This is a genomic window from Streptomyces sp. NPDC058045 (assembly GCF_042885635.1).
Taxonomy (GTDB): domain Bacteria; phylum Actinomycetota; class Actinomycetes; order Streptomycetales; family Streptomycetaceae; genus Streptomyces.
Genome location: NZ_JBHVRR010000028.1, coordinates 1 through 86,570, shown reverse-complemented (window position 1 = coordinate 86,570; position 86,570 = coordinate 1). Strand labels below are relative to the sequence as shown.

Sequence of the window (86,570 nt, the reverse complement as noted above, 5' to 3'; positions counted from 1 at the left end):
AGGTGCCCGGCCGGGCCCCTCCCCCTCAGCTCTGCTCCCGCCGCCGCGGCTTCAGGCCTGTGCGGCGTCGTGCTCCGCGATCAGTTCGCGGCAGCGCTTCACATCGCCCGCCATGGCTTCCAGCAGTTGTTCCAGCGACTCGAACTTGGCCTGGCCGCGGACGAACGCCAGGAAGTCCACCGCCACCTGCTGCCCGTACAGCTCCAGCCCCACCCGGTCGATCGCATAGGCCTCGACCGTCCGGTCCACGCCGTCGAACTGCGGGTTGGTGCCGACGGAGATCGCCGCGGGCATCACCTCGCCGTCCGCGTGCAGCCAGCCCGCGTAGACCCCGTCGGCGGGGATCGCGCTGTGCGGCAGGGTCTCCATGTTGGCCGTGGGATAGCCGAGTTCGCGGCCGCGCTGGGCGCCGCGCACCACGATGCCCTCGACCTGGTGCGGCCGGCCCAGGATCTCCGCGGCGCCCGCCACCTCGCCCTCCGCGATCAGCCGCCGCGCCAGGGTGGACGAGAAGGCCTCACCGCCGCCCGCCTCACCGCTGACGTAGAGGTCGACCACCTCGACGCGGTAGTCGTAGGTGCGGCCCAGCTCGGTCAGGAAGTCGACATCGCCGGCGGCCTTGTGGCCGAAGCGGAAGTTGGGGCCCTCCACCACGGTCCGCGCATGGAGCTTGTCCACGAGGACCTTCACCACGAAGTCGGCGGGCGACAGCTTGGAGAACTCGCTGGTGAACGGGAGGATCAGCAGCGCGTCCACGCCCAGCTCCGCCATCAGGGCGGCCCGCCGGTGGTGCGGGGCGAGCAGCGGCGGATGGCTGCCGGGGCGCACCACCTCGCTGGGGTGCGGGTCGAAGGTGACGACGACGGACGGCACCCCCAGCTCCCGTGCCCGCTCCACGGCGAGGCCGATGATGAGCTGGTGTCCGCGGTGGACTCCGTCGTAGGAGCCGATGGTGACGACGCTGCGCCCCCAGTCCTCGGGGATGTCCTCCAAGCCACGCCAGCACTGCACTGTGAACCGCTCCTTGTCGAACCGTGCCGTTGATGGCAGCTCTCGGCCGGATCGCCTGACCCGTCCCTGCCGGATCCCGGTGCCCGCCTCCGGACACGCACGATCCGCAGGTCTAAGGGTGCCATGCCGTCAACGGCTGCCCCGCATCGGTGCCCCGCTGTGACCCGCTCCACTCCGTCCTCCGGCAGCGGCCGCGGACGGGGTGCCGGCCCCGGTCCCGGGACCCGTCCGGGCCTCGGGACCAGGGGCCGGCTCCCGCGCCAGGTCGCCGATCAGACGGCGGGCGCTCGGCCCCACCAGCGTGTCCCACTCCTGCGGCCGCTCCGCCAGCCACCGCCCCAGCAGTACGGCGAAGCCGGGCACGGCACGGGCCCGCTCCACCAGGCACCGGTCGAAACAGGCCGCCCCCTGCGCCCCCGCCACCAGCAGCAGCCCCGTCCGGCGCACCAGCCCGCGCATACGGTCGGCGGGGTGCGCGGTCTGCACGGGGTCGCGGAGTCCGGCGGTGTCCATGGGTTCGGCCGCCGTGACCGCTGCCGTCACCGCTGCCGGGTCCACCGCCGAGCGCAGGACCGCGGCCAGCACCTCCGGATCCCTCGGGTCGCGTTCCGCGTCGCCGCTGTCCCGGGTCCTGGCCTCCTCCTGTGCCAGCAGTTGCTCCAGCAGTTCCGCCCGTACCGGCTGCCGTGTCCCGTCCGGGCCGGGTCCGGCGAGTACCACGGCGAGTGCGGCGCGCAGCGGGACGGGGCCCTCCGCCAGCAGCCGGGTCACCAGGGGCGGCAGGTCCCGGCGGGCCGCCGGGCCGTGGGTGAGGCGCCGGTCCACATAGAGCGCGGCGTGCCGGGCGCCGTCCTCGGGCCGCAGCCGCTGGAGGTCCAGCAGCAGCCGCCCCATCGGCCGGGCGGGCGGCGCGGGATCGGCGTCGGCCAGCGCCCGCAGCAGGGTACGGACTCCGCCGCGCCGGGACAGCCGGATGCGCAGCGCGGCGAGGGTCTGCCCGGGGTGCCCGGTGAGCGCCGCGCTCACCGCGTCCGCGGGCAAGTAGCCGTCCGGAGAGGTGAGTTGGCGCAGAGCTTGGGGCAGATAGCGGGCCCGGGTGTCCGGGTCCCGCACCAGCAGTCCGAGGACCGCCCCGCGCAGCGCGTCGTCCTGGCTGCGGCCCAGCAGGGTCAGCGCGGTGTGCCGTAGCAGCAGCCGGTCGGCTCGGGCCGTGGCGTGCGGGGCGACGGCGAGGGCGTGGACCGCGGCGGCGATATGCCGGTCCGGGCGCTCGTCCCGCGCCCAGCGGTCCACCGCCCGGCACATCGCGGACGGCTCCTCCTCGGCGAGCACCGCGAGCAGTTCCTCCGCCCGCGGATGGGGGCAGCCGAGCAGGGTCTCGGTGAGGGCGTCGGGGGCGCGCCGCCGATGGGTGTGCAGCAGGGCCTGGGCGGCGGCGGCCACCGTCGCGCCCGGTGTCGCGGGCAGCGGCCGGGAGTCGGTGAACCAGCCGGTGAGCCGCGCCTGCACCCGTACCGGGTCAGCGGTGAGCAGCCCGGCCACCGCGTCCAGATGGCGGGGCCCGTCCACCCGTGGGCCGTCCGTGACGACGAGCGTCCGCATCAGTTCGAGCCGGTCCTGCTCGTCCACCGCGAGCGCGGCCCAGAAGCCCGGCCCCAGCACCGCGGGCACCGGCCGCCCCGCCGCACACCGGGCCACCACCCGCCCGGCCAGCGACCGCAGCACCTCCAGATACGGGCCCGCGTCCGGCACCTTCACCAGCACTCCGGCCACCAGCCGCACCGCCCACCAGGCCCCTTCCCCGGCGTCCGCGTCCCCGTCACCGCGGCCCTCCGCGTCGGCCAGGGTCTCCGCGGCCCGCGTCAACTCCTCCAGCTTGCGGGCGAGTTGCCCACTGCCCTGCTGCCGGGCGAGGAGCAGCAGGGACTGGACGACGGGGCCGATACGGTGGCGCGGCACCGGGGGCTGGGCGGGGTCCGCGGCCCGCTGGTGGACCAGGGCGTCCAGGGCGGGTTCGAGGTCGAGGTGGGCGCCCTGGAGCCAGTCCGCGGGCTCCTCGTGTGCGAAGCGGTAGCCGTTGCCCGCCGGTACCAGCACCCCTTCGGCCAGGACCGCGGAGGCCCAGCCGGTGCGCCAGGGGAAGACCTCCTCGAAGTCGGCCCGGCCCAACTCGCCCTGCCCCGGGCCGAGACAGCGCCGCGCCGCCTGGTGCACCCGCCCCGCCGCGCGTACCGCGAGCCGCCGCACCGCCGGGGGGCCGAGGCGTTCCGCGGTGGGGAGGCGGGCGGCGATCCGCAGGCACTGGAGGGCCAGATGGGCTTCGAAGAGCTGCTCCCTGGTGGGGCGCCCGGTGTGCACGGCCTCGGGGCAGGCGGCTCGTACCTCGGCGAGGAGCCGCAGGGCCAGGGGGTGGCGGGCATCGGCCGGGGCGAGGACTCCGGCCGGGATGCCATGGGCCGCGCGGGCCCGCTCTGCCTGCTCGGCGGAGAGATCCCCCAGCGGCACACACGGCGGCCCGTCCCCCACCGCCCACGGCACCTCACTCCGGTGCTCCCGGTGGGCACAATCCCCTTGCCCGCACCGGCAGTTGGCCCCAGCCGCACACCCCTCTCCCTCACCCCCGCAACCTCCGTACGACGAACCGCCGTTGGCACCGTCCCCGTCCCCGCATCTGCAACTCCCGTTCTGGTCAAGGCCGTTGGCCCCGAGTGAGCCGTGGAGGAGGTCGGGCGGGAGGTGGGGGCCGGTCTGGTGCCAGTGTTCGCTGCGGCAGGTGAGGACGAGGCGGACGCCATGGGTGCGCAGCCAGCGGGCCGTGGCGCTGGTCCAGTCGGGCAGCCGGTGGGCGAGACCGGGCGGCATCTCCTCCGGGGCGTCGAGCAGGATCAGCAACGGCCGCCCACCGTCCCGCGCCGCCCGGGCGACCTCCTCCGCCGTCGGCCCCTCTTCCCCCAACTCCCCCTCGTCCCCAGGAGGTTCAGCATCGCTCACCCCCTCCCCGGAGGCGCTGACGATTCGGGCGGCGCGGGCCAGGGCGCGGGTGGCGGCGGTACCGAGGGAGGGGTCCTCGGCGTGCAGATCGGCGCCGCGCAGCCAGAGGGTGGGGGCGGGCGCGGCACCATGGGCACGCCGTGCGGCCAGCGCGGCCAGCTCCGTGGTACGGCCGGTACCGGGCTCCCCGACCAGGGCGAGCACCGCCGCCCCCGACTCGGTGAAAGTGGTGAACTCGGCGGCCACCTCAGGGCGTTCGACATACTCCGGCCCTGGCCGCGGCGCACCGGAACCGACCGAGACGGCGGTGAGCTGGAGCACGGCGGCGAGGTTGAGGTCGGCTCCGGTGCCGGGCACAGTGGCGGCGTTCCGGGCGAGGAGCGCGGCGAGCGGACCGTCCGGGTCGGCGGCGGCCGCGGAGCGCAGCGGATGGGCGTGCCCACCGGCGGTGTGCGCGGGATGGGCGGCGGCGCCCCCGGCGAGGACGGCGAGGACGGCGCCGGTGGCCGCGTCGCAGACCGGCCCACCGGTGTGGCCGCCGCGGCGCAGGGCGTCACTGCCGTCGGTACCGATCGCCACCCGCACCCCGCCCGGAACCGCCTCGGTGCCGCCCTCCGCCGGTGGCTCACCGGTACCGAGGACGCGGGCCTCCCGCCAACCGCCCGCCGCGAGACGGACATAGCCGCCGACGGCCGGCCGAGCGCGGACGGTGACGGGAAGCGGCCGCAGCCCGAGGCCCTCAGTGCGCAGCAGGGCCAGCCCCTGGGCGGGCAGCGGGGTGATGTCCGCGCCGGTGAGGACGCGGGTGAGGTCGCCGGGGGCGTGCAGTACCAGGCGGTCCCGGCCGTCGACGACCGTATGGGCGGTGATCACCGTGCCGTGGTGGTCGGCCGCGAAGCCGGTGCCGAGGGGGCGGCCGGCCGGGTCGCTGATCCGTACCAGGGTGGGGTCCTCGGCCTCATCCGCCACCGCTGCCCCGCCCCGTGGCGCCATGGCCAGACCTCCCCGCCGTGCGTGTTCCCCGGGCAACCGTACGGCGGCGGATGATCAGCGGGACACCACGACGGGCCAACACGCCCCCGCGCCCCGTGAGTTCACTCCGAGCGCCCGCTCGATGGAGTGAATCCGCCTCAACCACCGCCCGCCCGGGGCGCGTTCACCCCGCGAAGACGGTGAGGCTCTTCGCCCTGCCCTTCTGCTCCTCGACCAGCGCGAGGAAGGCGCCCTCCGGACCGAAGACGGCGACCGGACCGCTGCCCGCGTACTCCTCGGGCATCTCCAACCGCACCCCGTTGGTGAGGAGTTTGGCGCGGCGCCCGTCGACGTCCCAGCGGGGGAATGCGGCCGCGGCGGCCTCCGCGAGGGGCAGCACCGACAGCTCCTGCTGGAGCTGGTCCAGGGTGCGGGCGGAGTCCAGCTTGTAGGGGCCGACACGGGTGCGGCGCAGCGCGGTGAGATGGCCGCCGACCCCGAGCGAGGCCCCCAGGTCCCGGGCGAGCGCCCGGATGTAGGTACCGGAGGAGCAGACCACGGAGACGACCAGGTCGAATACCGGGGTGCCGTCCTCGGCGGCTGCTTCCCGCACGTCGTACACGGTGAACGAGGAGACCGTGACCGGGCGGGCCGGAATCTCGAACTCCTCGCCCTCCCGGGCCCGTTGGTAGGACCGCTTGCCGTCGATCTTGACGGCGCTGACCTTCGACGGCACCTGCATGATGTCGCCGGAGAGGGCGGCTATCCCCTCGTCCACGGCCTGCCGGGTCACCCCGGAGGCGTCGGCGCTGGCGGTGATGTCGCCCTCGGCGTCATCGGTGACGGTGCTCTGGCCGAGGCGGATCGTGCCCAGGTACTCCTTCTCGGTCAGGGCGAGATGGCCGAGGAGTTTGGTGGCGCGCTGCACGCCGAGGACCAGGACGCCGGTGGCCATCGGGTCCAGGGTGCCGGCGTGGCCGACGCGGCGGGTGCGGGCGATGCCGCGCATCTTGGCCACCACGTCGTGCGAGGTGAAGCCCGACGGCTTGTCCACGATGACCAGGCCGTCGGGCGTGGGGGTGTGCTGCTCGGTCATGTGCCGGCGTCGCCGTCCTTCTCGCCGTCGGCGGCCTCGTCCGCCGCCTCGTCCTCTTCGCCCGGCTTGCGGTACGGGTCGGACTCCCCCGCGTAGGGGGCGCCGGCGGAGGCCTCGCGGACCTTCGCGTCCGAGGCACGCGCCTTGTCGAGCAGATCCTCGATGGTGCGCGCGGTGTCCGGCAGGGCGTCCGGTACGAAGGCGAGGGTGGGGGTGAACTTGACGCCCGCGGCCCGGCCCACCTCGGAGCGGAGGACGCCCTTGGCGCTCTCCAGTCCGGCGGCCGCGGCCTTCCGCTCCTCCTCGTCGCCGTAGACGGTGTAGAAGACGGTCGCCTCCCGGAGGTCTCCGGTGACCCGGGTGTCGGTGATGGTCACGTGCGAGCCGAGCCGCGGGTCCTTGATCCCGCGCTGCAGCTTCTGGGCCACCACTTCCCGGATGAGGTCCGCCAGCCTCTTCGCCCGCGCGTTGTCGGCCACTGGTCAGGTCTCCTTCTGGGTCTTGCCGGCCGAACGCCACCTACCGTGCCGTCGACCGCCGTCAGTCGTCGTCGCCGTGGAACTTCCGCCGTACGGACAGCAGTTCCACCTCTGGGCGGCCGGCGACGAGCCGCTCGCACCGGTCCAGTACATCTGTGACGTGCCCGGCGTCGCCGGCCACCACCGCGAGCCCGATGCCGGCTCTGCGGTGCAGATCCATGTGATCGACCTCGGCCGCGCTCACCGCGAACCGCCGCTGCAACTCGGCGACGATCGGGCGGACCACGGAGCGTTTCTCCTTCAGTGACCGTACGTCACCCAGGAGCAGGTCGAAGGAGAGAGTCCCCACGTACATGTGTGTCCGGATGTCCCGCCGGTACGGGGTAGAGGGTCCCGCCCTCAGCGGGCGGAACATCCACACCGTACACGCGACGGCCGGGGCCGATCGACGGGAATTCCCTCTCCCGCCGACCGGCCCCGGACCGGTTGCCTCCGGGCGCCCGGGGCACCCGGCGCCGCACGTCAGACGCGCGGCTTCTCGCGCATCTCGTACGTCGCGATGACGTCGTCGACCTTGATGTCGTTGAAGTTGCCGAGGTTGATACCGCCCTCGAACCCTTCGCGGATCTCGGTCACATCGTCCTTGAAGCGGCGCAGGCCCTCGATGTTGAGGTTCTCCGCGATGACCTTGCCGTCGCGGAGCAGACGGGCCTTGGTGTTCCGCTTGACCTCGCCGGAGCGGATGAGCACACCCGCGATGTTGCCCAGCTTGGACGAGCGGAAGACCTCGCGGATCTCCGCCGTGCCCAGCTCGACCTCTTCGTACTCCGGCTTGAGCATCCCCTTGAGGGCCGCCTCGATCTCCTCGATCGCCTGGTAGATGACCGAGTAGTACCGGACGTCCACACCCTCGCGCTCGGCCATCTGCGTGGCACGCCCGGCGGCGCGCACATTGAAGCCGATGACGATGGCGTCGGAGCCCATGGCCAGGTCGATGTCCGACTCGGTGACCGCACCCACACCGCGGTGCAGGACGCGGATGTCGACCTCTTCGCCGACGTCGAGCTGGAGCAGCGAGGACTCCAGGGCCTCGACCGAACCGGACGCGTCGCCCTTGATGATGAGGTTGAGCTGCTGCACCTCGCCGGCCTTGAGCACCTTGTCGAGGTCCTCCAGGGACACCCGGCGGGTGCGCTTGGCGAACGCGGCGTTCCGCTCGCGGGCGGCACGCTTCTCGGCGATCTGACGGGCCGTACGGTCCTCGTCCACGACGATGAAGTTGTCACCGGCGCCCGGGACGTTGGTCAGGCCCAGGACCTGGACCGGCATCGAAGGACCGGCTTCGTCGACCGTGTTGCCCAGGTCGTCCAGCATGGCGCGGACCCGGCCGTAGGCGTCGCCGACGACCATGGTCTCGCCGACCTTCAGGGTGCCGCGCTGGACCAGGACGGTCGCGGTGGCACCGCGGCCCTTGTCCAGGTGGGCCTCGATCGCGATGCCCTGCGCGTCCTGCTCCGGGTTGGCCCGCAGGTCGAGCGAGGCGTCGGCGGTGAGGACCACGGCCTCCAGCAGGCTGTCGATGTGCAGCCCCTGCCGGGCGGAGATGTCCACGAACATCGTGTCGCCGCCGTACTCCTCGGCCACCAGCCCGTACTCGGTGAGCTGGCCGCGCACCTTGGTCGGGTCGGCGCCCTCGACGTCGATCTTGTTGACCGCGACGACGATCGGCACCTCGGCCGCCTTGGCGTGGTTCAGCGCCTCGATGGTCTGCGGCATCACACCGTCGTTGGCCGCCACCACGAGGATCGCGATGTCGGTCGACTTGGCACCGCGGGCACGCATGGCGGTGAACGCCTCGTGACCCGGGGTGTCGATGAAGGTGATGCGGCGCTCTTCGTCGTTGACCTCGGTCGTGACCTGGTAGGCACCGATGTGCTGGGTGATACCGCCGGCCTCGCCCGCGACGACGTTGGTCTTGCGGATCGCGTCCAGCAGCCGGGTCTTGCCGTGGTCGACGTGACCCATGACCGTCACTACCGGCGGGCGTGCGACCAGGTGCTCCTCGCCGCCCTCGTCCTCGCCGAACTCCAGGTCGAAGGACTCCAGCAGCTCGCGGTCCTCCTCCTCGGGGGAGACGACCTGGACCGTGTAGTTCATCTCCTCGGCGAGGACGTGAAGGGTCTCGTCGGAGACGGACTGGGTCGCGGTGACCATCTCGCCGAGGTTCATCATGACCGCGACGAGCGACGCCGGGTTGGCGTTGATCTTCTCCGCGAAGTCGGTGAGCGAGGCACCGCGCGACAGGCGAATGGTCTCGCCGTTGCCGCGAGGCAGCATCACACCGCCGACCGACGGGGCCTGCATGGCCTCGTACTCCTGGCGCCGCTGCCGCTTCGACTTGCGGCCGCGACGGGCCGGGCCGCCGGGACGACCGAAGGCGCCCTGCGTGCCACCGCGGCCACCGGGACCGCCCGGACGTCCGCCGAAGCCGGGACGGCCACCGCCGCCACCGAAGCCACCGCCGGGACGACCGCCGAAGCCGCCGCCACCACCGGGACGACCGCCGCCGCCACCGCCGCCACCGGGACGACCGGCGAAACCGGGACGACCGCCGCCACCGCCACCGCCGGGACGACCCGCACCGCCCGGACCGCGGCCACCGGGGCCACCACCGGGACGCGGACCGGCCGCGGGACGCTGCGGCATCATGCCCGGGTTCGGGCGGTTGCCGCCGCCACCGCCACCCGGGGCACCGCCCGGACGCGGCGCCTGCGGACGGGGCATCCCACCCGGGGTCGGACGCGCGCCGCCCTGGGGACGGGGACCGCCCTGACCGGCACCCTGCGGGCGCGGGCCGCCGGGGGCACCGGCGCCGCCGGGACGCGGGGCACCACCCGGACGGGGCGCCTGCGGGCGCGCCATACCGGTGGAACCGCCGGACGTGAACGGGTTGTTGCCGGGACGCGGTCCGGCGGGACGGGCGCCGGGACGCGCGCCCTGACCACCGGGGCGCGGGGCCTGACGGTCACCGCGGCCCTGACCGCCCTGGCCGCCCTGACCCTGACCGGGCGCGGCCGGACGGGCGCCCGGCTTCGGGGCGCCGGGGCGCGCACCGGGCTTCGGACCTGCGGGGGCCGACGGCGGAGCGGTGAACTCCGGGGCGGCCGGCGCCGCGGGGGCCGGCTTGGGACCGGGCCTGGGGCCCGGCGTCGGACGGGGACCCGGGGCGGGTGCCGCGGGCTTCTCCGCAGCCGCGGGACGCGGTGCGGGCTTGGGGCCGGCCGGACGTTCTCCTGCCGCCTTGCCGGCGTCGGAGGTCCCCCCACCCGGCGCCGGTGAAGGCGCGGGGCGTCCTGCCGCGGGGGAGGGTGCCTGCTTGCGGGGCGCGGACGGCTTGCCGGACCTGCCGGAGCCGTTGCCCTGCTGGAAGGCATCGGTCAGTTTGCGTACCACGGGCGCCTCGATCGTCGAAGACGCCGAACGGACGAATTCACCGAGTTCCTGGAGCTTGGCCATGACGACCTTGCTCTCCACACCGAACTCCTTGGCGAGTTCGTATACCCGGACCTTAGCCACTTCGCTCCTTTTAGGTCCGGGTTACGCCGGACCGTCGCTACTTCATGGGCGTACTCATCGCGTACTCATCGAGTGCTCATCGCAATCTCGACCTACTTCCGACTCGCGAGGTACCTGGGCGGTGACGGGGTTCCGTACCGCCTTGCTTACGGTCTTGCCTGAGCTGCGTCTGCTTCGGCCGTCTCGACCGCCCGGCGCACCGCTTCGATGTCGAGGCCCACGCGGACGCGCAGCGCCCGAGCGAAGGCCCGACGGCGCTGCGCCAAGTCGAGACAGACGATCCTGGGATGCACATAGGCACCCCGGCCGGGCAGCGTACCGCGAAGATCGGGGACGCACGCGTCCCCTTCCTCCACGACCACGACCCGTAGCAGATCGCTCTTGGCCGCCCGCTCCCGGCATCCCACACAGGTGCGCACAAGGTGTGCGCGGGCGTGCGTCCGGCCAGACGTGCTCAAGTCTACCCCTCCGGCGAGACCCGCCCGGAACCGGGCGGGAATCGAACAGACGTTGTCCTGATCTTGTGGGTGGGCCGCCGCCCCGGGCCTACTCGGCGGGCTTCTCCGAGGGCTCGGTGTCCGGCCGGATATCGATCCGCCAGCCGGTGAGCCGGGCGGCGAGACGGGCGTTCTGCCCCTCCTTGCCGATGGCCAGGGAGAGTTGGTAGTCGGGGACCGTGACGCGGGCCGAGCGGGCGCCCAGGTCCACGATCTCCACCTTGGAGACCCGGGCCGGGGAGAGCGCGTTGCCCACCATCTCCGCCGGGTCGTCCGACCAGTCGACGATGTCGATCTTCTCGCCGCCCAGCTCCCCCATCACATTGCGCACCCGGCCGCCCATCGGGCCGATGCAGGCGCCCTTGGCGTTGAGGCCGGACCGCACCGAACGCACCGCGATCTTGGTGCGGTGGCCGGCCTCGCGGGCGATCGCGGCGATCTCGACCGAACCGTCCGCGATCTCCGGGACCTCCAGCGAGAACAGCTTCTTCACCAGATTGGGATGGGTCCGCGAGAGCGTCACCGACGGACCGCGCACCCCCTTCGCCACCCGCACCACATACGACCGCAGCCGCATCCCGTGCGTGTACGTCTCACCGGGCACCTGCTCCTGCACCGGCAGGATGGCCTCCAGCTTGCCGATGTCGACCAGGACGTTCTTGGGGTCGCGGCCCTGCTGCACGACACCGGTGACGATGTCGCCCTCCCGGCCCGCGTACTCGCCGAGCGTGACGTCGTCCTCGGCGTCCCGCAGCCGCTGCAGGATGACCTGCTTGGCGGTGGTCGCCGCGATCCGGCCGAAACCGGACGGGGTGTCGTCGAACTCGCGGGGCGACTGCCCCTCCTCCAGGTCCTCGGGCTGCTCCTTCGCCCAGACCGTCACATGCCCGCTCTGCCGGTCCAGTTCGACGCGGGCGTCGCGGCGGCTTCCCTCGGTGCGGTGGTAGGCGATGAGGAGGGCCGACTCGATCGCCTCGACCAGCAGGTCGAAGGAGATCTCCTTCTCCCTGACCAAGCCCCGCAGGGCACTCATGTCGATGTCCACGGCTACGCCTCCTCGGTTTCTTCGGTGCCGCCGGCGCCCGGAGCGCCCTTGTCCTTGCGGTTGAACTCGATCTCCACACGCGCCTTGGCGACCTCACCGAAGGCGAGCCGCCGCCCGGTGGGCTTGCGGCCCTTCACCCCGGGCACCTCGACGTCCATCCCGTCCTCGTCCACGGTCTGGATACGGGCGGTCAGCTCCCCTGCACCGGCCCGCTCCTTCCCCTCGGGCGTCAACTGGAACTTCACCAGCCGGCCGACGGAGCGGCGGAAGTGCCGGTGCTCGGTGAGGGGGCGGTCCGCCCCGGGCGAGGTGACCTCCAGGACGTACTCGGCCTCGCCCATGGCGTCGGCGGCGTCCAGCTTGTCGGAGATCTCCCTGCTCAGTTCGGCGCAGGTGTCGAGCAGCACACCCGCGTCCGAGTCGACCACGACACGGAGCACACGGCGCTTACCGGCCGGGGTCACGGTGATCTCTTCGAGGTCCAGCTCCCTGGAGCCGACGAGTGGCTCCAGAAGTTCTCGCAGCCTCTCGCTCTGGGTGGTGCTCATCCGGGTGACTCCTCGGCCGCGTGTGCTGTTGTCGGAAGGTCGCGTGTCTGCTTCAAAGCGTATCGGGTCCGCAGGGGTGTTGCCGTCCACCGGGGGGGTGCACCGGCAGGTCCGCGCGGGGGCCGGACGGACCGCCATGCGGCGGCACCCGCCGAGCCGCTGACGGAGCGCACGACCTGACGCGGGTACGGTGACCGCTGGGTTGACGCCTTTCTGTTCGACGGATGAACCGGGGCGCCCCTCTCCCGCCGAGCCAGTTCCGGTGCGCCCCCGCGCCCCGGCCCCCACGAGGACGTGTGCCGTGCCGTACCCCCTGCCGACGCGGGCCCCCAGCGGGCCGCGAAGACGAAGTGTTCTCACCGGGGCCGCGGGCTCGGGTGCGCTGCTGCTGACCGGTTGCACCGACGGCGGCGCCGAGCCCGCGGCCCGTGCCTCGCAGGCCGAGCGGCTCGGTACGGCCGCCGCCGCGGACAGCCGGGCGCTGCTGGCGCGTTACGACGCGGTGCTCAAGGTGCATCCGGGACTGCGGGGGCTGCTGGCGCCGCTGCGCGCGGAGGTCGCCCGGCACGCCTCGGTACTCGGCGCCCGGCACGGCGCCGCCGGACCGACCGCCTCCGCGTCGCCGTCCGGCTCCCCCTCCGCGACCGCCGCGGACCGGCCCGAGGTGCCCCGGGACGAGCAGGGCGCGCGGGCCATGCTGGCCGGGGCCGAGCGGAAGCTGATCGCCCGTCGTACGAGCGCCCTGGCGGACGCCCCCGCCGAACTGGCACGGCTGCTCGCCTCGGTGGCCGCCGCCGGCGCGGGCCACGCCTACCTGCTCTCGGCGGGCTCATCAGCCGGGGAGGCCCGGTGACGAGGACGACTGCCGTGGACCAAGCGCCGAAGGACCGCAAGAAGTCCGAACTGGCCGCCGTACAGGCCGCGTTGGCCGCCGAGCACGCCGCGGTGTACGGGTACGGCGTGGTCGGCGGCAAGATCGGCGAGGACCGGCGGGCCGAGGCGCGTGCCGCCTACGACGGCCACCGTGCGGCCCGTGACGCGCTGGCCCGGGCCAGCCGCGATCTGGGGGCGAGCCCGGTGTCGGCCGCCGCGGGCTATGTGCTGCCGTTCGCGGTGTCCGACGCGGGCGGCGCGGCCGGGCTGGCAGCGGAGTTGGAGGACAAGGTCGCCGGGGCCTACGCGGATCTGGTGCGGGCCGCGTCCGGACGGCGGCGGGCGGAGGCGGCCCGCTCGTTGCAGGCGGCCGCGGTACGGGCGGTGCGGTGGCGGGGCGGCAGCGTAGCCTTCCCAGGTCTGGCGGAGCGGCAGGGCACCGCACCCGACGCCTCGGTGGCCGCCCCACCGCGACCCTGAAACCCGTGCCGCAGGCGGCAGTTGAGCCCGGTGGACTGCCGGGCCGTTGGGAAGGGGACTACTCGGGTATGGCTTTCGAACCGCCGCGGCGTCTCGTCCGGGCACTCGACGAAGCGCGGCGTGAGGGCGGCGGGGAGGGCGGCGGGCGGTGGCTGGCGGGGTTGCCCGAGCTGCTGCCCCGGGTCGTGGACGAGCTGGATCTGGTGGTGGAGCGGGTCCACGCGCCGGGTGGGCGGTCCAGCCTGGTGGTGCTGGTGCGGCGGGCCGACGGGTCGCCCGCGGTGCTGAAGCTGGCGCCGAATCGTTTCCGCCCGGCCGCCGAACGTGCCGCCCTGACCTGCTGGGACGGCTTCGGCGCGGTCCGGCTGCTGGACGGCGGCGACGCGGGCGGCGGCGGTGCTGGCTCCGGCCCCGATGCCGGTGGCGTACTGCTGCTGGAGAAGCTGCGCCCCGATGTGTCCGTACGGTCGCTGCCGGAGGCGAAGTCGATGCTGGAGGCGGCGGGGACGCTGCGCCGGCTGTGGGTGGAGCCGCCCGGCGGGCATGACTTCGAGACGGTGGCCGCGCGTACCGGGCGGCAGGCGGCGGCGATGCGCCGGACCGCGGCCGCCGAGGGGGACGAGAGCGGTGCCGGGCGCCTGGTGGACGCGGCACTGGCCGCCCGCGAGGAACTGCTCGCCGAGCCCGGTGCCGCCCGGCTGCTGCACGGCACGTTCCGGCAGAGCAAGGTGCTGGCGGCGGACCGGATGCCGTGGCTGGCGGTCGGCCCGGATCCGGTGGTGGGTGAGCCGGCCTTCGATCTGGCGCGGCTGGTGCGGGACCGGGTGGAGGACCTGATCGCGGCGCCGTCCGGGGCGGCGGTGACCCGGCGCCGGGTGAAGCGGCTCGCGGAGTCGCTGGAGGTCGATGTGGAGCGGCTGCGCGGGTGGACGCTGTTCCGTGCGGTGGAGTCGGGCACCCGCGCCCTGCGTCTGGGGCGGACCGCGGACGCCGAACTGCTGCTGGAGTTCGCCACCTGGCTGTGAGCATGGCGAGGCGGACGGCAGCGGACGGCGGGCCCGGGTCTCCCCGGGGCCGGGCCGCCGTCCGCTGCGGCCGGGTCGGTCAGGCGGAGGTGAGGCGGGCCAGGGCTTCGGCGGCGGGCAGTTCCTCGCGCTCGCCGGTGCGGCGGTCCTTCAGTTCGACCACGCCGTCCGCGGCCCGGCGGCCCGCGACCACGATGGTGGGCACGCCGATCAGCTCGGAGTCGGTGAACTTCACGCCCGGCGAGACACCGGCCCGGTCGTCCACGATGACCCGCAGTCCGGCCTCGCCGAGCTGCGCGCCCAACTCCAGGGCGAGTTCGGTCTGGACGGCCTTGCCCGCGGCGACGATGTGCACATCCGCCGGGGCGACCTCCCTGGGCCAGCAGAGGCCCTGCTCGTCGGCAGTCTGCTCGGCGAGGGCGGCGACGGCGCGGGAGACGCCGATGCCGTAGGAGCCCATGGTGACGCGGACCGGCTTGCCGTTCTGGCCGAGGACGTCGAGCTGGAAGGTGTCGGCGTACTTGCGGCCGAGCTGGAAGATGTGGCCGATCTCGATGGCGCGGTCCAGCTTGAGCCCGGTGCCGCAGTTGGGGCAGGGGTCGCCCTCCTCGACGACGACCACGTCGAGGTAGTCGTCCACCTCGAAGTCCCGGCCGCAGACGACGTCGCGGGCGTGCTTGCCGGGCTTGTTGGCGCCGGTGATCCAGGCGGTGCCGGGGGCGATGCGCGGGTCGGCGATATAGCGGACCTTCTCCAGGCCCTGCGGGCCGACATAGCCGCGGACCAGGTCGGGGCGGTCCTCGAAGTCCTCGGCAGTGACCAGGTCGACGACGGCGGGCGCGAGGTGCTCGCCGAGCTTGCCGAGGTCGACCTCGCGGTCCCCGGGCACGCCCACCGCGACGATCTCCTTGTCGACCTTGACCAGGAGGTTCTTCAGGGTGGCCGAGGCGGGCACCCCGAGGTACTCGGCGAGGGTCTCGATGGTGGGGGTGTCCGGAGTGTCCAGCTCCTCCATGGCACCGGGCCCGGTCTTCCCGGCCTGCTCGTCGGGGGCCGCCTTGTAGACGACGGCCTCGGTGTTGGCCGCGTAGTCGCAGTGCGGGCAGTCGGCGAAGGTGTCCTCGCCGGCGGCGGCCGGGGCGAGGAACTCCTCGGAGGCGGAGCCGCCCATCGCACCGGACACCGCGGACACGATCCGGTAGTCCAGGCCGAGCCGGCCGAAGATCTTCCGGTACGCCTCCCGGTGCAGCGCATAGGACTCGGCGAGGCCCTCGTCGCTGGTGTCGAAAGAGTACGAGTCCTTCATCTGGAACTCGCGGCCGCGCAGCACCCCGGAGCGGGGCCGGGCCTCGTCGCGGTACTTGGTCTGGATCTGGTAGAGCATGACCGGCAGGTCCTTGTAGGACGTGCACTGGTCCTTGACGACGAGGGTGAAGATCTCCTCGTGGGTGGGGCCGAGGAGGTAGTCGCCGCCCTTGCGGTCCTGGAGGCGGAAGAGGAGGTCGCCGTACTCCTCCCAGCGGCCGGAGGCCTCGTAGGGCTCCTTCGGCAGGAGGGCGGGGAGGAGCACTTCCTGGGCGCCGATCGCGTCCATCTCCTCGCGGACCACACGGGAGACGTTCTCCAGGACCTTCTTGCCGAGGGGCAGCCAGGACCAGATCCCCGCGGAGTTCCGGCGCACATAGCCGGCGCGGACCAGGAGCTTGTGGCTCAGGGTCTCGGCGTCCGCCGGGTCGTCGCGCAGTGTCTTGACCATCAATCGGGACATGCGCTGGACCTGGGCCATGGTGATCTCCTGCTACGAAAGGGTGATGGCCACGAGGTTAGCCGGGGGGCCGCTGCGGGTGGAAATCCATTACCCGGTCGAGGGAGTTCAGCGGCGGCGCAGCGGCAGCGGGGCGCCCATCACGGCGTAGGGGCGGGGGGCGCCGGGGAACTGCACTCTGCGGGCCAGGTCCTGGTAGCCGAGGGAGCGGTAGAGGCCGCGGGCGGGGCTGTCGGTGTCGATGGCGGAGAGGATGGAGCGGGGGTTGGGGACGGCGTCGGTGAGGGTGGTGATGAGGGCGCGGCCCACCCCGTGGTTCTGGTAGCCGGGCAGGACGTGGAGCTCGGTGATGACGAAGGCGTCGTCCAGCCAGCCGTCGTGGCCCTGGGTGCGCAGATACGGCTCGACGACGGTGGACCACCAGTGGACGCGGTCGTTGGGCATTCCGTAGACGAAGCCGACGAGGCGGCCGTCCTCGCGTACGGCGCCGAGGGCCTGGGCGCCCGGGTAGGTCATGTGCCGCAGCATGATCTGCCGGCGGACGTTGATCTCCTCGTCGCTGAGTCCGAAGGCGTGGGCCTGGACGGCGAGGGCCTCGTCGACGCGGGCGGCCAGGTCGAGGGGGGCGATGGCCACCTGCTCGTCGCCGGTGCGGGCCCTTCGGCCGGGGATGCGCAGCATGTCGGGGAGACTACCCTCGGGCGGTCGGTGCCATGACCGGCAGGGTTCGCCGCCCGGGCCCGCCCGGCACGGCACTTCGCGGGGCGCGGTGGTGAACCGTTCCGCCCGCGGCGCCGTTCAGAAGAGCACGCTCATGAAGGCCCCGGTCTCCTGGAAGCCGACCCGTCGATAGGCGGCGCGGGCAGGCGTGTTGAAGTCGTTGACGTAGAGGCTGGCGACGGGGGCGATGTCGGCGAAGGCGTACCGCAGTACGGCGGCCATCCCGGGGGCGGCGAGGCCGCGGCCGCGGTACTCGGGGGCGACCCAGACGCCCTGGATCTGGCAGGCCTCGGAGGTCGCGGCGCCGATCTCGGCCTTGAAGAGGACCTGGCCGTCCGCTCCGATCCGCGCGAACGCCCGCCCGGAGCCCACGAGTTCGGCGACGCGCGCCTGGTAGAGGAGTCCGCCGTCCCCGGCGAGCGGGGAGACGCCGACCTCCTCGGTGAACATCGCCACGCAGGCCGGCATGATCGTCTCCATCTCGTCCTTGCGGACGCGGCGCACATACGGGTCGGGGGTGATGTGGGCCGGGAGGCGGTCGGTGACCATGAGGGGCTGGTGGGCGCGGACGTCGCGGGCGGGACCCCAGGACGGTTCGAGCAGCCGCCAGAGGCGGGCGGTGGCTTCCGCGGGGCCGACGATGGAGGAGCAGCGGCGGCCCGCGCGACGGGCGCGGTCGGCGAAGGCGCGGACGGCTTCGGGTCCGGCGCAGAGCGGCACCAGATTGGCGCCCGCGTAGCAGAGGGATTCGAGGATGCCGTCGCTGTACCAGCCCCACATCTCGCCGCCGAGGCGCCAGGGGTCGAGTCCCGCGACATGCACCCGGGAGGCGACGAAGGCGTTGGCGACCGGCTCGCGGGCCAGCACGGCGAGTGCGGCGTCGAGGTCGCTGGGTTCGAGGACCCTGGTGGTGGTGTGTGTCAACAAATTCGCGGGGCCTCACCATTGCGGGCTACTGGTTTCCGCACTGTACCCGGCGGGCCCGGGGGCGTCTCCTCGATCTTGGTGGGGTCGGCCCGCAGTGATCGGGGAGGCACCTCTGGCTGCCGCGCGGCCGGTCGGGCGACCGCGCGGCAGTCGTCGGATCAGCTCACGGAGACCTCGGGTTCGCCGGAGGCGACGCCGTCCTTCTCCATCTGCTCGGCGATCTTCATCGCCTCGTCGATCAGCGTCTCCACGATCTTCGACTCCGGCACCGTGCGGATCACCTCGCCCTTGACGAAGATCTGACCCTTCCCGTTGCCGGAGGCCACTCCAAGATCCGCCTCCCGCGCCTCCCCCGGACCGTTCACCACGCACCCCATCACGGCCACCCGCAGCGGCACCTCCATGCCCTCAAGTCCCGCGGTGACCTCCTCCGCCAACTTGTACACATCCACCTGCGCCCGGCCGCACGACGGGCAGGACACGATCTCCAGCCGCCGCGGCCGCAGCCCCAGCGACTCCAGGATCTGGTTGCCGACCTTGATCTCCTCCACCGGCGGCGCCGACAGGGAGACCCGGATCGTGTCCCCGATGCCCTCGCTCAGCAACGCGCCGAAGGCGACCGCGGACTTGATGGTCCCCTGGAACGCGGGGCCCGCCTCCGTCACCCCGAGGTGCAGGGGGTAGTCGCAGCGCTCGGCCAGCAGCCGGTAGGCGTTCACCATGACCACGGGGTCGTTGTGCTTCACCGAGATCTTGATGTCCCGGAAGTCGTGCTCCTCGAACAGCGACGCCTCCCACAGCGCCGACTCCGCCAGCGCCTCCGGTGTCGCCTTCCCGTACTTCTCCAGCAGCCGCCGGTCCAGCGAGCCCGCGTTCACCCCGATCCGGATCGGGGTGCCCGCCTCCTTCGCCGCCCGGGCGATCTCCCGCACCTTGTCGTCGAACTGCTTGATGTTCCCCGGGTTCACCCGCACCGCGGCGCACCCCGCGTCGATCGCCGCGAAGACGTACTTCGGCTGGAAGTGGATGTCGGCGATCACCGGGATCTGCGACTTGCGGGCGATCGTCGCCAGCGCGTCCGCGTCGTCCTGCGTCGGGCACGCGACCCGCACGATCTGGCAGCCCGACGCCGTCAGTTCCGCGATCTGCTGGAGCGTCGCCCCCACATCGGAGGTGCGGGTCGTCGTCATCGACTGCACCGACACCGGCGCGTCCCCGCCCACCGCGACCGAACCCACCTGGATCTGCCGGCTCTTGCGGCGCTCCGCGAGCTTGGTCGGAACGGACGGCATACCGAGCGAAATCGCAGTCATCTGCTGTGCAACCCCAAGGTGTGGATGGTGACCGGGTGAGCGGCGGGCTCACGGACCGAGATTACGGCACCGCATCCGCCCCGGGCACCTCACCGCGGGGCGGACGGAGGGGCGTCAGGAGATCTTCACCGGGTTGACCACATCGGCGACGAGGACCAGCACGGTGAAGCAGATGAAGATCCCCGCCACCACATAGGCGACCGGCATCAGCTTCGCCACGTCGAACGGGCCCGGGTCGGGCCGCCGGAAGAGGCGGGCGGTGTGGCGCCGCACCGCCTCCCAGAGGGCGCCCGCGATGTGCCCGCCGTCGAGCGGCAGCAGCGGCAGCATGTTGAAGAGGAACAGCGACAGGTTGAAGCCGGCGACCAGGAACAGCATCATCGCGATCTGGTTCTCCGGCGGGATGTCCAGGGTGAAGACCTCGCCGCCGACGCGGGCGGCGCCCACCACTCCCATCGGGGAGTCCGGCTCACGGGGCCCGTCGCCGAAGGCCGCGTTCCACAGGGCGGGGATCTTCGACGGCAGGGAGACCAGCGAGTGCACGCCGTTCTCCATCATGTCGCCCATGCGGTTCGCGGACTGGCCGAAGGACTGCGGGACGACGCCGGAGGCGGGGCTGAAGCCGAGGAAGCCGGCGTAGACGTACTTGCCGTCTATGTAGCCGCCGTTGCCGTCGGTCTTGCTGACCTGGTTGCGGATCAACTCGGCCTTGAGGACCTGCCGTTGGCCGTCGCGTTCCACGGTGACGGTGGCGGGGCCGATGGTGTCGCGGATGGAGGCCTGGAGGGCGGACCAGTCCTGCACCGGCTTGCCGTCGAAGGCGACGATCTTGTCCCCGGCCTGGAGGCCCGCGGCCTTGGCGGGGGTCGGCTTGTCGCCCTTCTTGCAGGTGGTGCGCTGCTCGCTCTGCTGGATGACGCAGTCGGAGACCTTGCCGACGGTGGTGGTCTGGGTCTGCACGCCGAACGTCATCATCACACCGAGGAAGATCGCCACGGCGAGGATCAGGTTCATGAAGGGGCCCGCGAACATCACGATGACCCGCTTCCACGGCTTGCGCGTGTAGAAGAGGCGGGACTCGTCGCCGGGCCGGAGTTCCTCGAAGGCGGCGGAGCGGGCGTCCTCGATCATGCCGCGCCACGGCGAGGTGGAGCGGGCTTCGAGCCGGCCGTCGGGGCCGGGCGGGAACATGCCGATCATGCGGATGTACCCGCCGAGCGGCACCGCCTTCAGGCCGTACTCGGTGTCGCCCTTCTTCCGCGACCACACGGTGGGGCCGAAGCCCACCATGTACTGGGGGACGCGGATGCCGAAGAGCTTGGCCGTGGAGAGGTGCCCCAACTCGTGCCAGGCGATGGAGATGAGCAGTCCGACCGCGAAGACGACTATGCCGAGGATCGTCATCAGGATCGTCATGCGCGGGCCTCCGCGATCGCCTTGCCGGTCAGTTCCCGGGCGCGGGCGCGCGCCCAGGTCTCCGCTTCGAGGACGTCCGCGACGGTGAGGGAGGTTCCCGTTCCGGGGGTGCCGTGTTCGGTGACGACCTCGGTGACGGTCTCCATGATCCCGTTGAACGGCAGCGCGCCGTTCAGGAACGCGTCGACGCACTCCTCGTTGGCGGCATTGAACACCGCCGGGGCGGTGCCCGCGAGCCGCCCCACGTGCCGGGCCAACTCCACCGCGGGGAAGGCCTCGGTGTCCAGCGGGAAGAACTCCCAACTCGAAGCCCGGGTCCAGTCGAAGGCGGGCGCCGCGTCGGGCACCCGCCGCGGCCAGCCGAGCCCGAGCGCGATCGGACCGCGCATATCGGGCGGCGTGGCCTGCGCGAGCGTGGACCCGTCGCAGAACTCCACCATGGAGTGCACATACGACTGGGGGTGGACGACGACCTCGATCTGCTCGAAGGGGATGTCGTACAGCAGATGGGCCTCGATGACCTCCAGGCCCTTGTTGACGAGGGTCGCCGAGTTGACGGTGATGACGGGGCCCATCACCCAGGTGGGGTGGGCCAGCGCGTCCTCGGGGGTGACCCGCGCCAGGTCCGCCTTGGTGCGCCCGCGGAACGGGCCGCCGGAGGCGGTGACGACCAGCTTGCGGACCTCGCTGCGGGGGCCCGCGGCGAGGGCCTGGAAGAGCGCGGCGTGCTCGGAGTCGACCGGGATGATCTGGCCGGGGGCGGCGAGCTCCTTGACCAGCGGGCCGCCGACGATGAGCGACTCCTTGTTGGCGAGCGCCAGGGTGTGGCCCGCTTTGAGGGCGGCGAGGGTGGGGGCCAGTCCGATGGAGCCGGTGATGCCGTTGAGCACGGTGTGGCAGTCGCCGGCGGCGACGGCGGTGGCCGCGTCGGGTCCCGCCAGCACTTCGGGGAGCGGTCCGCCGGGACCGAAGCGGCCGCGGAGTGCTTCCTTCAGGGGGGCGGCGGCGTCCTCGCGGGCGACGGCCACGGTGTCGACGCGCAACCGGTGGGCCTGCTCGGCGAGGAGGCCGACCCGGCCGCCGGCGGCGGACAGCGCGGTCACCCGGAACCGGTCGGGGTTGCGGAGCACCAGGTCGACGGCCTGGGTGCCGATCGAACCGGTGGATCCGAGGATGACGATGTCACGGGGCGCGGTGGGGTCCTCGTCCGGGGCGAAGAGGCGGTGCGGATCCGCGAGGGGGGCTGGGCTGTCGCTCATCCCCCCATTGTGTCGTCTCCCGCCGGGCGCCGGAGCCGGGGCGCCCCGTTCGGTACGAAGGGGGCGCCCCGGTGCGGGCCGGTGTCGTCAGCGCAGGGTGCGGTGGACGTCGGGGGTGCGGGCGGGGCCCGGGGTGGTGTCGGCGATCCAGGGGCCGTCGCCGCTGGGGTCGAGGACGCCGTCCTCCAGCCAGGTGTAGGCGCCGCCGAGGACGCCGCGGACCACCTTGCGGTCCAGGTCGTCGGTGTTGGTCCAGAGCCGTCCGAAGAGTTCCTCGGTGCGGATGCGGGCCTGCCGGCAGAAGGCGTCGGCGAGTTGGTACGCCTCGCGGCCGTGTTCGCCGCGGCCGCGCAGGAGTTCGGCGCGTACGCAGGCGGCGCTCATCGCGAAGAGTTCGGCGCCGATGTCCACGACGCGGCCGAGGAAGCCCTGCTTGGTCTCCATCCGGCCCTGCCAGCGGGACATGCCGTAGAAGGTGGCGCGGGCCAGGCGGCGGGCGGCGCGTTCCACATAGCGCAGATGGCGGGCCAGGTCCGCGTGGCCGTGCGGGTTGAACTCGGCGTAGGAACGCGGGAGTTGGCCGGGGCCGGTGATGAGTCCGGGGAGCCAGCGGGCGTAGAAGCCGCCGGCCCGGGCGCCGGCGCGGGCCTTGTCGGTGAGGGAGGTGTCCGGGTCCACCAGGTCACCGGCGACGGACAGATGGGCGTCCACCGCCTCCCGCGCGATCATCAGATGCATGATCTCGGTGGAGCCCTCGAAGATGCGGTTGATGCGCATGTCGCGCAGCATCTGCTCGGCGGGGACGGCCCGTTCACCGCGGGCGGCCAGCGACTCGGCGGTCTCGTAGCCGCGCCCGCCGCGGATCTGCACCAGCTCGTCCGCGATCAGCCAGGCCATCTCGGAGCCGTACAGCTTGGCCAGGGCGGCTTCGATACGGATGTCGTTGCGGTTCTCGTCGGCCATCTGGGAGGCGAGGTCGACGACGGCCTCCAGGGCGAAGGTGGTGGCCGCGATGAAGGAGATCTTGCCGCCGACCGCCTCATGCCGTGCGACGGGCCGCCCCCACTGCTCCCGCTCCCCGGACCACTCGCGGGCGATCTTCAGCGCCCACTTGCCGGCGCCGGCGCACATCGCGGGCAGGGAGAGCCGGCCGGTGTTGAGGGTGGTGAGGGCGATCTTCAGGCCGCTGCCCTCGGGGCCGAGGCGGTGGGCGGCGGGGACACGGACCTGGTGGAAGCGGGTGACGCCGTTCTCGATGCCGCGCAGCCCCATGAAGGCGTTGCGGTGCTCGACGGTGACGCCCTCGGAGCCGGCCTCCACCACGAAGGCGGTGATGCCGCCGGGGTGCCCCTCGGATCGGGGCACTCGCGCCATGACGACCAGCAGGTCGGCGACGACCCCGTTGGTCGTCCACAGCTTCACCCCGTCCAGCACGTACTCCTCGCCGTCGGGTACGGCGGTGGTGGCGAGGCGGGCCGGGTCGGAGCCGACGTCCGGCTCGGTGAGCAGGAAGGCGGAGATGTCGGTGGTGGCGCAGCGCGGCAGGAAGGCGTCCTTCTGCGCCTGGGTGCCGAACTGCATCACCGGCTGCGGTACGCCGATCGACTGGTGCGCGGAGAGCAGCGCGCCGATGGCGGGACTGGCCGAACCGGCCAGTGCCAGCGCCCTGTTGTAGGAGAGCTGGGTGAGCCCGAGGCCGCCGTACTCGGTGGGGATCTTCATGCCGAGGGCGCCGAGTTCCTTGAGCCCGGCGATGGTCTCGTCGGGGATGCGGGACTCGCGTTCGATGCGGGCGGCGTCCACGTGCTGCTCGCAGAAGGTGCGGAGCCGTTCGAGGAAGGCCCGGCCGCGGCGCTCGTCCTCGGCGTCGGGCAGCGGGTGCGGGTGGATGAGGTCCAGGCGGAAGCGGCCGAGGAAGAGTTCCTTGGCGAAGCTCGGCTTGTGCCAGTCCCGTTCGCGGGCGGCCTCGGCGACCTGCCGGGCCTCCCGCTCGGTGACACCGCTGCCGGCCGGGACGCCGGTGGGGGTGGACTGCGAGGTTGATGCGGACACGAGGAGGTCACCTCACCGCGGATCGAGGGGGGCGGGGGCAGCCGGGTACCGGCCCGGCCGGGCTTGCGTTGTTGCCTCCTGCCTGTGTCTACCCCCTCGGGCCGCACCCCACCAGCCCGGACGGGCGTTCGGGCGCCGGCCCGGCCGGAGCCGGACCCGTCCCGCACTCCCTAGAGGTCGATCCCGGTGAGGACGAGGACCCGCTCGTAGGTGTAGTCGTCCATGGCGAAGCGGACGCCCTCGCGGCCCACGCCGGACTGCTTGACGCCGCCGTACGGCATCTGGTCGGCGCGGTAGGACGGCACGTCGCCGATGACGACACCGCCGACCTCCAGGGCCCGGTGGGCGCGGAAGGCGGCTTGCAGGTCGTGGGTGAACACCCCTGCCTGGAGGCCGAACTTGGAGTCGTTGACGGCGTCGAAGGCGGCCTGCTCGCCCTCGGCCCTGGTGACGGTGAGGACCGGTCCGAAGACCTCCTCGGTGGCGAGGGTGACGCCGCCGGGGACACCGGCCAGGACGGTCGGGGCGTAGGAGGCGCCCTCCCGCTTGCCGCCGGTGAGCAGCTCGGCGCCGGCCGCGACCGCCTCGTCCACCCAGGACTCCACACGCCGCGCGGCCGCCTCGCTGACCAGCGGGCCGACCTCGGTGGCGGCGTCCGCGGGGTCGCCGGTGACCTGGGCGGCGACGGCGGACCCGATCCGCGGCAGCAGCCGGTCGTAGACGGAGCTGTCGGCGATGACGCGCTGCACCGAGATGCAGGACTGGCCGGCCTGGTAGTTGGCGAAGGTGGCGATGCGGGCGGCGGCGTGGTCGAGGTCGGCGTCCGATGCGTAGTCGGCGAGGACGACCGCGGCGCCGTTGCCGCCCAGTTCCAGGGTGCAGTGCTTGCGCGGCACCGAGTCCATGATGGCGTAGCCCACCTTGTCGGAGCCGGTGAAGGAGATGACCGGCAGCCGCTCGTCCTGGACCAGGGCGGGCATCCGGTCGTTCTCGACCGTCAGCACCGACCAGGAGCCGGCCGGGAGTTCGGTCTCGGCGAGCAGTTCGCCCAGCAGCAGCGCGGAGAGCGGGGTGGCGGGGGCCGGCTTGAGGATGATGGGGGCGCCGGCCGCGATCGCGGGGGCGATCTTGTGGGCGCAGAGGTTCAGCGGGAAGTTGAACGGCGCTATGCCGAGGACGACGCCCTTGGGGAAGCGGCGGGTGAGGGCGAGGCGCCCGGTGCCGCCGGCGTCGGTGTCGAGCCGCTGGGCCTCGCCCCCGTTGAAACGGCGGGCCTCCTCGGCGGCGAAGCGGAAGACGGAGACGGCACGGCCGACCTCGCCGCGGGCCCACTTGACGGGCTTGCCGTTCTCGGCGGAGATCAGCCCGGCGATCTCCTCGGCGCGTTCCGCCAGCCGCTCGCCGACCCGGGTGAGGGCCGCGGCGCGCACATGGGCCGGGGTCGCGGCGAAGGACTCACGGACGGCGTACGCGGCGGCGACCGCCTCCTCGATCTGGGCGTCGGTGGGCACCGCGACGGTGCCGACGTGCCGGCCGTCCCACGGGCTGGTGACGTCGAAGGTGGTCTCTCCGGTGGCCTGGCGGCCGGCGAGCCAGAAGGCGTGGGTGGAGGGCATGTCGGTCCGGCCTTTCCGCTGGCGGGTGGGTGCGCCCCCACGGTAGGGCCGCCGGACGGCGGTGGCGTTTGTCCGGTACGTAGTAGTCGGCGGGCCGGGCGCTACGGATCGGCAGTGTCGCGGCGGGGGCCGACCGCCTCGGCGTCCTCAGTCGGTGCCGACGGTGGCTTTCAGCGCGAGCCACAGCTCCATCCGGACGTCCGGGTCGTCCAGGGAGCGGCCGAGGATCTCCTCGACGCGGCGCATCCGGTAGCGCAGGGTGTGCCGGTGTACGCCCAGGTCGGCGGCGGCCGCGTCCCACTGGCCGTGCCGGGAGAGCCAGGCGCGCAGCGAGGCCACGAGGTCGCCGCGGCCGGTGGCGTCGTGTTCGCGCAGCGCGCGCAGCAGACCGTCGGCGAAGGCCCGTACCGCGTCCACGTCGAGCAGGGGCAGGACGGAGCCGGCGGCCAGTTCCTCGTGCTCGACTAGGGTGCGGCCGCGGCGCCGGGCCACCGCGAGCGCCTGCTCGGCCTGCTTGTACGCGGAGGCGGCGGCGATCGGGCCGGCGGGCGCGGACAGTCCGACGGCGAGCTGCCCGCCCGATTCCTGCCCGCGGGCCTCCTCCACCGTGTGCGCGTGGGCCGTCCCGGCGGCGGTCGCGGCGCCGCCGTCCGCGGCGAGCAGCACCACCCGGCCCTCCCCCTCCGGCACCACGAGCAGCGCCTCCCCGGCGCGGGCCGCGGCCGCGTCGGCGGCGTCCACCAGGGCGTTGAGCGGTTCCGCGGTACCGCCGGCGGGCGCGGCCTCGGCGATGAACATGCGGTAGGGGGCGTCGAGGAGGCCGCCGTAGAGGTCCCCGGCGACGGCGCGGGCGTGCACCGGCTCCCCCGCCAGCAGCATCCGCAGCACGGCGGCGCCGATGCGCTGCTCGGCGGCGTGCAGCGCGCGGGAGCGTTCGGTGGTGAGGGTGAGCAGGGCGATCGCCGAGTGCACCGCGTACCGTTCCGCGGTGCCGAGGGCGGCCTCGGTGCCGACGGCGAGGGCGGCGCGGGCGCGGCGCCCGGTGCCCAGCGAGTGCAGCTCCACCCGGTCCTCGGCGCCGCTGACCACGGCGCTGGCGGGCGCGGGCCGCTCCCGCAGCCGCTCCACGTCGGGGGTGAGCCGGGCGGCGCGGCGCAGCGACCAGTCGGGGGCGGCGGCGACCACGGTGCCCGCCGCGTCGTAGAGCGCGGCCCAGCCGTCGACCTGGGCGGCGAGTGCGGTGAGCAGTCCCTCCGGGCCTTCTCCGAGTGCCTGTTTGGTGAGTTCGCGCTGGGCGGCGAAACCGGCGGTGACGGCGCGGTACCGGTCGGCGGCGAGGGCCGCGGAGACCGCCTTGGTGATGGCGATGAACGGGGTGCGCCGGGGCACTTCCAGCAGCGGCAGACCCTCAGCGGTGGCCGCCCCCACCAGGGCCTCGGGCACCGCGTCGTAGTGCACCCCGACGGCGAAGCCCAGCCCCGCGACGCCCGCCCCGACGAGCCGCCGCACATAGTCGCGCATGGCCTCGGGGTCCTCGGCGTCCAGCGTGAGCGCGGTGATCAGCAGCAGCTCCCCGCCGTCCATATAGGCCACCGGATCCGCCAGTTCACTGGCGTGCGCCCACCGGACCGGGGTGTCCAGCCGGTCCTCCCCGGCGCGCACGGTGAGCCTGAGCGCGGAGTGGTGGACGAGCGAGGCGAGCGTGGGTGGCATGGGCCGGGGCCTTCGAATCAACGACAGCTACGAATGCTTTTCGCCGCCACGTACGAACGGCCACCACCGATTCTGCCTCACTGGAGGACGGCCTCAGCGGGGGCGGAGGGCGCATCCGCACCCGGCGGGCGTGAGCCACGCGCCTACGCCTGGTCGCCGAAGTCGACCAGCATGGGCGGGGTGTGCTTGCCGTCGGGGCCGTTGAGGGAGAGGACGGCGTGAGCGGGCGGCACCGAGTGCGCCAGTTCGGAGGCGGACCAGCGGGCGCGCTCCACGCGGCGCACGGTGACGGCGTCGGTGGTGACCGCCCGCCCGGTGACCAGCTTGCGCAGGGCGTGCATGGCGCGGGTCAGCGGCTGGTTGGCGTACACGGTGTGCTTGGCGACCTCCTCGGTGTCCACCCACTCGGTGCCCCAGGCCTCGGTGAAGGCGCGGCCGTCCCAGGTGGTGAGGCCGCTGAACGCGGCCCGGCAGCCGACCGCCCCGTGCAGCGCGCCGTGCAACTGCTCCGGTACGTCGGTGGTGGTGCGCAGGGCGAGGACGACGCCGGCGTTGAGGGGCCGCAGCCGCTGGACGCCGCGGATGGTGCCGGGGGTGAGGGTGCGGCTGGCGTCGTCGAGCACCAGGCAGGTGAAGCGGGGCAGCTCAGGGCCGGCCGCGGCGAGGGCGGTGAACTGGGCCAGCAGCAGCCGCGCCAGCAGCCGGGACGCCTCCTCGTGCAGACGCTCCGGCAGGTCGACGCGGACCCGCATGGGGTGGGTGAGGGCGTCGCGCAGTGAGAAGGGCCGCTCGTCGCCGCGGCGGCCGAAGAAGTCGGCGAAGGCGGGCCGGTCCAGCAGCGCGACCCGGTCGGCGAGCGCCGCCCCGAGTTCCGCGGTGTGCCCGCTCTGCCGCAGATAGGTGTCGTACTCCCGCTGCATCGCGGTGTCGCCCGAGTCGGCCAGCCGCTCCCGCAGTGCGGCCAGTGCGCCCGGGTCGCGGTGCAGCAGCTCCCGCAGTTCGGGCACGGTGGGGAAGCGGGTGTGAACGGCCCGGAAGGGGCCGAGGAGTTGGGCGAGGACGGTGGCGGCGCGGCGGGTGTCGAAGCCGTCGAGGTCTCCGGCGAGGCCGTCGGCGAGGAAGGCCGCGGCCTCGTCGGCGTCGGTGGAGCCCGCGTACAGGTCCAGGTCGTGGCCGGATTCCGGGTCGCCGAGGCGGACCACCACGTCGTAGCCGTCGTCCGGGCCCAGCGGGGTGCCGGCCGCGCAGACCGCGATGACCGCGCAGGAGCCGGTGAGCGCGCCCAGGGCGAGCGATTCGACGACGGGCGCCACCAGATGGGCGGTCTTGCCGGCGCCGGGCGGGCCGACGGCGAGCAGCGAAGTGGTGAGCGCATCGGGCTCCAGCGCGAATCCGGCGCCGCGCCACGGGTGGCCGTTGCGGTTCTCGTCGGCGCAGCGGCCGAGGCGCACCTGCCCGGTGAGCAGGTCGTGCCGGGCCCGCCGGAACGGCAGGTCGCGACTGCCGGAGGGGTGGGTGAAGGCGGCGGCCCCATGGCGCTGCACGGCCGCGGCGAAGGCCGCCACCCGCCCGCCGTCGCCACCGGCCAGCCGCCAACGGCGCCTGATCCGGGCGCAGTCAACGTCGTTCATCAGCCCGGCCTCCAGCGCCCCGGTGAGCCGCTCGGCGGCGGCGTCCTGCCCCGCGGCACGCAGGACCGGCCACCGGGAGGCGGCCGGTCCGTCCTGCCCGGCGGCATCGGCGGGGGCCTGCCCGGGTGCCGGTCCCTCGGGGGCTCCCCGCCGGGTGATCAGCCCGGCCCAGTCCCCGGCCCGGGCGAAGGGGTAGAGGACGGCGGCGGAGATCAGCAGGTAGAGGGCGTAGGTGAAGGCGTTGGAGCGGAACACTTCGGGCCCGGCGACCAGGGTGACCAGGGCGAGGACCGGGTCGGAGACGGGGATGACGTTCGTCCACACCAGGACCAGGGCGAGGCCGCCGATGAGCAGCGCCAGCAGCGCGCGGCTGGGCTGCCGCCGGCCGGCGAGGAACCGGCGCTGCGCCTCCGGCCAGCCGCCCAGCCGCCCGAAGACGACGGCGACCACGGCGAAGACCAGCCCGTGGTAGACGACCAGCGCGTTGGCGCCCTCCATGGTGCGCGGCGCGCTGGACCCGGACCACCACCAGTCGTCCGGGGTGAACACCTTCAACGGCACGGTGCGGTAAGGGTTGTACGGGCTGCTCCACAGCAACCAGACGAACAGCCCGGCCAGCAGGGAGATCAGCAGACCGGCGCTCAGCCCGCGGTTGGCCGCGCCGCCGTCGTCCTCGACAGGCGCCACCCGCTCCCGATAACCCGGGCGCCAGATGCCGAGGGGGGCTTCGGGGCGGTCCTGGTCGAGCCAGACGGCGGTGGCGGGGCGGGGTGGCGGGCCGGTGGGCTTCGGTGGGTGGGCCGCTTCGGTGGGCGGCGGCCCGGCGGGTGGACGGGGCGGCTCCGCGGGCCGGGGCACTGGGGCGGCGTGTGTGCCGCGTGCGTCCTGTGTGCCGTCGGTTTCCATCGCTCCTGCCCCCTGACCAGCCTGTCCTTCATGTGCGGGGCTCAATCTAGTGCCTGCGCAGGGGAGTTCACCGTTTACGCGCTCGCAGCCGACGGGTTCACGGCGTCCCGCGGGCCGGATCCGAACGGTCTCGGGGGCCGGCCGGGGCCGTCGCCGGGCGGGCGCTATGTCCATCGCGGACAAGCCTTCGGCACAACGACTCCCCCGTGGAACATGCCCCGGCCCGTGCGGCGGTTCTAGCCTGCGCGGGAGGGCAGTGGGAACGCGCCCGCAGCCGCAGCGAATCCGTCCGTACCACCCCCAGGAGCCCCGCATGACCGCACTTCCGCAGGAGCGCCGCCTCGTCACCGCCGTCCCCGGCCCGAAGTCGCAGGAGTTGCAGGCCAGGCGCACCGCCGCGGTGGCGGCCGGGGTGGGCTCGGTGCTGCCGGTGTTCGTGACCCGTGCGGGCGGCGGCATCGTGGAGGACGTCGACGGCAACCGCCTCATCGACTTCGGTTCCGGTATCGCGGTGACCTCGGTGGGTGCCTCCGCCGAGGCCGTGGTGCGCCGCGCCACCGCGCAGTTGGCCGACTTCACCCACACCTGCTTCATGGTGGCCCCGTACGAGGGCTATGTGGCCGTCGCCGAGGAGTTGGCGGAGTTGACGCCGGGCGATCACCCGAAGAAGTCGGCGCTGTTCAACTCGGGGGCCGAGGCGGTGGAGAACGCGGTGAAGATCGCCCGCGTGCACACCAGGCGGCAGGCCGTCGTCGTCTTCGACCACGGCTACCACGGCCGCACCAACCTCACGATGGCGCTGACCGCGAAGAACATGCCGTACAAGAACGGCTTCGGCCCCTTCGCGCCCGAGGTGTACCGGGTGCCGGTGGCGTACCCGTACCGGTGGCCGACCGGGGCGGAGAACTGCGGGCCGGAGGCGGCGAAGCAGGCGATCGAGCAGATCTCCAAGCAGGTCGGCGCGGAGAACGTGGCCGCGATCGTGATCGAGCCGGTGCTCGGCGAGGGCGGTTTCATCGAGCCGGCGAAGGGCTTCCTGCCGGCGCTGCGGCAGTTCGCCTCGGACCACGGCATCGTCTTCGTCGCCGACGAGATCCAGTCCGGTTTCTGCCGTACCGGCCAGTGGTTCGCCTGCGAGGACGAGGGGATCGTGCCGGATCTGATCACCACCGCGAAGGGCATCGCGGGAGGTCTGCCGCTGGCGGCGGTGACCGGCCGCGCCGAGATCATGGACGCCGCGCACGCGGGCGGCCTGGGCGGCACCTACGGCGGCAACCCGGTGGCCTGCGCGGGCGCGTTGGGCGCCATCGAGACGATGAAGGAGCTGGACCTGCCGGCCAGGGCCCGCCGGGTCGAGGAGGTCATGAAGGGCCGGCTCGCCGCGATGCAGGAGAAGTTCGAGGTGATCGGCGACATCCGCGGCCGCGGCGCGATGATCGCCGTCGAGCTGGTCGAGGACCGGGCGGGCAAGGAGCCGGCGGCGCGGGCGACCGCGGCCGTGGCCGCCGCCTGCCACGCCGCCGGACTGCTGGTGCTCACCTGCGGCACCTACGGCAACGTACTGCGCTTCCTGCCGCCGCTGGTGATCGGCGAGGACCTGCTGAACGAGGGCCTGGACATCGTGGAGCAGGCGCTGGCAGCGCTCTGACCGGCGGCCGGACCAGGGAAGCAGCATGTGAAGAAGGTGTGCGAGGGCGATGGCGGGTTGCGGTTCCCACTGTCGGACGGTCCGGGGCTGCCGTAGCTTTGAGGGCAGATGAGAGAGACACCCCGTCCGCGGTTCTCCGCGGGCGATTCGGAGTCGCAGCCTCCCCAGTTGCGCTCCGACTGTGCCCACGCGCACACAACCGGAGCCTCATGCTCTGGAACTCCTCACCGATCGGGCGGCCGCTCGCCCCAAACCCCCCGGGGCGCGCGGCACACCGATCAGGTCGGCCGCCGCGGAACTACCCCCCCTGTTCCGAGGCGGCCGACTGCGTTCTTCCGCACCTGGTGGCCAACTGCCGTCTGCCTGCTGCTCTTTGCTCTGCTGTCCTGGCAGACCACGGCGGGCGGACCGCTGCGCCGGGCCGACGAACGGATCGGCCGCGCCGCCCCGCACAGTCCCGTGCCGGACGCGGCCTCCGGCCTTCTCGCCGATCTCGGCAACACCGAAGTGGCGGTGCCCGTACTGGGAGTTGTGCTGCTGTGGTCGGCGTGGCGGGGGCGGGCCGCGGGCCTGGTCCGGTGGTGGCCGGCGCCGCTGCTGGCCGCCGCCGCGCTGGCGCTGGTACCGGCCCTGGTGGTGCCCCTCAAGGAACTCTTCGCCCGCACCGGCCCCCCGGGAATGCTCGGCAAGGGCTACTACCCCTCGGGCCACGCGGCCACGGCGGCCGTCGCCTACGGCGCCGCGGCCCTGCTGATCCCGCCCTGGGTGGCCGGCTCCTCGGTACGGCGTCAACTGGCCGCCGCGGTACTGGTGTTGAACGCGGGCGTGGGCCTCGGCCTGGTCTGCCACGGCTACCACTGGCCGGTGGACGTACTGGCGAGTTGGTGCCTGGCGCCGCTGCTGCTGTGGCCGGTGGCCGCGGCGGTGGCGCACTGTGACCGCGGAGGACGGCCGGGGCGTCAGCCGAAGTAGGCGGCGAAGGTGGCGGCGAACTCGTCGTGGTGGAGGCGGTCCCAGGTGACCGACCAGGCCATCAACCCGCCCAGCGCGGGCCAGGATCCGTGCGGGGTGCAGCCGCCGCAGCCGGTGGCGCGGGTGAGGCAGTCGAGGGCCTTGCCGACCTCGGCGGGCACCACATGACCGTTGCCCGCCCCGGCGGACGCGGGCATCCCGATCGCCACCCACCCGGGCCACCGCCGCCACTCATCGCCCGGGGCGCCCTCCGGATTCCTCGCCGCGGCCCCGGCCCGCCGCCGCCTCATGCAGGGCGAGTTCCAGCAGCGCCGTGTCGTTGAGGGTGCCGGAGCCATCCGGAGGAACGATCCAGCGCACCGTGCCCTCCGGGGTCGCACCCGGTCTCGGCACCACGATCCAGGTGCCCCGGCCCACCCCGCGCACCCCGCTGCCGAGCCAGCGCTCGGAGGTGCCGGGCGGCACGAAGAACCCGAGCCTGGACTCGCCGAAGTCGGCCAGCACCGGGCCGGGCCGGTCGACGCAGCGGCTCAGCACATCGAGGGTCGGATGCCCCAACTCGCCCGGCACGATCAGCACATCCCAGCGCCGCCCCGCCGGAAGCAGCAGTACCGCCTGCGGGCTGCGCCGCCACAGCAGTGCGCAGGCCCGCGGATCCGGCGCCACCGCCACCAGCCACTCCACCGCGCCCTGTCTGCCCGTCCCCGTCATCGGGTCCTCCTCGTCGTTCCGCACCCGCGACTCGCGCCGCAGGTCACGGGGAGGAGAGGGGCCCGGGGCCGGAGCATTACGCGACTTTCTCCCACTGAAATATGTGATGCAGGTCACCATCACGATATGAGGTGCGCCACACCGGGTGCCCACCGCTCCGACACCGCGCCCGCCCCCCTCGAAAGCCGTCGCGGACTGTCAGAGGCGACTGCAAGACTCCCTCGGTACGGGCAGGGCACAGGCGGAGGGGGCGTCGGGGATGAGCCGGGCGGAGAACGGAGCGCGGAAGGGCACGGGGAACGGGAAGGTGATCGATTCGGTGGAGGCGCTGCGGGCTGCCGTGGCCGCCGGGCAGAGGTTCAAGTACCTGATGTTCTGGGGCCATCGGCCGCGCCCCGACGGTGGGATCGGCTCCTCCTGCCTCAGCCAGTGGTGGCCGGCCCCCTTCACCGTCGAGGGCGTCGTCTACGCCACCGCGGAGCACTGGATGATGGCCGGCAAGGCCCGGCTGTTCGGGGACGCCGAAGCCGAGCGGCGGGCCATAGCCGCCTCAAGTCCCGCACTGGCCAAGCGAGTCGGCCGCGAGGTACAGGGCTTCGACCAGAGCCGGTGGGAGGCGGAGCGGCTGCGCATCGTCACCGAGGGCGGTGTGCACAAGTTCGCCGCCCACCCCGAGCTGCGGTCCTACCTGCTGGGCACCGGTAAACGGGTCCTCGTCGAGGCCAGCCCGGTGGACCGGGTGTGGGGCGTGGGCCTCGCCGCGGACGACGAGCGCATCCGGATTCCGGCGCGCTGGCGCGGTGCCAATCTGCTGGGGTTCGCGCTGATGGCCGCCCGTGAGCGGTTGCGGCCCGAGGACGGGGGACGGGGCCGCGTGGCGTAGGCCGGGTGGCAGGGGTCGCGGGCCGGGGTTACGAAATACGGAGCGTGCCGAGGTCCCTGCGGTGACCGAGGTCCATCCGGTCACGGAGGTGGCTCCGGTGGCCGAGGTGCCTCCGGTACGCGCGTCCGCACGGCAGACCCCACCTGGAGCAGAGTCCATGACGATCGACTCCCACCCCGTCGGATCGGAGGACCGGCCGCCCGCGGCACCGGCCGGTTCACCACCCACCCATCCCCCGCGCGAGCCCGGCATAGCCGGACGCGACCCCGCCGCAGCGCCCGGCCCGGTGACCGGACGCGACCCGGTGGACGACCTGATGCGCAGTGTCGCCCTGGGCCGCTCACTGGACGAGGTGCTGCGCCTCGTCGCCCTGCTGGAGCAGTCGCCGAAGCGGGCCACCGCCGCCACCGCCGCGGTCCGGGCCGCCGCGACGGAACGGCCGGTGGAGGAGGTCAGCCGTATGGTCGCGCTGCTGAGCCGGCCGCCGCACTCCCCGGCCCGCGCGGACGACGCGATCCGCGCCGCCACCCGGCACCGCTCGCTGGAGGATGTCGGGCACCTGCTGACCCTGCTGCACCAGCCACCGCACGACGCGCACACCGCGGAGGAGGCGATCCGCGCGGCCACCGGCAGCCGCACCGTGGAGGAACTGGCCCAGCTCATCGCCCGCCTCGACCCCGGGACACCTGCCGCCGACCGAACGCCCGCCACCGGCAAGGGACTTGGGGAGGCGGACGGGGCTGAGGTGACGGGACCGTCCGCCACGGTCACCGAGACGACGGCCGTCCGCGAATCCGGCCCAGGTAATGCCCCTTCCTCGGCAACTGGCGGCAGCGGTAAGCCTGTTGACGCCACGGCTGGCGACGCCGTGGACCCGTACCGCTCGCAGCATCCGGACGGGGCGGCACCGAAGTCGGCACCGAAGTCCCCGTCGGCGTCCCGCTCCACTCCGGTCACCGGCGCCCCGCCCGCCGAGCCACCGGCGTCCGCGTCGACTGCCGCGCCCGGGTCGGACGGGAAGGCCGCCGCGGTGAAGCGGTCGGAGCACTCGGGCGCGGGCCGGTTCCGCGGTGCGGGCGCTCGCGGTACCCGTCCGGGGACCCGCGGCGCCTCCCCCACCGGCCCGACCCCGAGCGGCCCCGCGGCCGGTAGGTCGGCAACCGCACGCACACCCCACTCAGCGTCAACTCACCCCGGTTCCAAGGGAGTCGACAAGTCCCGCCCGACCCGGACCCCGGACGGGAGCGCACACCGGTCCCCGTCGCAACGCGCACCGAAACCGGCATCGGCCCCGCCACGGAAACCGGCCCGGGCACGGAGACAGACGCCCGCCTCGCGCACCGCGTCGGCCGTCGCACCGTCCCGGGTCCTGGGCCGTCCGCCGCACGGCGGTGCCCCCGGCTGGCTGCGCTGGCCGGCCGCCGTCGCCCTGCTGGCCTGCGGCGTCACCACCCTGCCCCGCTACGGTGCCGGGGTGGACGCCTCGCTGTACGCGGGCCTGATGACGGCGACCGTACTGTGCGGGGTGGTCGCGCTCGCCCTGCTGGTGCTGCGGGCGGGTACCGGTGTGGCGCTGCTCGCCGGTGTGGTGGTGTCGGGCGCCGTGACCGCGGTGCATCTGGCGCCGACGGGCCGCAGGGCTCCCGAGGTGACCCGAGCCGTCGAGCACACCCTCGCCCCGCGCGGGCTGACCACGGTGGCGGCCGCGGTGGCCCTGGTCGTCACCCTCGCCGCGCTGGCGGGCCTGGTCGCCCTGGCCCACCGCAACCGCACCCCGTCCCCCGCCTCTCCTGCTCGGACCGGCACAAGCACCGACAGCAGCCCCACCCCCACTCCCGAGACCAGGAAGGCCGTCCCGTCCGAACCGGCCGCCGCCGAGGCCCTGTTCACCGACGCGGACGCGGCACTGCTCGCCGACGCGGGCAGCGCTCTCGACCCGGCGAGCCCGCCGCGCGCCACGCACTACGCCACCGGCACCGGCCCCGCGTTCACCGGCTCACCCGCGGACCGCTGAACCGACCCGACGGCGAACCGGCCGGCGCCACCCACAAGACGGGCACCGGCAAGACCGCCCCCGTACGACGCGGACGATCACCCGTCCTCCGTCTCCGGGGGCGGTCTCATGTCACGCGGACGATGAAGAGGACGAGCATCAGCGTGCCGAACAGGAGTCCCACGCTTCCGCAGATGATCCCGGCGAGGGCCTGCCCCGGGTTGGTGGCCTCGCCCCGCACGGCCTTGCCGCGGCCGATCGCGCCGAACACGATCGCCAGGATGCCCAGCACGATGGCGAAGGGCCACAGGCAGAATCCGGCGGCCGCGGTGATGCCGAGGGCGAGACCGGCGACGCCCAGCCCGTTGGAGCCCTGGGGCGGCGTTCCCCAGCCGTATCCGGGGGCGCCGTAGGGGCCGGGATACGGCGGCGCGTACGGGTAGTAGGGCTGATTCGGGCCGCCGGGTCCGCCCGGGTAGCCGTAGGGCATTCCGGGGCCGGGCTGCCCGGGCGGCCCGTAGGGGCCCGGTCCGCCGGGCGCGGTGGGCGGCGGCGGCAGCGGATCACCGGGCCCGGGCGCCGCGAAGGGATTCCCCGCGCCACCCCACGCCCCACCGCCGGGCGCCTCCGGCACCGCGTCCTTGTCGAGGCTGACCGCGGGCCCCTCACCGCCGGGCGGCCCCTCGCCCCGCGGCGGCCCCGGCAGGGCTTCCGCGTCCCCGTCCGGCCGCGGTGGGTCCTGCGGCGCCGACTGCTCGGACATCTGTGGTGGCCCCCTCCTGGTACGTGCGGTCATGCTACGGCCGCCCGGGGAGCCCCGGGAGGCCCGCCTACGATGTTCTCCGCACCACCGATCAGCCGATCACCCGCGCCGTACGCCGGTGCCCTCCCGGGGAGACGATCCTTGACCGAGCTACAGGCTTTCATCGCCGGACTGCCCAAGGCCGAACTGCACGTACACCATGTGGGCTCCGCCTCCCCCCGGGTGGTGGCCGAACTGGCGGCGCGGCACCCGGACTCGAAGGTGCCCACCGATCCCGAGGCGCTGGCGGACTACTTCACCTTCACGGACTTCGCGCACTTCATCGAGGTGTATCTGTCCGTGGTGGATCTGGTCCGCACCCCGGAGGACGTCCGCCTGCTCACCTTCGAGATCGCCCGCGAACTGGCCCGGCAGAACGTGCGGTACGCGGAGCTGACCGTGACGCCTTTCTCTTCGACCCGGCGCGGTATCGACGAGAAGGAGTTCATGGTGGCGCTGGAGGACGCCCGGACCGCGGCGGAGCGGGAGTTGGGCGTACTGCTGCGCTGGTGTTTCGACATTCCGGGCGAGGCGGGGCTGGAGTCGGCTGAGGAGACGACACGGCTGGCGGTGTCGGACAAGCTGCGGCCCGAGGGGCTGGTGTCCTTCGGTCTCGCCGGGCCCGAAATCGGCGTGGGGCGCCCGCAGTTCAAGCCCTACTTCGACCGGGCCGTCGCGGCCGGACTGCACTCGGTACCGCACGCCGGGGAGACGACCGGCCCGGCGACGGTGTGGGACGCGCTGGTGGACCTGCGGGCGGAGCGCATCGGGCACGGTACGAGCGCGGCCGGCGATCCGGCGCTGCTGGCCCATCTCGCCGAGCGCCGCATCCCGTTGGAGGTGTGCCCCACATCCAATATCGCCACCCGCGCGGTGGCCACCCTGGAGGAGCACCCGATCAGGGCCATGGTCGAGGCGGGCGTGCTGGTGACGGTCAACTCGGACGATCCGCCCATGTTCGGCACCGATCTGAATACCGAATACGCGGTCGCCGCCCGGCTGTTGGGCCTGGATGAGCGGGGGGTGGCGGCGCTGGCCCGCAACGCGGTCGAGGCGTCGTTCCTGGACCCGGCCGGCAAGCGGATGCTCTCGGCGGAGATCGATGCCTACACGGAGACCTGGGCGGGCCGCAGCTAGGAGGTGTCTCCCCGAGACCGCGAACTCGGGGGTCCGGGCCGGATCCCGCAGCGGCGCGGGCCACAATGGGGGCCATGCGCACCGTGACCGCCGTGGCCCACCGCGGCGACCCCTACCGGGTCCGTGAGAACACCCTGCCGTCGCTGCGTTCCGCTCTTGAACGGGGCGCGGACGCGGTGGAGATCGATGTCCGGCTGACCTGGGACGGCGTGCCGGTCCTGCTGCACGACGAGTCGCTGAAGCGGCTGTGGGGGCAGGACCGGCCGCTGTCCTCGCTGTCCGCGAAGGAAGTGTCGGAGCTGACCGACGGCGGGGTGCCGACGCTCGCGGAGGCGGTGGCGGCGCTGCCCGCTTCGGGGCCGCGGCTGCTGGTGGACCTGCCGGGCGCCACCCCGCGTACGGTGCGGGCGGTGCTGGGGGTGCTGCGGGACGCGGGCGCCGCGGAGCGTGCGTACTTCTGCGGTCAGGCGACGGTGATGCTGGCGGTGCGGGCGGCGGATCCCGGGGCGGAGATCTCGCTGACCTGGACGTCGCTGGCGCCGCCGCGGCCGGGCCTGCTGGCGGCGGTGCGCCCGCGCTGGCTCAACTACCGCTTCGGGCTGGTGGATTCGGCGCTCGCCGAGCGGGTGCACTCGGGCGGGCTGCTGCTGTCGGTGTGGACTCCGGACACGGCCCGTTCGATGCGCCGGGTACTCGCGGCGGGCGCCGACTCCATCACCACGAACCGCCTCGATGTGCTGTCCGCGCTGCGCGAGACGGTCCCCGCGGCCTGACCCGGCCGCCGCTCACCGCCGGTGCCGGGTGGCGAGGCGGTGGGCGGCGAGGTGGGCGCCGGTGGTGACGGCACCGGCCGCGACGAGCGCGAGTACGGCGTCCCGGGCGCGGGTGGGGCGCAGTACTCCGGCGCGGTGGAGCCGGTGGCGGGCCCAGACGGTGAACGGGATGACGAGCAGCGGTGAGGTGGCCGAGCCGGGGGTGTAGCCGCGGACGGCGGCGGCCTGGGCGAGGTGGACGAGGCCGTGCAGCCCGAAGCCGTCGAGGGCGCTCTGGTAGAGGGCGGACCGGCCGCCGGTGAGGTGTCCGGCGGTGGCCGCCGCGGCGACCACCCCGCCCACGAAGGCCACCGCGGTGGCGAACTCACCCTGGTCGACACGCTCCATCGCCCGCCACACCCGGTCCGGCAACTGCGGGAAGCGGGCGCGGAGTTCGGGCAGATGACGCTTGAGCCAGCGGGGTCCGAGGGCGACCTCCTCCGCGTCGTGCAGCGCCCAGGCGGCGAGCAGTCCGAGGGTGACGGCGGGCGTCACGGCGGTGGTGGCGTCGGCGGAGCGGTGCGCGGTCATGCGGTACATCCTGGCGACCGGGCGCGGGGCGGGCAACGGACCGGAAGTCCGCTGCCCGCCCCGCGTTCGTTCGTTCCGGGTGCGTCAGCCCGGGTGTGTCAGCCGTCGATGGAGGTCATGACGTGCTTGATGCGGGTGTAGTCGTCGAAGCCGTAGGCGGAGAGGTCCTTGCCGTAGCCGGACTTCTTGAAGCCGCCGTGCGGCATCTCCGCGACCAGCGGGATGTGGGTGTTGATCCACACACAGCCGAAGTCCAGCGCCTTGGACAGCCGCATGGCGCGGGCGTGGTCCTTGGTCCACACCGAGGAGGCGAGCGCGTACTCGATGCCGTTGGCGTAGTCGACGGCCTGGGCCTCGTCGGTGAAGGACTGGACGGTGATGACCGGGCCGAAGACCTCGTTCTGGATGATCTCGTCGTCCTGCTTGAGTCCGGAGACCACGGTCGGCGCGTAGAAGTAGCCCTTGTCGCCGACCCGTTGGCCGCCGGCCTCGACCTTGGCGTGGGCCGGGAGCCGGTTGATGAAGCCCTCGACCCTGGCCAGTTGGTCGGGGTTGTTGAGCGGCCCGTAGAGGACGTCCTCGTCGTCGGGCATCCCGGTCCTGGTCTCGGCGGCGGCCTTGGCGAGGGCGCTGACGAAGGAGTCGTGGATGGACTCGTGGACGAGGACCCGGGTGGCCGCGGTGCAGTCCTGGCCGGCGTTGAAGAAGCCGGCGACGGAGATGTCCTCGACGGCCTTGGGGATGTCGGTGTCCTCGAAGACGACCACGGGCGCCTTGCCGCCGAGTTCGAGGTGGACGCGCTTGAGGTCCCGGGAGGCGGACTCGGCGACCTGCATACCGGCCCGGACCGAGCCGGTGATCGAGGCCATCGCCGGGGTGGGGTGCTCGACCATCAGGCGGCCGGTGTCACGGTCGCCGGTGATGACGTTGAAGACGCCCTTGGGCACGATGGAGCCGATGATCTCGGCCATCAGCACGGTGGACGCGGGCGTGGTGTCGGACGGCTTGAGGACGACGGTGTTGCCCGCGGCGAGCGCCGGGGCGAACTTCCAGACCCCCATCATCATCGGGTAGTTCCACGGCGCGACCTGGGCGCAGACGCCGATCGGCTCGCGGCGCACGATGGAGGTGAGGCCCTCCATGTACTCCCCTGCGGCCCGGCCCTCCAACATGCGCGCGGCGCCCGCGAAGAAGCGGATCTGATCGACCATCGGCGGGATCTCTTCGGTGCGGGTGAGACCGATGGGCTTGCCGGTGTTCTCGACCTCGGCCGCGATGAGTTCCTCGGCCCGCTCCTCGAAGGCGTCCGCGATCTTCAGCAGCGCCTTCTGCCGCTCGGCGGGGATCAGGTCCCGCCAGGCGGGGAACGCGGCGGCGGCGGCCGCCATGGCCGCGTCGACGTCCGCCTGGCCGGAGAGCGGTGCACTCGCGTAGGCCTCGCCGGTGGCGGGGTTGACGACCTCGCTGGTGCGCCCGTCCGCGGCGTCCCGGAACTCACCGTCGATGTAATTGCGCAGCCGACGCAGCTCGGTGGTCACTGGGGCCCTCCTGTGGGTGTCCGGTGGGTGAGACATCCACCCTAGCCCGTTCAGCGACGTTTTCAACATGGCCGACGGCCGAGGTGGTGCGGATTTCGTCGCCATCGAAACTCCTTGCAACGAATTCCGTCGCGGATGAATTGCGGAACAACTGAGTCCTGGTGCACAGTGGGGCCGTGGCCAGTCGTAGCGCAGACCCCGGCGAGTCCCGTGACGCGAGGAACCGGAACGGCAACCCCCCACTGGACGCCGTCTCCCTCGCCATCATCGAGCAGTTACAGGAGGACGGCCGCCGTCCGTACGCCGCCATCGGCAAGGCCGTCGGCCTGTCCGAGGCAGCCGTACGACAGCGGGTGCAGAAGCTCCACGACCAGGGCGTGATGCGGATCGTCGCGGTGACCGACCCGCTCACCGTGGGCTTCCACCGCCAGGCCATGGTCGGCATCAACGTCGACGGCGATCCGGAACCGGTCGCCGAAGCCCTCACCGCCCTGCCGGAGGCCGAGTACGTGGTGATGACCGCGGGCTCCTTCGACCTGCTGGCCGAGGTGGTCTGCGAGGACGACGAGCATCTCCTGGAGGTCGTCAACCGCCGCATCCGTGCCCTGCCCGGGGTGCGCTCCACCGAGAGCTTCGTCTGCCTGAAACTCAAGAAGCAGACCCACATGCGGGGAACCCGACAGCAGTGAGCGAGGACCTCAGCCGCTGCGCCTGCGACCTCCCGATCGTCGGCGACGACCGCGGCGACCCCGTCGCCCAGCTCTCCCCACCGCTGATCTCCCACATCCTCCGCACCGTCCCCGCCGAAGCCCGGACCAAGCTCTGACCGCATATCCCCTCCTGAAGCCGTACCTGTCACTGAGACACCGGCCCGGCCGCATCCCTCACGCCCTCGGGCCAGATCTCGCCCTTTCGGGTGAGTCCGGCCCATCCGCGTTTGTTCCCCGCACCCCGTCCGACCTGGTCCGAACGAGTGCGGCCGGGTCTTTGCCCTCCCCGAACACACCAGCACACCGTGTTACGTTCACGCCGTTTCGGGGGGAACCCCGCCCTAGGGCGTACTAGCGGCGGAATCATCGTCTCGGAGCGGAAGAGTGGTGTTCCCCATGGTTGCCCCGCCGGACAACGACGTGCTCTGGGCGCGCGCCCTGCGCCACACCCGGCAGGGCTCCCCCGCCCTCGCCGGGATCTCCCTCGGCGTCCGCGACGGTGAGATCCTCGCCGTCAACGGCCCCCGCGGCAGCGGCAAGACGACCCTTCTGCAATGCCTCTCCGGCCAACTCCTCGCCGACGAAGGCGAAGTGTGGTTCAACAGCACCCCGCTGCACACCATGGGCGCCCTCGCCAGAGAACGCCTCCGCCGAGACCGCTTCGGCTGGATCGACCCCGCCCCGGGGCTCGTCCCCGAACTGACCGCCTGGGAGAACGCCGCCCTGCCGCTGCTGCTGACCGGCACCCGGCACCGCGCCGCCAAGGCCGCCGCGCTGGACTGGCTGGAGCGCCTCGACATCGGAGCCGCGGCCCGCCGCCGCCCGCACGCCCTGCGGCATCCCGAACGCCAGCGCGTCGCGATCGCCCGCGCCCTGGTCTCCCACCCCGCCGTGATCTTCGCCGACGAGCCCACCGCGCCCCTGCACCGCGCCGACCGCATCCATGTGCTGCGGACTCTCACCACCGCGGCCCGCTCGCACGGCATCACCGTGGTCCTCGCCACCTCCGACCCGGACACCGCCGCCCTCGCCGACCGCACCCTCTCCATTCTCGACGGCCGCCGCGTCACCACCGTGCCGCTGCCCGCCGGGCCCGACTCGGAAGGCCGGGCCGCGTGCTCGCTCTCCGTCTGACCCGCCGCGCCAGGCCCGGCGTGCACCTGCGCCGGGCCCTCGTCGCCACCGCCTCCGCCGGCACCGGCTTCCTGCTGCTGTGCACCCTCGGCTATGCCCTCGGCCACCCCGACTCCTCCGGTCCCGCCCTGCTCCGCCTCGCCTGGTGCGTGGCGCCCCTGGCCGCCACCGTCTATCTCGCGGTGGCCGTGGCCCGTACCGATCCCGCGACGCGGCCCAGGGCCGGGCTGTCCGCGGTGGGCCTCGGGCCGGGGCGGCTGATGCTGGTGTCGACGTTCGCCACCGCCGCGGCCTGCTCGCTGGGTTCGCTGCTGGCCGCGCTCGCCTTCCTGTATCTGCGCGGCGTGCACACCGGGCTCCCCTTCGACGGGGCCGCCGCCGACCTTCTCGCCGCCGGGCGGCCGCTGCCCGCGGCCGCCGTCGCCACCCTCCTCGCCGTGGTGCCCGTCACCGCCTCCGCGGCCGGGGCACTCGCCCTGCGCCCCCGGCCCGAGCGCCCGGCCGACGACGGCGACCCGGACCGCCCGCCCGCGCCGGCCCGGGTGCCGACCGGCCTGCCGTGGGGCATGGCGCTGCTCGCGGCCGGTCTCGCGGTGGAGGCGTGGGCGGGGCGCGGCGGGGCGCGGTCCGGCCGGCTGCCGCTCCCCGGGGGACTGGCCGCCGGTTCGCTCGGCGTCCTCGTCGGCTGGGCGCTGACCGCCGTCGGCCTGGCCGTGGCGGGCCCGGCGCTCACCCACCACTGCGGCCGGCTGCTGAGCGCGGTACGGCCGGGCGGGCTGAGGCTGCTCGCGGGGCGCATCCTCCAGCAGGAGTCCCGCCGTATCGGCCGCCCGCTCGGGGTGCTGTGCGCGGTGGCGTCCGGGGTGTACGCGGCGCTCAGCCTGCGGGGCGGCGGGAGTCCTGGACCGGCGCCGATGACGACGCTCGGGATGCTGCTGGTGGCGGGCTGCGCCCTGGCCACCCTGCTGGTCGCGGCGGTCGAGGCCCGCCAGTCCCGGGCCGGCACCAAGGCCGCGCTGCTGCGCCTGGGTGCCCCGCCCGGCGCGCTGCGGGGCGCGGTGGCGCTGCGCTCCGGGGCGCTACTGGTGCTGTTCCTCCCGCTGACCTGGCTGATCGCCAAGTTGGCCGCACTGCCGCTGACCAACTGAACGACGGGCGGCGGCGGTCGTCATCGCGGTTCCGGAAAATTCTTCCGGGATCGCGATGACTTTTTCGCCCGGTGCGGGTCCAACCATCAGAGACCGCACGTACCGGCCCGCCTCCGCGGCGGCGCCCGAGAGGGAGTCAGCGATGTACCAGCAGATGATCTTTGTGAACCTGGCGGTGGACGATGTCGCCGCGTCCCGGAAGTTCTTCACGGAGCTGGGTTACTCGATCAACCCGCAGTTCAGCACCGACGATTGCGCCTGTGTCGTGATCAGCGACACCATCATCGCCATGCTGCTGTCGAAGCGGCGCTACCAGGACTTCACCAAGAAGCGGATCGCCGACGCCACCACCACCTCCGAGGTGCTGCTCTGCCTTAGCGCGGAGAGCCGCGAGAAGGTGGACAGCCTGGTCGATGCCGCCGTCGCCGCCGGTGGCACCGCCAACGACGACGTCCAGGACCACGGCTATATGTACGGCCGCTCCTTCGACGACCTCGACGGGCACAGCTGGGAGGTCATGTGGATGGACCCGGCGGCCGTCCAGGGCTGATGCCCCGCCAGGGGGCGGAGTGGCCAACGGGCTGGTTACGCAGGCCGGTTGACCGGGGCTGGCAGTTTGCACGGGGCGTCGCCCGAGGGGGGTGCGCGGCCTAGCATGTGGCGGATGCAGACCAGTGATCCCGGCCCCGGCGGCCGCCCCGATCCGCGTACCCCGTACACCGATCGGGAGGTCGGCTCGCTCGGGGAGTTCGACGCCGTGCTGGCGCGGGGCGGTTCGCTCGCCAGGCACCGGATGCGGTCGGTGGACCTGCGGGGGCGTACCGAGAGCCTGCTCGCCGCGGACACCGGTGGCGCCGTCTTCCTGGGCTGCCCGATGGAGCCCCGGGCCGCCACGGCGGTACGGGCCGCGGGCGCCCTGGTCTTTCCGCCGGTGCCGGGGCTGCCGTTCGACCCGTACCGGGGGCGGCTCTACAGCCCGCAGGAGTTGTTCGCCGGGCTCGGCCGGGGCGAGGGGTATGCGGGGACGCCGGATGCCCGGACCTATGAGTGGTACCAGCGCACCAAGGACGACGGTGACGTGTTCACCTCGCTGCTGCGGTCGGTGCACGACGACTCGGTCTCGGACGCGCTGGCCGAACTCCTCGCGGGGCGCCGGGTGGTGGGCGTCATGGGCGGTCACGCCATGGACCGCGGCACGGACGCCTACGCGGGTGCCGCCCGCCTGGGCCGGACCCTGGCCGCCTCGGGTCTGACGGTGGCCACCGGCGGCGGTCCCGGCGCCATGGAGGCGGCCAACCTGGGTGCGTACACGGCCCCGTTGCCCGCCGCGGCGCTCGGTGAGGCGCTGGCGCTGCTGGCGAAGGCGCCGTCGTTCAGGCCGTCGGTGACCGACTGGGCGGCGGCAGCCTTCGAGGTCCGCGACCGGCTGCCGGGCGGCGGTCCCTCGGTGGGGATTCCCACCTGGTTCTACGGGCATGAGCCGCCGAACGCCTTCGCCTCCCGGATTGCGAAGTACTTCGCCAACGCACTGCGGGAGGACGGGTTGTTGGCGCGTTCCACGGCGGGGGTGGTGTTCCTGCCGGGCGCCGCTGGCACGGTGCAGGAGATCTTCGACAACGCCACGCCCAACTTCTACTCCTCGCGCGGTGCGCCCACGCCGATGGTGCTGGTGGGCCGCATCCACTGGACGGAGGACCTGCCGGCCTGGCCGCTGCTGCAAGCCCTGGCCCGAGGCCGCCCGATGGCCGCCCGGATCGCCCTGGTCGACTCGGTCGACGAAGCCCCCGCGGCCCTCGCCGAACTGTCCGAACGCAGGGAAGAGGAGCCAACTCCCTAGGCCGCGGCCCGGGTTCAGTCCAGAACGGTGATCTCGTCGGCGGTGAAGAGGGCGCCGAGGGTGGCGCCGGGGGCGGGGGCGTCCCGCAGGGTGCAGGCCGCTTCCAGCGGGGGTGCGGACGGGTCGTCGGGCCGCAGCCGGACGCTGACATGGGTGCCGCGGAAGGTGCGGGACTCGACGGTGCAGGACAGACCGTCCCCGCCGCCGGTGAGCCGCACCCCGGCGGGCCGGACCAGTACGGTGCGCTCGCCTTGGGGGCTGCCGTCGGGGACGGGCAGTTTGCCCCAGGGGGTGTCGGCGGCGGTGCCGGTGACGGTGGCGGGTACCACGTTGTCGAAGCCGAGGAAGCGGGCGACGAACCCGTCCGCGGGCCGCTGCCACACGTCGAGCGGGGTGCCGGTCTGGGCGATGTGCCCGTCGCGCATCACCACGACCCGGTCGGCGAGCGCGAAGGCCTCGCCCTGGTCGTGGGTGACGGCGAGCACGGTGGTGCCCAACCGGTCGAAGATGCCGCGGAGTTCGACCACCAGGCGTTCCCTCAGAGTGCGGTCGAGTTGGCCGAGGGGCTCGTCCAGCATCAGCAGGGCGGGCTGCGGGGCGAGGGCGCGGGCGAGGGCGACGCGCTGCTGCTCGCCACCGGAGAGGGTGGCCACGGGGCGGTGTTCGGCGCCGGGCAGTCCGACGGTGGTGAGGAGTTCCGCGACGCGGCCCCGGCGTTCGGCGCGCGGCACCTGGTGCATCCGCAGTCCGAACGCGACATTGGCGCCGACGTCGCGCTGCGGGAAGAGCTGGTGGTCCTGGAACATGAGGCCGATGCCGCGCCGGTGGGCGGGGACGCCGTGCTGGTCGCGTCCGGCCAGCAGGACGCGGCCGCCGTCGAGTTCCTGGAGTCCGGCGACGGCCCGCAGCAGGGTCGACTTTCCGCTGCCGCTGGGCCCCAGCACGCACACGATCTCCCGTTCGGCGACGTCCAGGCCGACCGAGTCGAGCGCAGTCCGCCCGCCGAACCGTACGGTGGCGCCGTCGAGTTGAAGTTGCATCTAGAACTCCCCGGTGTGTTCGGCGGTCCTGGCGTGTTCGAGGGCGAGCAGCGTCAGGGCGCACACCGCCATGAGGATCACGGAAAGGGCCATCGCCTGCCCGTAGTTGAGGTCGCCGGCGCGGCCCAGGAGGCGGGCGACGGCCACCGGCAGGGTGGGGCGGTCGGGGCGGGCGAGGAAGACGGTGGCGCCGAACTCGCCGAGGGACACCGCGCAGGCGAAGCCCGCGGAGATCAGCAGGGCGCGCCGCGCCATCGGCCAGTCCACCTCCCGCCACACCTGGAGCGGTGCCGCGCCGAGGACGGCGGCGGCCTCCCGCAGCCGCGGGTCGACGGCCCGCAGTACGGGCAGCATGGTGCGCACCACGAACGGCACGCCGACGAGGGCCTGGGCGAGCGGCACCAGCAGCCAGGACTCTCTGAGGTCGAGCGGCGGTTCGTCCAGGGCGATGAGGAATCCGAAGCCGACGGTGACCGCGGACACCCCGAGCGGCAGCATCAGCAGTGCGTCGAAGGTGCGGGTGAGGCGGCCGGCGCGGTGGGCGAGGGCGGTCGCGGCGAGGGAGCCGATGACGACGGCGAGGGCGGTGGCGGCTAGGGCGTAGCCGAAGGAGGTGGCGACGGCGGTGAGGGGTGCGACGAGGAAGGTGCCGCCGTCGGCGGAGGTGAGGGCCCGGTAGTAGCCGAAGCCATGGCCGCCGGGGGTGTCCAGGGAGCGTTCCACGAGGACGGCGAGCGGAAGCAGCAGCAGAAGCAGCACGGTGGTGAGGACCACGCCGAGCAGGGTGCGTTGGGCGGCGCCGCGCGGTGGGCGTGCGGTGCGGGCGGCGTCGACCAGGCGCAGGGTGCTCTCACGGCGCCGCACCGTCCAGGCGTGTACGGCGAGTACGGCGGCGACGGCGGCGAACTGGATGAGGCTGAGCACGGCGGCCGTCGGCAGGTCGAAGATCTGCGCGGTCTGCCGGTAGATCTCCACTTCGAGGGTGGAGAATCCGGGCCCGCCGAGGATCTGCACCACTCCGAAGGAGGTGAACGTGAACAGGAACACCATGAGCGCGGCGGCGGCCACCGCGGGCCCCAGCGCGGGCAGGGTCACCTGCCGGAACGCGCCGAGGCGGGAGGCGCCGAGGGTGCGGGCGGCTTCCTCCTGCCGCGGGTCGAGTTGGGCCCAGAGTCCGCCGACGGTGCGGACCACGACGGCGTAGTTGAAGAAGACATGCGCCAGGAGGATGGCCCACACGGTGGTGTCGAGGCGTACGCCCCACAGGGTGTCGAGGAGTCCGCCGCGGCCGAGGAGGGCGAGGAACGCGGTGCCGACGACGACGGTGGGCAGGACGAACGGCACGGTGATGACGGCCCGCAGGAGGCGTTTGCCGGGGAAGTCGAGGCGGGCGAAGACATAGGCGGCGGGCAGTGCGATCAGCAGGGTGAGCGCGGTGGAGGCGCAGGCCTGCCAGGTGGTGAACCACAGCACATGCCGGATGTCGGGCTGGGTGAGGACCTCGCCGAGGCGCGCGGGGTGCCAGCGCCCGCCGTCGTGCAGGCCGCGGCCGACGATGGCGGCGACGGGGTAGGCGAAGAACACCGCGAAGAACGCGGCGGGCAGCGCCAGCAGCCCGAGCCGGACGGCGGCCGAGCGCACCGCACCGGACCACGGGCGCCGGATGCGGGACTGCCGGGGATGGGCCGGGTGGCCGCGGCCTGGGTCCTTGCGGGGGCCCGGGCCGGCGGTCTGCTCGGCGGCGTCGGCTACTTCAGGACGATCGAGGTCCACGACTTGACCCAGTCGTCACGCCGGTCGGCGATCTTCCCCGGCGCCATGGTCGCCGGGTGGGGCACGGTGACCGCGTACCGGGTGTAGTCCGCGGGCGGTGTCGCGTTCGCCGCCACCGGGTCCACGAACATGTTCAGCGGCATGTCCTGCTGGAACCGCTTCGACAGCAGGAAGTCGAGGAACGCCTTGCCGCCCTCGGGGTTCTTCGCGTTGCTGAGGAGGCCGGCGTACTCGGTCTGCCGGAAGCAGGTGCCGGTGGCGACACCGGTGGGTGCGGTCTTGGGCTGCGGGTCGGAGTAGATCGCCTCGGCGGGCGGCGAGGACGCGTACGACACTACGAGGGGGCGGTCGCCGCCGGCCTTCTTGCCGCCGGCGGAGCCGGAGAACTCCTCGTCGTAGGCCTGGCTCCAGCCGTCGACCACCTTCACGCCGTTCGCCTTGAGCTTCTTCCAGTAGTCCTGCCAGCCGTTGTCGCCGTAGTGGGCGGCGGTGCCCAGGAGGAAGCCGAGGCCCGGGGAGGAGCCGGCGGCGTTCTCCGTGACGAGCAGATTGCGGTAGGCGGGCTTGACCAGGTCGTCGTAGGTCTTCGGCGGGGCCAGCTTGCGGTCGGCGAAGTACTTCTTGTCGTAGTTGACGCAGATGCTGCCGCTGTCCACGGGCGTCACCCGGTCCTTGCCGCCGTCGACGCGGTACTCGGGCCGCACCTGCCCGGCGCCCTTCGCCCGGTACGGCTGGAACAGCCCTCCGTCGAGGGCGCGGGACAGCAGCGTGTTGTCGACACCGAAGAACACATCGCCCTGCGGGTTTCCCTTGGTGAGCAGCGCCTTGTTGACGGCCTGCCCGGCGTCCCCGTCCTTGAGGATCCGCAGCTTGTACCCGGATTCCTTCTCGAATTCCTTCAGTACGCCCTTGGACGCGGCGAACGAGTCGTGGCTGACGAGGGTGACGGTCTTGCTGCCGCCGGACGAGGTGCCGCTGCCGCCGGAGTCGGAGCACGCGCTCAACGCTCCCGTCCCGAGACCGGCGGCGAGCGCGACGGCCGACACTCTTCGCACGGCCCGCCGGCGACCGGCGGGGTTCTTCCCTGTGACGCTCACTGAATGTCCTCCTGGGGGTGGCCAGGAAGAGACGCGGCCCTGCCGCGGTCCTCGGAAAGGACGGCAGCAGGGCGCAACAGCCGGAGTAGTGACCGAACTTCCTACCCGGAATGACCCGGGCGAGGTTCAGAGGGTCTGCGACCCACCGGCTCTGGCCGGCTGCCGCACTCTCAGCGCTGTGGCGCTCCCCTGTCGGATATGCAGATGTACGGGCCTCATCGTACCGGTACCGCCGAGCGGGCCGGCCCCGGGGTGCGCAGTGGTCCGCCGGGCTCCTCCAGGTGAGACCGGCGCGGTCCGTTTCACTAGGAGGGTGCCGGGCGGATCAGCGTTCGGTGGCGGCGAGTTGACCGCACGCGCCGTCGATCTCCTGGCCTCGGGTGTCGCGGATGGTGACCGGCACTCCATGGGCGGCGATGGCGTCCACGAACGCCTTCTCCGCCTCGGGGCGGGACGCCGTCCACTTCGAACCGGGAGTCGGATTCAGCGGGATCAGATTGACGTGCACCCGCTTCCCCTTCAGCAGCCGCCCCAGCCGATCACCGCGCCACGCCTGGTCGTTGATGTCGCGGATCAACGCGTACTCGATCGATATACGGCGGCCCGACTTGGCGGCGTACTCCCAGGCCGCGTCGAGGACCTCCCGTACCTTCCACCGGGTGTTGACCGGGACGAGGGTGTCGCGCAACTCGTCGTCCGGGGCGTGCAGCGACACGGCGAGACGGCAGCTGAAGCCCTCGTCGGCGAACCGGTGGATGGCGGGCACCAGGCCGACCGTGGACACCGTGATGCCGCGCTGCGACAGGCCGAGGCCGTCCGGCGCGGGATCGGTGAGCCGGCGGATCGAGCCCACCACCCGCTTGTAGTTGGCGAGCGGCTCCCCCATGCCCATGAACACGATGTTCGACAGGCGGGCCGGGCCGCCGGGGATCTCCCCGTCCCGAAGCGCCCGCATCCCGTCGACGATCTGGTGCACGATCTCGGCGGTGGACAGGTTGCGGTCCAGCCCGGCCTGGCCGGTGGCGCAGAACGGGCAGTTCATCCCACAGCCGGCCTGGGAGGAGATGCACATGGTGACCCGGTCCGGATACCGCATCAGGACGGACTCGACCAGCGTCCCGTCGAAGAGCCGCCACAGCGTCTTACGGGTCGTGTCGTCGTCGCAACTGATGTGCCGCACCACGGACATCAGGTCCGGCAGCAGTGCCTCCCGCAGCGGCTCGCGGGCCGCCGCCGGAATGTCCGTCCACTCCTGCGGGTCGTGCGCGAAACGGGCGAAGTAGTGCTGCGAGAGCTGCTTGGCGCGGAACGGCTTCTGGCCGGCCGCGGCCACCGCCTCCTTGCGCTCGGCGGGCGTCAGATCGGCGAGGTGCCGCGGCGGCTTCTTGGCGCCGCGCGGTGCTACGAAGGTCAGTTCTCCGGGTGCAGGCATGATGCGTACCAGTGTCGCAGACCCCGCGAAGCCCCCTCGCCACCCTGTGGATAACCACCCCCGGCCCCCTCCACGGCACCGCCCCGGCACACCGAAGGGCCCGCCACCCAAAGGCAGCGGGCCCCGGAAAACACTCCCGGCGGAAGCTCAGGCGCTCACGTCGTTCCGACGAAGCCCGCCAGCAGCAGCCAGGCCACGGGGGCCGTCGGCAGCAGCGAGTCCAGGCGGTCCATGATCCCGCCGTGGCCCGGCAGCAGCGTCCCCATGTCCTTGATGCCGAGATCCCGCTTGATCATCGACTCGCCCAGGTCACCGAGCGTGGCGCTGACAGCCACCACGAGCCCCAGCAGCAGCCCCTGCCACCAGACCCCGTCATCGATCAGGAACTGCATACACAGCGCGCCCGCCACCATGGCGAACGACACCGCACCCGCCAGGCCCTCCCGCGTCTTGCCGGGGCTGATCCGCGGCGCCAGCTTGTGCCGCCCGAAACGCCAGCCCACCGCGTAGGCACCGGTATCGCTCACCACCGTCAGGACGAGGAACGTCAGCACCCGCCACGGGCCGTCCCCCGCCGCCAGCAGCAGCGCCACGAACGTCGCCAGGAACGGCACATAGAACGCGGCGAACACACCCGCCGTGACGTCCTTCAGATAGCCCTCGGCCGGGCCCGTCATCCGCCACACCAGGACGGCCAGCGCGGTCAGCGCCATCGCCACCCACGCACCCTCGGCGCCCCGCGCGTAACCGGCCACGACCATCGCCGCACCGCCGATCACCAGCGGAACCAGCGGCGCGTCCACGCCCTGCCGCTCCCGCAGCCGCGAGGTCAGCTCCCACAGCCCCATCACCACCGCGGCCACGATCACCGCGACGAACACGGCCTTCACCACGAACAGCGAAGCGAGGATCACCGCGCCGAGCCCCAGGCCGACACCTATCGCGGCACCCAGATCACGGCCCGCGCTCTTCTTCTGCGGCGCCGGGGAGGGCGGTGGGGCGCTGTCCATGGGCTCCTGCGGATTCGGCGTAGACGGCGGCTCGTCACGGAACAGGGGGCCGCCCAGCCGACGTGTCCCCGCATGGTCCTCGGGAACCGCACCGGCCGGGTCGGCGGGTATCACCGGCAGCGGCTGCGTCCCACCGGCGGACCCGGCGGGCCACCCGGACCGGGCGCCGTACGGGTCCTGCGCATCGTACGCAGGGGCCGTGCCCGCCGCCCCCGGGGAATGCCCTTGATCGGGCGGGAGCCACGGGCCGGTGTACCCGGCCGGAGGTGGCGCCCCCCGGGAAGAGTCGTTCATCAGACCTCAAGCAGCTCGGATTCCTTGTGCTTGAGCAGCTCGTCCACCTGGGCGACGTACTTCGCGGTGGTGTCGTCGAGCTCCTTCTCCGCGCGGCGCCCCTCGTCCTCGCCGACCTCGCCGTCCTTGATCAGCTTGTCGATGGCCTCCTTCGCCTTGCGGCGCACCGAGCGGATCGAGATCTTCGCGTCCTCGCTCTTGGTCTTGGCGACCTTGATGAACTCCTTGCGGCGCTCCTCGGTCAGCTCGGGGAACACCACCCGGATGATGTGGCCGTCGTTGCTCGGGTTGACGCCCAGATCGGAGTCGCGGATCGCCTGCTCGATGTTGCGCAGCGCGCTCTTGTCGAACGGGGTCACCACCGCCATCCGCGGCTCCGGCACCGAGAACGAGGCCAGTTGGTTGATCGGCGTCATCGCGCCGTAGTAGTCGGCCACGATCTTGTTGAACATCGCCGGGTGCGCACGGCCCGTGCGGATCGCGGCGAAGTCCTCCTTGGCGACCACGACGGCCTTCTCCATCTTCTCCTCGGCTTCGAGGAGGGTCTCTTCGATCACCACTTGCTCCTGCGTGTCGTGAGTGGGCCCGGCATCCACTGGCGGGCGGCCGGCTGCGTCGCGTCTCTTCCCTGCACGGTGTCCCTCCGGCAGGACTTTGTCCATCCCCTCTCGGGGTGCCCTGGGCGGCCTCGGCCGGGCGGTCAGTCCCGGGTGCCCTCGTCGCCGACGAGCGTGCCGATCTTCTCACCCTTGACGGCCCTTGCGATATTGCCCTCGGTGAGCAACTCGAACACCAGGATGGAGAGTTGGTTGTCCCGGCACAGGGTGATCGCCGTCATGTCGGCGACCTTCAGATCCTGGGTGATGACCTCGCCGTAGCCCAGCGCGTCGAACTTCACCGCGTCCGGATTGGTCTTGGGATCGGAGTCGTACACCCCGTCCACGCCGTTCTTCCCCATGAGCAGCGCCTCGGCACCGATCTCCAGGGCACGCTGCGCGGCCGTCGTGTCCGTGGAGAAGTACGGCATCCCCATACCGGCACCGAAGATGACCACACGGCCCTTCTCCAGATGCCGCACCGCACGCAACGGAATGTACGGCTCCGCGACCTGGCCCATGGTGATCGCGGTCTGCACCCGCGAATCGATGCCCTCCTTCTCCAGGAAGTCCTGAAGAGCCAGGCAGTTCATCACCGTGCCGAGCATCCCCATGTAGTCGGAACGCGCCCGGTCCATACCGCGCTGCTGCAACTCGGCACCACGGAAGAAGTTGCCGCCGCCGATCACGACGGCGATCTGCGCACCGTCCCGCACCACAGCCGCGATCTCCCGGGCGATGGCATGTACCACGTCGGGATCCACACCCAACTGCCCACCGCCGGCGAACGCTTCACCGGACAGCTTCAGCAGAAAGCGCCCCGCGACTTTGCCGTCGCTGGTCTCACCCTTGTCGGCCTTGGTGCTCATGGAGTTCTCGCCTCTTCTTGCTCGGCACACATACGAAGAAGGCCACTGCCGGCGGGGTGTTCCTGCATCCCATACGCGGCAATGGCCTCCTCGTCAGATCTGCGTTCGTCCGCCGCGCACGGCACAGGCCGACGCGGGCGACTGGGTCGACCCTAGCGGGCCGGGACTCGGTCGCGGTACGGACTCAGATGCCGACCTTGATGCGCGAGAAGCGCTTCAGGGTGACACCAGCCTCGTCCAGAACCTTCTGGACGGACTTCTTGTTGTCCAGCGCGTACGGCTGGCCCAGCAGGGTGGCGTCCTTGAAGAAGCCGTTGAGGCGACCCTCGACGATCTTCGGCAGGGCGGCCTCCGGCTTGCCCTCGTTGCGCGTGGTCTCCTCGGCGACCCGGCGCTCCGCCTCGACCACGTCGGCCGGCACGTCCTCACGCGACAGGTACTTCGGCGCGAACGCGGCGATGTGCTGCGCCACACCCTTCGCCACCTCGGCGTCCGCCTTGTCGAACTCGACCAGGACACCGATCTGCGGCGGCAGGTCCGGCATCGTGCGGTGCATGTACGCCGCGACGTAGCCGCCGGAGAACTGCGCGAAACGGTCCAGGACGATCTTCTCGCCCAGGTTCGCGTTCGCCTCGTCCACGAACGCCTGCACCGTCTTGCCGGGCTCGATCTCGGACGCCAGCAGCGCCTCCAGGTCGGCCGGCGAGGTCTTGGCGACGTGCTCGGCCAGCGACTGCGCCACGGCCTGGAACTTCTCGCCCTTGGCGACGAAGTCCGTCTCGCACTTCAGCTCGACCAGCACACCCGAGGTGTTGTCGTCCGCGATGAGGGAGACCACCGCGCCGTTCTCGGCGGAGCGGCCCTCGCGCTTGGCGACGCCCTTCTGGCCCTTGACGCGGAGCAGCTCGACAGCCTTGTCGACACTGCCGTCGGCCTCGTCCAGCGCCTTCTTGCAGTCCATCATGCCGGCGCCGGTGAGCTCGCGGAGCTTCTTGACGTCGGCGGCGGTGTAGTTCGCCATGAGTCTGAGAATCTTTCTCGAAGTCTGGAAGGTCGGGGATCACACAGGGCGGACACCCAGCGGACCCTCGGGCTGACGAGCAGGGGCGGTGGCGGTGCCACCGCCCCTGCTCACCTCAGCACCCGAACTGAGATCAGGCCTGCTGCTCGCCCTCGGCGGGCTTCTCCGCCTCGGCGGCCGGAGCCTCGGCAGCGGCCGGCACCTCATCGGCAGCGGCCTCGGCGGGAGCGGCCGCCTCGGCCGGCTTCTCACCGGACTCGTCGGCCTTCTTCTCACCTTCGAGCAGGTCGCGCTCCCACTCGGCGAGCGGCTCACCCGAAGCCTTCTCACCCGGCTTCTGGTCACCGGACGCGGCACCGGAACGGGCGATCAGACCCTCGGCGACGGCGTCGGCGATCACCCGGGTCAGCAGGGTGACCGAACGGATCGCGTCGTCGTTGCCCGGAATCTTGTAGTCGACCTCGTCCGGGTCGCAGTTGGTGTCCAGGATGGCGACGACCGGGATGTTCAGCTTCCGGGCCTCGCCGACGGCGATGTGCTCCTTCTTGGTGTCCACGATCCACACGGCGCTCGGCACCTTGGACATCTCGCGGATACCACCGAGGGTCTTCTCCAGCTTCGCCTTCTCACGCGAGAGGACGAGCAGCTCCTTCTTGGTGAGGCCCGACGCGGCCACATCCTCGAAGTCGATCTGCTCCAGCTCCTTCAGGCGCTGCAGCCGCTTGTAGACCGTCGAGAAGTTGGTGAGCATACCGCCCAGCCAACGCTGGTTGACATACGGCATCCCGACGCGGGTCGCCTGCTCGGCGATCGCCTCCTGCGCCTGCTTCTTCGTGCCGACGAACATGACCGTGCCGCCGTGGGCGACGGTCTCCTTGACGAACTCGTAGGCGCGGTCGATGTACGACAGCGACTGGAGCAGGTCGATGATGTAGATGCCGTTGCGCTCCGTGAAGATGAAGCGCTTCATCTTCGGATTCCAACGACGGGTCTGGTGACCGAAGTGGACGCCGCTCTCCAGCAGCTCCCGCATCGTGACGACGGCCATGGCCGTGTTCTCCTTGGTTCTCGGTTGTCGCTCCCACCGGACGGCGGTTGCGCCTGACGCCCCGGCGCGCTGTGCCGCAAAGGACCGAGGAGCGCGGACACCGCCCTCAAGAAGGCGAATGTCGAGGCGTGCGAAGTCGACCCGGTGACCCGGGTCGCCACCAGAAGTGTACGGGACCCGGACACACCCCGGAGACCACGGGCAACGAACCCCGCACCACCGAGTGACGCCGTTATCCACAACCAGCCCGTTATCCACAGATCCACCCGACCCCCACCACAGCGCCACCCCCATCCACCAAGCTGCACCCATGCAGCAACCGAGCAACCCCACACCCATCAACAACCACGGACGGCTACCTCATGAGCACACGCAGCCATCTATCAGCCGAGATCAACAACCTCCCCAAGGCACCGGACGAGGCCGCCTCCATCGATACGGCACCACAGCAACCGCAACCCTCCTCACCACCGCGACCCTCACCACAGCGACCATCACCACCAAGCCCCCAGACCCCCAACCCCCACCAGCCGCCACCACTCTCACCAGTAGACATATCGATGTGGTCAGGGGAAGCAGAGGCAGTGGCGACAACGGTGACCTCAACGGCAGCGGGCCACCCGTCGCACGCACCTGGCCCCTCGCCGCACCACCGCACATCACCCGCGGCTGGGACCCACCGACCACCCCCTACGGCCCCGGCCACCGCGGCATCGACCTCACCGCCCCCACCGACACCCCGGTCCTCGCCATCGCCGCGGGACACATCACCTACGCCGGACAAGTCGCAGGCCACGGCGTCGTCACCGTCACCCTCGACCACACCGGGGACCCACCCGTCCACACCACCTACCAGCCCGTCCATCCGACCGTCCACAAAGGCGACCTGGTCACCGCCGGCCAACAGATCGCCACCCTCGACCCCGGCACCGGCCACTGCCCAGGCCCCTGCCTCCACTGGGGCGCCCGCCGCGGCCTCACTTACGTCAACCCACTTACCCTGCTCCCCCCTTGGCTCCTCAACCCGGGCCACCCCCGACTCCTACCGCTCCCCGGTGCGCCCGCCTCCGGGGGCCCTGGGGCCGTCGAGAGACGGATGCCCGGCCCCGGCTCGGGGACAGCACTCAGCCAACGGGGTGGGCGGGGCTGACGGGGCGGAGAGGTGGAGCGGAGGGGGCGAGGTGGAGCTTCAACTGCGGCTCTGTGTAGGGGCGTTGGGGCGGCCTGCGGGCTGGGGCGGGCGGGGTGGGCTGGGGTTAGACGCAGGATGCCGACGGAAGCACGGAGGTGGGCTGAGGCGACGCCGTGGACTGAAGTGACACCGGAAGCAAACGCCACGGTCCGATGCGCGGACCGACGCAGAGCGGTGAGCGCGCGCATGGATACACAGGCGCGCGAGGAACGGGGCGGGAGGCAGGAGGAGGTGGAGGGAGGGGCCGGAGGGGGGAGGGAGGGGCGGGGGGAGGGGGCGGGCCCCTAGACGCTGAGGCCGTGCAATGCCGTGTGGACCGCGGTGTCTGTGATGACTTCGGGGTCTTCCGCGGCGCCGAGTTCGATGCGGCGGACCGCGGTGTCGACGATGCCTTGGAGAAGCATGGCGGCGAGGCGGGGCTGCGGGTGGTCGAGGGCTTCGAGGGCTTGGACGATCATGGCGATGAGGCCACCGTGGGCGGCGCGGATCTTTTCGCGGGCGCCCGAGTCGAGCTCGCTGGCGGAGATGGCGACGACGGCGCGGTGACGCCGGTCGCCGACGAGTGCGAGTTGGCTGCGGACGTAGGCCTCGATCTTGCTCTCGGGGCTGGTGACCTGCTCCATGGCGGCTTCGACTTCGGCGGCCCATACGGGGAAGTCGACGGCACAGAGTTCTTCTACGACGGCGGCGCGGGAGCGGAAGTACTCGTAGACGGAGGAGCGTGCGAGGCCGGTGCGTTCGGCGAGGGCGGGGAAGGTGAGGGCTTCCGTGCCGCCTTCGGACAGGAGTGATCGTGCGGCGTCCAGGAGGGCAGCGCGTTGCATTGTCCGGTGCTCGGCTACTGAGGCCGCTCGAATCCTTGGCATCCCGTCTACTTTACGGAGTGGTGCGGCTCGGCGGGAGGTCAATGCGGCGGCGTCTGCGGATCGGGAGCGTCGCGGGCGCCAGGGGCCGGCAAGGTCTTGGACCTCGTGGCGGGCGCGGGCCGGGTGGAGTGGCCGGTCGGCGTTCAACGGGCGCGATGGCGAGCCCGGATCGCTGAGCGGGATCGGTCAGCGGCCGAAGCTGGCGAGTTTGGCTCGTAGTTGGAGCACGGATTTGGTGTGGATCTGGCTGACGCGGCTTTCGGTGACGCCGAGGACGTTGCCGATCTCGGCGAGGGTGAGGCCTTCGTAGTAGTAGAGGGTGACGACGGTTTTTTCGCGTTCGGGCAGGGTGTTGATGGCTCGGGCGAGGAAGCGGCGGAGTTCGCGGTCTTCGGCGACTTCTACGGGGTTGTCGGCGGCGGTGTCCTCGAGGGTGTCCATGAGGCTGAGGCGGTCGCCGCTGTCGCCGCCGGCGTGGAGGAGTTCTTCGAGGGCGACGACGTTGGCGAGGGAGAGTTGGCTGAAGACGGAGTGCAGGTCGTCGAGGGTGATGCCCATTTCGGTGGCGACTTCGCTCTCGGTGGGGGTGCGCCGGAGGTGGGCTTCGAGGGTGGCGTAGGCGCGTTCGACGTTGCGTGCTTTTTGGCGTACGGAGCGGGGGATCCAGTCCAGGGCGCGTAGTTCGTCGATCATGGCGCCGCGGATGCGGGTGATGGCGTAGGTCTCGAATTTGATGGCGCGGTCGAGGTCGAATTTTTCGATGGCGTCGATGAGGCCGAAGACTCCGGAGGAGACGAAGTCGGCTTGTTCGACGTTGGGGGGCAGGCCGACGCTGACGCGGCCGGCGACGTATTTGACGAGGGGCGAGTAGTGCAGGATGAGTTGTTCGCGGAGTCGTTCGTCGCCGGTTGTTTTGTAGGTTCGCCACAGCTCTTCGAGGGTGGTGGGGGCGGGTGGGCGCACGCTGCCGTGGGCGGGGGGAATGGCCGCCTGGTCAGACCCGGAGGTGTGCTGGGGCATTCGTCGCCTTGAGCCGTTCTGCCGTGTGCGGGGTTGGGGGCCGGGGACGGTGTGCGCCGGTCCGGTTTCCGGCTGTCGGGGAGTGAATGTCGGGGTCTGTGTGCCGGAATCTTTGTGAGCGTAGCGTGACTGCATGGTTGCAGTGCGCTAAGGGCGGGTGATCCGGTATGCGCAGATACGTTCCGCTGGCCGCTCCTCAGGGGCATACGGATGGCGTTTTGTGATCTTGGCTGGGTTCTCAACTGGGTTGGTTTCCAAGGAATTCGGGGTTTCATCCGTACGGCGCAGCTTGGTGGGTCAGGGCTGTGGGGCGGGGGTTGCGGGGTGGGGCGGGTGGTGGCGTGCCAGTTGCCAGGTGTCGCCGTTGCGTTCTACGAACCCCAGTGAGTGGAGTTCGTATAGGTGGGCGATTGCGTCGTCGGGGGTGGTGCGGGCGTGGCGGGCGATGTCGTGGGGGTGGGCGGTGCCGTGGGCGGGGAGGGCGTTGAGGACGTCGCTGGTGGTGGGTGGGAGGGTGTCGCGGGGTAGGAGGGGGCCTTCTCGTCGGGGGGCGAGGGTGCCGATGGTGCCGACGAGTTCGATGACGTCGTCGGCGTCGGTGACGAGGGTGGCTTCGCCGCGGAGGAGTTCATGCACGCCGGCTGATTGTGCGCTGGTGAGGGGGCCTGGGGTGCCCATGGTGTGGCGGCCGAGGCGTTGGGCGGTGCGTGCGGTGGCGAGGGCGCCGCTGCGGTGGGCGGCTTCGATGACGAGGGTGCCGCGGGTGAGGGCGGCGATGACTCGGTTGCGTTGGATGAAGCGGCTGGCGGTGGGGTGGTCTCCGGGTGGGAGTTCGGCGATGAGGAGGCCTTGTTCTGCGATGCGTTGCAGGAGGTGGGTGTGGCCGCGGGGATATGCGTGGTCGATTCCGCCGGCGAGGACGGCGATGGTGGCGCCGTGTACGGCGAGGGTGCCGCGGTGGGCTGCGGCGTCGATGCCGTAGGCGCCGCCGGAGACGACCACCCAGCCTTCTTCGGCGAGTTGGGCGGTGATGCGGGCCGCGGTGTGGGCGCCGTATTCGGTGCAGGCGCGGGCGCCTACGACGGCGACGGAGTGGAGGGCCCAGGTGCGTAGGTCGGGGGTGCCGCGGACCCACAGTCCGGTGGGGCGGGCGTCGCCGAGGTCGTCGAGTTGGGTGGGCCATTCCTGGTCGCCGGGGCAGAGGAAGCGGGCGCCGGCGTGGTGGGCGGTGGCGAGGTCGTGGTCGGGGTTGGTGTGGGCGGCGCGGGCGCGGAGGCCGGCCCAGCGTTTGGGGGTGACGCCGGGGAGGGGTGGGCCTGGGGTGGTGAGGCGGTGGAGTGTGGTGGTGGGGCCGTGTTCGCGGAGCCAGCGGCCGCCGGTGGTGTCGCCCGGTTCGATGATGCGGGTGAGGGCGGCGCGGGCATGGCGTTCGGTGTCGTTGGCGCCGGTCATGCGGGGGCTCCGGTGGTGAGGGGGATGCCTTGGGGGATGCCGGTGCGGAGTTGGAGGGCGAGGGCGACGTCGTCGGTGTTGGGGCGGTCGTGTCCGGCGAGGTCGGCGACGGTCCAGGCGACGCGGAGGACTCGGTCGATGCCTCGGGCGGTGAGGAAGCCGCGTTCCAGGGCGCGTTCGGCTTGGTGTATGGCGCCGGGGGTGGGGTGCCAGCGGGTGCGGAGTTCGTGTCCGGGGATGGCGGCATTGGTGTGCCAGGGGGTGTGGGTGTATCGGGCGTGGGCGCGTTCGCGGGCTTGTTGGACGCGGGTGGCGACGGTGTGGCTGGATTCGCCGGGGGTTGCGGTGGCGGCGAGTTCGGCGCGGGTGACTCGTTGGACGTCGACGCGGAGGTCGACTCGGTCGAGGAGGGGCCCGGAGAGGCGGGCTTGGTAGCGGCGGATGGCGGCGGGGGTGCAGTCGCAGGTGGTGTGTTGGGGGCTGAAGCGGCCGCAGGGGCAGGGGTTGGCGGCGAGGTTATGGGGGTCGTTCATCCCTGTCCGTTGTCCACTCTTGGAGCCCGCAGCCCCTGAGTGAGGAAAACCCGCTCCGGTCCACCGGGGCGGGTCTTCCTTGTCTAGTCTCTCTTCGAATGTCACTCTTCGTAGCTACAGCCTGCAGTGACCATCTAACGGTGTCGCTCAGCTGGTGCGGCGCATGGTGGCTGCACCGTCTCCGCTGCCCTTCTGTGCCGTGGTGGCGTTCTTGACGTCGTCGAGTGCCTCCACCTTGCGCATGAACAGCGTGGTCATATGGCGCACGTCTTCGAGCTCGTGGATGTCGACGGCGCCGATGATGCCTGCCTCGGCGCGGATCCTCTTGATCGTGGTTTTGTCGAAGTACGCGGCGAACTCGGCAAACTCAGGAGCGACCTCGGGCAGCAGGTCCCATGTGCTCCGGATGCGTGCACGGCGTCCGAGTCGGTGTTCCGGTCGTCGCTTGACATCCAGCACGGCGGCTGCAGCCCGCAGAGCCGCAAGATGGATCGCTGCGTACTGCTGGAGAGGGCCGTCCAGGTCATGTGCCGTCTCTAGGCCACGGCGGGCCGAGGCAAGCAGGTCCGCGGCTGCTGGCGGGGGGGCGGCTCCCTGTCTCGGGGACTTCTTCATCGTGGGTGACGGGTTCTTGCGGCGTGCTGTCCGGGCGTGCGCCATGGCCGGTCTGCCAGCGTCCCGCGGAGAGACACGCATTTCATCCCGCTGAGAGGTGTCGTCGCTCATCGGCGCAAACGCCAGAGCGTGCAGCAGCCAGGAACGGAATGGGCTGACACCCGATTCGGATGAGCGCGCAGGAGCCTGTGCTTCTCCTGTTGAGAACGGAGGCAATGTATGCGCGAGGTTTCCGAGCACCTGGGCAGTGAACGAGTCAGAGCGCACCGACCTGTCCTCCTTGTTGATCCGGGCTGGAGCCAGCTGGCTGAGCTCCGGCTCCCTGCCCCTGGGCTATCTGCGGCGCCGCAGTGGGAGGAGCTTCAATAGCTTGGTGGGCAAGGCCCTGCTTGGCCAGTTGCTGCAGGATCTTGGGGGCCGCGATGCCGACGGTAACTGCTGCGAGCGCCCCAGCGACTTGCTGGGAGGCTGCGAACGCGGCCGTCAGGCCCGTGCCCACACCGAGTCTGATCACCAGGGCTGCCACGTACGGCGCGAAGGCTGGCTGCCCCTTCTTCTTCCACGGCCAACCGTCAGTGGAGTGGATGGCTGTGTAGAGATCCAGCCCCTCGATCAAGGCTGCGCCCAAGAGGCCCCATAGGCACGCCTCCACCACCGGCATCCTGGCCATCACTCCTCTGCGGTCTAAGCCCTGGGCATCCGCGTCTAGATGCCCCATTGACGACCGCTCAGAATGACAGGCCACGACACGCTGCCGATAGAACGCGGTGTGGAACTGTCCGAGAAGCGACGGGGATGCGCCGCGAACCGAGTGTGCGACCGCAGCGACCTGTCCGCTGGGCACGGCCCGGCGGTGAACGGGGGAGAGCCCTCGCGGGGCATGGCGGATCGTCCGGCAATCGATCGATTGCCGGACTTCCCGGACAAGGGGCGGCAGGTGCCCGATTCGCCCTGACTCATCCATCCGGAAACCCGTCCGGAAAGGGTGCCGACTTTCCGCAGTTCCCGGACGCCTTTGGCGGAAGATCGGGGGATGACGAACAGCACTGCGGCCACCATCGAGGACGCCGAGGCGGTGGAGCGGCACCCGTGTCCGCGGTGCGGTGTCCCGGCCGGGTCGGCCTGCCGCACGAACAACGACACGGTCGCCCCGACGTACCACACGGCCCGGCACATGCTTGTGCCGTCGCTCCGCAAGGGGCTGGGGGTGAAGACGCCGAAGGACCGCCGTCCCGGCAAGCGGTGGGTGCCCGGCCCGGAGATCGATGTGCCGGCGCCTCCCGCGGCCCGGGAGGGCACTGACGTTCTGCGTATCGGGTACGCGAGGTGCAGCACTCGGGGCCAGGAGCTCGGCTCGCAGCTGGACGCGCTTGGCCCTGTGTGCAACAAGGTGTTCTCGGAGAAGGTCAGCACCCGGCAGAGGAGTCTGCCGCAGCAGGAGGCCGCGATGGCCTACGCGGCTGACCTGTATCAGACCACCGGTCAGCCGGTCATCTTCGCGGTGACCGAGCTGGACCGGCTCGGCCGTGACGCCGCCGAGCTGATCGCTGCGGCGGACCGGATTGAGCACAGTGGACTGCTGTTGGAGTTCCTCGACGGCCCGCTGAGGGGCGTCTACGACCCGAGCGGGCCCGGCAAGATGCTGTTCCTGCTGTTCGCGGGCATGGCCGAGTCGGTACGCGAGGGCATTCGGGAGAAGACCCTGGAGGGGCTGGACACGGCGGTGCGGAAAGGGAAGTACGGGGGGCGGCCGTCCGTGGTCACCGAGGACATGCTTGCCGTCGCGCTGCACCGTCGGGATGTGCGAGGCGAGAGCGTCACGGAGATCGCACGGACGCTGACCCAGACGAGCGGCAAGAACGAGGGCACGCCGGTCAGCCGTACGGCACTGTATGAGGCGCTGAAGGTCCATGACGAGGCGAAGTCTGCGACCGTCCCGGGATAGCCGAGGAGTCGTCTGGCGTGGCAGGACTGCCGTTGACGGTGCGGCCCTCGGTGTTTCCGCCGAGGGCGGCGGATCCCTGACCGGTCAGGCCGCGAGGACTTCCTGTAGCTGCCGCACGGCGGGTTCACCGTAGTGCTGGGCTGGGATGGACCGGTACAGGTCCATGGCCCGGGTGTGGGTGAGGTCGGTGCGGTAGGCGGGCGGGAGTGCCGCGAGGGCGGCGGTGGCCCGGCGGCATGCCTGCTCGGTGTCGCCATCGCGGTGGGCGCAGGCGGCGGCGTCGATCTTGAGGAGGGTGCAGGCCATGCTGCTGGTTGAGCTGGACAGCGCCAGCGCTCGGTCTTGGCTCTCCCGGGCTCGCCGGGTCTCACCGAGTGCGGTGAGTGCGTGGGAGAGGTGGACATGGTGCTTGCGCTCGCAGTGCCCCAGCCAGGTGTCCTCGCGCTGGTCGCCTGCGAGACGGTCGCTGAGCCGGTCGGCGTCGGCCAGAGCACCGCGTGCCTGGTCGGCCTGGCCGGTGAGGGCGTAGGCGCGGGCGGCGACGGCGGCCGCGAGGGTTGCTGCGGCGGTGGGCGCGGTTCCGGCGGCCTGGCGGGCGCGTTCGGCGAGGTCGGCCGCGGCCTTGGGGGCGCCGTAGTTCAGCGGCACCATCGCTTCGCGGGCCAGGACCCAGGCGTGCAGTTGGCGGTCGCCGGACTCGGCAGCCGCGCGGGCGGCGGTTGCGAACCAGGCGCGGGCGTCTTTCCGGCCGCCGAGGTCGTGCAGTACGACGGCGGCCATGCCGGCCATCTGTCCGGCACAGCCGGGCGCGGGTGTTCACCGGCTGGGGCAGTTCCAGCAGCGGGCGGAACTCGGCGAAATCGGCGACTAAGTCGGCCAGGACACGCGTGGGCGCCTGACCCTGGTAGCCGTAGCTGTAGCTTTCGGCGGCGGCTTCCAGATCGGATAGGTCGGCCGGGGTGTAAGCGGTGAGGGCCTGGTCGAAGGTCTGGCGGGCGTTGGACAGGGCGGCGATCGCCGGGCCGGTGAGACCGGCGGCAAGAGCGCCGCGCAGCAGCTGGCGGCGCTTCATGGGGTCGTCTCCATCATCGGGCTCCGTGCTGGTGGTCCTGGCGGTGTCTTCCCAGGGTCGCGCAGCAAGGCCCAGAAGGACACCGGGAATCCGAAGACCGTCGGCGATTCGCTCGATGGTCTCGAACGCGGACACGGTGGCGTCAGCGCGGGCGACCTTGCTGACCCTTTCGGGTTTCATCCCGCATGCCTCGGCGATGCGGTTGAAGCTGATCTTGGATTCATTCGCCAGGGTGAAGACCACCGAGAAGTCGCGCGAGCTCAGCGCCCGCCGGAGCAACGGGTCGTCCAGCAGGTGGCGTGGCAGTTCTGCCGGTGACGACGGATAGACCACAGTGTCCCCCGACTCTCGGGTTGTGACGGCCAGTTGGCTCAAACGCTACCCACGGTGGGGGTCCCATCGTGGGGTTACTGCGGGCCCCGCCGCTCGGTTCACTCAACAGGCGTCCTGCGGGACTGGGCCGATCCCCCCGGGGGGTCTTCCCTTTCCCGCATGGACTCAACCGGCGCGGTCCACGGATGTCGTTCCCCCGTGACTCCTGGCGGGCCGCGCCGGCCCTTGTTGTCGTCCCCCTGGCAGCCGGTCCTGGCGGTCCGTAGCAGCCAGGGGGGCGGCTCCCTCGCACCACATGGGAGTTGATCCGTTGTCATGAACCGTGGCCGTCCCCTCTTCCTCGTTCCGGCAAGCCCGGCCGCTCCGGTGGCCGCCCGGACGGTGCAGGGGGACGCGCCGCCGTCCAGGCCGGTGCCACCCGTTCGGGTGATGGCCATAGATATCGCCGCCGACCCGGCCCTGGTGGCCCGCGTCCGGCACGACGTATGTGGTGCCTTGCGGGCGTGGGGCCTGGACGAACTCGCCGATGACATGGCGTTGATGGCCAGCGAACTGGTGGGCAACGCCGTCCGGTACGCGGCATCGGGCGGAGTCGGTGTCCTGCTGAAGGTGCAGGGCAGCTTCGTGTTGCTGGAGGTCACCGACGCCGACGACCAAGGGCCCACCGTGCGCCAGGCAACCGCCGTCGACGAGAACGGCCGCGGAGTGTTCCTCGTCGACGCGCTCGCCGAGACATGGGGATACCGGCCGAAGACGGGCGGCGGAAAGGTCGTATGGGTGAGGCTGTCCGTGCCGGTGCGCGTACGGCCGGGTATCTGGTGCGAACTCCACGCCGCCGACGGCGGCGGGTCCTGGCTGGTGGGGTCTTTCGACGCTGGCAGCGTCCAGTCCGCCGAGGGGTGGATCCGGGTCTCCGCGTACGCCTACCTCTCCGCTCTCGGGCCGCTGAGGCCGAGCGATCTGGATGACTGGCTGGCGGTCATCGAGCGGGACGCTACCGGCGCGCTCGCCGGCGGCCGCGGTTACGAGTGCCAGATCGAGTACGCCGACACCACGGCGATGTGGTCGGCCCGTCCGGTGCGGTTTTTGCCGCTGGCGGGCCGCTCGGCCGGGCAGCTGCCGCCGTGCGCCGAGATGTTCCCGCCCTTCACCCCGTCCCGGCCCGGATCTGGAGGGACGACGTGAGGGCGGCCCTCCAGTGTCCGGTCCGCCGCGAGAGGTTGCTGCCGACCGGCTATGGGGTGCGGTGCACCGCCCACTGGGGGGACGGCCGCGCGTCCGGGTTGGGCGGGCATACCGCCGCCACGGCGGAGGGGGCCGTGGAGTGGATACGCCGCCGCGTGCGCGAGGTAGCCGGGCAGCTGGACGCTCCCGCCCCCGCGCTGGCTGAGGGGTGGGTGGCCGATCACGCCGAGCAGGACCACGCGTGCGACGTCCTGAAAGCCGGTGCCGAATACGACCTGGACCTGGTGAGCGACGGAGTGCGCTACGCGTTCCGGGCCCGGGTCGAGTACTGGCCCGAGGTGACTGTCGCCGCCGAAGGCCCATGAACGGCCGCCCCGGCGGGCGGTGACGTGTTCCATCCGTTCCCTCCCGCCGGGGCGGCTTCCAGATCGGCGGCCCACGTGGCCGTGCACGTCCAGAGCAAGCCGACCAAGGAGGGGTTCGTGAGCACTGTCGCAGTGAGCACAGCATCCGGTGCCGTCCCGGACATCGGTGAGGTCTTCGGCTTCGCACAACAGGAGATCCGGCACGCAGCCGCCGAGCTGTGGCCGCACGCCGTGGTGGCCATCGACGAGCACGTACCGAGCGTCACCGGCTACGTGAGGCGCGTCCGCGTGGATGACCGCCCCCTGTATGCCAAGCACTCCTTCCTGGGGGTGTCGCTGGTCTCGCTGCTGCGGGGAGCGTGCGGCAACTGGGAGGAAGTCCGCACAGCCCAGCAGGCGTACGCGTCCCAGCCCGGTTCGCTGATGGAGCGGGAGGCCGCGCAACTGAGGCTGCTGGCCGAGGTCGGCCAGCCGCGGGTGTGCGCGGTCGCCGGGGTCAGTCGCGGGGTGCTGTTCACGGAGCCGGTGACCGGCCCGACCCTGGCCGGCCTGCTGCTGTCCCGGCCGCAGGAGGCGGCCGATCTGCTGGCCAGCACGTTCGACGAGCTCCGCCAGCTGCACCATCCGCCCACCGCCCGGCGCCTGGGCCCGTCCGGAGTGATCGGCGAACGCAGCATCGCGGGCACTTTCCAGCGCAAGTTCAACGGCATCAGCGGCAGGACCTACCTGGACCGGCTCGGCGCCGAGCAGTGTGGGCTCGGCCAGCGCCAGGAGGTCGCCGAGGTGCTGCGGCAGGTGGTGGCCCGGCTGCACCGGCTGCGGGCCACGGTGCTGCCCCAGGCCCGCCAGGTGCTGGCGTACGGGGACCTCAAGCCCGAGCACGTGGCCTTCCCCGACGGCACGGCCGGACGGCCGGTGTTCATCGACCCCGGCCTGTTGCTCGCCGGAACCGCCGTGGACGCGGCGAAGCTGATCAGCCGCACCGTGCTGCTGCTGGCCGCCGCCCGGCCCGGCCCGGAGGTCGCCCAGCAGACGGCCAACGGCATCCACGGCTTCGCCGAGAGCAGGATGTGCGGGCTGTCCACCAAGTCCCGCCGGGGCTGGCTGCGGGAACTGCTGGCGCTGTGGCTGATGGACACCGTCAACATCCTGACCACCTACCTGTCGGCCCCGGCCGCCCTGCCGCTGCCCGACCAGGGAACCGCGCTCATTGAGCGGGCCACGGACCTGTGCGCGATGGCCGACCGGATCAGCTCCCGGCTGACCGCCGGCACCGACGCACGCGAGACGTGGGAACAGGCACTGTCCGAGGCCCAAGCGGTGGCGTCATGACCACGGACCGGGTGGGATCGGTAGGCGTCGTCGGGGCAGGGGCCGTCGGGCAGGCCGTAGCCGCCGCTCTGGTGACCTCCGGATTCTCCCGCCGCCTGCTGGTCGCCTCCCGCACCCTCGACCAAGCCAGTGCCATGGCCGCCGACCTGGACGACATGCGCCAGGCCACCAGCTCGCCGACCCACCCCACGGCACACGAGGCGGCGGACCTGGTGAGCTGCCACGCGATCGTCATCGCCGTCCGCACCGCCTTCACCAACACCCGCACCACCGATGTTCGGATGGGCGGCGCCGCGGCCAACGCTCCGGCCATCCGGTCCCTGGGCCAGGCACTTCGCGGCTACGAAGGAACGGTGCTGGTGGTGACCAACCCCGTCGACCTGATGACGCGGCTGTTCGCCGAGACATCCCAGTGCCCTCGCGTGTTCGGTATCGGCTCCAACCTCGACTCCGCCCGCTACCGGCTGACCCTGGCCCGGCTCCTGAAGGTCCCCGCCGAAACCGTCGACGGACACGTGATCGGCGAGCACGGCGAGAACGCCGTGGTGTGCGCGTCATCGACCACCGTCAACGGCCGGCCCGCCGACGTCCCCCTCGCGGAGGTACGTGAAGAACTGCGTACCCGGCCCGGCCGGATCAGCGCAGGCGTCGGCCGGACCCGCTCCGGACCCGCCGGAGCGGTGCTGTCCACCCTGCGCAAAGCCCTCGGCCTCACCGACGGCATCGAAGAGCTGACCGCCCCTCACCGCGGCGACTGGCTGGGAATTCCGTTGCGGTTCACCGCCGGTGACCCCATAGCGTGCCTGCCTGCTCTCGATTCCGGCGAGGACCGCCAGCTCAACGCTGCCGGCACCAAGCTCCGTACCGCCTACCAGGCGTTACGGCTGTCCTGACCCGCCCTCTCAACCAGGAGAAGTCCTTGTGAGTACCCCAACCGCCACCCGGCTGCACGCCGCTGACGCGAGTGTGACCGTCCTGAGCAACACCGCGTCCGTCACCGACTGGTCCCGCCGCTACTTCGGCTCGTGGTGGAACGCGTTCGAGGTGCCTGCCGAGAGCATCTGCACCGGCCCGCTGGTCATCGCCGACGTCGACAGCTCCGCCTACGTCGACCTGGCCGAGCTGGTGGACGACCGCCCCCACCAGGAGGTCACCTACGCCAAGGCCAAGACGCTCCTCGCCCGCGACGGCGCCGGCACCATCACCGCAGTCTCACCCGACGAGGGCCTGGCCTACCGCTCCGAGCCGGAGACCGGACGCCTGACCATCGCCGGACGCGCCGCCGAGCCCGTGGCCCTGGCCGCCGCCCGCATCGCCCGCGAGCTGATCCGCGCGACGCTGCTGCGCGAGGGGTGGACACTGCTGCACTCCTCCGCCGTCGTCCGCGACGGCAAAGCCCTGCTGACGTTCGGCTCCAAGGGGGCCGGGAAGACCACCACCGCACTGCTGCTGGCCTCCAAGGGCTTCGAACTGCTGGCCAACGACCGCGTCTTCGTCCGCCCCAACGGCGACGAGCTGCAGGTGCTGCCGTGGCCCTCGGCAGCCGCCATCGGCCTGGGCCTGCTGGACGCCCTCGGCCTGTACGACGTCGTCCGCGACCGGCTCAAGTCCGGCGAACAGCTCCATCCCACCCAGCACCAGGACGTCACCGACTCCCTCCTGGCCGGGCGCCGCGAACCGCTGTGGGAGCCCGGCGGCAAACGGGAGAAGAAGGTCCAGGTCTTCCCCGACCAGTTCGCCACCTGGTTCGGCATGCAGCTGACGACCGGCGGCCGGGCCGCCGGTCTGCTGTTCCCGCGCATCGACCCTGCCGCCGTCCCGGCCCTGACCGACGGCGACCGGGCCCTGGGCGAGGACGACTTCATGAGCGGGGCCACCGAAGACCGCTACCCGGACATCTTCGGCCTGGCCCAGGGCATCGACGGCGGCGGCAACGAGCTGGCCCGTGCCACTGTCGCCGAACGCCTCGCCCACCTCCCGCACCACCAGGTCGTCCTCGGCCACGACACCGCCGCCAACGCCGACTTCCTCGCCAAACTCGCCGGCGCCCTGTAACCCGGGGCACCTCACGCTGACAGCACACGGCGGGCCCCAGCGGGTGTCCCCCCAGGGGGCCGCCCCACAATAAACCAGGATCAGAGAAAGGACGACCTGACGAACGTATAGCAGTCGCCCGATCGCGGGCATTTCACTATCGACACGGGGTACGACACCTCACCGACGCTCACCCTCCAGGCTGTGCGGCAAAACGCGGACACCGCGTCCTGACATCACATCGACGGCGATCCGATCGAGGTGCCGGGCCGAATCACTCAGGGTTTATCCGGCGGCTCGGCGATGACGAACGTGCCCTTGTTCGGGAGCGTCTTCACCAGCCCACGGTCCCGCAACTCCTGCACAGCACGCCGAGCAGTGCCCGGTGCCACGCCGTACTGCGCGCCCATGTCCCGCTCGTTCGGCAGCCTGGCGCCATACGGGATCCGGCCGTCACGGATCTCCTGCTCCACCTGGTCGGCGACCCGCACGTACACGTACTCGATGGGCTCATGGCTCATACCTGGAACGTATGGCGACACCGCGCCGTCGGCATCCACAGGTAGTGCCATGGGGCTACCTGTGGCGGTATATAGCGGTACCGTTTGAGCAGCAGAAACCCCCGCGGCCAACGGCACGGCGCGGGGTAAGTGGACGACGCTCGAAGAGGAGCACCGCCATGCCGCACCAAACCGACGACACCACGGTCTCCGACAGGCCCGCATCGACCATCCGCTTATGCGCCTGGTGCGATCAGGCCGCTGAGAGCGTCGCCCTCATTCGTATCGAGGCGCGTACAGCCTTCCGGCCAGCGCGCCGCCTCTACGCCTGCGGCGACTGTTGTCGGGTGCACGGCTTCACGCCCATGGCGCCCGAGGCATCATGACCGCACCCGAGCGGGCCCGGGTGGCGCCGGAATGCCAAGTCGAAGAGCACGAGCTGTGCGACGGTAACCAGGACATCGAAGCCGGCGGGACGATCGCGGTACGGCAGCGCTGCGGATGCGAGTGTCACTCCATGGAACGCTAACCGCGCAACCGATGGCCGGCTGGTCCCGTCAGCGGCGTCGATCCAGGCCGCGCTCGATGAGGTGAAGGTGATCCCCGACGAGTACCGTCGACGGGCCCACGCCGCCGCCAGGATGGCCGGGCGAGTGGCATTCGACCGGGGACGCCGGGGACGCTGACAATGTCAGCGGACATCCTCCGCCGCGTCGTGGGCTTTACGAAGCTGGTTACTGAGCTGGGTCGCTGTGGCAGCGGCCTCCGCGATACGCTGCCCGGCCTTGGGTGCGTCCGGGTCGTTGGTCATGCGCGGCAGCACTCCGGCCCCCTGGATGAGGACCTTCGAGGCGTCGTCGACCAGCTCCTGAAGCCAGGCGAGGGACTTCGTCACATCGCGAGGCCGGTCCCACTCCGCCTTCCCCTCGGCCAGGTCCTCCGCCGCCTCCCTTATGGACTTAGCGGCATCCTTCAGCAGGTGCGTCGGGTCGTACGTGCCCACCGGCTCCCCCTCGTTCGTGATCGTCGGACCACTAAGGGTGCCCCACCAGGCCCCGTCACGGGTGAAATTCCGACCGCCCGGCAACAGGGCGGGGCCGCACCTGGTGCGGCGCGGCCTCGCCCTGCGGACTGCCTCAGGGCCACCAACGGCCCGTCAGTCTGCGGGGGTTGTACACGGGCCTGTCCGGGTGGGGACGAGCGCGTCAGCCTGTGTCTGTGCGGCGTTCGGCGCCGACGGCGCTGTTGCCCGGTGCGGCGGGGGTTGCGGGTAAGTAGCGGCCGTGGCGGGCCTTGCGTGCGAGCCCCTGGCCGAGCAGGGCTTTGAGGGCTTTGTAAGCGGCGGTCTGTCCCAGCCCCGTCACCTCGCGGATCTGGGCGGGGGTCATGCCGTCGGGCGGGGCGGCGGCCAGCGCGGCGGTGACAGCGGTCTGGGTTTCTGGGGTAGCGGTGACCGGGGCCCCGTTGGTGTGGACCCGCGCCGAGCAGGAGGTGTTGACCGGGCAGTTGTTGCAGATGCCCGATGCGGCGGCCAGGAGCTTGCCGGACGGAGTGCCCTTGGCCATCACCAGAGCGTCGAACGGGCCCGGGGCATCCAGGCAGGCGGCCGTTCCCCGGTCGGTGGTGGGCAGGAGCGGTGCTTCGGCCAGTTCGTAGGCGGACACGAAGGCTGTCCCTTCACTGAGTGGGGGCGGAGGTCCGCCAGGCGTCGTATGCGATGTCCGGGCCGTGGTCCGTGGTGTGGTTCATACGGGGTTCTTTCGTCGGGTGCGGGATGGGTGCGGGCTGACCGGCCGGTCGCGGCATCAGGGAAGGCATGGGGCGGCGGAATCGGCCGGGAGACGGGGGTGGGAAAGATCAACCTGCGCGGCCTGTCGCTGCAGGTCAGAACCTGTACGGTGGCCTGCCGACGGCCTGCCGGGGACGTGCCGGTCCGGCAGGCTGCCGGGCAGGTCAGGAGAAGGCGTCCAGGGCCCGGTCCACGTCGGTCAGGCGGTAGCCGGTCGGCTCGCCGGGCAGGTTGCGCAGCCGGGTGGAGGACAGGGAGACACCGGCGTCCGTGAGGGCCTTGCGCAGGTTGCGGCCGATCATGGCCAGCCGGTCGTCGCGCTCGTCCCACTTCCCCCACCGGGCATGGTCGTCGGCCTTCAGGTGGTCGGCGAGCTGGGCCACCGTCAGGGCCTCGGGGTTGCTTTCGGCGCGGAAGGCTTCCCGGATGGTGAGCAAAATGCCGGGCACAGGCTTGGGGCCGGCGTCGGTGGCGCACAGCTCCACCAGGTCCAGGTACTGGCTGGTCAGTCCCGCCTCGCTGAGGGTGTGCGTGAGGTCGGGCAGCCCGGCGGCGGCGCGTTCGGCGCCGACCTTGTTCGCGTACGCGTCGGTGACCTCGCGGACCTGGTAGCGGATGGGCCGGTTGGGCATGCCCGGCAGGCCCTGGGCGTAGATCTGTCCGGCGTCGTTGACCTCGGTGTGGGTGGCGGCCTGGATGAGGTCGGCGCGGTAGCCCTCGGCAACGGCGCCGCCGCCCAGCAGCTCGGTCACGTCCACCCGGCGGCAGGCGCCGAGCAGTTTGGCGGACAGCTTGGGCCCGATGGCCTGGCTGAGGTAGTCCTTGGTGCCGAACTGGCTTCCGGCGTAGAACCAGATGGCCTCCTTGCGGCCGAGCAGCAGCGCGCGGATGAGCAGGGCCTTGTTCTCGTCGCTGAGCTGGGGCCACTCGTCGACGAACACGCAGATCGCCGGATGCTCCGGCGAGACGCGCCACTTGTTGCCCCAGCCGTAGCGGGCGCGCTGGCGGGCGCGGGCCGAGCACCACTTCAGGAGGAACTGCAGGACGGCGTTGATCTGCTTGTCGTCCATGCAGGCACTGAGGGTGATGGCCGGCCCCAAGGAGCCGACGCCGGTCCCGGCCGGGTCGAGGTTGAAGGCGACGGCGTCACGGCAGGCGGTGACGACTTCGGCCATGGCCAGCATCACGCCGGACTTGCCGCCGCCGGAGTCGGCGACCATCAGCAGCATCAGCCCGGCGAGGCTGAAGACGAGCGGGGTGCCGTCCATGGCCACCCCGAGGTCGGCGGTGTCCACCACGGACTTCGACAGCGGCGGCCGGTACGGCAGGGGGCCGACCACTTCCGGCGAGAACGGGTTGCGCAGGATCGCGCGGACGAACGCGCTGTCCCCGGCTTCCGGGTCGCCTTCGACCAGCAGGCCGTTGCGCCGCAGCCGCAGCCGGGTGATGAGCCCCTTGTAGGTGTCGTCGCGGTTGAGCTCGTCCGGGCTGCCGGTGTCGAACTGGATGTAGAACGACCAGCCCCACGGCTCCTCGGCGGTCTTGACGACCTCGGCCAGGTCCCCGCCTTCGTCACGGATGGCCTGGGCGAGGACGGCGGCGGCCTGCCGCTCGGTGAGGGCCTCGCGCAGTGACCGCACCGGGGCTTCGTCGTCGTCCGGGCCGTCGTCGGCCCTCTCTTCCTCGTCCGCCATCGTCGGCTCCTGGTCGGCCGGCGCGGGGGCCGGGCCTTCGGCGCGGTAGTCGGCGGGCGCGTCCAGTTCCGGGATCTGCAGGTCGGCGGGGATGGTGCGGGCGGTGAGCGGGACGGGGTGGCGGGTGAGCCACCATCCCGCGCCCAGCAGAGCCGGGCCGGTGATCAGGGCGGTGACCGGCGCCACGGCGGTGACGGTGGCCAGCACGCCGAGGGCGGGCACCACCACGAATGTGAACCGCACGGCGCCCTGGGTACCGCGCCACCGGTCGATCTGCTCGGTGGTGGGCTGGTCCGGGTGGAACGGCATCGCGCGCAAGACGACAAGGCCGTTGCGGCGGCGGTCGGCCTCGGCCCCCAGGTCCCGCAGCCGCGACTTCTCCGGGTTGCTCAGGCCGTCGTCGACGGCCTTGTTCACCAGCTTGTTCATCTGCTTCAAGGTCTGGTCGCGGGCGTCGCGGGCCTCGTCGCGGCGTTCGGTGTAGTGGTCGAGGTGCTTCTTGACGATGCGGCGGCGGATCTCGTCGCGGCTCATGTAGCGCACGGCGGCCCAGTGGACGGTCAGGGCCCACAGGTGCCGGACGCCGGGCAAGGTGTGGCCTGCGACGACGCGGGCGGCGGTGGCAGCGGCATGAGCGATCCGGCGGACGGCCCGGCGGCGTCCCGGACCGGAGGCCCGGGTTCTGCCTCCCTCAGCCCCCGGACCGTCGGCCCGCTCGCCGTCCGTGCCGGGGCTGGGCTCGTCGTCGACGAACTCGCCCTCGTACACGATGACGTCGGGCAGCAGCTCACTCTCGCGGTGTCGGGCGGTCATGGTCGTGCTCCAGAGAGGTTGCGGCAGACAAGGGGGCGAGGGCGCCCGCGGCCGAGGGCCGCGGGCGTGGGGCGGGAGTTACCCGCCGAAGATCCACAGGCCGACGTTGTTGCCGGTCAGGGTGACGGCGCCGACGAGGATGCCCATGAAGCCGAGGGTGGTGCCGTAGCAGACGGCGACCAGCGAGCCGCCGGCCATTTCCTTCCAGTCCTTCGGCTTGCCGCGGGCGGCGAAGAGCTTGATGACGTACCAGGTCAGGCCGCACAGGCCGATGCCGGCGCCTCCGGCGGAGACCGGGGTGACGGTCGAACGCGGCGGGTTGGGGGTCGCCTTGGCTCCGGCGACGCCTTCTGCGGCGGCCTCACCGGCGACGTTCATGCCGTGGCGGAGGGCACCGGCGATCTCGCCGAGGATGCCGGTGGAGTTGACGGTGACCAGCAGCATGAAGAAGAAGACCAGCGCGAACGTCTTCTTGTTCTTGAGGATCTTGTACTTGAAACCGGCGACGACCGCGACGGTGGCCATCGCGCCGAAGAGCAGGGCGCCGAAGGAGGCGTTGGCGGTGGTGTTGTCGAAGATGTTCATGGTCAGGCTCCGGTGAGGGTGTGGACGATGGCGTCCCAGGAGACGATCAGGACGCCGCAGGCAGCGGCCCAGATCGGAGGGCGGGTGAGGATCCAGCCGAGGCCGGAGCGGGCGAACTTCCACATGCCGCGGCCAACTGCGATCACCACGGACCGGCACAGGCGGCACAGGCCGCCGAACACGCCGGGGGCGAGGCTGCCGAGCCAGAGCGAGCCGACTGCGCACAGCACCGCCCCGGCCGGGGCGAAGACGGCGTAGGCGACGCCGCCGGTGCTCAGCGCGTTCGCGACCCAGCGGGCCGGGGTGGTGCCGTCGACGGGCACCAGCGTGACCAGCCCGATGCACAGCAGGTTGCGCTTGATCTGCAGGCGTCCCCACTCCACGGGATTGCCGTCGGCGTCGAAGGGGTTGGTGCGTTCGATGACCAGGGCGGCCATGTCTGCCCAGCCGAAGCCGAACAGCCCGGAGATGGCGCTTTCCACCCCACGGCTGGCGACTTCGGTCATGTCCCACCCGGTCGGGCCCGGGTCGGTCAGCGGTGGGGCCGGGGGCGGCTGATGCCCGGTCACCGCGCACTTCTCGGCCGCGTCGTCGGCCACCTGGCACCCGGTGCGGACCGGGCAGCCCGAGCAACACCCGGCCGGGCCGCCTGCCAGCGGGTCGTGCGCGTCCTTGCGCAGCCACCACGGCTCGCCCTGGCCGGAGCCGTCCAGGCTGGTCGTCTTGTGAACGTCGGGCATCACCGGTCACCGCCGGGTGCCGGCATCTCGCCGAGGGCAGCCAACAGCGCGGCGCGAGCGGCCAGTTCGTCGCCGCCGAGCTGGCGGGCGTCGCCGTCCTCCGGGCCGGGGCCGCCGTCGCCGGTCCGGGGAGCGGACGGCAGGACGATCACCACCATGGCAGGGTGGATGTCGTCGCGGTGGGTGCGGCGAAGGCGCCACCACCAGCGGATGTGCGAGAGCATGAGATTCCTCTTCCGGGAGGGACGCGGGGCCGGTCGCTGTAGGAGGTGGAGCGGCCCCGCGCGCCGGTGGGGAGGCGGCACGGGCGGGAGTACTCACCAGCCAGTTCGTGCGCGCGTTCGATTCTGGGGGGGTGGGGTGGCGTTTGGCCACCCCGTTTCGGATCAGGTCGCCGACCGGTGGACCGGGTTGGGGCAGGGCTTGTGGTGGCGGTGCTGCGTCTCTTCGCGCGGGCAGTCGGCGCCCACGCACCGCATCAGCACCAGGCCGGTGCCGGAGCACATCTGGCAGGACAGCTCCACGGCCAGCCGGGCGACGGCGACCAGGGCCAGGGCGACGTGGGCCCGCGCTTGGGCCTCGGTGGCGGTGTGGGGACTCATGTCGCGCTGGGCAGTGGTGACGGTGTCGCGTGCGGATTCCAGCAGCGCAGCGGCGGAGTTGGGGTCGGACACGTGGTTCTCCTCGGTGAGTTCGGGTCGGGGTGGGTGGGGCCGGTCGGCCGTGGCCGTCCTGGGGTCCGGTGCACTTCCCGGTGCGGGTGGCTCTGCCGTCTCCAGGGCGACCACTGCCGGCCGCTCACCCGGCGGGCTGCTTCGCCTTCACCGCGCGGATCTGGTTGCGGATCCACTCCGGGTCGGCGTCGAACTCACGGCCCAGGGCGGTAGGGGACGGGGTCTCTCCGGCGTCGATCAGGCCGGTGATCCGCTCGCGGACGCTGTCGCGCAACGCGTCCTTACCGGTGCCGCCACCGCCCCCGGTACCGGTCTTCTTCTCGGTCCGGGGCGGCTTGCGCGGCGGCGGGTTACCGCCCGGCGCGGGCGGCTCTTTACCGCCTGGGCTACCGGTTGGCGAGCCGGGGTTACCGGTACCGGTTACCGGCGCTTTACCGGTTGCATTACCGCCTCCGCTACCGGTGGCGCCGTCACCGCTACCGGCACCGGTACCGGTACCGGTACCGGTACCGGTACCGGTACCGGTGCCCGGCGGCAGAGCCGGGGCGGTGGTGACCGGTGCGGCGGGCGCCGGGTCACCGGGGGTCTTACCGGTGGTGTGGCCGTCGCGAAGGGCGTGGACCCGCCACAGCACGAACGGTCCGATGGAGACGACGAGGGCGACCAGCCACCAGGTGGGCCGGATGTGTTCACCGGTTCCGGTGACGCCGAACAGTCCGGCGTCGGCGAGGTGGACCAGGACGTTGGCGACGACCATCAGGCTGATGGCGGTGAAGGTGTCGCGGTGGCGGCGCATGGCGGCGATCACGTAGACGTCGATGGCGACCGGCAGCAGCGGGGCGATCCAGACGGGGAAGCCGACGAGCGTCGCCAGGGACCATTCGCCGGAGGCGGTCAGACCGATCGCGGCGAACAGCGCGAAGGTCGGCAGCTTCTTGGTCAGCTTCTCCCCGCGCTGGGTCCGTTGTTCGGCCTCCTGCTGGGCCTGTTCCAGTACCCGCGCGGCCTCTTCGCGGTCCCGGCGGGCCGAGTCGAGGGCGGCGGTCACCTCGCGGCCCTGCCGCTCGACCTGCTTGCGGGCCTGTTCCAGTTCCTTGCTCGCGTCCGAGGCGGCCTGCTTGACCAGGTCGGCGGCCTGGCGCTGGGCGGCGTCCAGCAGTGTGGCGGCCTCCGCCTCGGTGGTCTGGCGAAAGGATTCGGCGGCTTCCTCACGGCGGCGGGCCTCGGCGGCGGCCTGCTCGCGTACGCCCGAGGCGTCGTTCTCCGCCTCTTGCCGGAACGTGGCCGCTGCCTGCTCGGCGTCCTCCTGCCGCTGCCGAGTCTCGGCGGCGGCGCGTTCGCGGATGATGTCGGCCTGGCGCTCGGCCCCGGCCCTGATCTCCTCGGCCGCCTTGCGGGCCTCGGCCTGGATGGTGCTGGCCTTGGCGGCGTCCGCCTCGCCCGCCTCCCGCAGTTGGGTGGCTGCGGTGCGGGCGCTGGCCAGGATCTCCTCGGCCGCGTCGCGGGCCTGGGCGAGGATGGCCTTGGCGGCCTCGATCTGCTGTTCGGCCGTCTGGTGGGCCTGCTGGGTGTGGAGGTCGGCGACGAGCTGGCGCTGTGCGGCGCCGTCGGCGCCGGCCTCGGTCTGGGCGGCGGCGGTGGCCGCCTCCCGTCGCAGGGTCTGGGCCTCGCGGCGGGCGGTGGCCAGCAGGTCGGCGGCCTCCACGTGCGCCGTTTCCAGGAGTTCGGCGGCCGTCGGCTCCGGCCTTGGGCCGCCGATCAGTACGGCGCGGTGGGCGCCGGGGATGCGCGGTTCGCGGTGGTGCGGTGTCACCGGGCGTCTTCCTTCTTCGTCCAGGTAGCGGCGAGTCGGCCCGCGGCCTTTTCGGCGGCGGCCTGGTCCAGGGCTTCGGTGATGCGGGCTTTGGTCTGCCGGGCGGAGGTGGCGCGCTGCCGGGCGTTCTCGGCCTCGGCGACGTGGTGCTGCCAGGCACGAAGGGGGCGAGGAGACATCAGCGGCGTCCTTCCTGGCGGCGGCGCTCGTCGTCGGCCCACTGCCACCCCGCGCGGTCGGCGCGGTCGGCGCCGCCACGGTGGTGCCGCTCACGGCGGCGGGCGGAGCGGACGGCCTCGCGGCGAACGGCCTTGTCCGACGCGCTCTCCTTGCCGCTGTACTTGTCGGCGGCCAGCTGGCGGTCGTTGCCGCCGCCCAGCCATGACAACGACCAAGCCATCACGCGCCTCCGGCGGTCTGCGCGGTCAGGTGGATGGTCGAGCTGCCGCAGAAGCCGATGGCCTCCAGGTAGGTGCCGGTCGGCCGCAGCCCGGGGGCGTTGATGGCGCGGGCCAGGGAGGTGATGAGGTCTGCGGGCAGGGGCTGGGCGACGTGCACGGCGACGTCGGCGTGCAAGGGGGCGGCGTCGCTGATCAGGTCCATCAGGTGGGAGACCAGGTCGGCGTCGTTCAGCGCGGGGCCGGATTCCGGGGCGGGCGCTACGGCGGTGGGGATGGTGGCGACCACCATCCGGGCCAGCCCCGCCCTCAGGTGCAGCAGCGCGTACACCAGAGCGTCGGTGTCCATCTCGTCGAGCGGCAGGCCGATGAGCCAGGCCAGCAGGTCGCGGCCGGATTCGGTGGCCTCGACGCGGCGGGCGGCCGGCGTGGTGGCCGACAGGCCGTTCCAGGCCATCCGCAGGTACTCGTCCAGGGAAGGGGGGCTGGGGTGCGGCACGCGGCTGACGGTTGCCGGGCGTTGGGTCAGCTCGCGGCCGGGGGTCTGAATAGGCTGGGACACAGCTCGTCTCCTCGTTGCATGAGGAACGGGTCAGGCCCTCGTCCGGCGGTTGCATCGCTGGCCGGGGGCCGCTGCCGTCTTCGGGCATCACGGACACCAGCCCCCTCCGGAAATTCCCTCGGGGGATCAGTGCTCCCTCAGTAAAACCTCATTCCCCTCATGAGGTCAATAGATCCCCTCGGGGGATTGCCTGGGGTGGCGAGGGGGCCTAATGTCTCCCTCATGAAGAAGCCCGATCCCCTCGCCAACGCCGAGTTCCGGCGTGTGGCGCAGGCCATCCGCGGCCGCATCCGCGATGGCACCTACCAGCCAGGACAGCGCCTGCCTGCGGCCCCGACCCTTGCGCTGGAGCTGGACAGCAACCGGTCCGCGGTGGAACGCGCGGTGCGGGTGGTGGCCGCCGAGGGCCTGCTGACCACACGGCAAGGGTCGGGCGCGTACGTGTCGCGGATCATCCAGACGATCACCCGGGACGGCACCGCCCGCTACCAGAAGGCCAGGCGCGAGGAGACCGACGGGCCCGACGGAGTTGCGGCCCGCGGTGCGTTCGAGGCCGAGCTGCGGCGTATGGGCCTGGTGCCGCGCAACGTGCCCGGCGTTCGGCGCGAGATCCCCCCTGCGGAGGTCGCCGAGATTCTGGGAGTCGCCGCCGACGAGGTGAGCGTCGTCGTGCGGGACCGGCGGATGTACGCGGCCCCGGCCGGGGCCGAGCACACCGACCTGGGCACCCCGGTACAGATCGCGACGACCTACATTCCGCTGGACATCGCCGGCGGAACGGTCCTGGAGGACTACGACACAGGCGCCGGCGGCATGATCAGCCGACTCGCCGAGATGGGCCATGTCCAGACCCGTATCCGGGAGAAGATCAAGACGCGCACCCCGACCCCGGAGGAAGCGGAGTTCCTGACCCTCGACCTGGACAACCGCGTCCACCAGCTCACCCATATCGCCTGGACCGCACAGGACCGGGCAGTAGAGGTGACGATCCACATCCTTCCGGCCAGCCTGTGGGAACTCAGCTACGGCTGGGACATCGACAGCTGACCGGATCGCCTCCGGCCAGCCGGAGGCGGGCCGGGCCCGCCCGGTGCCGCGCTTCGGTAAGGGAAGCGCGACCAGCACCGGGGAGGCACCTGCGGCCCGACACCATTTGAGCCACCACGCTTCGGCGCGGTGAATGGTGAAAACCCGAGTCGAGAACCACCGAGTCTCAAGGAGAACGGCACATGCCGAGCACCACGACCAGCGGCGGCACCATCGTGCGCGACGCCACCGACCGCTACCGCAAGGCCAGCCGGGAAGAAGCCGGCGCCCACGGTGCGTACGACGCCGAGACCAAGCGTGCCGGAGGCGCCCCCCGTGCCGAGGTCGACGTCCGCCGGGACGCCGCTCCGGCCGATGTCGCCGCCGTACTGGGCATCGAGCCCGGCACCACGGTGGCCGTACGGGCCCGCAAGATGTTCAAGGACGACGAACTCGTGCAGCTGGCCGACACCTTCGTGCCCACCGACGTGGCCGAGGCCGCCGGCATCGAACAGCTGGACACCGGCGTCGGCGGAATCATCAGCCGCATGGCCGAGGCGGGCTTCGCCCAGGCCGAGGTCACCGAGGACGTCACCCAGATCGCGGCCGACGCCGACCAGGCAGCCGCCCTCGGAGTCGACGCGGGCACGCTGCTGCTGCAGATCACCCACGTCGGGCGTACGGCCGAGGGCCGCGCGGTGGAGGTCACCAAGCACGTCCTGGGTCCGAACTGGACCCTGCGTTTCTCTGTTCCCGTCGCCTGAGCGAGTGGCCCACGCCACTGCGCCCGCGCCTCCTCGGCTGCTACCGGGGAATCGCAGGGGGCGGGTGCACAGACAAAGAAACGTGCACACCAACTGAACACCAAAGAAGCGGGCCCCATCCTCGACAGATCCGGGCCCGCTTCTCGTGAGACAACGACGCCGCAACACCATCACGCCTCGTTGCGGTACGCCGGGCTGCTACCCGCCGTACCGCGGCCGCGATGGGCTTGCCGCGCCGGGAGAGCGCCATGCCCAGCCAGAGAGAACCTGCCCGCGCACAACGCTTCCGCTCCAACGGTAGCAACCGCCAAGCGGCCGTCCGTACCGCTCACGCCGCCCCCTGCCGGGAGGCGGCGTGAGCTACGGCTACATCACCCGCGGCCCGATGGCCGCGGACGCCTTCGAGGCCCACTTCACCCGTATCGCCAACCAGCTCTTCCGCGATGCCCGCCTGTCGTTCAAAGCCAAGGGCATCTTCGGTCTGGTCTCCACCCACAAGGATGGCTACGGCCTGTCCATGGAGTCCATCGCCGCCTCGTCCACCGACGGCATCTCCGCGGTCCGCACCGGTCTGAAGGAGCTGGAGCGGTTCGGCTACCTGGTGCGCGAGCGCGACCGCAACGAGGCCGGCCAGCTGGGCCAGACCCGCTACTGGATCACCGACATGCCCGACGGTCTGGTCATCGTCCTGTCCCCCAAGGCCGCCGGCCCCGAGGACGAACAGCCCAGGTCAGCACCAGGATGCGAAAACCGCGCACAGGACCGGGACACCGAAATCCCCAGCTCAGGGCCTAGATGCGATCGTCCACACGTGGGCCGCCCACCCGAGGAAGATCACCGGGGTAAGAAGACCAACTTCCAGAAGATCAACTCTCTCCCCTCCGCGGACACGTTGCCGGACGGGAGAGAAGACCCGGCTTCGCCGCTGAACAACCCGACCGCCCTGGCGGATGGCAGCCAGGCCCCGGCGGTCGCCGCCGCCTGGACCGGGGCCCGGCAGCGGCTGGGCCGCCCGGTGCCGCCGCTGGCCCCGGCCAGGATCGCCGCCAGCGCCGCCGCCCTGCTCGCCCAGGGCCTGGACGCGGCCGTCCTGGCAGCTGCCGCCGCCGACATGGCCAGCCACGACGGCTGGACCGACCTGGCCCGCCACCTGGAGCACTGGACGCCCCCGTCGGTGCCCGCCCCCAGGACCACCGCCCCCGCCTGGTGCGGGCAGTGCAACAACGGCCACCAGCCGCACACCCTCGCCGAGCGGACCCGCGAACGGCCCGACGGCCGCGTCGTCCGCTGCCCGGACTGCCACCCCGCCGCTGCCGCCTCCTGACCCGCCCCGCACCCCTTACGCACCTCTGACCGGAGGACCTTTCCCATGCACGCCCCCACCGATCCCCAGGGCTTCGAGCGTGTCCCGCCGCAGGACCTCGACGCCGAGCAGTCCGTCCTCGGCGGCATGTTGCTGTCCAAGGACGCCATCGGCGACGTGATCGCCGTCCTCAAGGCCCGGGACTTCTACCGGCCCGCCCACGAGACCGTCTTCACCGCGATCCTGGACCTGTTCGGCCGCGGCGAGCCCGCCGACCCGATCACGGTCGCCGCCGAGCTCACCAAACGCGGCGAACTGACCCGCGCCGGCGGCGCCTCCTACCTCCACCAGCTCGTCCAGGCTGTGCCCACGGCCGCGAACGCCGAGTACTACGCCGAAATCGTCGCCGAGCAGGCCCAGTTGCGGCGGCTGACCGAGGCAGGCACCCGCATCACCCAGATGGGGTACGCCGCCGACGGCGACGCCGCCGACATCGCCGACGCCGCCCAGGCCGAGCTGTACGCGGCCGTCGACATCCGCGCCGAGGACGAGCCCAGGGCGCCCGCCGACAGCCTGGAGGCCACCTTCGACGAACTCGACCGCATCGCCCGGCACAAGGGCGCCGTCACCGGCCTGCCGACCGGGTTCGCCGACCTGGACAACCTGCTGCAGGGCCTGCACCCCGGCCAGCTCATCGTGGTGGCCGGCAGGCCGGGGCTCGGGAAGTCCACGCTCGCCATGGACTTCGCTCGCTCCTGCTCCATCCGCCACGGCCGCACCGCGCTGGTGTTCTCCCTGGAGATGGGACGCGACGAGATCAACATGCGGCTGCTGTCCGCCCAGGCCCGGGTCGGCCTGCAGCGCATGCGCTCCGGCACCCTCACCGAGGATGACTGGAACCGGCTGGCCGGGCACCGCCAGGCCCTCTCCGACGCCCCGCTGTTCGTCGACGACTCCGCGAACCTGACCCTGATGGAGATCCGCTCCAAGGCCCGCCGCGTCAAGCAGCGACACGGCCTGGACCTCGTCGTGGTCGACTACCTCCAACTGCTCACCCACGGCGGCCGCCGCCCCGAGAGCCGTCAGCAGGAAGTCGCCGACATGTCCCGCTCGCTCAAGCTGCTGGCCAAGGAACTCGCCGTGCCGGTCGTCGCCCTCTCCCAGCTCAACCGCGGGCCCGAACAACGCACCGACAAGAAGCCCATGCTCTCGGACCTGCGCGAGTCCGGCGCGGTCGAACAGGACTCCGACGTGGTGATCCTGCTGCACCGCGAGGACGCCTACGACAAGGAATCACCCCGCGCGGGCGAGGCCGACCTTCTGATCGCCAAGCACAGGAACGGACCAACAGCGATCTTGACCGTGGCCGCTCAACTCCACCACAGCAGGTTCGCCGACATGGCCGCCTGAAACACCGCCGGGCCGCTCGGACAAACGGTCCGTTCCGGGCTTGTCCGTTGCCCGTACGGCTGGCGCCTGTCCGTACGGCTGGCGCCTGTCCGTACGGCTGGCGCCACCGATTCACGGGCACCGCCGCACCCAACTGGACCTGCGACAACATGACCTGGCGAACCCTCAGCAATTCGCCTAGGCGATTCCCCGAGGGGATCACTTGACCCACACGGGGGAACCCTCTTTACTGGTGAAGCACCGATCCCCCCGGGGAATTTACCCTTCGGGTGGCGGTGACTGACATGCCCTCATCCGGGCTGCTCAGAGACGTAGTGCCCCGAGACGGCCGGCGAGTTTGGCGACGAGACGGCCGTCCCGGGCCCCCGCATCCCGCTTCACGAGACAGGGAGAACTCCATCATGCCCGAGCGCCGGAAGAACCCGGCACGGCTTGCCATCGAGGCAGCCGACCGGATCCGCTCGTTCAACCACGGCACCCTGGGCGCCGCCGCCTACCCCTACCCGGGCGACGTCGACGACGCCGTCCAGGCCCTGGTGCTGCTCGCCGTGCGGCTGCCGCAGGCCATCGAGCAGACCGGCGGCGCCCTGGCCCGGATGCACCGGGCCGGGAACGTCCGCCTGGACGTCATGGGCGACGCGGTGCCGCTGGACGAGCACATGGACGCGTCGGCCCGGGTCGCCGCCGAGGCGGCCCTGGCCGCCGCAGCTCTGGAGGCCGCGCTGAAGAAGCTCGGCGCCTACACCTGCCGTCTGTCCTGGTCCGAGTCTGCGGAGTCGGCCGCGTGAGCTACGACGACGACTGGTATCCGCCCCACCTTGACGGACCCGAGTGGGTCGTTCCGCAGCCCGCCGACTGTCCCAACTGCCCCTGCCACACCGCCCGGGTCTGCCAGGGCAGGCTGTGGCACCGGGCCTGGCCGCAGCACCGGGGCTGCCCGTGCGAGGCTGCGGCCGTCGCCGCCGACACCCCGCCGGCCACCCGGACGCTCACCATCAGCCTCGGCGGGATCACCCGCACCGTGACCGCGCAGGCGCCCGCCGTCGGCGTCGGAGCCGGGTTCCTGCTCACGCCCCGGTGCTTCGCGGCCTCCGGAGGCCACCTGGCCGCTTCGGTCGTGGTGCCGATGGTGCTGGCCCCGGCCCCCGAGACCGCTCCCGCCGACCAGGTCACGGTCGACGAGCACGGCACACGGTGGGCGATCCGGCTGACCGCCTCGTACGGCGGAGCCGAGGTCCGCATCCACGGCTGGCACGACGCCTGACAGGGCGCCCGCCGCACACATTCCACCTTCTTCGCCCCTGCCCGGACCCGGCCCCTCACGGCCGCGCGGTCCACGGGGCGGCACTCCCACGCCATGAAAGGGCGCTATGCCCATCAACACGCCCACAGGCGGCAACGAATCGCCGCTGACCATCCGTCTCCGCCAGACAGGTGGAACCGAACGCGTCTACGACTTCGCATCTCTGTCCTGCCCGGATCTGCGCGGGGGCCTGGCCGCCGCGTTCGGCGCCCGGATCGCACCGGCCACCGGCCCGGTGCGGAGCCTGGCCACCGCGGACCTGTACTACGCCGCCGTCCGCCGCTTCACCGGCTTTCTGGACGCGCTCGGCGAGCCGCTGGACTCCCTCGCCGCCGTGCGTCCCCGGCATCTGCATCAGTACCGGGCCAGCCTGGGCGCCAAGGGAACCGCGACCAGCGTGGCCCGCGAACTCGGGCTGCTGTTCCGTCTGTTGCTGGGCGTCCCCTACGGCAGCCTCGCCCCCGATCTGCGGGACCTCCTCCACAACCCTGGCGGTTTCATCGGCCCGGTGCCCCGTTACGGCGGGCCGGTCACCTACAGCCGGGACGAGTACACGGCCCTGCTGCAGGCGGCACGCGAGGACGCCGAGGAGATCCGCGACCGCATCGCCGCGTCGGAGAAGCTGCTGGACGCCTTCCGCTGCGACCCCGGCGTCCTCAGCGACAGCGACCGCGCGACCGGCGCCGTCCTGGACGAGATGGACCGTACCGGCCGCCCCCCGGCGGATCGCCTTGACCGCCTCGGTACGGCCCGGCGGCTGTTCCTCACCACATCGGACCTGGCGCCGCTGCTGGTCCTGGCCTCCGCCCTCACCGGTCTGCGCGCCAAGACCCTGCACGCGCTGCCCACCGGCCACGAGAGCGTCGGCGGCGCCGTCGTTCTCCGCGTCCCCGGGGACCGCGAACCCGGCCACGGCCTGGTGCGCTGGCCGACCAGCACGGGCACCGGCCGCCCGCTGCACGAGGCCGGGGACTTCTACCTGCTGCTGCACCAGCTCACCGCCCGCAGCCGCCGTTTCTCCCGCTCGAACACGCTGTGGAGCGTGTGGACCCCGGCCGGGCACACCAGGTTGGCACCGCGCGCCGTCCCGGGCCTGATGGGCGACTGGGTCCGCACGCACCGGCTCACCGCCGACGACGGCCAGCCGCTCGATGTCCTGCTGAACCGCCTCCGGGCCACGGTGCACGCCCGCCACCGCGCCTAACGCCAGCCCACCGCACCACCGGGGCCGGGGGGGGGGGGGCCCGCCCGCCCCCCGCCCCCCCCTCCCACCGCCAAGGCCCCGACAACCACGGGGGGGGGGTT

The 86,570-nt window shown here is 72.3% G+C and carries 80 protein-coding genes, 1 pseudogene and 1 riboswitch; of the genes and pseudogenes, 29 read left to right on the top strand and 52 right to left on the bottom strand.

Going from position 1 to position 86,570, the window contains the following annotated elements; genetic code table 11:
* Positions 1-51: 51 nt before the first annotated feature.
* The 9 genes from ACFVST_RS18580 to rimP all read right to left on the bottom strand — a co-directional run bounded on the left by ACFVST_RS18580 (position 52) and on the right by rimP (position 12,215).
* Positions 52-1,011, bottom strand: a complete 960-nt coding sequence (locus tag ACFVST_RS18580; RefSeq protein ID WP_390152714.1) for a bifunctional riboflavin kinase/FAD synthetase — start codon at positions 1,009-1,011, stop codon at positions 52-54.
* Between the two features lie 129 nt (positions 1,012-1,140).
* A complete protein-coding gene (locus tag ACFVST_RS18575) occupies positions 1,141-4,995 on the bottom strand; it encodes a serine protease (protein WP_390152713.1) in 3,855 nt (1,284 codons plus the stop codon).
* 163 nt (positions 4,996-5,158) lie between these two features.
* Entirely contained in the window at positions 5,159-6,070 is a 912-nt protein-coding gene (gene truB, locus ACFVST_RS18570) for a tRNA pseudouridine(55) synthase TruB (RefSeq protein WP_390152711.1), read from the bottom strand.
* Positions 6,067-6,549: a 30S ribosome-binding factor RbfA gene (gene rbfA / locus ACFVST_RS18565; RefSeq protein ID WP_390152710.1), complete on the bottom strand. Its 483-nt coding sequence runs from the start codon at positions 6,547-6,549 to the stop codon at positions 6,067-6,069. The genes truB and rbfA overlap by 4 nt, the downstream gene beginning before the upstream one ends.
* A gap of 61 nt (positions 6,550-6,610) precedes the next feature.
* Positions 6,611-6,904 carry a DUF503 domain-containing protein gene (locus tag ACFVST_RS18560; protein ID WP_390152707.1) on the bottom strand — a complete coding sequence of 98 codons (294 nt, stop codon included), beginning with the start codon at positions 6,902-6,904 and terminating at the stop codon, positions 6,611-6,613.
* 167 nt (positions 6,905-7,071) lie between these two features.
* Complete coding sequence (infB, locus tag ACFVST_RS18555) at positions 7,072-10,125, bottom strand: translation initiation factor IF-2 (protein ID WP_390152706.1); 3,054 nt, start codon at positions 10,123-10,125, stop codon at positions 7,072-7,074.
* Between the two features lie 146 nt (positions 10,126-10,271).
* Positions 10,272-10,583, bottom strand: coding sequence for a YlxR family protein (locus ACFVST_RS18550; protein WP_390152704.1), 312 nt, complete (start codon positions 10,581-10,583; stop codon positions 10,272-10,274).
* Positions 10,584-10,671: 88 nt separating this feature from the next.
* Entirely contained in the window at positions 10,672-11,667 is a 996-nt protein-coding gene (gene nusA, locus ACFVST_RS18545; RefSeq protein WP_390152702.1) for a transcription termination factor NusA, read from the bottom strand.
* Positions 11,668-11,669: 2 nt separating this feature from the next.
* Positions 11,670-12,215, bottom strand: a complete 546-nt coding sequence (gene rimP / locus ACFVST_RS18540) for a ribosome maturation factor RimP (RefSeq protein ID WP_390152700.1) — start codon at positions 12,213-12,215, stop codon at positions 11,670-11,672.
* A gap of 301 nt (positions 12,216-12,516) precedes the next feature.
* Between rimP and ACFVST_RS18535 the strand changes: the two genes are divergently transcribed.
* From ACFVST_RS18535 to ACFVST_RS18525, 3 genes are all read left to right on the top strand, one after another.
* Positions 12,517-13,068, top strand: coding sequence for a hypothetical protein (locus ACFVST_RS18535; RefSeq protein ID WP_390152697.1), 552 nt, complete (start codon positions 12,517-12,519; stop codon positions 13,066-13,068).
* Between the two features lie 14 nt (positions 13,069-13,082).
* Positions 13,083-13,568: a ferritin-like domain-containing protein gene (locus tag ACFVST_RS18530; RefSeq protein ID WP_390152695.1), complete on the top strand. Its 486-nt coding sequence runs from the start codon at positions 13,083-13,085 to the stop codon at positions 13,566-13,568.
* A gap of 68 nt (positions 13,569-13,636) precedes the next feature.
* Positions 13,637-14,593, top strand: coding sequence for an aminoglycoside phosphotransferase family protein (locus ACFVST_RS18525; protein WP_390152692.1), 957 nt, complete (start codon positions 13,637-13,639; stop codon positions 14,591-14,593).
* 79 nt (positions 14,594-14,672) lie between these two features.
* Here the strand turns inward: ACFVST_RS18525 and ACFVST_RS18520 are convergent, their stop codons facing one another.
* The 10 genes from ACFVST_RS18520 to ACFVST_RS18475 all read right to left on the bottom strand — a co-directional run bounded on the left by ACFVST_RS18520 (position 14,673) and on the right by ACFVST_RS18475 (position 29,911).
* The gene (locus ACFVST_RS18520) at positions 14,673-16,379 is read right to left on the bottom strand and encodes a proline--tRNA ligase (protein ID WP_390152689.1); all 1,707 of its coding nucleotides are present in this window, start codon (positions 16,377-16,379) and stop codon (positions 14,673-14,675) included.
* 87 nt (positions 16,380-16,466) lie between these two features.
* The gene (locus tag ACFVST_RS18515) at positions 16,467-17,039 is read right to left on the bottom strand and encodes a GNAT family N-acetyltransferase (RefSeq protein ID WP_390152686.1); all 573 of its coding nucleotides are present in this window, start codon (positions 17,037-17,039) and stop codon (positions 16,467-16,469) included.
* Positions 17,040-17,156: 117 nt separating this feature from the next.
* A complete protein-coding gene (locus ACFVST_RS18510) occupies positions 17,157-18,005 on the bottom strand; it encodes a GNAT family N-acetyltransferase (RefSeq protein WP_390152683.1) in 849 nt (282 codons plus the stop codon).
* Between the two features lie 158 nt (positions 18,006-18,163).
* Positions 18,164-19,318, bottom strand: coding sequence for a flavodoxin-dependent (E)-4-hydroxy-3-methylbut-2-enyl-diphosphate synthase (gene ispG / locus ACFVST_RS18505; RefSeq protein WP_390152680.1), 1,155 nt, complete (start codon positions 19,316-19,318; stop codon positions 18,164-18,166).
* Positions 19,319-19,432: 114 nt separating this feature from the next.
* Positions 19,433-20,734, bottom strand: a complete 1,302-nt coding sequence (locus tag ACFVST_RS18500) for a M50 family metallopeptidase (RefSeq protein ID WP_390152678.1) — start codon at positions 20,732-20,734, stop codon at positions 19,433-19,435.
* Positions 20,731-21,993 (bottom strand): 1-deoxy-D-xylulose-5-phosphate reductoisomerase, encoded by a 1,263-nt coding sequence (dxr, locus tag ACFVST_RS18495; protein ID WP_390152675.1) that lies wholly within the window; start codon positions 21,991-21,993, stop codon positions 20,731-20,733. The genes ACFVST_RS18500 and dxr overlap by 4 nt, the downstream gene beginning before the upstream one ends.
* Positions 21,994-22,080: 87 nt before the next feature.
* Positions 22,081-24,045: an acyl-CoA dehydrogenase family protein gene (locus ACFVST_RS18490; RefSeq protein WP_390152672.1), complete on the bottom strand. Its 1,965-nt coding sequence runs from the start codon at positions 24,043-24,045 to the stop codon at positions 22,081-22,083.
* Positions 24,046-24,215: 170 nt separating this feature from the next.
* Positions 24,216-25,661, bottom strand: coding sequence for an aldehyde dehydrogenase family protein (locus tag ACFVST_RS18485; RefSeq protein WP_390152669.1), 1,446 nt, complete (start codon positions 25,659-25,661; stop codon positions 24,216-24,218).
* Positions 25,662-25,808: 147 nt separating this feature from the next.
* The gene (locus tag ACFVST_RS18480) at positions 25,809-27,374 is read right to left on the bottom strand and encodes a PucR family transcriptional regulator (protein ID WP_390152667.1); all 1,566 of its coding nucleotides are present in this window, start codon (positions 27,372-27,374) and stop codon (positions 25,809-25,811) included.
* A 143-nt stretch (positions 27,375-27,517) separates the two neighbouring features.
* Positions 27,518-29,911, bottom strand: coding sequence for an ATP/GTP-binding protein (locus ACFVST_RS18475; protein ID WP_390152664.1), 2,394 nt, complete (start codon positions 29,909-29,911; stop codon positions 27,518-27,520).
* A gap of 313 nt (positions 29,912-30,224) precedes the next feature.
* Here ACFVST_RS18475 and gabT point away from each other — a divergent pair, with 313 nt between their 5' ends.
* Both gabT and ACFVST_RS18465 read left to right on the top strand, forming a co-directional pair.
* Positions 30,225-31,559, top strand: coding sequence for a 4-aminobutyrate--2-oxoglutarate transaminase (gabT, locus tag ACFVST_RS18470; protein WP_390152662.1), 1,335 nt, complete (start codon positions 30,225-30,227; stop codon positions 31,557-31,559).
* Between the two features lie 459 nt (positions 31,560-32,018).
* A complete protein-coding gene (locus ACFVST_RS18465; RefSeq protein WP_390152659.1) occupies positions 32,019-32,531 on the top strand; it encodes a phosphatase PAP2 family protein in 513 nt (170 codons plus the stop codon).
* Here the strand turns inward: ACFVST_RS18465 and ACFVST_RS18460 are convergent.
* On the bottom strand, positions 32,519-32,728 hold the full coding sequence (locus tag ACFVST_RS18460; RefSeq protein ID WP_390152656.1) for a hypothetical protein: 210 nt from the start codon (positions 32,726-32,728) through the stop codon (positions 32,519-32,521). The genes ACFVST_RS18465 and ACFVST_RS18460 overlap by 13 nt on opposite strands.
* A 34-nt stretch (positions 32,729-32,762) precedes the next feature.
* Entirely contained in the window at positions 32,763-33,242 is a 480-nt protein-coding gene (locus ACFVST_RS18455; protein WP_390152653.1) for a hypothetical protein, read from the bottom strand.
* Between the two features lie 259 nt (positions 33,243-33,501).
* Here ACFVST_RS18455 and ACFVST_RS18450 point away from each other — a divergent pair, with 259 nt between their 5' ends.
* Both ACFVST_RS18450 and ACFVST_RS18445 read left to right on the top strand, forming a co-directional pair.
* On the top strand, positions 33,502-34,125 hold the full coding sequence (locus ACFVST_RS18450) for an NADAR family protein (protein WP_390152650.1): 624 nt from the start codon (positions 33,502-33,504) through the stop codon (positions 34,123-34,125).
* Positions 34,126-34,282: 157 nt separating this feature from the next.
* Positions 34,283-36,139 (top strand): hypothetical protein, encoded by a 1,857-nt coding sequence (locus ACFVST_RS18445; protein WP_390152647.1) that lies wholly within the window; start codon positions 34,283-34,285, stop codon positions 36,137-36,139.
* Positions 36,140-36,245: 106 nt separating this feature from the next.
* On the opposite strand, the gene ACFVST_RS18440 is transcribed toward ACFVST_RS18445, so the two are convergent.
* Entirely contained in the window at positions 36,246-36,881 is a 636-nt protein-coding gene (locus tag ACFVST_RS18440) for a DUF4190 domain-containing protein (RefSeq protein WP_390152644.1), read from the bottom strand.
* Positions 36,882-37,022: 141 nt separating this feature from the next.
* On the opposite strand from ACFVST_RS18440, the gene ACFVST_RS18435 reads away from it, so the two are divergent.
* Positions 37,023-38,057, top strand: coding sequence for an adenosine deaminase (locus ACFVST_RS18435; RefSeq protein ID WP_390152641.1), 1,035 nt, complete (start codon positions 37,023-37,025; stop codon positions 38,055-38,057).
* Between the two features lie 74 nt (positions 38,058-38,131).
* A complete protein-coding gene (locus tag ACFVST_RS18430) occupies positions 38,132-38,830 on the top strand; it encodes a glycerophosphodiester phosphodiesterase (RefSeq protein ID WP_390152638.1) in 699 nt (232 codons plus the stop codon).
* A 12-nt stretch (positions 38,831-38,842) separates the two neighbouring features.
* Here the strand turns inward: ACFVST_RS18430 and ACFVST_RS18425 are convergent, their stop codons facing one another.
* Both ACFVST_RS18425 and ACFVST_RS18420 read right to left on the bottom strand, forming a co-directional pair.
* Positions 38,843-39,400 carry an HXXEE domain-containing protein gene (locus tag ACFVST_RS18425; protein ID WP_390152636.1) on the bottom strand — a complete coding sequence of 186 codons (558 nt, stop codon included), beginning with the start codon at positions 39,398-39,400 and terminating at the stop codon, positions 38,843-38,845.
* Positions 39,401-39,498: 98 nt separating this feature from the next.
* Positions 39,499-40,938 carry a gamma-aminobutyraldehyde dehydrogenase gene (locus ACFVST_RS18420; protein WP_390152633.1) on the bottom strand — a complete coding sequence of 480 codons (1,440 nt, stop codon included), beginning with the start codon at positions 40,936-40,938 and terminating at the stop codon, positions 39,499-39,501.
* A gap of 161 nt (positions 40,939-41,099) precedes the next feature.
* Here ACFVST_RS18420 and ACFVST_RS18415 point away from each other — a divergent pair, with 161 nt between their 5' ends.
* The 6 genes from ACFVST_RS18415 (at position 41,100) to ACFVST_RS18390 (ending at position 45,767) form a co-directional block, all read left to right on the top strand.
* Positions 41,100-41,627, top strand: coding sequence for an Lrp/AsnC family transcriptional regulator (locus ACFVST_RS18415; protein ID WP_390152630.1), 528 nt, complete (start codon positions 41,100-41,102; stop codon positions 41,625-41,627).
* Entirely contained in the window at positions 41,624-41,764 is a 141-nt protein-coding gene (locus tag ACFVST_RS18410) for a hypothetical protein (protein ID WP_390152627.1), read from the top strand. The genes ACFVST_RS18415 and ACFVST_RS18410 overlap by 4 nt, the downstream gene beginning before the upstream one ends.
* A 280-nt stretch (positions 41,765-42,044) precedes the next feature.
* On the top strand, positions 42,045-42,782 hold the full coding sequence (locus ACFVST_RS18405) for an ABC transporter ATP-binding protein (RefSeq protein ID WP_390152625.1): 738 nt from the start codon (positions 42,045-42,047) through the stop codon (positions 42,780-42,782).
* Complete coding sequence (locus ACFVST_RS18400) at positions 42,764-43,930, top strand: hypothetical protein (RefSeq protein ID WP_390152622.1); 1,167 nt, start codon at positions 42,764-42,766, stop codon at positions 43,928-43,930. Before ACFVST_RS18405 ends, ACFVST_RS18400 begins: the two co-directional genes overlap by 19 nt.
* Positions 43,931-44,072: 142 nt before the next feature.
* Complete coding sequence (locus ACFVST_RS18395) at positions 44,073-44,480, top strand: VOC family protein (protein ID WP_390152620.1); 408 nt, start codon at positions 44,073-44,075, stop codon at positions 44,478-44,480.
* A gap of 114 nt (positions 44,481-44,594) precedes the next feature.
* Entirely contained in the window at positions 44,595-45,767 is a 1,173-nt protein-coding gene (locus tag ACFVST_RS18390; RefSeq protein ID WP_390152617.1) for an LOG family protein, read from the top strand.
* Between the two features lie 14 nt (positions 45,768-45,781).
* On the opposite strand, the gene ACFVST_RS18385 is transcribed toward ACFVST_RS18390, so the two are convergent.
* From ACFVST_RS18385 to rpsB, 9 genes are all read right to left on the bottom strand, one after another.
* Positions 45,782-46,807 carry an ABC transporter ATP-binding protein gene (locus tag ACFVST_RS18385; RefSeq protein ID WP_390152614.1) on the bottom strand — a complete coding sequence of 342 codons (1,026 nt, stop codon included), beginning with the start codon at positions 46,805-46,807 and terminating at the stop codon, positions 45,782-45,784.
* A complete protein-coding gene (locus ACFVST_RS18380) occupies positions 46,808-48,580 on the bottom strand; it encodes an ABC transporter permease (protein ID WP_390152611.1) in 1,773 nt (590 codons plus the stop codon).
* Entirely contained in the window at positions 48,556-49,584 is a 1,029-nt protein-coding gene (locus tag ACFVST_RS18375; protein ID WP_390152608.1) for a thiamine ABC transporter substrate binding subunit, read from the bottom strand. Before ACFVST_RS18375 ends, ACFVST_RS18380 begins: the two co-directional genes overlap by 25 nt.
* Before the next feature lie 173 nt (positions 49,585-49,757).
* Positions 49,758-49,878: riboswitch (TPP riboswitch) on the bottom strand.
* Between the two features lie 124 nt (positions 49,879-50,002).
* The gene (gene rlmN, locus ACFVST_RS18370) at positions 50,003-51,109 is read right to left on the bottom strand and encodes a 23S rRNA (adenine(2503)-C(2))-methyltransferase RlmN (protein ID WP_390152605.1); all 1,107 of its coding nucleotides are present in this window, start codon (positions 51,107-51,109) and stop codon (positions 50,003-50,005) included.
* A 155-nt stretch (positions 51,110-51,264) separates the two neighbouring features.
* Positions 51,265-52,413: a phosphatidate cytidylyltransferase gene (locus tag ACFVST_RS18365; protein WP_390152602.1), complete on the bottom strand. Its 1,149-nt coding sequence runs from the start codon at positions 52,411-52,413 to the stop codon at positions 51,265-51,267.
* Entirely contained in the window at positions 52,413-52,970 is a 558-nt protein-coding gene (gene frr / locus ACFVST_RS18360) for a ribosome recycling factor (RefSeq protein WP_390152599.1), read from the bottom strand. Before frr ends, ACFVST_RS18365 begins: the two co-directional genes overlap by 1 nt.
* 143 nt (positions 52,971-53,113) lie before the next feature.
* The gene (gene pyrH, locus ACFVST_RS18355; RefSeq protein ID WP_390152596.1) at positions 53,114-53,878 is read right to left on the bottom strand and encodes a UMP kinase; all 765 of its coding nucleotides are present in this window, start codon (positions 53,876-53,878) and stop codon (positions 53,114-53,116) included.
* A 184-nt stretch (positions 53,879-54,062) separates the two neighbouring features.
* Entirely contained in the window at positions 54,063-54,899 is an 837-nt protein-coding gene (gene tsf / locus ACFVST_RS18350) for a translation elongation factor Ts (RefSeq protein WP_390152594.1), read from the bottom strand.
* 133 nt (positions 54,900-55,032) lie between these two features.
* Positions 55,033-55,947: a 30S ribosomal protein S2 gene (rpsB, locus tag ACFVST_RS18345; RefSeq protein ID WP_390152591.1), complete on the bottom strand. Its 915-nt coding sequence runs from the start codon at positions 55,945-55,947 to the stop codon at positions 55,033-55,035.
* Positions 55,948-56,509: 562 nt separating this feature from the next.
* Here rpsB and ACFVST_RS18340 point away from each other — a divergent pair.
* Entirely contained in the window at positions 56,510-57,097 is a 588-nt protein-coding gene (locus ACFVST_RS18340) for a M23 family metallopeptidase (RefSeq protein WP_390152589.1), read from the top strand.
* A 326-nt stretch (positions 57,098-57,423) separates the two neighbouring features.
* On the opposite strand, the gene ACFVST_RS18335 is transcribed toward ACFVST_RS18340, so the two are convergent.
* The 6 genes and pseudogenes from ACFVST_RS18335 to ACFVST_RS18310 all read right to left on the bottom strand — a co-directional run bounded on the left by ACFVST_RS18335 (position 57,424) and on the right by ACFVST_RS18310 (position 62,286).
* On the bottom strand, positions 57,424-58,005 hold the full coding sequence (locus ACFVST_RS18335; protein WP_390152586.1) for a TetR/AcrR family transcriptional regulator: 582 nt from the start codon (positions 58,003-58,005) through the stop codon (positions 57,424-57,426).
* Between the two features lie 186 nt (positions 58,006-58,191).
* Positions 58,192-59,025, bottom strand: coding sequence for an RNA polymerase sigma factor WhiG (gene whiG, locus ACFVST_RS18330; protein ID WP_390152583.1), 834 nt, complete (start codon positions 59,023-59,025; stop codon positions 58,192-58,194).
* Between the two features lie 297 nt (positions 59,026-59,322).
* On the bottom strand, positions 59,323-60,477 hold the full coding sequence (gene dprA, locus ACFVST_RS18325) for a DNA-processing protein DprA (protein WP_390152581.1): 1,155 nt from the start codon (positions 60,475-60,477) through the stop codon (positions 59,323-59,325).
* A pseudogene (locus tag ACFVST_RS18320) lies at positions 60,474-60,992 on the bottom strand (ATP-binding protein); the annotation flags it as partial. The pseudogene ACFVST_RS18320 and the gene dprA, both read right to left, overlap by 4 nt.
* Before the next feature lie 165 nt (positions 60,993-61,157).
* On the bottom strand, positions 61,158-61,625 hold the full coding sequence (locus ACFVST_RS18315; protein WP_390152716.1) for an SAV_6107 family HEPN domain-containing protein: 468 nt from the start codon (positions 61,623-61,625) through the stop codon (positions 61,158-61,160).
* A 256-nt stretch (positions 61,626-61,881) separates the two neighbouring features.
* The gene (locus ACFVST_RS18310) at positions 61,882-62,286 is read right to left on the bottom strand and encodes a hypothetical protein (RefSeq protein WP_390152578.1); all 405 of its coding nucleotides are present in this window, start codon (positions 62,284-62,286) and stop codon (positions 61,882-61,884) included.
* Positions 62,287-62,658: 372 nt separating this feature from the next.
* Here ACFVST_RS18310 and ACFVST_RS18305 point away from each other — a divergent pair, with 372 nt between their 5' ends.
* Positions 62,659-63,570: a recombinase family protein gene (locus ACFVST_RS18305; RefSeq protein ID WP_390152575.1), complete on the top strand. Its 912-nt coding sequence runs from the start codon at positions 62,659-62,661 to the stop codon at positions 63,568-63,570.
* Positions 63,571-63,654: 84 nt separating this feature from the next.
* On the opposite strand, the gene ACFVST_RS18300 is transcribed toward ACFVST_RS18305, so the two are convergent.
* Positions 63,655-64,350, bottom strand: coding sequence for a hypothetical protein (locus ACFVST_RS18300; protein ID WP_390152572.1), 696 nt, complete (start codon positions 64,348-64,350; stop codon positions 63,655-63,657).
* A 1,054-nt stretch (positions 64,351-65,404) separates the two neighbouring features.
* On the opposite strand from ACFVST_RS18300, the gene ACFVST_RS18295 reads away from it, so the two are divergent.
* The 5 genes from ACFVST_RS18295 (at position 65,405) to ACFVST_RS18275 (ending at position 69,912) form a co-directional block, all read left to right on the top strand.
* A complete protein-coding gene (locus ACFVST_RS18295; protein ID WP_390152569.1) occupies positions 65,405-66,160 on the top strand; it encodes an ATP-binding protein in 756 nt (251 codons plus the stop codon).
* A gap of 134 nt (positions 66,161-66,294) precedes the next feature.
* Positions 66,295-66,525, top strand: coding sequence for a hypothetical protein (locus ACFVST_RS18290; protein ID WP_390152566.1), 231 nt, complete (start codon positions 66,295-66,297; stop codon positions 66,523-66,525).
* Positions 66,526-66,642: 117 nt separating this feature from the next.
* The gene (locus ACFVST_RS18285) at positions 66,643-67,857 is read left to right on the top strand and encodes a phosphotransferase (protein WP_390152563.1); all 1,215 of its coding nucleotides are present in this window, start codon (positions 66,643-66,645) and stop codon (positions 67,855-67,857) included.
* A complete protein-coding gene (locus ACFVST_RS18280; protein ID WP_390152561.1) occupies positions 67,854-68,750 on the top strand; it encodes a saccharopine dehydrogenase NADP-binding domain-containing protein in 897 nt (298 codons plus the stop codon). Before ACFVST_RS18285 ends, ACFVST_RS18280 begins: the two co-directional genes overlap by 4 nt.
* A 28-nt stretch (positions 68,751-68,778) precedes the next feature.
* On the top strand, positions 68,779-69,912 hold the full coding sequence (locus tag ACFVST_RS18275) for a hypothetical protein (RefSeq protein ID WP_390152558.1): 1,134 nt from the start codon (positions 68,779-68,781) through the stop codon (positions 69,910-69,912).
* A gap of 257 nt (positions 69,913-70,169) precedes the next feature.
* On the opposite strand, the gene ACFVST_RS18270 is transcribed toward ACFVST_RS18275, so the two are convergent.
* The 12 genes from ACFVST_RS18270 to ACFVST_RS18215 form a co-directional block, all read right to left on the bottom strand.
* Entirely contained in the window at positions 70,170-70,412 is a 243-nt protein-coding gene (locus ACFVST_RS18270; protein ID WP_390152555.1) for a GntR family transcriptional regulator, read from the bottom strand.
* 670 nt (positions 70,413-71,082) lie between these two features.
* Entirely contained in the window at positions 71,083-71,394 is a 312-nt protein-coding gene (locus ACFVST_RS18265) for a hypothetical protein (protein ID WP_390152552.1), read from the bottom strand.
* 202 nt (positions 71,395-71,596) lie between these two features.
* Entirely contained in the window at positions 71,597-72,055 is a 459-nt protein-coding gene (locus tag ACFVST_RS18260) for a hypothetical protein (RefSeq protein ID WP_390152549.1), read from the bottom strand.
* 289 nt (positions 72,056-72,344) lie between these two features.
* A complete protein-coding gene (locus ACFVST_RS18255) occupies positions 72,345-74,687 on the bottom strand; it encodes a hypothetical protein (protein ID WP_390152546.1) in 2,343 nt (780 codons plus the stop codon).
* 78 nt (positions 74,688-74,765) lie between these two features.
* Positions 74,766-75,272 (bottom strand): hypothetical protein, encoded by a 507-nt coding sequence (locus ACFVST_RS18250; RefSeq protein ID WP_390152544.1) that lies wholly within the window; start codon positions 75,270-75,272, stop codon positions 74,766-74,768.
* A gap of 2 nt (positions 75,273-75,274) precedes the next feature.
* Positions 75,275-76,012, bottom strand: coding sequence for a hypothetical protein (locus tag ACFVST_RS18245; protein WP_390152541.1), 738 nt, complete (start codon positions 76,010-76,012; stop codon positions 75,275-75,277).
* Entirely contained in the window at positions 76,012-76,236 is a 225-nt protein-coding gene (locus ACFVST_RS18240; RefSeq protein ID WP_390152538.1) for a hypothetical protein, read from the bottom strand. The genes ACFVST_RS18245 and ACFVST_RS18240 overlap by 1 nt, the downstream gene beginning before the upstream one ends.
* Positions 76,237-76,398: 162 nt before the next feature.
* Entirely contained in the window at positions 76,399-76,686 is a 288-nt protein-coding gene (locus tag ACFVST_RS18235) for a hypothetical protein (RefSeq protein WP_390152535.1), read from the bottom strand.
* Positions 76,687-76,810: 124 nt separating this feature from the next.
* Complete coding sequence (locus ACFVST_RS18230; protein ID WP_390152532.1) at positions 76,811-78,499, bottom strand: hypothetical protein; 1,689 nt, start codon at positions 78,497-78,499, stop codon at positions 76,811-76,813.
* Entirely contained in the window at positions 78,496-78,678 is a 183-nt protein-coding gene (locus ACFVST_RS18225; protein ID WP_390152530.1) for a hypothetical protein, read from the bottom strand. The genes ACFVST_RS18230 and ACFVST_RS18225 overlap by 4 nt, the downstream gene beginning before the upstream one ends.
* Positions 78,678-78,899, bottom strand: coding sequence for a hypothetical protein (locus tag ACFVST_RS18220; protein WP_390152527.1), 222 nt, complete (start codon positions 78,897-78,899; stop codon positions 78,678-78,680). The genes ACFVST_RS18225 and ACFVST_RS18220 overlap by 1 nt, the downstream gene beginning before the upstream one ends.
* Positions 78,899-79,459 carry a hypothetical protein gene (locus ACFVST_RS18215; protein WP_390152524.1) on the bottom strand — a complete coding sequence of 187 codons (561 nt, stop codon included), beginning with the start codon at positions 79,457-79,459 and terminating at the stop codon, positions 78,899-78,901. Before ACFVST_RS18215 ends, ACFVST_RS18220 begins: the two co-directional genes overlap by 1 nt.
* 222 nt (positions 79,460-79,681) lie before the next feature.
* Between ACFVST_RS18215 and ACFVST_RS18210 the strand changes: the two genes are divergently transcribed.
* The 7 genes from ACFVST_RS18210 to ACFVST_RS18180 all read left to right on the top strand — a co-directional run bounded on the left by ACFVST_RS18210 (position 79,682) and on the right by ACFVST_RS18180 (position 86,469).
* Complete coding sequence (locus ACFVST_RS18210; RefSeq protein WP_390152521.1) at positions 79,682-80,506, top strand: GntR family transcriptional regulator; 825 nt, start codon at positions 79,682-79,684, stop codon at positions 80,504-80,506.
* 182 nt (positions 80,507-80,688) lie between these two features.
* Complete coding sequence (locus ACFVST_RS18205; RefSeq protein WP_390152518.1) at positions 80,689-81,249, top strand: UTRA domain-containing protein; 561 nt, start codon at positions 80,689-80,691, stop codon at positions 81,247-81,249.
* Positions 81,250-81,604: 355 nt separating this feature from the next.
* Positions 81,605-82,573, top strand: a complete 969-nt coding sequence (locus ACFVST_RS18200) for a hypothetical protein (RefSeq protein ID WP_390152515.1) — start codon at positions 81,605-81,607, stop codon at positions 82,571-82,573.
* 45 nt (positions 82,574-82,618) lie between these two features.
* On the top strand, positions 82,619-83,962 hold the full coding sequence (gene dnaB / locus ACFVST_RS18195) for a replicative DNA helicase (protein WP_390152512.1): 1,344 nt from the start codon (positions 82,619-82,621) through the stop codon (positions 83,960-83,962).
* Positions 83,963-84,363: 401 nt separating this feature from the next.
* Positions 84,364-84,750 carry a hypothetical protein gene (locus ACFVST_RS18190; RefSeq protein ID WP_390152509.1) on the top strand — a complete coding sequence of 129 codons (387 nt, stop codon included), beginning with the start codon at positions 84,364-84,366 and terminating at the stop codon, positions 84,748-84,750.
* Positions 84,747-85,226 (top strand): hypothetical protein, encoded by a 480-nt coding sequence (locus tag ACFVST_RS18185; RefSeq protein WP_390152506.1) that lies wholly within the window; start codon positions 84,747-84,749, stop codon positions 85,224-85,226. The genes ACFVST_RS18190 and ACFVST_RS18185 overlap by 4 nt, the downstream gene beginning before the upstream one ends.
* 106 nt (positions 85,227-85,332) lie before the next feature.
* Positions 85,333-86,469, top strand: a complete 1,137-nt coding sequence (locus ACFVST_RS18180) for a hypothetical protein (protein ID WP_390152503.1) — start codon at positions 85,333-85,335, stop codon at positions 86,467-86,469.
* The last annotated feature ends 101 nt before the right edge of the window (positions 86,470-86,570 follow it).

Coding starts and splice junctions, on each gene's coding strand:
- ACFVST_RS18305 (WP_390152575.1), top strand. CDS start 62,659: ATGACGAACAGCACTGCGGCCACCATCGAGGACGCCGAGGCGGTGGAG.
- ACFVST_RS18455 (WP_390152653.1), bottom strand. CDS start 33,242: ATGACGGGGACGGGCAGACAGGGCGCGGTGGAGTGGCTGGTGGCGGTG.
- ACFVST_RS18390 (WP_390152617.1), top strand. CDS start 44,595: ATGCAGACCAGTGATCCCGGCCCCGGCGGCCGCCCCGATCCGCGTACC.
- ACFVST_RS18270 (WP_390152555.1), bottom strand. CDS start 70,412: ATGAGCCATGAGCCCATCGAGTACGTGTACGTGCGGGTCGCCGACCAG.
- ACFVST_RS18190 (WP_390152509.1), top strand. CDS start 84,364: ATGCCCGAGCGCCGGAAGAACCCGGCACGGCTTGCCATCGAGGCAGCC.
- ACFVST_RS18500 (WP_390152678.1), bottom strand. CDS start 20,734: ATGACGATCCTGATGACGATCCTCGGCATAGTCGTCTTCGCGGTCGGA.
- ACFVST_RS18335 (WP_390152586.1), bottom strand. CDS start 58,005: ATGCCAAGGATTCGAGCGGCCTCAGTAGCCGAGCACCGGACAATGCAA.
- ACFVST_RS18575 (WP_390152713.1), bottom strand. CDS start 4,995: ATGGCGCCACGGGGCGGGGCAGCGGTGGCGGATGAGGCCGAGGACCCC.
- pyrH (WP_390152596.1), bottom strand. CDS start 53,878: ATGAGCACCAAGGCCGACAAGGGTGAGACCAGCGACGGCAAAGTCGCG.
- ACFVST_RS18525 (WP_390152692.1), top strand. CDS start 13,637: ATGGCTTTCGAACCGCCGCGGCGTCTCGTCCGGGCACTCGACGAAGCG.
- ACFVST_RS18385 (WP_390152614.1), bottom strand. CDS start 46,807: ATGCAACTTCAACTCGACGGCGCCACCGTACGGTTCGGCGGGCGGACT.
- rlmN (WP_390152605.1), bottom strand. CDS start 51,109: ATGCCTGCACCCGGAGAACTGACCTTCGTAGCACCGCGCGGCGCCAAG.
- ACFVST_RS18365 (WP_390152602.1), bottom strand. CDS start 52,413: ATGAACGACTCTTCCCGGGGGGCGCCACCTCCGGCCGGGTACACCGGC.
- ACFVST_RS18295 (WP_390152569.1), top strand. CDS start 65,405: ATGGCCATAGATATCGCCGCCGACCCGGCCCTGGTGGCCCGCGTCCGG.
- ACFVST_RS18430 (WP_390152638.1), top strand. CDS start 38,132: ATGCGCACCGTGACCGCCGTGGCCCACCGCGGCGACCCCTACCGGGTC.
- ACFVST_RS18395 (WP_390152620.1), top strand. CDS start 44,073: ATGTACCAGCAGATGATCTTTGTGAACCTGGCGGTGGACGATGTCGCC.
- ACFVST_RS18445 (WP_390152647.1), top strand. CDS start 34,283: ATGACGATCGACTCCCACCCCGTCGGATCGGAGGACCGGCCGCCCGCG.
- ACFVST_RS18450 (WP_390152650.1), top strand. CDS start 33,502: ATGAGCCGGGCGGAGAACGGAGCGCGGAAGGGCACGGGGAACGGGAAG.
- dprA (WP_390152581.1), bottom strand. CDS start 60,477: ATGACCGGCGCCAACGACACCGAACGCCATGCCCGCGCCGCCCTCACC.
- rpsB (WP_390152591.1), bottom strand. CDS start 55,947: ATGGCCGTCGTCACGATGCGGGAGCTGCTGGAGAGCGGCGTCCACTTC.
- ACFVST_RS18425 (WP_390152636.1), bottom strand. CDS start 39,400: ATGACCGCGCACCGCTCCGCCGACGCCACCACCGCCGTGACGCCCGCC.
- ACFVST_RS18220 (WP_390152527.1), bottom strand. CDS start 78,899: ATGGCTTGGTCGTTGTCATGGCTGGGCGGCGGCAACGACCGCCAGCTG.
- ACFVST_RS18315 (WP_390152716.1), bottom strand. CDS start 61,625: ATGAAGAAGTCCCCGAGACAGGGAGCCGCCCCCCCGCCAGCAGCCGCG.
- gabT (WP_390152662.1), top strand. CDS start 30,225: ATGACCGCACTTCCGCAGGAGCGCCGCCTCGTCACCGCCGTCCCCGGC.
- ACFVST_RS18225 (WP_390152530.1), bottom strand. CDS start 78,678: ATGTCTCCTCGCCCCCTTCGTGCCTGGCAGCACCACGTCGCCGAGGCC.
- ACFVST_RS18180 (WP_390152503.1), top strand. CDS start 85,333: ATGCCCATCAACACGCCCACAGGCGGCAACGAATCGCCGCTGACCATC.
- ACFVST_RS18475 (WP_390152664.1), bottom strand. CDS start 29,911: ATGGAAACCGACGGCACACAGGACGCACGCGGCACACACGCCGCCCCA.
- ACFVST_RS18485 (WP_390152669.1), bottom strand. CDS start 25,661: ATGCCCTCCACCCACGCCTTCTGGCTCGCCGGCCGCCAGGCCACCGGA.
- ACFVST_RS18255 (WP_390152546.1), bottom strand. CDS start 74,687: ATGACCGCCCGACACCGCGAGAGTGAGCTGCTGCCCGACGTCATCGTG.
- rimP (WP_390152700.1), bottom strand. CDS start 12,215: ATGAGCACCACCCAGAGCGAGAGGCTGCGAGAACTTCTGGAGCCACTC.
- ACFVST_RS18300 (WP_390152572.1), bottom strand. CDS start 64,350: ATGGCCGCCGTCGTACTGCACGACCTCGGCGGCCGGAAAGACGCCCGC.
- ACFVST_RS18250 (WP_390152544.1), bottom strand. CDS start 75,272: ATGAACATCTTCGACAACACCACCGCCAACGCCTCCTTCGGCGCCCTG.
- ACFVST_RS18560 (WP_390152707.1), bottom strand. CDS start 6,904: ATGTACGTGGGGACTCTCTCCTTCGACCTGCTCCTGGGTGACGTACGG.
- ACFVST_RS18240 (WP_390152538.1), bottom strand. CDS start 76,236: ATGCTCTCGCACATCCGCTGGTGGTGGCGCCTTCGCCGCACCCACCGC.
- tsf (WP_390152594.1), bottom strand. CDS start 54,899: ATGGCGAACTACACCGCCGCCGACGTCAAGAAGCTCCGCGAGCTCACC.
- ACFVST_RS18210 (WP_390152521.1), top strand. CDS start 79,682: ATGAAGAAGCCCGATCCCCTCGCCAACGCCGAGTTCCGGCGTGTGGCG.
- ACFVST_RS18280 (WP_390152561.1), top strand. CDS start 67,854: ATGACCACGGACCGGGTGGGATCGGTAGGCGTCGTCGGGGCAGGGGCC.
- ACFVST_RS18460 (WP_390152656.1), bottom strand. CDS start 32,728: ATGCCCGCGTCCGCCGGGGCGGGCAACGGTCATGTGGTGCCCGCCGAG.
- ACFVST_RS18480 (WP_390152667.1), bottom strand. CDS start 27,374: ATGCCACCCACGCTCGCCTCGCTCGTCCACCACTCCGCGCTCAGGCTC.
- ACFVST_RS18205 (WP_390152518.1), top strand. CDS start 80,689: ATGCCGAGCACCACGACCAGCGGCGGCACCATCGTGCGCGACGCCACC.
- dxr (WP_390152675.1), bottom strand. CDS start 21,993: ATGAGCGACAGCCCAGCCCCCCTCGCGGATCCGCACCGCCTCTTCGCC.
- ACFVST_RS18440 (WP_390152644.1), bottom strand. CDS start 36,881: ATGTCCGAGCAGTCGGCGCCGCAGGACCCACCGCGGCCGGACGGGGAC.
- ACFVST_RS18515 (WP_390152686.1), bottom strand. CDS start 17,039: ATGCTGCGCATCCCCGGCCGAAGGGCCCGCACCGGCGACGAGCAGGTG.
- ispG (WP_390152680.1), bottom strand. CDS start 19,318: ATGACTGCGATTTCGCTCGGTATGCCGTCCGTTCCGACCAAGCTCGCG.
- ACFVST_RS18245 (WP_390152541.1), bottom strand. CDS start 76,012: ATGCCCGACGTTCACAAGACGACCAGCCTGGACGGCTCCGGCCAGGGC.
- ACFVST_RS18310 (WP_390152578.1), bottom strand. CDS start 62,286: ATGCCGGTGGTGGAGGCGTGCCTATGGGGCCTCTTGGGCGCAGCCTTG.
- ACFVST_RS18405 (WP_390152625.1), top strand. CDS start 42,045: ATGGTTGCCCCGCCGGACAACGACGTGCTCTGGGCGCGCGCCCTGCGC.
- whiG (WP_390152583.1), bottom strand. CDS start 59,025: ATGCCCCAGCACACCTCCGGGTCTGACCAGGCGGCCATTCCCCCCGCC.
- ACFVST_RS18520 (WP_390152689.1), bottom strand. CDS start 16,379: ATGGCCCAGGTCCAGCGCATGTCCCGATTGATGGTCAAGACACTGCGC.
- dnaB (WP_390152512.1), top strand. CDS start 82,619: ATGCACGCCCCCACCGATCCCCAGGGCTTCGAGCGTGTCCCGCCGCAG.
- truB (WP_390152711.1), bottom strand. CDS start 6,070: ATGACCGAGCAGCACACCCCCACGCCCGACGGCCTGGTCATCGTGGAC.